This is a genomic window from Nostoc sp. DedVER02, assembly GCF_034530675.2.
Taxonomy (GTDB): Bacteria; Cyanobacteriota; Cyanobacteriia; order Cyanobacteriales; family Nostocaceae; genus Nostoc.
Genome location: NZ_JAVRCP020000003.1, coordinates 1 through 115,343 on the forward strand (window position 1 = coordinate 1; position 115,343 = coordinate 115,343).

Here is a 115,343-nt window from a genome sequence, read left to right on the forward strand (position 1 = left end):
GAGCCGTGTACACGGAAACGGGTACGCACGGATCTAACTGAGAGGTGCGGGAGATAATACTCCCCATCGACTCAACCAAAAACTATTAAAAAGGAGTATATTCTTATCAATCAATTAACTACACATTAAAGCAAAAACCTCTTCTGCTTATGCTTTTGTTTTAAAGTAAGTGGCTCAACTCCACTTTTACTTTTGTGCTTCTTGAGAGTATTTGACAATCAGAAGGCAATTTCTACCATCTGCACCACGTTCGTATACAACACGATCTGCCAACCGCCGCAGGAGAAACCATCCATACCCGCCTACCTGTAGAGTACCTGGGGCTGGCTCTGCGATCGCATCGGGATTGAAGGGTTTTCCATAATCCCAAATTCTAATCTCTAGTCGATCCATCCACAGATCAACGTTAATGTCAATGGTTGTTTCTGGGGGTAAAGCATGATGAGCGTGACGAACAGCGTTGGTAAAGCCTTCTGCTAATGCTAAATTGAGGCGATCAAGTTGGGTTTTTGACCAGCCAAGTTGAGCCAAATGTTGCAGACAAAATTGCTCAAACCATTCTTGCACCTGGTTTAGGAGAGTGAGTTCGCTCTTAACCTTAAGATGGTCTTGCTGCACTATAGTAAACATTAACTGTGACTTAAATATAAATAAACCTAAGTTGCTAGTTATTAAATTTTGCACTATTCGCCAAATTTTTTTGATATATAAAAATCTAAATTGAGATATTTTGTGTACCAAAATACAAAACATTAACGATTTTGGCATTTCAAGGATTGTAACTAGCAACTTATGTTAATTAAGTAAAAAATGTTTATATTTGAGAACTTGCTTTCTCCTCTGCATCTCTTGTGCCTCTGCGGTTGAAAAGTATTTGATTAAACCACTCAAAATGCAGAGAACAGAGAGAAAAGAAGAATTATGCTTAATGCCTTATTGATTGAAGACTATTAATCCCTACCCTACTACGAGTTGTTTGAGTAGCGTCTCGTAGTAGGGTGGGGACTTCCGTAATCCTTTTAAAATTAACGCCTGTAGATTTTTTTCAAAAGCACATCTGTATACACTCTTGAAACTTACAGGCGTTAAAGCACTTTGAGGAGACTAATTTAGAATAGTCCCAAGGTCAAAGATTTATCCAATGGCAAGGCAGCACCAATACCCAGCCACACGGTGACAAGAGTACCAACGAGGAAGACTGTGGTTGCAACTGGACGGCGGAAGGGGTTTTGGAACTTGTTGACGTTCTCAATAAAAGGAACGAGAATTAGCCCAACTGGTACAGAACCCATTGCTAACACTCCTAAAAGTTTGTTAGGAAGCGATCGCAAAATTTGGAATACTGGATATAAATACCACTCTGGCAAAATTTCCAATGGTGTGGCGAAAGGATTTGCTGGTTCACCGGTCATTGCGGGATCTAGGACAGCTAGAGCCACAATTGCAGCGAAAGAACCCATGATCACGATTGGAAATACATAAAGTAAGTCATTAGGCCAAGCGGGTTCACCATAGTAATTGTGACCCATGCCTTTAGCGAGTTTAGCTCTTAACTGAGGATCGCTCAGGTCAGGTTTTTTTTGTGTTGCCATTTTGAAATGTACTCTCCTGCTTAAGTTAAATTAAAGCATTTGTGAAGGCTATCAGCTACTAGGCAACCCTAGCAGGCGGGAGGTAGCGTTTTGTTTATCTACGGTCAGCCGCCTGGAGGGAATTTACAGCTTAAGGCTTCAAATACAAGTGTTTGTTTGTTGGAACTTACGTGCAATTAAATTTATTGTGTTTCATAAGTTTAAAACAAACAACTTCAATCTGAAAACTGACAAATTTTACCTTTCGCTAATAACTAAGATTACAAAGGCCCAGAAATGCCTTGCTTGCGGATCATCAAGAAGTGAAACAGCATGAAGACTGCAATCAACCAAGGCAGTACAAAGGTGTGGGCGCTGTAGTAACGAGTTAGTGTTGCTTGACCAACACTTGAACCACCACGCAGCAGGTCGGAGATCAGAACGCCAACTACGGGAATTGCTTCTGGTACACCACTAACAATTTTTACAGCCCAGTAGCCAACTTGATCCCAAGGGAGGGAATAACCGGTGACTCCAAAGGAAACTGTAATTACAGCTAGGATCACACCGCTAACCCAGGTCAACTCGCGGGGTTTTTTGAAACCACCTGTGAGATAAACCCGGAAGACGTGCAAAATCATCATCAACACCATCATGCTGGCAGACCAGCGATGGATGGAGCGAATTAGCCAACCGAAGTTGACTTCATTCATGATGTACTCCACTGAGGAGAAAGCTTCAGTGACTGTTGGCCTGTAGTAGAACGTCATGGCAAATCCAGTGGCAAACTGGATGAGAAAGCAAACCAGGGTAATTCCACCCAGGCAGTAGAAAATGTTGACGTGGGGAGGGACGTACTTACTAGTAACGTCTTCAGCGAGTGCCTGAATCTCCAGGCGTTCCTCAAACCAGTCGGAAACGTTGGCCATACAATCTCAAGTTCCTAAAAGTCGGTTGCGGTTAATAAATCCCGAAGTTCTAAATCGGCGACTAAAATTCTGATGGTTCCCAGCCTTGGCATCCTGCGGGTTCGCCCAAGGGTTTGCCGCAGACTAAGGTAACAACAGAATTGTCTAAGGACTTCTCATAAGCCGCCTCTTGTGACTTCTCTCCCAATTAGCAAATTTGGGATTTTAGTAAAAGCGAGTTTTTTCGTTTACTTGTTAGCTTTCAGCGTGCGAAGAGTCTTCAGAAACTTTACACTCTGTAAAGAAGGAATATATTGCGATCTCTTTACGCCCCTGCACACAAAATGGTGGACACAAAGTAGATTTTATCCTTTCGTGAGTGGATACAACGCATCAGTTGACTGAACAACTTGATGAGAGAAATGCACCACTTCTATAAAAAAAGTAACATAATCGAGAGATAGATTTCATCAACAACAGGGCAACTGAGCATTTCTAGGCAATTTCGGTTGAGGTGGAATTGATAATGGGGTTCATGAACAAACAAGTCTTTCAGGTTGGTTTTTCGTTATTAATGGCGTTTTGGTTGGCGTTTGGTACGCTTACACAGCCTGCGGTGGCTTTGACTGGCGAACAAAAGCTGGTTTCGGAAGTTTGGCGAATTGTTAATCGCACTTATCTAGATGAGACATTTAATCATCAGAACTGGGCGGCTGTACGGCAAAAGGTTCTAGAGAAGCCACTTCCAGACTCAAGTGCCAGTTATGCGGCAATTGGGAAGATGCTCAAGAGCCTTGATGACCCTTTTACCCGCTTTTTAGACCCGGAGCAGTACCGCAGCTTACAAGTCAATACTTCTGGGGAACTGACTGGGGTAGGATTACAAATTGTCCTGAATCCTGAGAGTGGGAAGTTGGAAGTAGTGGCTCCCATAGCGGGTTCACCAGCAGACAAAGCGGGGATTAGACCACGCGATCGCATTCTTAAAATTGAGGGCGTTCCTACAAAAAATCTTACCCTAGATGAAGCTGCAACTAAAATGCGGGGCCCTAGTGGTAGCCTTGTTACTCTCCTGATTGAACGGGACGGAGAGCCAGAAACGGAAATTAGACTAACGCGCGATCGCATCGCTCTTAACCCTGTGGTTTCCGAATTGCGTGTTTCTACTGAAGGTACGCCCATTGGCTACCTACGCCTCACTCAATTTAATGCCAACGCCTCAACGGAGTTGGCACACGCTATTTCTAGTCTAGAAAAAAAAGGCGCTGATGCCTACATTCTAGATTTACGAAATAATCCTGGAGGGTTATTGCAATCAGGAATTGAAATCGCTCGTCTGTGGTTAGATTCTGGTACTATCGTTTACACTGTGAATCGACAAGGCATTCAAGGTAGTTTTGAAGCCTTTGGCCCAGCCTTGACGAACGATCCTCTAGTAATTTTGGTGAATCAAGGAACTGCCAGTGCTAGCGAAATTCTGGCAGGCGCACTCCAAGATAACGGTCGTGCCCAGTTGGTAGGTGAAACCACCTTTGGTAAGGGTCTAATTCAATCTTTATTTGAATTATCAGATGGTTCTGGCTTGGCAGTCACAATTGCTAAGTATGAAACTCCTCAACACCGGGATATTAACAAATTAGGTATTAAGCCAAATAAAGTGATTTCCCAAGATCCAATTAACCGCGAACAGATTGGCACGGAAGCGGATTTGCAATATCAAGCAGCAGTGGAACTTTTGAAGAAAGGTTCGGTTGTGGCGGGAAAAGTTTAAAAACTTAGGAGTTAGGAGTTTCAAGAAATCTTTCTTTGCTTTGAACTTTCGTTCCGTTTCTCTGCGATTTGGAGAGGAAAGGTTTCTTGATTAAGCTAATTACGCGGTTATGGCATTTATAGCAAGGGACTGGGGACTGGGTGAAAAGTCTTTTTGTGTCTAAGTTTCATCATTTGTTGATGTCCTAACCACCAAGGTTTGTGCCATACCTCAAATTTTGAGACATATAGATTTATCGTAGGGTAGCACAGTAGTGCTACCCTACTGGCGTTAATCTAGCTTTTTACAGTTAAGACGATACCTGTGGTAGGCAGAGTCAACGTAAATGTTGTGCCTTTGCCAAGTTCCGACTCGAAGCTGATTTGACCATCGTGTTTTTCGACAATAATTTGACGAAGCGATCGCTAATCCTAAGTCTGTACCTTGACTAGAAACACTACCAACCCAGATGGTAATTTCCGCGATCGCTCACCAAACCTTAAAACCCCCCTTTCTTACCGCAAGGTATTGCCCTGATAACGTTTAATTTTGCGTAAGTCATATACCACCAGTGTGTAGTAACCTACGCCGAACGTCTCAAAGAGTTGTATTCTCTTGTTACAGATGGCTTAATTTTTGGAATGCCTTGCAAATAAAATATGTTAGATTTGTTTCTCTCTACTTACTTAATTTTTGTCAAACAAGATACATTAAATGGTAGTTTAGTCGCAAAGGAACCAAAAAGTATGGCCATTAGTAGCCCTGAAGTCATCCGTCATATCTTAATCGGGTTAGGATATTTAGCCCCTGAGATCGATCCAAAGCCGGATATGACTAAATTCGCTCCCTGGAAGCGAAATAACAACTCATTGACAGACGATCCTACTGAAGAAGCGATTAAAAAGTTTCAGAAACAGTACTCACAAAAACTTGCGGTAAATGGTAACGCTGATGCCGAAACTCGAGCTTTAATGGAAGAGACAGTCAAAGGACTTCAGAATAGATTAAAGTTTCACGGTTTCGCAACCACTGCCGAAATTCCAAAAGACTTGCCTTTTTATGGGCCAGCCACTTATACCGCAGTCAAGAAATTTCAGAAATCTCAGGGTTTAACTGAAAACGGGATTGCCACTATTGAACAGCGTCAAATTTTACAGCAACCTAGCCTAAAAGATAAGCCGCCGCAGCCGCCACAAGCACAACTCAAGTTGATAGATTTGTGCTTCCAATTTAAAAAGAATCCTCAAAATCCTTCTTATATTGCAGCGTTAAATAACTTACAACAAAACCTACCCAAGGACGTTTTACACAAAGTTACTAACAAATGGAGAGGGACAAACGATCAAAATCCTGAGATTGTTAAGCTGACAAATTTGTTCACTTATTATGATGACAACAATCAAAATCATCGTGATGCCCTAAATCACTTACAAAGTCAGATTACCCCAGCCATCTCTCAAGCATTTTTAAGCCTCTGGAATAAGAAGTAAACAAATACAGGGTTTTTCAGGTAAATGAATTACACAGGTAGAGGGGTACAGTCAACTTAGTTTTAAGGGTACGGATAACACGGTCAGTTTCTACTGTAGCAACGGTGACTGTCATCGCTGCGTTAACTGTTTTATCCGCTACCACGCTTTGTTGACGGGATGGAAAACGACTTAATACACCCATTTCACCAATAGCGACCAGTACCCAAGAATAATGACTTCAACCATACCCTGGTTGTTTTTTGATCTGAATTTGCTTAAAAAGCTAGCATCTTTAGACGTGACAGATTCTTCCACCTCGACTTCTGAAACACTTTCATCGCTCACAGTTCTACCTACACTTTCTTTTTATACATACCAATTTTGGTATTTTCTTAAGAAAACTTGAAATTTATTTACTTCCTATTAACTATGGCGCATTTCATAGATGAGGTTATTGCTGGATAAAAGTATATAATAAAACTTTTTTGCTCAGTGTAATTACTAAGGATATATACTTAATAATTTGATATAGATATTAGGATACAAAAATTATCCCACCTCATCTAGCTACTCTAGGTCACACACTATAGGCATTTAGATCACCGCCAACCGATACTTAAATATGAAAGACTGATAAAACTAATCTAGATTTATTTAATTAAAACTTCAACAGCAGATGTACTTTCTTAGACCAAAAAACTGTTTTGTTTACGCAACCAATAATTCCTCTAAAGCCTTAGTGTTCTTAGAAAGCCATGTATCCAAGCATAGGTAAAGCTAGCGCTCACAGTTACACGTGAGTTACAAAGGAGCAAACTCCATAATTCCAGCCAGGTGGCCCTGATGATGGAATTTTGAAATCAATGCAAAACAATAAATAATTGGTATTTACCAGAGTAAGCAGATATGTTTAATGCAACTGAAATTTTAATTGATGCCTTTGTAGATGAAATACGAGAAGGCTACCGTCGCACTTATGGCTGTTTCAAAAATGATTATCAAGACATTATCGCCTGGGCTGGTAACATGGCTTTGGAAAACATTGCCAATAGTGATGCCCTCTATCACAATGTTGAACACACTGTTCTTGTTACCCTTGTGGGGCAAGAAATCTTACGTGGCAAACACATCAGAGAAGGTGGTGTTTCCAGTGAAGACTGGTTGCATTGTATCATTTCCTTGGTCAGCCATGATATTGGCTACGTTAAGGGAGTTTGCCGACAAGATCAAGAAGGAGCAGGTTTATATTCCACAGGTAAAAATGGCAGAATGGTTTCTGTAGCTCCTGGCGCTTCTGATGCTAGTCTCACGCCGTATCATGTTGATAGAGCCAAGCTTTTTATTGATGAACGTTTTGGAGGTCACAAGTTAATAGATGCTGAGGCAATAAAGAGCAATATTGAATTGACTCGGTTTCCCGTACCTGCGGCAGAAGATCATCAAGATACAAAGTGCTTTGCTGGGTTAGTTCGGGCAGCTGATTTGATTGGTCAACTAAGCGACCCGCGTTATCTGAAGAAAATTACTTCATTATTTTACGAGTTTGAAGAAACTGGTGTAAACAAAGTTTTGGGATATAAAACCCCTGCCGATTTACGGAATAACTACGCTAAGTTTTACTGGAATGGTGTCTATCCATATATCCAAGAGGGATTGCATTACCTATCATTGACACAACAGGGCAAACAAATTCTGGCTAATCTTTACTCAAACGTATTTGTTGTAGAACACGAAAAACAACAGCAAGAACAGCAGCGTTATTTAGAGAAATTAGCGGTGGGAAATTGAGACTTGGGAGACGCGATTAATCGCGTCTGTACAAAAGGTAGGAGTAGAGACGCGATTAATCGCGTCTGTTGAAAATTATTAATCATGAGTTATGAATTAAGATAAAACTTTAAGAACTCATAACTCATAACTTATAACTCCTAACTACTATGGATTGGTGGCGACGACTAAAGAAAAATCCTTTAGCACAATTTGGGGCAATTTTGCTGTTAATTTTTTACATAGCAGTAATTGCAGCAGATTTTGTGGCTCCTTATGACCCTTACGCCTCACAGGCCAATGGTTCACTGCTGCCGCCAACTCAGATACACTGGGTTTCTCAGTCAGGGCAGTTTATCGGGCCCCATGTGTATCCCACGACTCAGGGAGACACAAATTTAGAAACAGGCGATCGCAAACTCATTGTAGACTTCAAAAAGCCATCACCTTTGCGTCTATTTGTCTCTGGCCCAGAATACCGATTGTTGCAAATGAGTTTGCCACTACCTCCTCAGTGGGATGAAGTCACAATCTTTCCTGGTATTCCTTTAAATTGGCATTTATTTGGCACAACAACTGGCGCAAAAATTAACATCTTGGGCACTGATGACCAAGGCCGCGACCAATTCAGTCGCCTTCTACATGGCGGTCGTATCAGTATGTTTATCGGAATTTTTGGTATCATCATTACCTATCCCCTGGGTTTGCTCATCGGTGGAATTTCCGGCTATTTCGGAGGTGTAACTGATAGCGTCATTATGCGTTTAGCAGAAGTGCTAATGACTTTCCCTAGCATTTATCTTTTGGTGACTTTAGGGGCAGTCTTACCAGCTGGTTTAAGCAGTACCCAGCGTTTTTTACTAATTGTAGTGATTACTTCGGTTATTAGCTGGGCTGGTTTAGCACGGGTCATTCGCGGACAGGTACTATCAATTAAAGAGCGCGAATTTGTCCAAGCAGCACGCGCGATGGGCGGAAATCCACTTTATATCATTCTTCGCCACGTTTTGCCGCAAACGGCTAGTTATGTAGTTATCTCTGCTACTCTTGCAATTCCCAGCTTTATTGGTGCAGAGGCGATATTGAGTCTTATTGGCTTAGGAATTCAACAACCCGATCCCTCTTGGGGAAATATGCTTTCTCTGGCTAGCAATGCCTCAATTTTGGTACTGCAACCTTGGTTAATCTGGCCGCCGGCTGTGCTGATTATCCTCACAGTGTTAGCATTCAACTTACTTGGTGATGGGCTAAGAGATGCCCTTGACCCGCGCAGTCTCAGAAGATAAGGCTTATTTCTACATCACATTAAAAAGCACAAAACCTGGTCGAGGTTGACCAGGTTTTATCGAGTTTACAAGTTTCAAATTGTTAAACTAAATTAAGTAATTGAAAGTTAATAACTAGGGTTGACTTAAAACTAACAAATTCAGCATTCTTGCGTTTTTCCGTTTTGGGATTTGGCTTTGCCTTTTCTATTAGGCTTTTACCACTGATATAACTTAATATGCTGAAATTTGCTTGGGTTGATGACAGGGGACACTAAGCCATTTACCCTCTTTGTTTGGTTTGATTTTATTTGGTGTCCTAGTATTTAAGTTATCACTTAGATTTATGAGTTGCAATCCTTGGTTTACTAAAATTGACGTTTTGTTAGGTTTTGCAATATAGAGCTAGAGATTTGATCCCCAACTATCTTTTTAAGAGAGTTAAGGGGATCTTTCAGAGTTCAACATGGCTAACCAAGTTGCATTGTCATCATTCCCACATAATTTGACTGTTATCGAGATGGTCGGTAACAATACGTCCTATAGCATCAATTTCTGCTAATTCGCCGGCAGAAAGCTTAATTTGAGCAGCTAATGCGTTATCTAGTGCTTGTTCGGGATAACGCGCCCCAGCGATCGCATTTGTTTGGGGTTGGGCAATTAACCAGGCCAAAGCTAATTGGGCAAGAGTACAATTATGAACAAGGGCTATCGGACGCAATTTTTCTAGTGCTTCTTGAGCATGTTCAAAGTTTTCGCCTTGAAACAGTTTATTTCTAGCACGGTTATCTGCTGGGTCAAATTTATGACCAAGACCAAATTTTCCTGTTAACAATCCCTGTGCTAAAGGCGAATAAGCAAGGATAGAAATGTTGTTTTCAATACAATAGGGCAATGCATCTTGTTCTACCTGCCTCCAGAATAAAGAATAGGGTGGTTGTAAACTATCAATACGTCCATAAGTTGCTGCTTCTGATAACTGGGCGTGGGAAAAATTGGAAACGCCAATGGCGCGAATTTTACCTTGCTCTTTGAGCAGGTTTAGAGCGCTCATCGTTTCCTCGATAGGTACAATTTCACTATTGAAAGCACCGGAGGGCCAATGTATTTGGTAAAGATCGATGTAATCAGTTTTCAGATTTGTTAAGGAGCGATCGCAAGCTTCAATGACTTGTTGATACTTTAGATGGTTGGCAAAAACTTTTGTGGCATACTCCACGTGAGGGCGTACATCAGATAAAGCTTCAGCAACAATTCGCTCAGAGTGTCCTTCACCATACACTTCAGCAGTATCAATTGTAGTGATACCAGCTTCATAAGCGGCTCGGATGGTTTTAATCGAGTCAGCATCCTCAATCCCTACCCACATTCTTTTACCAGCTTGCCAAGTTCCCATTAGGATGGGTGTAATTTGCACATCAGAAGTACCTAGCGATCGCTTTTCCATAACTGCTTCCTAATTCATTTCCCTGGATAGTTTCGCACTTTATCGGTCTTAGCTTGAAATAAAATCAGAGTTACACTAGATGCTCATGGAATTGACTACAACCTTTCATGCCCTCAAAGAATGGGCAGTCGCCGTAAATGCCTTGGAAAGCGGAAAAACAATTATGTTGCTCCGCAAAGGTGGTATCCATGAACGAAATGGACATTTCCAAGTTGCCCACAAGGAAATTTTGCTTTATCCTACTTATGAACATCAACAAGCTTTCATGCTGAAAGCTGAGTATGCGAATAGTGTCTATCCAGTAACATCCGGTTGGCATCCTGAAACAGTTCGCATTGGTAGTTGGGCTGAAATTACCGATATTTTGCCAGTTAGTGACGAATTTCTTGTCAACACCTTGCTTCCCTTCCATATTTGGAAGGATAATTTTATTAGCGATCGCCTCAAATGGAAATCACGCCAGCCTCTTTATATTCTCCTTCTGCGGACATATAAACTACACCAAGAGCGAGAAATTCCTTATGATCCTAAATACGGCGGTTGCAAGTCATGGATTGATTTAGATCAACCAATTCACTTGCAAGGTTCAACACCAGTTTTGTCTGACTTTGCATATAGTCAATTAGTAGAGAAAATTCGCAGCATTGTCGGCGACAAAATGGATAGGAAGATTGATATGCTCAATCACAACCCTATCTTTGGCTAAATCTTGTTTATATTGTTGTCAACTTCATTCTACGCAGTAAAAGCAATTCATGAATTGCCCTTACTGCGTAATTTTTGATTTTAATACATTGACAAATAATTAATTAAAATTCCTGATTATGTTCATTAATTTGTACTGTCATTCCATTTATTTCTGAAGCTAGTCTTAATTTCTTATTTCTTCTTAGCGTTCTTGGCGTTCTTGGCGGTTCGTTATTTATTTCTTCCACTATAGGCGCATCTTCATACAGAATTGGCATCAGATGATAAAATTACTGAACCATTAACTAGATAACAGAGGCTATATTCAGTATTCAATAATATGGATGCGTCTACTGTTGATTATGAATCAGCCTTCTACAAAATCTTGGCAAGAAGTCCGCGCAACTTTTCAGAAAATTTGGGGTTATGAAGATTTCCGTCCGCCACAGGGAGAAATTGTCAGCAGTTTATTAGCACAAAAAGATGCACTAATTATTATGCCCACAGGTGGCGGAAAGTCGATTTGTTTTCAACTTCCCGCGCTCCTACAAACCGGATTAACTTTGGTAGTTTCGCCGTTGGTGGCGCTAATGGAAAATCAAGTACAGGAACTACGAGAAAGCAACCAAAAAGCTGCACTTTTGCATAGTGAATTATCTTCATCTCAACGCCGTGCAACTCTGCAAGCTTTAGAACTTCAAAAGTTAAGATTACTTTATTTATCGCCAGAAACTTTGCTAAGTCCGCCAGTGTGGGAAAGATTATGTCAACCACAATTGCAAATTAATGGCTTAATTTTGGATGAAGCCCATTGTTTAGTACAGTGGGGTGATACTTTTCGTCCAGCTTATCGCAGATTAGGGGCGGTGCGTCCGGCATTGCTAAAATCAAAACCACCAGGAACAAAAATCAGCATCGCCGCTTTTACTGCGACTGCCGATCCCTTAGCCCAAAAGATTATTCAAACAGTTTTACAATTACAGCAACCAGAGATTTTTCGTTTGAATCCTTACCGTTCTAATTTGCATCCTAGCATTCGCATCGCTTGGACACCACGAGGTAGGAAACAACAATTATTAAAATTTATTCAAAATAGACCACAACAATCGGGATTAGTTTATGTTCGGACTCGGCGCGATAGTGAAGATTTAGCTGAATGGTTAGCAGATATGGGTTATGCCACGGCTAGTTATCATGCCGGATTGGGTGCAACAGAACGCCGTGCAGTAGAAGCAAGCTGGTTAGGTGGTGAAATTCCCTTTGTGGTGTGTACCTGTGCATTTGGGATGGGGATTAATAAAAGTAATGTCCGGTGGGTTGCCCATTTTCATGCGCCACATCTGCTATCGGAATATGTGCAAGAAATAGGCCGGGCTGGAAGGGATGGGAAACCGGCAGAAGCGTTAACTTTGGTGAGTGAACCTACGGGTTGGTTAGATTCAGAGGATAAACAAAGACAGCAGTTTTTTCATGAGAAAATGCGATCGCAGCAACAAATAGCGCAACAACTTGTGAAAAAATTACCGAAACAGGGAGAAGTGAATGCAGTAACCCGGCAATTTCCTGAAGGTGCTACGGCACTGGCTTTACTTCACAGCAATGGACAGTTAAATTGGCTCGATCCTTTCCATTACACTATTACTCAAAAAGCCGGAAATCAGCTACCGACGCAGTTACATGCTGCAAAACAAATGCATCAATACTTAACTACAAAGCAGTGTCGTTGGCAATTTTTGTTAAATGCTTTTGGTTTTGACAAGGAAGCTGCTAACTGGGGTTGCGGACATTGCGATAATTGCCGTTAGTAAAGTTATTTTCAGTGTGCCTCAATACGCTTGGGTTAAGGCTTAACGTTTTGTCAAAGTAAATTTTTTTTACGAACCACAGAGACGCAGAGAACACAGAGAGAAGAGAGAAATGCTTAACTGAACTGTATTGCCTTATTGCCATGATTGAAATTCATCAATGGCGCTACGAATTAAGGTAGTTATTTGAGTGCGACGGGTTTCAAAGTTGGCGGCGATGTAAATCAAGAGGATGCCAACTAGTAAGCCAACAATCCATTTTAAAAAGGAATACTGCAAACTAAAAATTACCGATTGATAGATTGTAGTGATTAAGAAAGTGGCTGTACCAATGTAGAGAAAAGCCCGTATTCGTAAAGCTAATCCGGCAAAAATGGCGATGAGGCTGAAAATTCCAGGTATCCAGGCTGTATTTTGATTAAATAAAATTGCCCACCCACAAATTAAACCACTACCTAGCAATCTCAAAATATGGCGAGGTGCTTTGTATTCTGGTAGCTTCAGTTGGGTATCGACTTGAGCAATATAAAGTAGTGACAATCCAATTGGTGTTACATACCATAAAAAATCAGTCAGGCGTAAGGAATCAAACCAACGGTAAAGTGCCCAATCAATTAACGCCACACTAATATAGGTAAAACGGATGTTTTCACCTATCTTTGCTAGGAAGATGTAAAATCCAGCTGCGAGTACTAAGGTAATGGGGTAAGTTTGCAGTCTGGTTTCCCATAAAATTATCAGTGGAATAATGTAGGCGGCTTGTTGCCAAGGTTTTTTAGACCAACCCCAACTTTCCCAAGGTAGGATGTATAGAAAATAGGCTACCACACAAGCGATCGCACCGTTCCAAGGAAGTAACGGCCCAGCCCAAAATTTTCCCACTGCTGTCTCGCGCCAATAGATCCTCATGCCGGCTACCTCTAATAAGCCAAGGTAAACCCACATCTCGCCGATTGTGATTCCTCCCAAAATACTGGGTGAAGTGCGCGAATTTCTTCCCTGAAAGATGGCATAGCGAATCAAAAATACCCCTGTTGCTAATCCCACCAAACGGTTAACTGCAATGGGAAGAGGAATGGCAGCCATTAATAAGCAGCTACTCCAAGCCCAATGGATATGGGCAATTCCTCTAAGTTCTTGGGGAGTTAGATGTAAGTAGCTGACTAGCCTTGGCGACAATATTCGGTAAGCATACATGATACTAGCACCAAGGGCAGACATGGCAATCAATCCATCACCTAATGCTCCTCCTGAAGCTTGTGACATTTGATAGAACAAAAGTTCATAAGCAGAAATTGATACGCCAATTATTCCTAAGTACAGCAAGGGCTTAAAGTTCTCACGCCGTCGCCCCACACCAATGATTATTAAAGCTACACCCAAGGAATACAAACCAGTCCATTCGGTGAAGGTGTTCAAACGCAAGAATACGCTAAATGCACCATAAATTAAGGGCAAAATGTGGAAACTGCTAGGAAGCTTTTCTAATTGGTATCTTCGTCGCCACCACTCTCCGAAAAGTTGAGCGATTAAACCTAAAGCGATATTTGCGATCGCAATTTTAACAGTTGAGTGTTCTCCAAATCCCAACACTTGGGCAGTCAACAATTCCAATGACCAACCGATGCCATAAAACGCCCAATTTGTCGGTTGCCGCCAACTGCGATAAACAATAGCTACCAAGGTGATTGCAGTGGCAGCTATGTACAAAAATCCCGAAGTGAGAAACCCTGAGTAAATCAGTATTGAGTGCAGCGTCAAAATAAACAACTCAAAACCACACAATGCGATCGCCCATTTATCACTGGCGGCTGCATAAATAAGGGCTAATTCGTTACCGCGTCGGTTCCAAATTGTCCGCGCTAACCATAGACTTAAAGTTGCGATCGCGCCTACGACAAACCAACCTGCTGGTATGAGGCGAGGTAAACCAGGTACACCCATCCACAGCAGCGCCGCGATGAAACTCAGAGCAAATCCTTCTGTAATTACCGCAGATATTTGGTTTCGTAAATAGCGCGTATTTACAAACATTAGCCCCGTACCTACCGCTAAACCAATTAATCTGGTTGCTGGTAAGTGTAAAGTAAGTAACTGGGCAACTCCCACAGCCAAAATACTCAAGTAACGGGTAGTAGTGCGACGTTCTGTAATTGTACAATTTGCCACACCAGTGAGAGCTATAGGCGTAACTAGCCATAAGGTTCCCCAATAAGCTCTGCTATCAACGACACCATACCAAGATGATTCTGTATTCATCCACAAGAGTAAAAAACTAACGGCGGCTAGTACTAAACCAATATCCCATGCGCTACTTCTCCATAGTCCTTCTTTGACGCTAAATCGCCATTCTGCAACCATCAGCGCTAATAATATACTTGCCCAGACTTGGTAAGTTAAGGTTGGTGCCAGCCAATTAATGGTAGAGCAAAATGCCAACACTCCCATGATGTGAGTTAGATATACCAGGGGAAGGGATGAGGGGGAACGGCGTTGAGTGACGAATGCCAGAGTGATGGTAGAAAATAGCAGATTTAGCGATCGCAATACCGGATTTACAATAGCGATCGTTGTTAAAAAAGCTCCAAGTAAAAGGGTGAGCAGTTCGCCAAATTTGGCTAATTCTCGCTTTTGGCTGCGGTGTAGGCTATCTGTAAGCGCCACCATCAAAATTATGTAGGGAAATAAAGCTATACCTAGCAATGCCCAAGGTTGATTTTGAGAATTTGTGAGTTGGGTGCTAATTGCGATCGCTAATTTCTGTAAACTATCAGGTACTAATCGCCAACCTAGCCAAATCGTCTGTAAGCCAATAACGAAAACCGCAGCAAAATCTAGCTTTAAACTATACCTCTGCAAACGATTTCCCACAAACCACAAACCCAAACCACTGACAGCTATTGCTTGCCAAGGATAATTTACTACTGAAACCAGCCAACCCAAGAAGAGGAGAATACCACCAAGCTTTTCCCAGAGGAAGAGAGATGAAGGAAATGCAATAGATGAGGGAAATATTACAGTTACTTCCTCCCCTGCCCCCTGCCCCCTGCCCCCTGCTCCCTGCCCTGCTCCCTGCCCCCTGCCCCCTGCCCTCTCTTGTGCTAACCAAGTCACTAGCCAACCACAAATACCAATCGCTAACCCCAATTGCGTAACATCTACCCTAGCAACAAAAATCGCCCGCACTAGCAGCACTATTAAAGCATAAATAATCACAGCAGCAGGTAAGCTAATACTTAACCGACTGCCATCGCTTCTATCTTCCTCAGTTGCAGTGCGAGGCTGTTGGTAATTGTGATAAACGGTAATGATGGTTGTGCCAATCATTGCTACATAAACGGCAATCAAGGGGAATCCTTTTAATTGCCAACCCCAATGCAGATAACTTAGCCCGAGAATATTGGCTAAAGGTAATTTTCCGGTACGTAAATTAGGAAAAATAGTCCGATTTTTGAAGAGTAAAATAGTTATAGCAGTGAGGGTAGGCCAGGCGATCGCAACTACAATCAAATCCAGAGGATTTTGCCACAACCCAAAGCTATCCATTGCCCAAAAGTTGACTGGAATTAACAAAAGAGTCGCAATCAGCAAAGTTTGAGCCGTCAATCTAAGGTTGTTCTGCCTAGTCGCCCAAAAGCTTAACCCCCAAAAACTTAAAGTATAAGCAAATAAAACTCCATACTGAAGAGAAGCAGGAAACTTTTCCCACTGACTCGCAGCTAGTACCCCAGAGGATACGACTACCAAAAATACCCCTAGAAAAAGCAGCCAGCGTACACTTAGTTCTGCGCCCAAAGACTGCAACATTGTACTGACAAAATTGGGTTTGGCTGTTTTTGGTTGCAGTTGTCTACGACGACGAGATTGGGAAGCGGCTACGGGTAACTCTTCGGGTTCATCAGTTAAAAAAGTTACCTTTTTTTTCGTTTCTGGCTGGGATTGCAACGCTACCGTACACACCAGAAACTCTCGGCATATCTCCTTAACTTGAGTATCGGATATCAAACCTAAACGCAACCATATATCTAGTCCTTCTAGCAACTGAGGATGTGAGGATGGTAGTCTAATTTCAAATTTTAGCGGGCGCTCAAGGGGCGATGACATAAGCGGCAGCAGTATCAGTATATACTTTAAGTAAATTTCAATTAAAGTATATTTTGGCTCTAATTATGCCACTTCTTAAACTAGTTGATGTTAATTTTTAAGTTCCTACGAAGTAAGAATTCCAACTGCTAAATACGAATTATCCTTGGGTTTAGGTGGATTTTGTTACTTTCCAGAGAAACTGGTCGATCTGTTGTAACTTTGAGTTGTAAACTTTTTCAATTCCACTTTTTAAGGAATCAGATGGCTCAACCAAAAACAAAAAGATGTCACTAAAGCCATTTGCGATTTTTGGTAACTGATTTTTTCCTATAATTTGATATTGCACTTTTGGATCGAGCAAATAACTAAGTACTTGTACTGGTGGCAGTATGTTAGCAGTGGTACTTATTAATAGCGGTTTATTACCTTGACTAACAACGTTAGCAATTTTCGGAAATTCTTCGTATTTTTCGGGTAATTTGTTCCACCACATCTGGGCTTGAGAGTTGAGCGAACAAGATACAATTCCGCTCGTAATCAACAAAAACGTTACAAGCGACCAGAGCTTATTTTTCCAAGCTTTAGTATTAATGGATACCATCTTAGTCGTCAATAGGTAAGCGATCGCTAACTGTATACCTAAAACTGAAGAAAGTGTATATCGACTAGTAGCATATCGTTTTTGAAAGATGAAATCTGCTATCAGTAGAGGAATCCCTACCGCCCCAATCAAGGTTAAGACAAATAACCAAACTTTTTTAGGGGTTCTTCGACAAAGAAAATAAATTGAGTAAATAATTAAACTTAAAATAATTAGAATAAAAGGAATTAAGGCGATCTTAACTATTCCTGGAGCGTTAGGACTAATACCTAAATCAAGAAATGGACGACTAAAAAGCCCTGCCCACCTCATACCTGACTCTAATAATGTTTGTTTATCGTTTGCCCAACTTACTGCTTCTGGCTGAGGGTTGGTAATAATGACCCAAATCCAAGGTACAAAACTCATCACCCCAGCAAGCGATGAAATCAAGTAATAAATTGATGTTTTACTCAATCGAAAGCGTTCCATTGCCATTAGATAGATTCCTTGTCCAAAGGCAACTAAGGCAAAAAATAGATGAGTATAAAGCCCTAGTGATATTGTTACTGCATAAATACCCCAACTAACCTTTGTTTTCAGGCGCATAGCTCGCAACAGTGCTACGCTCGACATTAAGACGGTTACTATCCATAAACTGTATGCTCTGACTTCTTGTGCATACACGAGATGAATGGGTGAAACGGCTATCAACGCGATCGCCATCCACCCTACTAGTGAAGACTCAAATAATTCTACACATAGCAAATAAAGAAGAGGAAAAGTAAACAGACTAATAAATGCCGAAAAACTTCTCGCTACTGCTATAGAATCGCCAAACAACTCTACCCAAAACCTGGCTACTATAATATATAACGGCAAAATCTGTGAGTCTTCTAAAATAATTCCTTTAAGTGTGTCACCTGCGTTTTTCTCTGCATTAGGATACTGGTATTTATGCAAATCTTCTATAGTAAATACACGCCCATCACTTAACTGGTCATTCATTTCTGCCTGCAAATAGCCAGATATGCGTAATGAAGAGAAAGCTTCATCGCCCCAATAAACTTTTTTGTCAAGATTGGCAAGGCGAAAAAAGACACCTATTACTAATAGGATGATAATTACAAAACGTAACCAAGACTTAGAAATATTCCAGTTCTGTAACGATTGCTTTTCCATACATTCCATACAGGTTAGAAAATTATTAGGAACACGAACAAAACAATATCAGCAAAAGTTAAAAAACTTTTTATGGCAGCTTATCTAAATATTTAGATTAGGTAAATCAGTCACGAGCTAGCAAGTAAGTATTTATTACTCTATCTCAAATTAACACCTAATTAGAATCACATTTTCTGTAAAATATACTTAGATTGAAGGTATCATATATCCAAAAGATTAATATCAAAAAGTTTGTAGTTTTACGGGAGTAGAATACCATACTAAATGTAATTTTTCACCTGAAATGATACAGTATAGATTAAGCCAAATGTGAAATAATTGTGTTAAAAACAAAAAGATTTGATAAATTTTATGCAAAGATACCATAAATACGGTTTTGGGTAGAATTGTAAACAAAGGTACATTAAGGCTTGTTTAAACCCAACCTTGCAACAGTGGAAGATTCTAGATTTGGTTTATTGAAAGCGGCGGGAAACTCTATCCTGCAAATGGCGTGGAGTTTTTTATTGAGTAGCCCAAGCGATCGCACATACCAAATAGTGTGTCTTTTTTAGATCCTCGCTTCCTGCTATGGATGTAGATTATTTTGTAACCTTCTCTACAGATTGCCATCTTGCAGTAATATAGAACTCCTATTTGATTTTTGAAAATCGGTACACCTTAATCTTCTAGAATCCTTTTGCCTCTAGTTAGAAATCAAAAATCTGTATCTAAAATGGGCTTGTAGCATATAAAACGCTCTTAAGATTTTTATGACTTCCCGTATTCGCTTTTTGATGTGTCCTCCTGACCACTACGATGTAGACTATGTGATTAATCCCTGGATGGAAGGGAACATTCATAAATCATCGCGCGATCGCGCCGTGGAACAGTGGCAGGGATTACACCAGATTCTTAAACAACACGCCATTGTAGATTTAGTAACACCCCAAAAAGGTTGGCCAGATTTAGTTTTTACCGCCAACGCTGGTTTAGTACTGGGGGATAATGTTGTCCTCAGCCGCTTTTTACACAAAGAACGTCAGGGAGAAGAACCTTACTTCAAACAATGGTTTGAGGAAAATGGTTATACAGTCAATGAACTTCCCAAAGATTTGCCCTTTGAGGGCGCAGGAGACGCACTGCTAGATCGGGAAGGACGCTGGTTATGGGCGGGATACGGTTTCCGTTCGGAATTAGATTCTCACCCTTATCTAGCTAAATGGCTGGATATTGAGGTTCTCTCTTTACGACTCATAGACGAACGTTTTTATCACCTGGATACCTGTTTTTGTCCCTTAACAAATGGCTATTTGCTGTACTATCCAGGCGCTTTTGATTCTTACTCCAACCGCTTAATTGAAATGCGAGTCGCACCAGAAAAGCGAATCGCAATTGCTGAAGCCGATGCAGTCAACTTCGCTTGTAATACGGTGAATGTGGATAACATCGTCATTATGAACAAGGCGAGTGATGTTTTGAAAACCCGACTTGCAGATGTAGGTTTCCAAGTGCTGGAAACACCTCTGACGGAATTTCTCAAAGCTGGTGGCGCGGCTAAATGTTTAACTTTGCGGGTAACGGAACCAGTTAGGGATGAACTTCATGCCAATGTTTCGGTAGAAAGCCGCATCATTCGTATGGAAGGACATTTACTTGATGCTGGCTTAATTAACCGCGCCTTGGATTTAATTATAGATGCTGGGGGCAGCTTCCAAGTCCTGAATTTCAACTTGGGAGAACAACGGCAAAGTACCTCTGCTGCTGAGGTGAAGGTATCAGCACCATCTCATGAAGTGATGGAAGAAATCATCTCTCTATTGATTGATTTGGGTGCAGTAGATTTACCCCATGATGAGCGAGACGCGATCTTGGAACCTGTGATCCAAGATGGTGTAGCGCCGGATGATTTCTACGTCAGTACAATTTATCCTACCGAAGTCCGAATTAAGGGACAATGGATTAAGGTAGAAAATCAGCGCATGGATGGCGCGATCGCCATTACTCAAACTCCCACTGGTGTAGTAGCTAGGTGTAAAATACTCCGCGATTTAAAAGTTGGCGAACAGGTAATTGTGGATGTATTAGGTATCCGTACCATTCGCAAAACAGAATCGCGCGAACTCCGCAACACCCAAGAATTCAGCTTCATGTCGGCGGGCGTTTCTAGCGAACGGCGTGTGGAATTGGTCGTTGAACAAGTAGCTTGGGAATTACGTAAAATCCGAGATGCTGGTGGTAAAGTAGTTGTCACGGCTGGCCCTGTGGTGATTCACACTGGTGGCGGCGAACACTTGGCGCAACTGATTCGGGAAGGATATGTACAGGCGTTGCTGGGTGGAAATGCGATCGCAGTTCACGACATCGAGCAAAATATCATGGGCACTTCCTTGGGTGTAGACATGAAGCGGGGTATCGCCGTTCGTGGTGGACATCGCCATCACCTCAAGGTAATTAATAGTATTCGGAGATATGGCAGCATTCCGAAAGCTGTGGAAGCAGGGGCAATTAAGAGTGGCGTAATGTATGAGTGCGTCAATAATAATGTACCTTTTGTGCTTGCGGGATCGATTCGGGATGACGGGCCTTTACCTGATACCCAAATGGACTTGATTCAGGCACAGGAGGAATATGCTAAACACTTGGAAGGTGCAGAGATGATTTTGATGTTGTCATCGATGCTGCACTCCATTGGTGTAGGGAATATGACTCCGGCGGGTGTGAAAATGGTATGTGTGGATATTAATCCAGCTGTGGTGACTAAATTAAGCGATCGCGGTTCTGTAGAATCGGTGGGTGTGGTGACAGATGTGGGATTATTCTTGAGTCTGTTGATTCAGCAGTTGGATACGTTGACAAGTCCTTATGTGAATAAGGTAGGTTAAGAAGACGAACCGCGAAGACGCGAAGGGCGCGAAGAAAGGAAGATGACAAGAGTAGCTTTCGGTGAATTGCAGGTTAATTGGGTAAGTTTGATTGCTGATTTCTTGTTGGTAGGGATGGTTTTTGGCCCGCCTATCGCTCCCTTTTTGGCTGTGTCTGGAGTGTCTTTGCTTCCTGGAATTGCGGACATCATTTATTTCATGGGTAATCATGTATGTCCGCAACCAACTATGGGGGTAGATTTAGCACCACCGTATATTATGGCTGTGTGTATGCGCTGCTACGGCACTGTCACGGGTTTGCTGATTACTCGTCTGCTGTATGGGGTAACTGGTGGTAAAGGATTTTACTGGTTGAGTCAGTATGGCTGGAGTGGTGTGGCTTTAGCTAGTGTGCTGATGATGGCTTATCCATTGGAATTAGCAGCACAAGTTTTTGGTTTGTGGAGTTTTAATAACTATCTGGTTACGCCTTTCGGGTTAATTACAGGTTTAGCGTGGGGATTGTTTACTATGCCAATTTTGCATGGGTGGCAAGGCGCTAAAACTAGCTTGACTTAATTGTAGATTTTATCGCACAACTTTATAGAGTGGATTAATTTTTGTAAGTTGAAACAATCGCATTGTAATACCAATTTGAAAAAAGAATGCGATAAATAGACCATTTGTAGAGACGCGATTCATCGCGTCTTTACCCAAGGATTCAGAACAACCACAATTGAGGGCGCAAACGGCGTGTTGTATCTTGGGTACACATATCAACATACTGTTGTAAGGTACATCTTTAATGTCCCCATTGCAACCCTAAATCTATCAGTAAGGTGAAGTTTTTAGATAAAACAAGGTTAAAGAGAGGGTAAGCTCATTTTTGCAGGTCGATGCAACTTAGTTGCAAGCCGATGCAATAAAGGTGCAGGCCGATGCATCTAAGTTCTGAGTCGATGCACCTTAGTTGCTCTTCAATGCAACTAAGATGCAAGTCGATGCAATCAAGTTGTCGGTCGATGCAATAAAGATGCTCTTCAATGCAACTAAGGTACAAGTCGATGCAACTTTCAATGTAGGGGGAGTGGGCAAACATTTGCCCACCTCAAAGACTTAAACAGAAATAAAGTTGCTCTGTGTCAGCGTCGTAGTATTAATACCAGTCAGCGTCGCCAAAATTTCATTCGTAGAAGTGACTAAGATATTGTTACCTGAAAAACTTAATTGCCCAAAGCTTAAACCACCATACAATCCAATCAAATCATTACCCTTAGTGAAATCAGTAATGGTGTCAGTACCATCACCAGCAGTAAAAGCAAATGTATCGTTACCGTTGTTACCAGTGAGAATATCGCTGCCAGCACCACCATAGAGTAAATCGTTGCCATTACCACCTGTGAGGCGATCGCTACCACCGCCACCATACAGGGTATCATCGTCATTACCACCGTTGAGGGTATCGTTACCCGCGCCGCCATCCATGAGTCCATCGCCATATAAGATGTCGTTGCCATTACCACCGTCGAGGCTATCATTACCCGCGCCGCCGTAGATGGTATCGTTGCCATTGCCACCGTTGATGATAGCCGTTGCCGCCATCGAGGTCTGAGAGGTTGAATGATGAATTAGGCATGATTTTCTCCTGTTTTAGTTGTTTTTAGTGATTGAAAACCTTGAGCAATTAGCCGAGGGTAATTAGGCGGCGAATTTCATCACTTTTGAAACCAATTGCCATTGGTCGCCGTACCCCTGGCAAGGCCACCACGTCATACAATTCAGTGACTACGCCCTCTATCCTCAAGCTATGGACGATATTCCCTATGGTTAAATTAATCACCAGCAATCCACAACGGGGTACGGCATTTTTAACCCGCAAGTTCTCATCCAAAGCCAAACCCGAAAATGTCTTGTTATGCCTGGGTAGAGATAGCCCGACAATGGCAAACTCCCCAGCAAAGGTTAAGCCACGTAGGGAACCCGGACAGAAAGCGACTGGCTCAAATGCTCCCCTTTCCAGGTCAACATAGCCGAATTCTCCGGTTCCCGAATTGAGTAACCACAGCTTGTCTCTGTACCATCGCGGTAAATGGGGCATCGATAGCCCAGTGACAATTATTTGATTGCTGGTTATATCGATGACGCAACCGCCGTTGGCTCGGTGGTCGCGCCACCCATCGGCCACATCACTCGTGCTGGTGACACTGACGTAGCGCGGCTGTCCGTCTCGCATTGCCAAACCGTTGAGGTGACATCTGTCTTCTGCTGCTAGTTTGGAAATAAATGGCGGTTGCCATAGCGGGACGAAACTATGGCTATTGCTGACTGTGGCTAGACAGCTAAACAGTGTGTTGACAAACACGATTTGTTCTCCCGAACAAGCCACATCATGCACGTCCAAGTCTCCGGTGACATACCCGACTTGCGGGACGTACAATACGTCATAGCCATTGTGATTTTTACCAGGCTCTAGGGCATTTTCAAACCGCCACAGTTGATAGAGCGAACTCATGTACAGGCTGTTGCCTTCTGCCCATAATCCCATGCACCGCTCAAAGGTGCGCTCGAAAACTGACAGTTTCCCCGACTGTTGCAAGCCGATGAAAAACAGCTTGCCAGCTTGATAGGTGCTGATAGCCAGACTGAGATTCTGTTCAAGTAGCCAGCTAGTAAACTGGCGAGAACCACTGATATTCTAACTCTGGGCGATTGGTTGCTTCTGGCGCTGTTCGAGCTAGGCTGTCATCAGTTGGCTCTTGTTGATTGCTGGAAACGCTAAAGGTCATTATGTCTTTGTCGGTGGTGCTGTTAGGGCGATCGCATTGTGCCATGAGCTTGTAACAAAGGTGCAAGCCGATGCAACGAAGTTGCTCTTTGATGCAATCGACTTCTTGGCATTTGTCGGGAAAAGGGTAAGGAGGAAGGGGAAAAGGTTCTGTATTGTCCCCTTCCCCTTTAACCAAAACCTTTTCCCCCTCTTGCAAAAAGCACAAATGCCAAGAGGTCTAAGGTGCAAGCCAATACATCAAATGTTGTTATAGCTATTACCTTCGCCGTTTTTTGTTAAGTTTGCTGTGGTGAAGTGGATTATATAGGGATGTCTTACGACAAGCCGAAGCAGCGCGTCTACGCCTCAACGACCGCATAGAACAAAGATCCTAGTTTTGACTAGGATCTTTGTTTTATATAATTGATACTTATAGTTGTTGGCAGTGTTAAACTTTTGCTGCGGCAAAATCGATGATGTAGCGATCGCCTTTTACGCTTAACCTAGCGGTTGGTAATCAACTACTACGGTTTTAGTACATTATCAGCAAACTGCCCTTTCACATTTCCTGCGGGAGAATACTGGCAAACTACATAGAAGCCATCGTACTTAGTACCCTCAATTGTTGCAGGGCCAGGTGCAGCACCACAGCCTACTTTGGTACTGCCTTTCCAGACTACCTGAGTAAAATGCCCGGTTGAGCCAGAAAATACAGGGTTGTTGTAGTCATAGTCTTTAATTTCACTGTACCAGTCGTCAACTGCTGCGCTACCTAAGTTTGCTGAGTCTCCACCCCAGTATATGTTCTCTCCTGTATTGTTTAGATTGGTGCTGTGTTCTAAGTCACCTTTAGCTGCTATGGTTTGTGCCCAAGCTTGTGCGCTCTGGTTGAGAGTATCATCAATGGTCACGTTAGGACTCTTATGCTTGGTTCGATAAGTGTTGTGTGCAGATACAGCATCGGTACGCAACTTGGCTAAGTCAATAGATGTCTGTCCTAAAACAAGGTGATTACTGATTGCTACTCCAGTGAGTCCAATAGCTAAAGTTGTAGCTGTTGTTAGGGTTAGAGCCGAAAAGAATTTATTCATGGTTTTGTGCTTGTTAATGTCTGTTAACTTAACTTTTCCAAGTCAATGCAACTAAAGTGCAACTTGGGAGAAAAGGCGGAAGATTGATCGCCTCATCAGTTGAGTTAGGCAATTGCCTAAATTTTGCTGTAGCGAAATGGATTATATAGCGATCGCTCCAACGACCGCATCGGACAAAGATCCAAGTTTTGACTAGGATCTTTGTCCTATATAATTAATACTTATGCCCTTATGCCGTTTTCGGTAAGTGATGATTAGCACTAGTATTTAAAGATTGAGCTAAGTGAATTTGTGCAATTTCAATGCCACAAAGGTGCAAGGCAATGCAATCAAATTGCTCTTGAAGACAACAAAGGTGCAAGCCAATGCAACAAAGGCGCAGGTCGATGTAACAAAGGTGCAAGCCAATGCAACAAAGGTGCAGGTCGATGTAACAAAGGTGCAAGCCAATGCAACAAAGGTGCAGTTAGGTGAGCAAGCATTTGCCCACCCAACAAAGTTAAACTTTCACAAAAAATCTGATGTAGATGTAGGTTGGGTTGAGGGATAAAACCCAACATCTCAAAGCACTATTTAGGTTGGATTCTCGCACGGTAAGCACAACCTGACTTTTCACTGGATCTGGAAAACCTCTCTCTAAATCTCTCTCCTTGTAGGAGAGAGACTTTGAATCTTCCCCCAACGCTAGTAGGGAAGGGGGTTAGGGGGTTAGGTTTTTCGTTGGCTTTTCCACATGACGTGAAAAGTCAGAAGCACAACCTACGCATCTAAAAGACGTTGGATAAAATAGCGATGATTAAAGCGTTACGAAATTAGCGGCAGTCAGCGTCGTCGTATTAATACCAGTCAGCGTCGCCAAAATTTCATTAGTAGAAGTCACTTTGATATTGTTACCAGAGAAACTCAGTTGTCCAAAGCTTAAACCACCATACAATCCAATCAGATCGCTACCCTTAACAAAATCAGTAATGGTGTCAGTACCTTGTCCACCAGCAAAGGCAAAGATATCGTTACCATTGCCACCTGTAAGGGTGTCACTGCCAGCACCACCATAAAGCAGATCGTTGCCATTACCACCTGTGAGGCGATCGCTACCACCGCCACCATACAGGGTATCATCGCCATTACCACCGTTGAGGGTATCGTTACCCGTACCGCCATCCATCAGTCCATCGCCATATAAGATGTCGTTGCCATTACCACCGTCGAGGCTATCATTACCCGCGCCCCCGTAGATGGTATCGTTGCCATTACCACCGTAGATGATGTCGTTACCAATAGTGCCAATTATGTTATCCGGTTGATTCGTGCCATTATTGTTAATACCGACAGCCACTGTCACTGTACCAGTATCAGTGAGGCTACCATCGCTAAGGGTGTAGTTAAAGCTGGCATTACCAAAGAACAGAAGATTTGGTGTAAAGGAAACAAAATCATCTGCACTGTTGTTGGCTGTGCCGTTATTATTCAGGACGGCAGTACCGTTGGTCGCACCGCTGACACCAGTGATGCTAAGGGAGGTGCTATCAACATCGCTATCATTGGCTAGTAGGGTGGCAACTGAAATGTTGACGGTAGTACCAAAGAATGTGGTAGCAGTATCATCAACAGCAACAGGGGCATCGTTAACAGGGGTGACAGAGAAAGCCTGAGTTTGTCCGGTTAAAGTCGCTGTGCCATCAGTGACATCGTAGGTAAGGTTAACAGTACCATTAAAGTTGGCATTTGGGGTGAAGGTATAAGTGCCATTGTTGTTATTTACCAATGCCCCGTTAGTGGCAGTCAAGTTGGTAACTGAGAGGGTATCACCAGCATCGACATCACTGAAACCTGCTAATAAGTCAGATGTATTAATGGCGATGGCAGTATCTTCTGGTGTGTTGCTTAATGTAGCTGTAGGCGAACCTGTGGGCGCATCGTTGACACCGTTGATGGTGAGGTTGACTGTAGCTGTGCTAGTGCCGCTACCATCGCTAATAGTATAAGTAAAGCTGTCGCTGGCAGTCGCACCCGCAGCTAAAGATTCAAATTGACCGTTGGGGTTGTAGTTATAACTACCGTCACTATTGAGAGTTAATAATGCACCAGAAGCTAAAGAAATTTGATTACCCACATTAGCAGTATTGCCGTTGACTGCACTAACAGTGAAGACACTTGTATCTAGGTCACTATCATTAGCTAGTACAGTGCCACTGAAGGCGGTGTCTTCATTGGTAGTGGCACTGTCATCAACGGCAACTGGAACAAAGTTAAATTGAAAGCTATCATATCCAATACCGGCAGGATCTGTTACGTTGTTAATACTAATGCGGGTAATGTTTGTGAATGATGATAAATCTACAAGATCTGGAGCAAAACCATTACCATCAGTGATGAGATTGACTGTAATGGGTGACGAACTTGTAGTGGTATAAACATCAATTTTGGCAGCAGTACCAACAGTATTATCTCCTACTACAAAAAACGATAAATCATTAACTGGTTGAGCAAAATCAACATTAAGATTTAGGTTTCCATTAATTTGGCCGGTTGAATTGGCTGTACCGATTACGTTTGGTTGAGAAGGCCCTAAGGGATAAAAAAGTGTTGTGACCGAATTCCCTGGATCGGATGAAAAGGTTACTCCTGAAAACTGATTAGTTAAAACTGTACCAGGAGCTAAATTGTCAAAATTGATCAGTGTTGTCATGGCTATTACCTTCGTCGTTTGTTGTTAAGTTTGCTGTGGTGAAGTGGACTATAGAGCGGTGTCTGACGACAAGCGGAAGCAGCGCGTCTACGCCTCAATCGCTCAGTGCATCGCTTCGCTCAACTCTCGATCTCTCAGTTAGTTGAGCGTACCCCTTTGGGGAAGCAAGCTACGCGTAGCGTCTCGAAGAGAAGTCGAAACCAACGGCGGCGGTATATTTATTCCTGTAAATCGCCTTAAAAATTAATTAGGTTTGATTTGTTGCCCTGAGAAGTTGAATGTTCCTACAGGCGGGACATTATTTAACAACGGATTAGCATTGAGGTTGAAAAGGCGCAATGTGATAGTCCCTTGTATTGTCTGCGTTTGGGGATTAAAGCTGGCTTGGTAGTCGGCGCGGCCAATGCTACCGGCTCCTACACTTCCAGGAAAAGCAAAGGTGATAGACCTAGCACTTACTCCAGTTTTGCCATCACACTTCCAAGCACCTTGTCCACTAGTAAAGGGATTGAAAACGTTAGTAACGCCACCTTGATTGGAGTCAGTGACAAAAAAGTTACCATCTCGGTCGAGTGTAATAACCCCACGAGAGCCAATGCTGCCATCTGCGTTGAAGATTGTTGTTAGATAAGCACCAGTGACGTTAAGACGACAAGGTGCTGTATTTGCGGGTACGGAGAAGTCTTGACCCCTGACAATACTAGGACTAACAAGTAAGGTACTTGCCAAAACTGAACTAAACAATAAAGTATTGCCAAACCAGATTTTATTCATTGTCGAGTGAGGTAATTGCCTAAATTTCGTTGTAGCGGAATAGATTATAGAGCGATCGCCTCAACGACCGCATCGAACAAAGATCCAAGTTTTGACTAGGATCTTTGTCCTATATAAGTGTTACTTATGCTTATTTGTAGTGTTAAAATTTTGCTGACGGGTGATAAGTGATAGAGAGCTTTGCACTCTTAGGGGTAAAGGTTAAAGGGTAAAGGGTAAAGGGAAAATAACAAACCTTCCCCCTTTTCCCGACAAATGCCAAGAAGTCTAAGGTTCTCATCTATGCAACAAAGCGATCGCACAAGTAATGTAAGTGCGATCGCTCTGTTAAAATGCGTTAATTTTACTTAGCTAATGATGTAACTGACTTTTTACGGCTAGGACGCTTGTACTCCGATTTTTTCTTCAATCCTACTGCTTGGGCTTGATCGCTATCTAATCCATATTGTCCACGCACAACTTCTTTCATTGCTAATACTGTATTGTGAAATTCCCATTCTGCTAATCGTGCAGCATCAGCCGCAGCACGGTATAAAGTTTGTTTTTCAGTTTCGGCTTGTTGCTGGGCTAACATAGCTTGATAAGCTTGCTGTAATTTGGCAGCAGAGGCTTCAGCACGGTTAGTTTCATAAGTATTGATGGTTTGTAAACCGTGCCATGAAGTAACATCTTCACTAATTAATTGAGGGCGCAAACGGCGTGTTGTATTTTGGGTAGTCATATTACTATACTGCTGTCAGTGATGTATTTAATGTACCCATTGCCACTCTAAAGCTATCAGTAAGGTGAAAAATTTAAGTAGGGTGCGTTATGGACGGCAGTCCTAACGCACCGTAAATCCTTGGCGGTGCATTACGCTCGCGCGATAACACACCCTACAAGACTTATACTGAACAAAAAGAGTGGCAAACGTCACTCATTACTCCCAATAATTCTCGCTTTGTGCATTTTTAACTCGGAATCGGGTTTGGGGTAAATAGTAAAGGTTAAAGGTTTTTTCTTTCCCTTTTCCCTTTCCCTTTTCCCCTTAACCGAGAAGTATTGTCACTACTCCTTAATAACTGAGTCACGCTCATTTGTACAACTTTAATGCAACAAGGGTATATCCTAATACAATCAAGTTGCAAGTCAATGCTACTAAGTTGCTAGCCAATGCAACAAAGGTGCAAGTCAATGCTACTAAGTTGTTAGCCAATGCAACAAAGGTGCAGGATAATGCAAAGGATATCAGCATCAAGGAATCATCCAAGTAGATGCGATCGCTCTTTGTGCATGAGGAGCGATCGCCTGAATAAACGAATATGATGCTTATATATATTTGATACAACTAACTAATGACTCTTGTTCCAATCGTTCTGAGTATACTTGCTGGCATTTGTTTATATGTTGGTCTGTTTCACCTGCTGATTGCCTATGGAAGATTACAAACCACGCTTCATTTGTGCTTTGGGTTAGTTTGCTTAGGATGTGTTAGCTATATCGTGGCTTTAATGCTGAGATATCAAGCCGCTAACGTAGAAGACTACATCGCTGCCCAAAAATTGGTATGTTTTGTTGGATATATTTATGCTGTTACTGTTGTCTGGTTTATAGCTGTTTTTACTAAAATAAAGCCAGTGCGTTTAATTTTGCTACTGAATAGCCTGTACGCCATCAGCCTGTTAATCAACCAAATTTCCCCGACAGGGATTCTCTACTCTGATGTCAGTAGCCTATCAAGCGTTTCTTTGCCTTGGGGCGAATCTATTTATTACCCAGAAGGTACACTCAATCCCTTATTCGGTTTTCAATTATTAGCTTTAAACAGTACTACTGTTTTCGCTGTTTCTACTTGTTACCTTCAATATCGGCGCGGTGAGAAGCAAGCAGCACTTAGTTTAGGACTGAGTTTAGCGATTATGATAGCAGCTGTGCAACACGATCGCCTAGTAGATTTAGGGAAGATCAAATTTCTATACCTGGCTGAGTTTGGATTTATGTCCTTCATAGTAATTATGAGTCTACGCTTATCCAAAGACTTAATGCAAGCGGTGAAACTACACGAACAATTGCTAGAAAGCGAACGGCTACGCAAAATTGCGGTGGAAGTCGAGCGAAATCGCCTCGCCCGCGACTTACACGATTCAGTATCGCAAACATTGTTTACTGTGGCGACCATTGCCGAAGCTTTACCTAGAGTTTGGAAACGCAACCCAGACATAGCACAACAAGGATTAGAGGAACTCGCCCAACTCACACAAGGGGCTTTAGCAGAGATGCGGAATTTACTAATCGAATTGCGTCCCGATGGTTTGGCGGAGAAACCATTAGGTGAATTAATACAGCAGTTAACCAAGGCAATTTCTGGACGAGCAAGTTTACAGATAACAACAATTTTAGAAGGCGATTTTCCTTTATCTAATGAGGTAAAGCTTGTGTTCTACCGGATTACTCAAGAAGCACTGAATAATATTATTAAATATGCTAAAGCTTCGCTTGTATCAGTCAGCCTCCGCAGCGATTCACAAAAAATGATCTTGCGTATTAGCGATAATGGCTGTGGTTTTGACTTTAACAAGATATCATCTGATCATCTGGGCATAGCAATTATGAAAGAACGGGCTGAGTCTATTGGCGCTATTTTCTATTTGTCAAGCTATCCAGGTAAGGGGACTGAGATTGTCCTGAGTTGGCAACCTGTGTAAATAAAATAGGCAGTGGGGAGTAAGCAGTGGGGAATCGGGTATTGGGCATAAATAAAGTTAACTACTAAAAGCGCGATTTGTTCTTTTTGATTGTTAATTAGTAAGGATTTTAAACGTATTTAGTTTTTGTAACATAGTTAGGTTTATTTTTATCAACTATTTAGAAAAAACAGATTTAAATACTATATTGTGGGATTTTACCGTGATTGACTGGCGATAAATAAAAAATTAAAGATTAAGAATTTAACGTATAAATACTGAAAATAAAACAATTAATGTAATGTAAATGTACTAAAAATAGTTTTAATACTGCCGATTTATTTATGGAAAAAGATAAATCAGTGAAACCGATTCGGGTCATAACTGTTGACGATCATCAAATCTTGCGGGGAGGTATTAAATTTCTCTTGCTGGCCTTTGATGACATGGAGTTAGTGGGGGAAGCGGGTAATGGTGATGAAGCAGTACATCTTTGCGAAAACTTGCAACCAGATGTGGTGCTGATGGATTTGATGATGGTGGGGATGAATGGGGCGGAAGTAACAAGAGTTATCCGCAAAAAATACCCAGAAATTCAGGTTTTAATTTTGACCAGTTTTCTAGACAAGGGCTTGGTACAGAAAGCAATGCAAGCCGGAGCTATTGGCTACTTGCTCAAGGGTATCTCCATTGATGAGTTGGCGGATGCCATCCGAGCCGCAGCGATCGGTCGGTCTATGTTGGCAACAGAGGTGATTCAGGCGTTGCTGCAACCAAGCAAACCATCATCCCAAACTCTCTATGAATTGAGCAAGCGACAGCAAGAGGTATTAACACTACTGGCTTTAGGATTAAGTAATGATGCGATCGCTCAACGGATGAAATTGAGTCCTTCTACCATTAGGCATCATGTCAGCCAGGTACTAAATAAGTTAGGAGTAACGAACCGCACTGAGGCTGCAACTACAGCTGTGCGAGTCGGATGTGTTTAGTATTGGTGAATCAACTTAGTTACTTGTGAACATTTTATATTGCAAAGTTTTAAGAAAATTGATTTTAACAAGAGTAGTAGCGATATTTACGGTGAGCTACGCCAACGTTACTACTCTTGTCACGCCAGTAATACCGTTTCACTTTAAGGTTGATACAAATAGGTAGCAGAGGAGCAGGGGAGAAATTATTTGTATCTTTCATTTGGTGAAATGGTATAAGGTGTTTAATTTTTGCAGATTGATGCAACTAAATTGCAGGTCGATGCAACTAAATTGCAGGACAATGCAACTAAATTGCAGATTGATGCAACTAAATTGCAGGACAATGCAACTTAGTTGCGGGTCGATGCAACTAAATTGCAGGACAATGCAACTAAATTGCAGGACAATGCAACTAAATTGCAGCCTGGTAGGGAAAGGAAAAATTCAAAGTTTTATTAACTCACAGCTTCTACTAGTAGTCTGCCAACCCAAAAATACTAGGTGAAGATTGGGGAAAGGGGAAAGGATAAGGGATTTAAACCCTTTCCCCCTTACCCTTTACCCCGCCAAGGGAACTTGGCGTACCACTAGCTGCAACTAGGAGAATGCAAGTCGAATGTGTTTAATCACCCTAAAACTCGTTGGTGCAAAAAGTTGCAGTGTTAGCGATCGCTATTAGTATAAATATTAGCGATCGTGTTTGTTCTGGTTATCGTCTTATATTGCCTGTACCTACCTCCACCTTTTGTTTTCCTTCAACGATTTGGTAAAGCTTATCTTCAAGTTTTTGCATACACGCTGACCAATCAAATTCGAGTATAGAAGGGCGAGCGTGCCTAGTCATGTCTGCTTTCAAATCAGGATTTTCTAGAATCGCAATCACCTTTTGAGCGAAGTCTGTAGGGTTGTTAGGTTGGGCAAGAAAGCCGTTACGACCAGGAAACACCTGTTCTGAAGTTGACGGTGCAACAACCGCAACTAGAGGCGTTCCAGAAGCTAACGCTTCGTTATTTGTAGTGCAGAAGTTTTCGGTGACGGAAGGATTGACAAAAATATCTGCTCTCGCAAACCAACCTAAAAGTTCTGTACCATGAGATTCGCCCCATATAGTAATACCCGATCCAAACTTTTTAGCACGCTCACGAATCTCCTCATCCATCGGGCCACTACCAACAATCACCAGATGAACATCAGGAATTTTGGCAGCTATGACTGGAAAGATATCAAGCAATTGGTTGACATTTTTTTCAGGGGTAATGCGTCCGACAAACAAAATAGTTGGTCGGTTGTCGTTAGGAATCGGATTGTAACAAATGTTGCGTGGATGAAATTTTTCGCAATCAATGCCTTGATAAGGGACATATTCAGCGCGTTGACATTTCAATTCTTCGTATTTAGTGAGTTGCTCTTTAGAAGAAAAGTAATTGAAGTCATAAGACTCACTAAATTGCTTAACTAAAACGGGAATAATCGGACGAACAAAGTTAAAGAATTTATCTCCAAAATAGTATTTGATATACGCAACGATATCAGTATGGAAAAGTGATATTATTGGCGTACCTGTTCGTTTTGCGTATTCGACACCAATTGGACGACCATAACCTTGCAAGAAAAATGAGTATAAACCTCTCATTTGCGCGGCTTCTTCAACCAAGATAATATCAGGCTTAAATTTCTCCAGCAGCTTGGTATCACTCCAATGCCGATGGTTTAATGGTTGAGGAAGAGACTTATAGAATAATAGTGGTTCAGTGGGAAATGCGTAAGCAGAGAAATTGGGGAAAGACTCAATTTCATTCAAACCTGGCATGGGGCGATCGCCAACATTTTTGGGGTAGCGATCGTTGATTTGCGGATGAACTAGAAAAACCTCATGTCCTTGCTCTAGCAACCAACGAACTCGTTGGTGAACAGCAACAGAAACACCAGTCAAGAAAGGAGCATACAATCCTGTAAATAGTGCAATGCGAAGTTTTTGCTTAGTCATAATAAAGGGGAATATTTCACGAAAATGCTGGTTTTCAATTTAGGATTTACGCAGCTTATGTTTCATGAACATCCTGATTATGTAGCTAAAAAATTCCCCCTAATACGGTTAGACTAAGGATTTACGCATTTTCAAATAACCGAAATTATCAATTTTTAATTGGATGTCTAAACCTGGATTTAACTCTCAAAACATCCAAAATACTAAGTCAAAATTCCCCTTAATATATTTGTCTACACCCTTGCCATTTTATGCAAATACATTTCGATAATCACAAGAAAAAATATGTATTCTGACAAGGGTTATAGCTAATATAGTTGTACTAAATATAAGATAATATAATTTGAAGACTAGGGAATGTTTAGTGTAATAACTTTCATGCCCTAGTTCATAATAATTCGTAATTCGTAATTCGTAATTCGTAATTGAATACGGGTTGATACCCCCTTTCTATAAAACATAATTACGTTAGTATAGGGGTAGCAAGTTCACTTACTATTGCAAAGAAGCAAGCTACGTGCAACGTCTTGTAGTGAGCGCCATTACGAAGTACGAATTGTTCATATTTTAGCGATTTAATTCAAAGAGAAACCTTGCTATTAATCGGCTGGTCTAACCATTGATAAGGGCGATATTCTACTAAGCGGACATTCCAAGGCCCTTGAACTCGATAGGAGACACCGCGCCAGGTGACTGTTGAGATCCAAATGGATGATAGCATCGCTAACCCATAAACCCACTGTGTTAGCGGAATTCCAATTAACATTTTGACGATTGTAGCACCTGATAATTTTGCGATCGCCTGGTCATTAGAGCGAACCACTCGCTGTACCTCTAATTCCAACACAAGCATTATCAAGAGTAATCCTACAGTATAGACACAATAACACCCTAATAAGAGAATCGCAGCTTCCAATTTTGCCTGCAAAAAGGACTCTAGAATTAAGATGATGAGTGCAGTCGGAAACAAAATGCTAGAAACAGATTCGCTAACTAAAGCTAACCAACGCGGGTGATACAGTCGAGAATAAAGTATCAGGCGCTTGAGATAGTCGATTAAGTTGGATAAATCAGTTTCTTCACGATTAACAATTAGCAGCGAAGGCACAAACTTTACCTGAAATCCATGTTTTTTGAGGATGTCGTGCATCATAAAATCTTCGCCTAAAGCTTGTCCCCATTTATCTAGGAGTTCTGTTTGGCGAAGTACTTCTGTTTTCACAGCCAAACATCCACCCCAAGGAATCTGGAAGATAAACATTTGCACTACTGTGGATACATTACCGATGTATCGGACTAAAGATCCCCAATACCTACCTGTAGGGACGTACCAACGATTACCTGTTGTCGCCCCTACTTTAGCATCACTTAAAGGACTGACCAATTCTCGTAGCCAATTCACATGAACTATGGTGTCAGCATCTACTAAGGCAACCACCTTGTAGGAATCATCCAACTCACGGACAGCTTGGACTAAAGAACTACATTTGAGACTACAATTGTTGCGTACTATTCGCAAAGGGCTAATTTGAACGTTGGTCGCTTCTTGCTCTGTGATGCTTTCACTGGCAATTTTCCAAGCGGGGTCTTCGTGACTATCAACGATCAATTTTAAATCATAGTGTGGATAGTTTTGGTTCAGGAGCGATCGCAAACATCTAGGCAAAAACGGATCGGCTCCGCGTAAGCAAAGAATCACTGCTGTTTTGGGTAACTGATCATCTGCTAATAAATTTTTTTTAGATGAGCGCAGATACCATATAAAGACAAGCGTTAAACACACCTGAATAACCAACCAACCCATCAAAGACTTAGACAAAAATATCGCCAAATCTTCCATTAAATTTTTAATCTCCGATAGGATTAGGGGTTGGGGACTGGGGATTAGGGATTAGGGACTGGGGACTGGAATTAGGAATTGGAGATTGGGGATTGAAAATCAGAAGTATCTTGTAAACAAGGAGTCCCCAGTACCCAGTCCCCAATCCCCAGTCTCCAATCGCCTTTATGAATCCAGCGAATACTTCATAGTAATATTGACTGTTGTATTTTTATTAACAACAAAACTGGCATCACGAAACTTTGGTGTACCTGTTTGTATAGACACAGTTGGATTTTTAGAAATGCCAAAACCTTCTGTAGGAATACCAAAAAAGTCTTTATTGAGTTTGCGATCGCCATTTTGATCGTCAACCACAGCAACAGCATAAGTTCCAGGCTTCAAACCGGAGAATTCTTTTTTTACAGAATTGCCAGTAATTTTAGCGCAGCCACTTTGAGATCCCTTAGAATTACTCATCGGAAAGCCTTTTTCAGTTGCATAAACTCGGAAGCAAATCTCACCTTTTTTGTGTTGTATGCCATTGACTACAACACTTAGTGTTTCAGTTGGTTCTGCATTCACTGTTTTAACAAAGCTGAGGCTGACTAAAGTAGCAAGTAAAACTTTAGAGATTTGAGATAGTTTCAGCATAGTTTTGTAGTGAAAAAATAGGTGAATTTTGGGCTGGGAAAAAGCTGTACTTACCAGCTTTTATTTTTAAACCGATTTGTTAAATGGATAGCTTGATATTTTTTAATTAATGCTAGTTGCCAACCTTTCCAAAGTAATTGCAGCACTTTTAGTAAATCTTTGAGCAAAAGATATTCTGCCCCTTTTAACTGCCGATATAAACTTATTTGGCAACACAAGCGCTCATTCCAACTTAGGGGACTACGCCATATAGAGAGTAGATACTCCCAGATTATTCTCCAATGCGGCAATAAAATTTGTCCTTTCTTTGCTGAATCAAACCACACTGTATAGGCATAAAAATCAGGCAGCATACTCAATGAGTGTTTTTTAGTGTTGTTAGCAAACAACAAATAATTAGGGAAATACATACTCATTGATTGTTGCGGATGGCTTCTGGCAAAAAACAGGTATTCAGGAATTTCGTAAAATCGACCAAGAATACCAAGTCTTAACAAGAGAATTCCATCTGCATTACCGTAACCACCCATAGGTGGTATCTTTCTCAAGGCACTGGCACGAATTACTCCGTAACATTGATAACATAAATGTTTCGTCAGTAATTCGTGAAAACGCTCATCTGGTTTTAATGCATCTGCCTTAAGTTTGATATCGTAATTTTGGAGAAAATTACCCCGTTCATCAATAAAATATGTCTGGGAGTGACACAAGACTATGCTAGAGTCTTGGTCAAGTACCTCAACACACTTCTTGATAAAATCTGGAGCATGAAGATCGTCATAAGCTGCCCATTTAAAGTACTCACCTGAAGACAATTGAAAGACGCGATTAAAATTACGGGCGCAACCAATATTATTGTCATTGCGGTAGTAACAAACACGTTGGTCTTTCTCAGCATAAGCTCTACAAATTTCCTCAGTTTTATCTGTAGAAGCATTATCTGAAATAATTAGCTCAAAATCTTCAAAGGTTTGAGCCAAGACTGAATCTATGGCTTCTTTGATAAATTTTTCACCATTGTATACAGGTAATCCGATGCTCAATCGTGGCTGATTGCTACTCATAACAAGTATTCGGATAATCTGTGGATTATTTTATGTTTAATTGCAGATAATTGTTAGGCAGATGCAACGGAATAATTTAGAAGTCAGAATCCAGAATTCAGAATTCAGAATAATTTCAATAAAATCAATCAACCATGCTGTATGTATCCTCTTGATTTTCCAATCATTCTGTTAGCAGTAGCAGGACATTTAGCCCATTCTGACTCCTGACTCCTGAATTCTGACTTCTTAAAATCTGTTGACTATTTAATCAAGTTTTGGATATCTGTTTTTTGCAGCCATTCATGTGTTCGCTGCATTCCTTCTTCTAAGTCAATTGTTGGTTTATAATTTAATAGACTTTGTGCTTTGACAATAGAACAAGCATAAGGACGAGTCATAAAATCTATAGACTCTGGTAAAATATCAACTTTTTTCCGAAAAAGCTTTTGTCCTTGAACGCGCAGCTTTAGAAACAACTTTATTTCATCTTTCGATAATGAAAGGGGTGCTTGTAAATCTTCCATCGCTGCTAAACGCATAAAATACTCTTTCCAAGAAGTTTCTTGTCCGTCGGTGATATTAAATATTTCACCATAAGTTTCTTTTTCTATAGCTAGAAAGATTCCATCAATCAGGTTATCTATATATACGTGATTGATTACTCCTTTAGCATCGTTGGCACAGGCAAATAATTTTTGACGCATCATCAAAATTGGTCTGACTATCCAGGGTATACTTCCTGGCCCGTAAACATCTCCGGCTCGAATAACAATGATGCCAAAATCGGGAGGATGATTCAATTCTAAAAGTGCTGTTTCGGCTTCTATTTTGGTTTCACAGTAAGGATTATTTTCGCCAGATAGTGGCCCTGATTCTGTAACACCATTAGGATAGTTGAAACCATAAACCATTACACTGGATAGATGCACAAATGTTTTGACACCAGCCTGTTTAGCAGCTTTAGCTATGTTGATAGTACCGCCAACATTGATATCACGAAAATTCTTAATTGCACCAGCTTCTTCGGCAAGTTGAACTGTATGTAAAACGATATCTACTCCCTGACAAGCCTTTTGAGCAATAGTAGAATCGGTGATACTACCAATAATTATCTCAACACCTAAATTCTGTAATTGCTTGTTCTGTTCTTTAGAACTTTGCAGTCCACGAACTTTCATTCCTTGCGCTATGGCTAACTCGGCTGTACGCAAACCGACGAATTCATTTATCCCGGTAATTAGCAGGGTTTTGTCTTTGAGGTTCATAAAATCGAAATTATTGTTAAATGAGTGAATTTGAGCTATTAGATAAAAGACTGAAAATGTATACCCAATTGGTATAGGGAATAATTTTTCCGTAGAGAACCTGCCCCAATGCTTAGTTATATTTTTGTATCAGGGCAAAGTAATTTGATTATTTTGCTGCTTACAATAGCTAAAAAATATCTCCTGGATCTGCGGAGCGGAGTTTGTTGATAGCAAGCGCTCCCGATGTTATGCACATTAAAACTGTTGAAGTTAAGACAATTACTGCGTTATTAGTGGTCATAACTATTGGTAGTTTAGTTGCTTCGGCTGCAAAACTATATAGCAAAACAGAAGTAATAAATCCTGGGATATAACCTAATATTGCCAAAATCAAAGCTTGCTGAAATACCACATTCAACAAATAGCTATTTGCATATCCGATGGCTTTTAAAGTGGCGTAAGCAACGAACTGTGTAGCAATATTGCTGTAAAGAATTTGATAAACAATAACCACACCAACAACCGCAGCCATTGTCAACATCAAGTTAAGAATAAAACCAATGGGTGTTCTAACAGCCCAATAATTTTTTTCAAAATCAATGAAGCCTTGGCGGGTAAAAACTTGGACATCACTAGGCAAACTTGCTTGCAAATTTTTCAGTACTGTTTGTGCATTAGCACCAGGTTTGAGGGAAATCAAACCGATATCTATCATATCCGCCGGACGAGTATTGGGATTTATCCTCAAAAAAGTTGAGTCACTAACAAGCAAATTTCCGTCTACCCCAAACGAAGGGCCTAATGTGAATAAACCACCTATTCTCACTCTATAGCCAATCAATGAACTGTAGGGAAATATTTCAATTGTCTGTGCAGTTTCTCCCGCATTAAATTTTTCAGCAATTGGGCCAAACTCTGGGCGAGAACCCCGATCAAAAAGAACGACATCGGGAATTTTGAGTTTATCTAAATTTTTCTCCACTTCTGGGAGATTCATCACCGGTCTACCTGGGTCGAAACCAATAACATATATTGAATATTTCTCACTAGTAGCCGGATTTTTTAGTTTGGCAAATTGCAAATACATGGGGCTAACTGACTCTACACCATCAAACCCCAGAGATTGGTATAAACGAGTCCGCGAAAAACTTTGATTTGAGGTCAAAGATTTATATTGCGAACTCACTAAAAATAAATCTCCTTTGAGATTTTGATGCACTGCGGTTGCACTGGAATAAAGAGCATCTTGGAAACCAAGTTGCACAAACATTAGCAGCACAATAAAACCAATCCCGGCTACAGCTACTAATAAACGAACTTTTTGCTGCGCTAGCTGTAGCCAACCTAAAGGAATTTTAAAATTCATGGATTTATTTTCATTTGTCATTTGTCATTTGTCATTGGTCATTTGTCATTTGTGAATGACTCTGCCAATTGACTAAATATGAATGGCGACATCCACTTGTAAGTTAGTTAAACGAGCAACTTTTTCACTATCTGCGGGACTATCGATGGAAATTTTAACTTCAACTATTCTGCGGTCTGTGTCTGAACCAGGATTGATGCTGAAGATGTTTTGCTTGTCAACTTGCCAACCAATCTCTTTTACAGTTCCTTTTATTGTTCCAGTAAATGCAGTGCTGGTAATTGTGGCTTTTTGTCCTACACGCACTTTTTGAACATCGGTTTGATACACCTCTGCAATCACATACATTTGAGATGTTTTACCGATTTCAGCAAATCCTTTGTTGGTGCTGATTACTTCTCCGGTTTTGGCGTGGATTTTTAAAATTTTGCCATTTATGGGCGATTTTATGTAACTTAAATCCAAGTCGGCTTTTGCTTGTTGAACAGAAGTTGTTGCACTGTTGACTTCGGTTTGTGCGACTTGAACATCTACATTACGTACTTCGCTAACACTCTTGAGTTGTGCTTGTGCTTGCTTAAGTTGTTGTTGGAATGTGTCTTCAGTGCGCTTGAGGGTAGCTTGGGCTTCTGTTAGTTGCTGTTGTGTAGTCTTGAGTTGCAAGGCTTTGCTATCTGCTACAGAAGCCGCGATCGCACCTTGTTTATATAATTGCTGATAACGATTATTCTCGGCTTGAGCATTGTCTACTTCAGCCTGGATGCGGTCGATTGTGGCCTGTTGGGTAGCAACGTCTCCTTTATATTGTGGCTCTAAACGTGCGATCGCAGCCTTTTGAGCTTCGATATCTCCGGTTTTGGCTCCAGATTTAACCTGCGCTAGTTTAGCTTTAGCAACTTGCAGTTGGTCTATAGATTGTTGCAGTGCAGTTTTAGAACGGCCATAGTTTTCTAGATAGGCTAATAATTGCCCTGCTTTAACCGTATCTCCTTCTTTCACCAAAAGTCTATCTACTCGCACCCCATTATTAGAAGTAGGAGCAGTCAAAGTAGTAACTTCGCCTTCTGGTTCCAAACGTCCCAAGGCGGTTACAGCAACTTTTGCAGGAGTCACAGCTTTTGGAGGATTTGCTGGCGCTGTCTGAACTTTTGGTTTAGACCAAAATGGAACTAAACTATAAAAAGCTATTAATCCGGCTGCTAAAGTTAGAGAAGCTGCTAAAATTACTTGCGATCTACCTACGGGTTTTGTGAATAATCGGCTTTCTTTATTTACTGCCATCTTTTCATTCCAATTCTGCTTTTTTAGGGGATAGCCTGGTTATATTTAGTCCATTAGATATAGACTCATCCGCAAATTACCAAGAGGGCTTTTCCTCTAGAGTTTCTATCTTAATCAAGTGGATGGGTCTAAATTGGTTTTATATGAATTGTTGTACGCTTTTGCCGCCCAAAATCACTATTGTGGCGTGAAAATTAATGGTGGTGTTACTTCAAAGCTTCCTAAGTTATATCCTAATTTGACATCTAATCCAGTAGCGTAAAATACAATAGTGCTAACCAGAAAACTTAACTCTCAAGAACAACGAAGCGCTAATAAAAATGAAATCAAATTTGGATAAACTTTTCATTAATTATGATATGAAAATTGATTGTTGTCAACCGATTTACTTTGCATAAGTCTTGATTTTATCACTAAAATATTTGGTTACAGTAAGATTAAATGCTGAGGAAATGTATTCATCACTAATTTAGTGTCTGAAAATTGAATACCAACAAATAGTTAGTTATTAAGTAGATTTGATATTACTAACAGATTATTGTTAGCAAGGTTGTGTAGTATAAGACATTATTATTGGTTTTGCTCATAGTGATTAAAGGACGGTTAGAAACCCTGTCTAAACGAGGTTTTACCCACCTGTATGGGTTTCAAATACCCAATTTTTCTTAGCCTGCCTCAGCGAACTAAGTTTGTGTGTGTAGCCGCATTCGCTCTACAGCCCTTCTCCTAAAGGAGACGCTACGCGAACGGGCATCCTACGGCAGGTGTGCCAGAGGCATCATTCAATTCGCCTCGGCTTTCTAACTGCCTTTTTAACTGATGTAATCATGATTATGTTTATCAAGCAACATACTAAAAATTAACATTTGCTTTATAAATAACCGCTTTGCTTCTTAACTTGACTTATATTGAAAAATAACCCAAAACGTTGACTTAATTATGATGTTTCTCTGAAAAAACATACTTATGGTTATTCAGTTGCTCTATGTATTCATCAAATTGTTACTTACTAGACAACAGATTTACATTGTTAACTTAATTCAGCACAAATTTATGGTTAATGCGTAGATAACAAAATATTTGACGCACTTATAGAGTGGCAAGTTATACTTTTTTGCTCAGTTTTATTTAAGTTAACATCAGGAATTGTGGATTTTTCTTTATAAAATAAGTTTAAAGAAATGATTTAGTTTCTGTAAAGTGTGTTAGTGTTTTTATTAATTAAATGTTTTAAAGTGGTTAAACAAACTAGTTATTTAATTGAGGTTTTGAAATTAAAAATAACTAAAGATAACTGCTTTCTCATCGCCGTCTGCTCGTTTAATTACTTTTTCAACTTGCATAAATTCGGATTAAAGGTGGTGTCTTTTGTGTAACGAACTTGTCAACTTTGCGGGTTCAAATAGCATAAAATACATTATCCCGAACGTTGAAATTGGCTATGACATTAATCGAGGTACAGAACGTTGCCATTAACAACAGCTATGTTGCTGTGGTTAGGCTAAATAATCAAAAGCTCTCAGGTGAAAAAACGTTTCTGTTCTCTTAGCTACTCCTCAGTTTTTATCGCTACAGTAGGATACCATTACTCAAAATCTCTACCATTACAAATGGATTAAATTTACTGGTCAAGCAGCTATTACACTCCAAGACTATTTTACCAGTTTTAACAACGTCTTTGACCTATTGCCACAATTTAAAGAGTCTAGCGTTGGATAACATTTTTTTGCGATGTCTACGACGGGCTACGCCTACGCAGTGTGCCAAAGTCGCCTGGAAACATAAGGCTTTACCTGGCATAATTCGTAATTCGTAATTCGTAATTCGTAATTACTTTTTCACCAGACTTTCAGAGGTGCTAACTGGTTGCACAACAAGAGTTTTTCATTTAATTAGTAGGCAACAGAAATTACTGTAACTACACAATCCACAGTACTCACTATGCCCTATGTCTGCTTATTCAATTGATACTGCATTAACGGAGTTAGAGAGCCTGATAAATAATTGTGAACAGGCTGTAATTAAGTCTATCGAAGGAAAAAAAATGAAATCAGATAAATCAGTGTCAATTAACAAAATTAACAGACAATTACAACACAATCCTATCGCCATTGTTGGGATGGCTTCTCTATTGCCTCAAGCTAGAAACTTGCGCGAATACTGGCAAAATATAGTAAACAAAATTGACTGTATTACTGATGTTCCTGCTACTCACTGGAGCGTCGAAGATTATTACGATCCAAATCCCAGAACTACTGAAGATAAAACTTACTGCAAAAGAGGCGGGTTTCTTCCAGAGGTTGATTTTAACCCGATGGAATTCGGCATACCACCTAGCATTTTAGAAGTCACAGATGTATCGCAACTATTAAGTTTAGTGGTTGCGAAAGAGGCGATGGAAGATGCAGGTTATGGCGAACAACGCGAATTTAACCGCGAGATGGTTGGGGTAATCTTAGGCGTGGCGATGGCCAAGCAATTAGGAATGCCACTTTCTGCAAGATTGGAATATCCAATTTGGGAAAAAGCACTTAAAAGCAGTGGTTTATCTGACGAAGATACCCAAAAAATCGTTGATAAAATCAAAAGCGCTTACGTGAAATGGGATGAGAACGCTTTCCCTGGAATGTTAGCTAACGTAGTCGCGGGTAGAATTGCCAATCGCCTCAATTTTGGCGGGATGAACTGCGTAGTTGATGCGGCTTGCGCTAGTTCCTTTGGTGCTTTGAAAATGGCAATCAGCGAGCTAGTTGAGCATCGTTCTGACATGATGCTGACTGGTGGTGTTGATACCGATAACACCATCATGGCTTACATCTCGTTTAGCAAAACACCGGCGGTTTCTCCCAGTGAAAATGTCAAACCTTTCGATGCTAAATCTGATGGGATGATGTTGGGTGAAGGTATCGCCATGCTTGTCCTTAAACGATTAGAAGATGCTGAACGCGACAACGATAAAATATATGCCGTAATTAAAGGTATTGGTACTTCCAGTGATGGACGCTACAAGAGCATTTATGCTCCCCGCAAAGAAGGTCAAGTTAAAGCCTTAGAACGCGCTTATGAAGATGCCGGCTTCTCTCCCGCTACTGTTGGTTTGATGGAAGCACATGGTACTGGCACAATGGCAGGAGATCCGACAGAATTCGGTTCTTTAAAAGATTTCTTTGATGTCCATGATGATAAAAAGCAGCATATCGCTTTGGGTAGTGTGAAATCACAAATTGGACACACAAAAGCGGCTGCGGGTGCGGCGAGTTTGGTTAAAACTGCTTTGGCTTTACATCACAAAGTATTACCGCCAACAATTAACATCACTGAGCCAAACCCCAAACTCAACATTAAAAATTCATCCTTTTATTTGAATACCGAAACTAGACCTTGGATTCGTCCAGAAGGAGAAGCGCCAAGACGTGCAGGTGTAAGTTCTTTCGGCTTTGGCGGAACCAATTATCACGTCGTTTTGGAAGAATATGAAGCTGACCAAAACGCCGCTTACCGCTTACACAGTGATGCTAATGAAGTGCTGTTATTTGCTCCTACAGTAGAGCAACTGTTGAGCAAGTCGGAAGAAATTTTGGGTAAGTTGCGATCGCCTGAAGGCAAATCACATTACGCACAATTAGTCAATGAGTGCAAATCGCCACAAATTCCTCTCTCTGCTCCCCGATTTGGATTTGTCGCTGAAAATCTCGAAGAAGCTTGCAAGTTATTGCAAACTAGCATTGACTGGCTAAAACTCAAAGGGTCAGCCGCATCTTGGGAGCATCCCCAAGGGATTTATTACCGTTCCTCTGGTATGGAATTGGGCGGAAAAGTTGTCTCTCTATTTTCTGGACAAGGTTCGCAATACCTGGAGATGGGACGCGAACTGGTGATGAATTTTCCTTTGATGCGCCGTCTTCATGGTTATATGGATAGCCTGTTGCTCAAAGATAATTTGCAGCCGTTGTCAGAAATCGTTTTCCCTCATCCGGTGTTTGGAGAGGCAGAAAAGAATGTCCAAATTGCTGCCTTACAACGTACAGAATACGCTCAACCAGCCATCGGGGTGTTGAGTGCAGGGATGTATAGCATACTGCAACAAGCCGGATTTAAGTCAGATTTTGTTGCTGGTCATAGCTTTGGTGAACTCACAGCGCTATGGGCTGCGGGAGTTTTGAGTACTGAAGATTACTTGTTCTTAGTGAAAGCTAGGGGTCAAGCAATGGCGGCTCCAGAAGACCCAGATCATGATGCGGGTAGTATGCTGGCTGTTAAAGAAGATATCAGCAAAGTTGAAGCAGTAATCAGACATTTTCCGCAAGTTGCGATCGCTAATCAAAATTCTCCCACTCAATTTGTTTTGGCTGGGCCGACCGCAGAAATAGCCAGAGTCAAAGACGCTTTACATGAGAAAGGATATACGGCTGTATTGTTACCTGTATCAGCAGCGTTCCACACACCGTTAATCGCCTTTGCTCAAAAATCCTTTGCGATCGCCACCAAGTCTGTTAAATTCCAAACTCCCAAAATCCCTGTTTACAGCAACGTTACCAGTAAGCAGTATCCCAAGGAAGCCCAAGGTATTCAAAAGATTCTGGAAACGCACCTTTCCAACTCAGTGCTGTTTAAGCAAGAAATTGAAAATATCTATGCAGCCGGTGGTACTTGCTTTGTAGAATTTGGGCCTCGGAGAATTCTTAGCAACTTGGTGAAAGAAATCCTTGGCGATCGCCCACACATCACCGTATCTTTGAACCCCAGCACTCAAAAGAATAGCGATCGCTCTTTGCGAGAAGCAGTTGTGCAGTTGCGGGTGATTGGTTTGGCTTTGAATAACCTCGATCCTTACCAACTTCCTCAAACCATCCCGCCAATTGAGACGAAAAAGACATTAAATGTTCGTTTAAACGGCATCAATTATAGATCCGAAAAAACGAAAAATGCCTTCGCTCTCGCTTTGCAAGATGGGCATCAAGTCACATTACCTACACCCGAATATTCTGATGCGACTCCTTTGTTTAGCAGCCCAGGTGTAACTCCACCTCTGGCTGTAATTGAGACTAACGGACATAAAAAATCCACCCCAGCCATGAACGGTGTGACATCTAATATCATCACCCAGCCAGAGCAACAGATGAATCCTGTTACCCTGTCACAACCAGTCCAGGAATCTAAGATGCAACCAACACCAGAAAAACTTACAAATTACGAACAACTTTTAGCAAGTTTAGAATATCTCCTGACACAATTCCAGGAAAATCAAGCCGAGAATCTACAAGTTCACGGTACTTATCTCAACCATCAAATGGAATACGCTAAAGCGTTCTTCCAACTGATGCAGCAGCAGAATTCTTTGTTGAGCGAAAGTAAATCAACAGCCGAAACTGCCAAAATGAAGCTAGTTGTCATGGAAAGCTTAGAGCGTAGCATGATGCAGTTTCATTCCCAACAAGGTGAAACTCTACGCATCCATGAACAATATCTTCAAGAGCAGTTGGAATATACTAAAAACTTTTTCCAACTCATCCAGCAAGAATATTCTCAAATCATCTCTGGTGAGGGAGTAACAGAACTAACAGAGAAACTCAGCAATTTCACTCCCTTCACCACAGAAGCACCAGTACCCGCCACTACCAAGATAGTAGAAAGCCAGCCTTTGCCTGTAACTGAGCCTGTAGTTAAAAATGGCTTAAATGTTATCCAAGAACCTCTGCCGGCTGCTGTAGAGCCAGTAGTTGAAATTCCTGTATCCCCCACTGCTAAGAAGGATGAAAATTCCTCTTCTTTGCTCCCTAATCTTTTCTCAACAGAGACAGTAGAGCCTGTAGCGGCATCATCGGTTCCTCCAGTAGTAGAACCCCAACCTGAAGTTGTAGTCAAAATTAGCTCACCTCCAGTTAACGAAATTGTTGCATTCACCCCAGAATCAGCACCCACAACTGCTGCACCTGTACCTGGCGCAACCATCGATATTGTTGACTTGGATAAAAACCTCTTAGCCATCACCAGCGACAAGACCGGCTACCCAGTCGAAATGCTGGAAATGGACATGGACATGGAGGCGGATTTAGGAATTGACTCCATCAAACGGGTGGAAATTTTAGGGGCGCTACAAGAAATGTACCCCAACCTACCCAAGCCCAATTTAGAAGAACTGTCAGAAAAACGCACCATCGGTCAAGTTGTAGAGTATCTGCAATCCCACGCTTCCAAAAGTATTACTGTAGAAATTGCAGTTCACGAAGTACAACAAGCAACTGAGATTGCAGTAGAGGCTGCACCAGTAGTTGAGGTAGTCACTGCACCTGAACCCAGCGTAGTTATCGCATTCACTCCAGAACCAGAAGTTGCTCCTTCTACAAGTGATGAATTTGCAAACTTAGGTGAAACCCTGTTAGCCATCACCAGCGATAAGACCGGCTATCCGGTCGAGATGCTGGAACTGGAAATGGACATGGAGGCGGATTTAGGGATTGACTCGATTAAACGGGTGGAAATCTTAGGGGCGATGCAAGAAATGTACCCCAACTTACCCAAACCGAATATCGAAGAACTTGGCGATCTCCGCACCATCGGTCAAATAGTCGATTACCTACAGCAGTTGGCTGGAGGTGAAAAAAAAAAGTCTGAGCCTGAGTTTGTCCAACAGCAGCCACCGGAATTAGAGCATAATATCCAGCGCCACCTCGTCAAACTCAGAAGTTTACCACAGCCTGATTACTTGGATTTCACATTACCAGAGGGACACATCGGTTTAATCACCGATGATGGTTCCCTCACCACCTATAAATTAACTGAATCCCTAATCGAGAAAGGCTGGAAAATAGTAGTTATCAGCTTCCCCCAATCGCTCATCGCCCAACAAGCGCCTTTACCGACAGGAGTAACCCGCGTCACCTTAGCAAACTTGAGTGAAGAACATCTTCAACAACAATTGCAAGCGATCGCATCTCACTGCGGAACGATTGGGGCCTTCATCCACTTACATCCAATGTTCGTAGGAAATCATACCGGGAGTATTTCTTATAACGAATCAGAAAAGGCGATCATCAAGCACGTATTTTTGATGGCGAAACACCTTAAACCCTCTCTAAACGAAGCCGCAAAGCATGGACGTAGTTGTTTCTGCACAGTTGCTCACCTTGATGGAGCTTTCGGCTTAGAGTATAAAGTCAACTTCGGTGCGATCGGCGCTGGTTTGTTTGGATTAACCAAAACTCTCAGATGGGAATGGCCAAAAGTATTTACTCGTGCGATCGACCTAAGCCCCAGACTTGACGCTAAACAGTCAGTACAAAACATCATCGCCGAACTTCACGACCCTAACCTTTATATAAGTGAAGTTGGGTATGGTTTACAAGGACGAGTCACCATTATCGCCGATTAATCTCCTCTCTCTGCGCTCTCTGCGTCTCTGTGGTTCGTTTAAAAAAAACCGCAGAGGCGCAGAGGACACAGAGAAAGAGATAAGAGAGCATCTTTTAATTACGAATTACGAATTAATATCAGAGGATTTATGACACAAACAGCCCAGCTTAGTCCATCATCTGTCTTTGTCGTGAGCGGCGGTGCAAAAGGGATTACGGCTGAGTGTACTATCAAATTAGCCCAACAGCAACCTTGCAAATTCATCCTCCTCGGTCGCTCTGAACTATTAGAAACCGAGCCAGATTTTGCTCAAAATTCTGATGAATCCGCATTGAAAAAATGCATCATGGAAAATCTTCTTTCTCAAGGAGAGAAGCCCACACCCATGAATGTACAAAAAATATATAACAAAATTACCTCTAGCCGCGAAATTAAAAAGACTCTAGCAGCAATTGAAAAAACCGGAGCTAAAGCAGAATATATCAGCGTCGATGTTACAGATACGCCAGCTTTACAAGAAAAACTTGCCACTGCTGTACAAAATCTTGGCCCAATTACTGGAATTATCCACGGCGCGGGAAACTTAGCTGATAAGTTAATTGAAAAGAAGACAGAAGAAGATTTTGAAAAGGTTTACACCGCCAAAGTTCAAGGTTTAGAAAACCTGCTAGCTTGCGTTAATCCTAATCAACTTCAGCATTTAGTTTTATTCTCTTCAGTAACAGGATTTTACGGAAATCCCGGACAATCTGATTATGCGATCGCAAATGAAATTCTGAACAAATCAGCCCATATATTTAAGCAAAGTTATCCCTCGTGTCATGTAGTCGCTATCAACTGGGGCGCTTGGGATAGTGGGATGGTGACAGCAGAATTAAAGAAGATTTTTCAAGAGCGAAAAATTGACATAATTCCCATTGCTGTCGGCGCACAAATGCTCGTTAAGGAAATGGATAATGCCAACCACGCAACCGCGCAAGTTGTTATTGGTAGTCCACTTGTTCCAATGGCGGCGGAGTTAGATTCAGAACTACGAACTTATCGTATTCGTCGCCAAATGACATTAGAGGCTAATCCATTTTTACACGATCATACTATTGCTGATTCTCCAGTTTTACCAGCAACTTGTGCAATGACCTGGATTATCAATGCTTCTGAACAATTATATCCAGGCTACAGATTGTTTAATTACCAAGATTTTAAAGTTTTAAAGGGGATTACTTTCAATGAAACATTAGCGAAGGAACATATTTTAGAAATAGAAGAAATTTCTAAAGTTAATCTTGAAAGAATCGAACTTAAAGCCAAAATTTCGAGTAAAAACCCTGAAGGGAGAATCCATTTTCATTTTAGCGCTCAACTCAATCTCCAGCGTGAAATTCCAGATGCACCCATCTATGAATCTCTTAATCTCGAACCAGATAATATCATCACTGCGACAGGAAAAGCATTTTACCAAAATGGTGGGGCTACATTATTTCACGGCCCTGGTTTTCAAGAAGTTAAAAGAGTTTTAAACATCAGCCCTGAAAGAATCACAACAGAATGTCTCTGGCCAGAACTCACCGCACAGGAACAAGGACAATTCCCCGTCCAATGGGTAAATCCTTACACAACTGACTTGAGTATGCACGCTTTATGGATTTGGACACAACACTTTCATGAAGAAGGTTGTTTACCTGGAAAAGTAGAGAAATTTGAACAGTTTGAAATGATACCACATAACGAAACATTTTACGTTTCTTGTGAAATATTAGCTAAGACACCAAGTAGTGCGATCGCAAATTTTATCATACACGATCGCCAAGGTAAAATCTATTCACGAATGCTCGGCGCTCACGCCATTATTTGGTCAATGAAAATGCTCAGAAGCTAATAATCCTCCTTTACCACTCAACACCTATAGCAGTCCTAAAATCTCTGTGAAACTCTTTCTCTTCTTCGCGTCCTTTGCGTCCTTCGCGGTTCGTTAAAAACAGAATTTTTCACAACTCAACTAGGATTGCTATAACTTGCCACTTCAAAGTTTGGGGAACAGCGTAAATCCTGCCTTTTAATTATCTCTTGCTAAATACCCAAACTCGGAGCATATAAATCGTGGAAAAAATAGCCATTATCGCATTATCATGCCTATTCCCCGATGCCAAAAACCCTGAAGAATACTGGCAAAACATCGTTAATCAAAAAGATTCCACATCCTCTGCAACCGTCGAAGAAATCGGAGTAGATCCGACAATATTTCACAATCCAGTCAAAGGTACACCAGACAAAACTTATTCCTTAAAAGGCGGATACATCCGCAACTTCCAGTTTAATCCATCTGAATACAATCTACCATCAGAATTTGTTGCTGGTTTAGATAACACCTTCAAATGGTCATTGTATGCCGCCAAACAAGCAATCGAACAAAGTGGTTATTGGGGTAATCAAACTGTTCTGGCAAAATGCGGCGTAATTTTAGGTAATCTGTCATTTCCAACAAAATTATCTAATCAATTATTCTCTCCAATTTACCAGCAAGCTATTAATCCTGCTGTCAGAGAACTTTTGCAGGATGAAGACTTTGATTTAGCTGTACCAAGTGCAACTAAAGCATCTTTATACAATGCGATGATATCTGGTTTACCAGCATCTATCGTTGCTCAAGCTTTATCGCTATCCCAGATTAATTTATGTCTGGATGCTGCTTGTTCTTCTTCATTTTATGCGATTAAACTAGCATCTCATTACTTATGGTCACACAAAGCTGATGTGATGTTAGCTGGAGCCATCAGTTGTGCAGATTCGCTATTCGTGCGGATGTTATTTTCCGGTGTTCAAGGGTATGCAGAAAACGGCATCAGCCGCCCCTTAGATAAATCCTCTAGAGGATTAATCCCCGCCGATGGTGTTGGGATGGTGATGCTGAAAAGATATTCTGATGCCGTTAGAGATGGTGACAATATTCTCGCTACTATCTGCGGTAATGGACTCTCCAATGATGGCAAGGGTAAACATTTACTCAGTCCGAATCCGAAAGGGCAAATCTTAGCTTTTGAACGAGCCTATAATGAGGCAAAAGTTAGCCCAAAAAGCATCGATTATCTAGAGTGTCACGCCACCGGCACATTACTGGGAGATACAACCGAATTTAACTCCATAGAAACATTCTTTGGTCAAAATCAAGCCGCGCCTTTGGTAGGTTCTGCTAAGGCAAATACTGGTCACTTGTTAACTGCTGCCGGCATGGTTGGCTTGACTAAAGTGATTTTGAGTATGTCGCATGGTATAATTCCAGCAACCATGAATGTTTCGGAACCTTTAACTTCAGAAAAAGGTACAATTTCCGCCGATAAAATTGTTAGAACAGCTACGGCGTGGCCGAATAATAATGCACCAATTAAACGGGCAGCTATTAGCGCTTTTGGTTTCGGCGGTACTAATTCTCATCTGATTTTAGAACAAGGAACTACAGCAGAATCAGTTGAATCAACTTTGCCTGTTCCACCTACCAAAGTCGCCATTGTCGGCATGGATGCCTTTTTTGGTAACTGTAATGGTTTAGATGCTTTTGAACGCAGTATTTATGATGGTACACAGCATTTTACTTCTCTACCGCCTCAAAGGTGGCATGGGATAGAAAATCAAGAAAGTGTCCTGAAAGAGTACGGTTTAGCAGACGGTAAAGCACCAGTAGGGGCATATATCAAAGATTTTGAAATCGATACTTTATCGTGCAAAATCCCACCGAATGAAATCGAGAAGTTAAACCCACAACAATTGTTGCTTCTGAAAGTTAGCGATCGCGCCGTCAAAGATGCGAAACTACAGGAGGGTGGCAATGTGGCTGTGATTGTTGCCGCCGAGACAGAATTCTCTGTGCATCAGCTACAACAAAGATGGAATCTATCTTGGCAAGTTAAGGACGGCTTACTCAAGCAAGGAATTTCTCTACCTGCGGAACACCTTTTCCAACTGGAAACCATTGTCAAAGATAGCATTCACCAACCAGTAGAAATCGGCGAATATGTAAGTCACATCGCCAACATCATGGCAAGTCGGATTTCGGCTTTGTGGAATTTCACTGGCCCTGCATTCACCGTCAGCGCTGGCGAAAATTCTGCCCTCAAAGCGTTGGAAATTGCCCAAATGTTACTCGCTACGGGAGAAGTTGATGCAGTCGTTGTTGGTGCAGTAGATTTAGCGGGTGGTGTAGAAAACGTCTTATTCCGCAGCCAATTTGCCCCAATTAATACGGGTGTAAATACCTTGGGTTATGACCAACAAGCTAATGGCTGGACGGTTGGCGAAGGTGCGGGTGCTGTTGTCCTCAAGCGCTACCAAGCTGCTAAAGAAGACAATGAACGCATCTATGCAGTAATTGATGCCATGAGTTTTGCACAAGGTAATTCTACTTTGAGTGATGCTTTGGTAAAACCTGATGCTTCAGCTATCAGTGATGTCTGCAAACAAGCCTTCGAGATGGCAGATATTCAACCCACAGAAGTTAACTATGTGGAAGTCTTCGGTAGCGGCGTTCGCCAGGAGGATGAAGCCGAAATCACAGGTTTACTCCAAGCTTATCCGAAAGTGGGCAACGGCTTGCACTGTGCATTAGGTAGCGTTAAAGCCAATATCGGCCACACCTATACAGCATCGGGAATTGCTAGCTTAATCAAAACCGCCCTCTGTCTTTATTACAGGTATATTCCTGCCACACCAAAATGGTCTGGTGTTAAAACACCGCAAGTATGGGAAGGTAGCCCCTTCTATGTGGCAATGGAATCAAGACCTTGGTTTGTCGATAAAGGCGGCACACGCAGAATAGCAGCAATTAATAGCATGGGTATAGATGGTAGTTACGCCCATCTAATCTTATCGGAAGAACCCAGCCAAGAGGAGCGCGACAACAGATATTTGCGACAAATGCCTTTTCATTTGTTTCCCATCGCAGTTAGCGATCGCACCACCATCTCCCATCTTCTCAACAATCTCCAAAATACCATAGAAGCGAGTTCTTCTTTATCAGCTACCGCCAGCGAGATATTCGCTACTTTTCAACAGCATTCTAATCCAAAATACGTCTTATCAATCACAGGACGTAACACAAAAGATTTACTCAAAGAAATTGAATCTGCCCGCAAAGGTATAAATAATGCCTTTGAAAACGGCACAGATTGGCAAACACCACTAGGAAGTTATTTCACAGCAAAACCATTGGGTAAAAATGGAGCAGTTGCTTATGTTTACCCCGCAGCAGTCAATTCTTATATTGGCATTGGTCGGACTGTTTTTCGCTTATTTCCGAAAGTCTTCGAGGATTTAAAAAGTAACAATCTCTACAATCGGGCTGCCGATGTTGAAAAGTTAGTTTATCCGAGAAGCTTACCTAAATTGACAACTAGGCAACTAGAAACTCTCGAAAAGCAATTGTTAGATGATTCACTGGCGATGTTTGAAAGTGAAATCGCCTTTGCCAGATACATGACAGCAATTTTCCGAGATGATTTTAAAGTCAAGCCGCAATCTGTATTTGGGTATAGCTTGGGTGAAACTAGCATGATGGTTGCCCAAGGAGTTTGGAGTGATTTTGAGGGTGGAAGTAATACCTTAAACTCATCACCTTTATTTGGCGATAAGTTATCTGGGCCGAAAAATGCAGTGCGTGAATATTGGGGATTAACCGATTCACCAAACAACAATTTTTGGAATACTTATGTTCTCATGGCTACTCCATCGCAAGTTAGAGAATGCCTCAAACATGAGAACCGCGTCTACTTAACTCAAATCAACACACCAGAAGAAGTATTAATCGCTGGCGAAGATGCCGCCTGTAAGCGAGTGATTGCAACTTTAGGTTGTAATGCCTTCCCCGCGCCCTTCGACCATGTGATACATTGTGAAGCGATGCGATCGCAGTTCGAGGAAATCAAGAAGGTAAACAGCTTACCATCAAAAAATCTTCCTGGGATTGTATTTTATTCTGCCGCCGATTATCAGCCAATTGTACTCGAAAGAGATACCATTGCCCACAACATCGCCAAAGGATTGTGCCAAGAACTTGATTTTCCGCAATTAGTTAACCGTGTGTACGGCGATGGGGTCAAAATATTTCTAGAAGCGGGTGCTGGTAGTGTCTGTTCGCGATGGATTGATAAAATTCTCGGCGATAAAGAACACATCACAGTCTCTCTAAATCGTAGAGGCATGGATGACCATGCTTCAATGGTCAAAGCATTAGCAAAACTACTCAGTCATCAGGTGAATGTAGATTTATCACCGTTGTACAGCAAAGCCCAAGACACTGCTAATTCAAATAAAGCAACATTGAGAACAGTTACCTTGGGTGGAAAAGCGATCGCTGCTACAATTTTGAGCGAAGATAATCGTAAACTTGTTGAAGATTTCGCTAGGGATCTTAGAAGCGAACGTTTCAAAATACAGCATCAAGATATACCTAATCTCCAACAATCTGAAATCACAGATTTTCTTAACACTTCCAACCACATAACCCAACAAGAAAATTATTCCTCTAACATCTTGCCTCAGCCAGAAGAAGTAAAATCGAAAAATATCATTGATAACGTTTTTGAAACGAGAGAACAATTACAATCTTCTGAGTCAAGCGCGATTAGACAGCCAATTCCTGTTTCTTTACCACCCGTCAGAACTCAAAAAATTAGTAGCATCATCAGCATGTTCGATTTAAATAAGACCCAGTATCAAAAGCTCAATGCTAATAATTCAAAGATAACTAAAGCACACACAGCCTTCTTACAAGCTAGACAGGATTACAGCCAGCAAATGAGCGAAATAATTCAATTGCAACTAGCTTGCGCCCAAAACTTGCTTAACGACGAATCTTAATATCTCATACCAATTCTCTCTCAACTTGCACCGACTAATTCTTAACTTATCTCTTCCTTGGTGTCCTTGGCGTCTTGGCGGTTCGTTTAAAAATTATTACGTGCATCTTCATAGAGAATTGGTATAGAAATTAGATTTATATAGCAATCCTATCTAAGTTTTGGAAATGAACGAACCGCCAAGACGCCAAGAGCGCCAAGGAAGAGAGAATTTTTCACATACGGTTTAGGATTGCTATCTAAAGAGTCTACACCCTTCAACTTTAATCATCCATTGCTTGTAATCCGAGGGATAACTACCGTGACAACCGTAGATACGGTACTAAGTAAACACGATAATGGCCTTAACTTCTCGGCTTGGTCGCATAACAAAAACCAGGTTTGGAAAGGTTCTTTAGAAACTGTATCTTTTGAGAAACAAACCATCAAAGATAAATTGATGGTATTAAATAAACCCTGCTACATCGTGAAAGTTGCCGGAAAAATTGGTGTCACTAATGAGGGTTATTTATCCCCTGGTGATAATGGCACAACAGCACAAGTAGAACTGCTAACATTTGCAGCCCCAATCCGCATTCAACAATTTGGAGATCCAAATTTTCTCTCTTTTCATGGAGTGAAATATGCCTACGTTACCGGCGCAATGGCTGGCGGAATTGCTTCCGAAGAAATGGTCATTGCACTCGGAAAAGAGCAAATTTTGAGTTCCTTTGGTGCAGGTGGTTTAACTCCAGAACGTTTGGAAGCAGCCATAAATCGCATTCAAGAAGCTTTACCTCAAGGGCCTTATGCATTTAATTTAATTCACAGCCCCAATGAACCAGCGATTGAACGCCGCGCCGTAGATTTATACCTCAAATATAAAGTGAGAACAGTAGAAGCCTCTGCATTTCTCGACTTGACACCCAACATTGTTTATTACCGTGTTGCTGGATTGAGCTTAAATAGCAGCAATCAAATTGAAATCAAAAATAAAGTCATTGCCAAAATTTCTCGCCGAGAAGTTGCGACTAAATTTTTGCAACCAGCACCCGCCAGAATCCTCAAAGAACTTCTTCAACAAGGGTTAATTACTGAGTTACAAGCAACCCTTGCAGCCAAAGTTCCAATGGCTGATGATATTACCGTCGAGGCTGATTCTGGAGGTCATACAGATAACCGTCCCTTAGTTTGTTTGTTGCCTTCAATTATTGCCTTGCGGGATGAAATTCAAGCCCAATATCATTACCAAACACCCATTAGAATTGGCGTAGCAGGGGGAATTGGGACACCACAATCAGCATTAGCAGCTTTCATGATGGGTGCTGCTTATATAATGACTGGTTCCATTAATCAATCATGTGTTGAATCTGGGGCTTGTGAACATACCAAAAAGTTACTAGCCCAAGCAGAAATGGCTGATATGATAATGGCTCCAGCAGCAGATATGTTTGAAATGGGAGTCAAATTGCAAGTTCTCAAACGGGGTACAATGTTCCCCATGCGAGCGCAGAAATTATTTGAACTCTATCGCGCTTATGATTCCATTGAAGACATTCCTTTGGCAGAAAGAGAAAAATTAGAAAAACAAGTTTTTCGCAAAACTATTGCTGAAGTATGGGAAGGGACTGCGGCTTATTTGTCCCAAAAGAATCCTGAAAAATTGGGGAAAGCAGTCAATAATCCTAAACTAAAAATGGCGTTGATTTTCCGTTGGTATCTAGGATTATCTTCTCGTTGGTCTAGTTCTGGTGAAAAAGGTAGAGAAGTAGATTATCAAATTTGGTGTGGCCCGGCAATGGGCGGTTTCAATGACTGGGTACGCGGTTCTTATCTATCTGAACCAAATAATCGTCGGGTAGTTGATGTTGCTAATCAAATTATGACTGGTGCAGCCTTTTTGTATCGCGTTCAAAATTTGAAAATTCAAGGGCTGCAAACTTCCGATTATTACAGTCAGTATCACCCTGTTCGTTCTACATCATTCTTGGAGCTTTAAAAATGACTATAAAACAGTCTTTCACAGCAGACGATATTCAAATATTTTTGGTATCTAACTTAGCTAAATTGCTAAACGTAGCAACTGATGAAATAGATGTCAAAGAACATTTAGAAAACTATGGGTTAGACTCAGCCCAAGCAATGATTCTAGTAAGTAACTTAGAAAAGTTGCTAGGATTTCAACCCTCTCCGTTGCTGCTGTGGCATTACCCAAATATTGAAGCTCTTTCACAGCGTTTAGCTGAAGAAGTGCAAGAAGGTTCACCGATTCAAGATACAAAGGTAACACCTTCTAATGCCAACGCTGCACCCTCTGTTCTAGATTTAGGTGCTGAGGCTGTTCTTGACCCTACCATCAATCCCGGTGCTGCATCTAATGTAGCTATAGGTGAACCCAAGAACATCTTTTTAACTGGAGGAACCGGCTTTTTAGGAGCTTTCCTCATCCGGGAATTGCTACAAGAAACCAATGCGGATATCTATTGCTTAGTGCGTGCTGCTAATGCCGGAGAAGGTAAAAGCAAACTCCAAAAAAATTTGGAACAGTATGCAATTTGGCAGGAAGAATTTAGCTCCAGAATTATTCCGATTGTCGGCGATTTATCTCTGCCATTGTTAGGTGTTGGCTCTGAACAGTTTCAAATTTTAGCTACCAATATTGATACCATTTATCATAGCGGTGCTTTGTTGAATTATGTTTTTCCGTACTCAGCACTGAAGGCAGCCAATGTTTTAGGAACTCAAGAAGTTTTGAGATTGGCTTGTCAAATTAAAGTTAAGCCTGTACATTACGTTTCTAGTGTGGCTGTTTTTGAATCAACTGCTTATGCTGGCAAGGTTGTCAAAGAGCAGGATGAATTCAATCATTGGGAAGGTATTTATCTTGGTTACTCTCAAACAAAATGGGTAGCTGAAAAGTTAGTTAAAATTGCTCGTGACCGTGGACTTCCTGTAACTATCCACAGACCACCACTGATTTCTGGTGATAGCAAAACAGGCATTTGTAACACACATGACTTTATCAATTTGATGACCAAAGGTTGTCTACAAATGGGATATTTCCCTGATGTAGATTATATGTTAGATATGTCACCTGTAGACTATGTAAGTAAAGCGATCGTTTATCTATCCAGACAGAAAGAATCCATAGGTAAAGCTTTCAATTTACAACATCCCCAACCCGCCGCTTTGAAAATGCTAGTTGAGTGGATACGCTCTTTTGGTTATTCAGTTGAAATGATTCCCTATGAAAAATGGCAATCTGAGTTAATCAATAATGTGACTTCTGCAGACAATCCTTTGTACACTCTGCGGCCATTTTTGCTGGAACGTTGGTCTGATGAGCAACTGACTATTCCTGATTTGTATTTACAGGCTAGAAGACCCCATATTAGCTGCCAAGATACGCTTCATGCATTGGCAGGTAGTTCTATTGCTTGTCCTCCAATTGATTCTCAATTGTTTATGACTTATACCGCTTACTTGATTCAAAGTGGTTTCTTGAATCTCGCTTAGGAGTTCACAGCTTGCGTAGGATGCGTTACGGAAGCCGTAACACATCCTACAAAATCTTTTTTAGTTCATGTTTTTTACAACACAGTATTACTGAATAGCCAATATTCCAGATGTCGGCAACAACTCATACCTGAGCAGTGGCAATATAATTGCCCTGTTTTTTTATGCTCAATAATGTAAATTTTTAGTATTCACCCCTTGACAGAAGCAATTGAGGATAGAATGGTTAGTGTCGGGCATAAAAGTTTTATTTTAACTGCTGGTTTTTGCGAGTAATCAAAACCCTGCCTTAGCAGTCTGAAATAACATAACTTCTTTAATGCTCAACTTATTAGATGCATAAATCCTAAATTTGCGTTTGGATTGCTACATTTATCCAATGCATCACACAAGCATTTGAAAGGGTAATAACTTAAGACATTTCTTGTCGGTTTAGATATTACGCGTACTTAATTGTAGAACGAGAACCACTGTAAATGCAACGCAGCTTCATCAAGTTGAATTCACCAATATTCTTACATGAAAAAAACACATCAAGGTCAGAGCAAACAAACTGCTCTTATTACTGGGGCAGCTGGTGGAATTGGCTACGAATTAGCCTGTATTTTTGCTGCTCATGATTATAATCTAGTCTTAGTAGACAGAAACGGAATAAAGCTAGTAGAGATTGCAGCTAAATTCCAAAAAAAATTCGGAAATCTTGTCAAGACTATTGTTAAGGATTTATCTATTTCAACTGCTCCTGATGAAATTTTCACGGAGTTGCAACTCGCCAATATTAATGTTGATGTGCTGGTAAATAATGCTGGATTTGGTATCTATGGATTATTTCACGAAACAGACTTAGCAACTGAGCTAGAAATGCTACAGGTAAATTTGGTGTGTCTGACTCATTTAACTAAGCTATTCGTCAAGGGTATGGTAAAGCAAGGTGAAGGTAAAATCTTAAATGTCGCCTCGGCTGCTGCTTTTCAACCTGGGCCTTTGATGGCGGTTTATTTTGCTACTAAAGCTTATATCTTATCTTTTTCGGAAGCGATCGCTAATGAATTAGAAGGTACAGGTGTCACTGTGACAGTTCTTTGTCCAGGCTCAACCGCATCTGGCTTTCACGAAAGAACCGGGATGGCTGACTCTAAGCTGCTCAAGGGTAAGCGGATGATGGATGCACGAACAGTAGCCGAAATTGGTTTTCACGGCTTAATAAAGGGCAAAACTATTGTCATTCCTGGTTTTATGAATAAACTACTGGCAAAAATCGTCAGATTTGCACCTAGAAAGCTGGTGACAAAAGTTGTGAGAAATATGCAGGAAGATAAGTAGGGGAATGGGGAATGGGGAATTGGGAATTGGGAAGAATAACAAATGACGAATGACAAATGACTAGTATTAATGTTGCCAGCATTTTAAATTCCAGCCGCAATTTGCGACAGCGACAGCAGCAACATAATTGTTAGCAGGTACTAGTTCAAAAAGACTCCAGTCTTCAGTTATCTGTAACTTGGCTGGTTCTGTGGGAGTGAGCGACACTTCAATTTGCTCTAACTGGGATAGTCCGTCTCCAGTCGCTTTTAAATAAGCTTCCTTACAAGTCCAGTAACGGAAAAATACTTCTTGCTGTTGGTTGGGAGATAGCGATCGCAACATATCATATTCTCTCGGTAAAAAGAACCGTTTGGCAAGAGCTTCTAAATCAGACATTGGGCGAATATATTCTAGGTCTACACCTATTGGGCAGGTGCAATTCACAGCACACAAACCCAACCTTTGGGAATGAGACAAGTTAAACTCCAGTCCACTGTCGGCAAATGTATCTGCTAATACTGGTTTGCCACGCTGTTGATAATTAAACTGCACTTGTGACGGCTTGATATCTAAATAGCGACCTAATATAGTTCGCAGGATACCACGACCAGCAATGAAACGCTGTCGATGTTCCTGAAAATAGAACCGTTCTGCACGAGTTGTTTCGTCACTAGAAAGAGTTGCTGCTAAATTTTGCAGCTGTAGTTCTGGTTGTTCCAGGTCTATGCGCCAGACATGAATCTCATCTGGTAACAAAGTTAAATCTATCGGTGCAGGTAGCCAAAGATTCATAATAATTTTAGACAACAATATACTCTTGACAAAATCGCCGCCAAAATCACCGAACTTTGTCAAAGAGACAACAATTATTAGTAAAAATATTAACTTATATTTAAGTAAATCAACTGAAAAAGGTACACGGTTCTCCCTTGAATTTATACTTAATTTATTTGCTAATGGTTGGACGGTGCAGCAAATTCTAGATATAGCAAGGGACTGGGGACTGGGTGAAAAGTCTTTTTGCGTCTAAGTTTCATCATGTGTTGATGTCATAACCACCAAGCCTTGTGCTATAATTTTCCAACTTTTACACCAGAAGCGATGCAAGTTGTGTAAACCTCAGTCGATAACCCGCAACTTGGGTTACTAAGCTTGTAATGCTTTAAACCACTTATTCAAAACTGTGCTGATGGTTTTCTTAATCTGATGATTACGGCTCCACTTTTGAAATGCCATTTCATACTCTTCGCCTTTGACTTTAAAGGTATTCCAGGCATCTAACCCTACAGGTAATCCGCAGAATAGTAAAATATAGAGCGACCAAGAAATTCCGCCACCAGCGATTAAATCAACCAGTATCAAAAAGCCATTGAAAATTGTATAATTGCCTAGACGCTTTTGAAATCTTCTGATGCGGTAAGCGTCGAAAGCTTTTCGCTGCTGGACTTGACCTTGTTGTACTACCCAATCGCGCTCGGCTAATTTTAAAGCATCAGGTGAAATTTCTAACTCAGCAGCAATTTCTAATATCTGCTCGTAAGAAAATTCTGTATCTTTGTCATCAGCTTGACGAGCGATCGCTAAGTGTAAAATTTCTTGAACATCTTCTTGGCTATAAGAGCGGATGCTTCGAGGTTCAAACGCTGTCATAATTTTTTCTCTTAATACTTAATATTAGTTTTAATAGAAATCTGCTGCTCAATAGATTTTAAGTAGCTACGCCAGTACTATTTCCATTATCTCTAGATTAACAAATCTGGATGTTGTCGCGCTTCTAATGTATTGGTTTTTTAACTTTCAGGAAAAAGCCTTTACTCTTCCCCTACTTTTGGTTGTCGATAGGCGTAAATATCTTGAATAACTTGTACCCAACCGTTAGCCACAGATTCGAGGATGCGATCGCCTTTTTCTTTCGTTGCGGTTGTAGCGTCGCCAATCACTCCACTTTTACTAATATCTCGCGTTACCCAAGATACAGGTAACTTACCCTCCCAACTCAGTAAACTACTTTGGGATTGTTGCGGTGGATACTCTGCCACAGCTTTCTCTAATTTTACTTGTTCTGGCAAAAGCGATAACATAATGCTCGTTTCAGCGTCTCCGGCGTGCATTCCTAGCGCTGCTTCTTTCGGAGTCAATAAATCTTTAGTAATATGAGGCACGCGCCAAGTAAACAACGGAAACACCAAAAAGTCATCATACTTAACGTGCAAATCCCGTGCCGCCATTTGCATAACTTGGGGTTGTCCACCGTGAGAGTTCATTAACACCAGTTTTCTAAACCCAGCCCGGTAGATACTCTCTCCCACTTCCATAATAATTGCCGTCAGAGTTGCCGTACTCAACGTAATCGTACCGGGAAAGTGCCAGTGTTCGTTAGATTTGCCATAATAAAGGTTAGGTAAAGCATAAGCAGGAATACTAGCATCCAGCTTTTCCATTGCTTTTCCCAGCACCCCCACACCGATCGCAGCATCTACAATCAACGGTAGATGAGGGCCATGTTGTTCAATTGCCCCCACAGGCTGGATGATTACGACATTTTCTTTATCTGGCATTGCCTGGATGTCAGTCCAAGTAAGGTAGGGAAAAAAGCGTTCTGGTGGAATGAAGCTATGCATATTAGTGAAATTATGACAGTTATATTTTAGGACATTGGCAGTGAGAAGCAGTGAGGTAGAAGAGAATAATTATCAATGCCCAATGCCCCAATACTACTCGGGTTTTGGATTTTGAACTCAAAATTGGGTTTGGGGAAAAGGTTAAAGGGGAAGGGTTAAAGGTTTTTTCTTTCCCTTTTCCCCAAAACCCGACAAGTATTGCCCCATGCCCAATGCCCAATGCCCCTCAATATAAAGACTCTCCAAGTATCCGAATATTATCAAATCCAACAGAGCATAATATCGAAAGAATAAGCATTAACAAGGATGTAACCCAATGGTTGAAGAAAATGGTTCGATTCGTACCCTATCAGTTGATATTGGCGGTAGTGGCGTTAAGGCTATGGTTTTAGATATTGCGGGGACTCCTGTAACAGAAAGGGCGCGTTTAGATACACCTCAACCTGCTACACCGGAGGTTGTAATTAATGCAATTGTTGTATTAGCTGCGGCTCAAGGTGAATTTCATCGCGTTTCGGTTGGTTTTCCTGGTGTGGTGAGGTGTGGAGTCACAGAAACGGCGGTAAACTTACATCCAGACTGGATTGGATTTGATTTAGAAACAGCATTATTAAAACACTTAAACAAGCCTGTACGTGTAATTAATGATGCAGACATGCAAGGGTTTGGTGCGATCAAAGGTTTAGGTGTAGAACTGGTGATTACTCTGGGTACAGGGTTTGGTTCGGCTTTATTTGTGGATGGGAAGCTAGTACCGAATATGGAAATGGGGCATCATCCGTTTCGCAAAGGAGAGACTTTTGAGCAGCAGTTAGGGCGTGCAGAGTTAGAAAAAATTGGTGAGAAAAGATGGAACAGGCGTTTAGAAAAGGCGATCGCATCTTTGCAACATCTGTTCAATTATGACTACCTTTACATTGGTGGTGGTGAAGCTGTGAAAGTTAATTTACAGCTACCCTTAAATGTAAAACTCATCCCCAATATCACTGGCTTATTAGGTGGTATTGCTTTATGGCGAGATGAAAAAAGGTAAAAAGTTTTTCTAGTAGGCACAACTAAGCATACTCAGCAATGTCTAAGAGCGGGCTACACTTACGTGCATTTTATTAAGGTTAAGGTGCATCATTTATCAACATTTTTAAATGTTATGAAAATTAACACAGGTCAAGCAAGATAATTGTATAGATATTATTTACATTGCCACGATGTAGTTTTGTCATACAGTAGTCTTAACTCTAGTTCAAATTCAAGACCGTGCAACAATGTTGTGCGGTTTCATTTTCTTGAGGTTGAAGTATACATTTTCTGAAAATACGATGAAAGAGCCATGTTAATTTAATGGCAAATTTATTTAATAGCATTCCCAGATGATCCTATAGTGTGTTATTGTCTAAACCGTTGATTTAGATACCATATATTACAAGTTGATGGCTTGATTAAAGATAAAAAAAGCACAAAGCTAATAAGATTGGTCTGATTAGATGGAATTGGAGGTAACAAGATATAAACATGACAATATTTTTAAAAAAACTAGTAGATGAGTTTTCTATGTTAGTCAGGATGCATTATCCCGGACAGCAGTAATGTTGTTAGTTAAAAGAAATATTGGTTGAAGTAAAATGAACTACAATGACTGAAATTGGCCTAATGATGACGGGCGTATTAACAATCAGACAAGCATTTGGGGCTAATGTGCCACAGGAGCAGATAGTTCAGATAGAAAATGACGTAAAGCAGTCAAAAGAGAGTGAGTTAGAGATAACTGCTCAAGTCACACCACCTGAATTTATGCAGACAGATGGAATTTCTCAGGCTTCTCCCTCAGCGATCGCACTAAAGAAAGAACAGATACTTCAGAAAATCAGCAAAAATAATCAGTTCCTAGCTTCTTCTAAATTAGGTGATTCTAAGAAACATTCCCAGCCTGTAGGTATCCGTACAAAGACTACAGGACGCTTCCAGAAGTTTAGTAGTCAACCCATGCCGACTCTTTATTTCGGTAGTTCTGGTGCTGCTGTTAGAGTCTTACAACGGCTGTTAGTGTCTAACGGTTATGCCCTGAGAGTGGATGGGATTTATGGCGCACTGACAGAGACTGCTGTTAAAGCCTTTCAAAACCAGCAGAATTTAGGAACGGATGGAATAGTTGGTCAACGAACCTGGCGGGCGTTAACAATTTAGTCATTTGTCCTTGGTCATTTGTCCTTGGCTAATAACAAATGACAAATGACAAATGACAAATGACAAATGACAAATGACAAATGACAAATGACGAATGACAAATGACAAATGACAAATGACAAATGACGAATGACAAATAACAAATGACAAATGACAAATGACGAATTATCGGTACTTGTGCTGCTCTAATAGCTGTTGCGCTCTTGGCTTGTAAATTAAATAGAACAAAGCCTCAAGATAACGCAACAAATCTTCCCGATTTTCCTTTGAGGTAAAGTTCCAGAAGCCATAAATCCGTGCTAATGATAACAGCTTACTAGTGTGAATTTTCCAAGTATAGGTGCTGTAAACTCGGTCAATTCCTCGCTCAGAAATTTCACTCCAATAGTTAGGATTTTGTTCGCATTTAGTGAGAAAGTCTACAATTTTTGTGGCTGTCTCGTTTAAATTCGTTGGGTTAATCAAAAAGCCATTAACCTTATCTTGAATAATTTCTAGTGGGCCCCCAAACTGTGTGGCAAAAGTCGGTAATCCTGAAACCATCGATTCTAAAATTGTCAAACCAAAAGCTTCAAATAAAGCTGGTTGGACAAAAATTCCCTGATGATCGGCAATGACTCGGTAAATTTCACCAGAATCAGTTTTACTCAGGCGCACACCTAACCAACGAATCTTGCCGTGGAGATTGTACTCGTCAATTATCTGATAAAGCTTGATAATTTCGTCACGTTCTTCGTTATCGCCTGATTCTTCGACGCGCAACTTACCCGCCACCAAAATTAAGTTGCAATGTTCCTGTAATTCTTTGCTTTGACCATAACATTCTGCTAAACCTGTAAGGTTTTTGATGTGGTCAAGACGCGCCATTGAGAAGAGAGGACGCTTGTTAGGATCGTCGAGTTTGCCAAAGATTTGGGTGGGATCTTCCAGAGTAAAGAGTAATTCCGCAAGGCGTTGGCGATCGCTCTCCACTCTATCTTTATTCCGGGTGTAAGGGAAGTAATTATTCTCGTTTACTCCTGGTGGAACAACATTAAATTTGGGACTAAATAGTTCAATCCCATTGGTAACATGGTACAACTCCGGCATGGTGAAGCACTTATAAGACTCGTACTGTCCCACACTATCGGGTGTACCGACAATTTCTTGATAGGTGCTGCTGATCACAAAATTGGCTGCATTCATCGCAATCAAGTCAGCAGTGAATTGCAAGGAAAAATGATATTTATCTTCCAATTCTTGCCAGTAGAGGTTACTGAACAAGTATTTAGATTTTTCTAAAGCATGAGCAACATTGCATTGGGTAACTTTCAACCGTCTCGCCAGCAAGAATGCTATTAAATTCCCATCAGTATAGTTACCAACTATTAAGTCAGGTGTACCGTGAAATTCTGCGCGTAGTTCTCTTTCTGAGTCAATGGCGAAACTTTCTAGATAAGGCCAAAACTCAAACCGAGAAATCCAGTTTTGAGTCATGTTGGGATTAAATTCCCGTAAAGGAACTCGCAAAATCCAAGCGTTTTCAGTACCGTGGACTTTTTCTAGTCGCTGATTACATAAAGTGCCATCACTATTGGGAATCAAGCGGGTGAGAATAATTACCTTTGGCTCGACATTCAATTTCTCTAAACCAGCTAGCAAAACATCTTCTTGTAGCTGCTTCTCTAGACTCTTGGCCTGGTCAAGGACGTAAACTACCTGACCCCCAGTATCAGGACGACCCAATACTCCCTCTTGCCCAAACCAACCGTGAGCCGACACCAAGACGATTCTAAAAATCATCGGGACACGAGAAATGAAGGCTTCTAGAGTCTGAGGATCGGCGGAATCAATCAATTCATCGAGAATATTTAAGGTTTCTCGCACCCGTGCTGCGGTGTTACCCCAACCCGGCTCAAAACCCATTGACTGTAATTGAAACCGGAATTGTTCGTAAGGTTCATCATCGGGGCGATTATTGACAAAACCGATCGCTTTTTTGACTTGCTCAGAAAGTTGCTGCTGTGATTGAATGCGATCGTTGATTAGCAGTTGAACGCCGTTGTAGTGGTGCAGGCGCAAGAAATTTAATAGGCTATCGAGCAATTGTTTGGAGTCTTGAAATATTTTGCTGGATAGATAGCGGTTGAGAAATTCTACCCCTTTACCAATATTTTTGGGGTCGCGGATGGTTGGGGTGTAGTCATAGAACGGGCCGAAGTCCAATTCTAGCAGGTCGCCCTCGTTGGGATGATATTTGTTTACCAAGCGATCGCGCAAATCCAACAAATCCTGCACCGTCATCGGCTCAATGCTCAAGTCTGATGTCAACCAATAAACTTCTTGGCTGGCAATCTTAGAACGAATGATGAAACAGAAGTTTGAGTCTTCCTGAATAATTTCTTGAGTATAGTAAATCAGTTTGCCTAACTCAGAGTTAGTGTAAAAATCCTCTGGTTTCTGGGATTTTGAGCAATACTCGCTATATACATTGAGTATGTCGTTCCGCAGCAAGTACTTCTTATCTTGTTGGCGTAATTCACTAATAAAGGAACGCAAATCACTTCTTTCTTCACTATCTAAGACTGCTTTAAGCAATTCAGACATAGCAACTCCACTAGATGATGATGTTTGCATTGTTGACTTTTAAGACGAGACAAATAAGCCTCAACCTTTTTTAACCAGATACAAACACGAAATAACACAGATAAATATGATTTATCTGTGTATTAAAAGTATCAACTTCTTAGATGACACTTAAATTCGCGTTCTTCTTTACCTAAAGTATCTATGACTCAGTATTTTTGACTCTAACTAAAGGAATACAATTTTTGTTTCTTTTGATAGACGTTAGTAAATAACTGCATTATTATCTTTGGGGCACAATATGTCACGCCCTCAATTGCTTAATTTCATCCTTACTATATTATGTATTTGTCATGTATCTGCTTATCAACACATCGCTAGCTATCAAGCTTTGCAATAACTGTAAATCAATAGGGGTTTAAATTTTTCCAGGTATTAATATTGATTTTTTAATAGATAATTTATTTTATAATTTTGATGATTGCTGATATTTCAATACGGTTCGGTTAAGGTTAGTTGATGAAAATAATACGATCCTGAAGACGGCGATTTATCGCGTCTCTTACCTTAACCGAGCAGTATTGGCTGATATCTTGGTAATTTGGTTAGCAAGTAATTACGATTATCCATTTGCCAAATAGTACAATAATTAATACTAACGAGGTCTATTTTCTTGCCTGTGATAGATGCAATGATAAGAATCTGTTTAATTAATCTTATATTGCATAATTATAGTTTGATTTGTTCTTGCCCACTTAACTTATCAAACTTTCTACACTATCGGCGTTGCTTAGACATTGTAAAAGATAAGCGCAGATCGCACACTTAATTTTGATTTAGCAGGTATATTTGCTTATATACATCAAATTAATTATAAGATAATCTGATGAATTATAGTGAATTTGCGACTCTTTCAAGTCATTAACTTGTAGAGGACAGATACTTGCTAAAGTAATGGTTATGAACCTTCAAAACCACAACTCATCTTTTATAAGAATTTATGGATAACTATGAAATTATGTAGGGCGAACGACGGGATTCGAACCCGCGGGTGGTGGTACCACAAACCACTGCCTTAACCACTTGGCTACGCTCGCCATTCAACAATTTGGATTATAGCAATAATTTGGCCAACGATCAAGAGTTTTTCTTCAAGGAACGGACTCAGTTGATTTTGAGTCTCTGAAATCTAACAATTACAATGAATTTTACTTGGCAAACATGAAACCCCTAACCCTCATTGCATATACTGGAGCAGCAGCAGGACTCGCCGCCTTGGGTGTGACAATGGCCAAGACTAATCCCAGTCAGGTTGAATATGAAGAATATGCAGTACAACGGTTAACAAAATACTTAAAAACCGATGTATGCAAAAAAACTACGAATATTATAGAAAATTTAATCCGTTTTAATTGTGATAAGTTGGTTGACTCGGCTAACCCACAAATCCAAGGAATTATTGCTAGGACTACAGAAAGGCAAGATTATATGATTTTTAGCATTTACCGTACAGATTTAAAAATAAATTCTTGGATGCCTTCTTACAAGTTTGAAACGGTGGGAGCTTTCGATCAATTTTATACTTACACTGCTGAAGAACAATAAAACAAGTTGCAGTGGGAGAATATAAAAGTGATTTAAAATACTTGTATTTAGTAATTGATAATAGTTTTAATAATCACTAAAGTACTTATTACATTAACTTAATATTAAGTAAAATATGAGCATTAGTCACTGAGAGTTCAAGCTTTGCCGATGTCATCTGCCTATCTGCTAGTATCTCACGGAAGCCGCGATCGCCGCCCAGAAATTGCTATGCAGCAACTAGCTAGGCTGGTATGTCAGAAATTGTCAAGCGAACATTTGGTTAGCATCGCTACTTTAGAAATGAGTCCTCAACCTTTACACGAGCAGATTCAAGAATTTGCCAAGAGTGCTTTTGGCGAGTGCAAACCATCTGAAAACCAGAATCGCCTCAAGATTGTACCGCTATTTCTGCTGCCGGGAGTACATGTCATGACAGATATTCCCGCCGAAGTAGCGTTAGCACAAGAGGCTATTGGTCAAGATATTATGATTGAATTGCAACCATATTTAGGTTCTCACCCTAATTTAGGGAAATTGCTAGCCAAGCAAATATCTGCTATGAAAGCCGAAGCATGGATTCTCTTAGCTCATGGTAGCCGTCGCCCAGGTTCCAAAGAAACTGTAGAAGCAATAGCGGCGAGTTTGTCAGCAGTGGATGCTTATTGGGCTGGGACTCCTAGTTTAGAATCACGGGTGAAAGAGTTGGTAACTGCTGGTTATCGAGAAATTGCAATTTTGCCATACTTTTTATTCGCAGGTGGCATAACCGATGCGATCGCAGCCTCCATAGAGGAGCTAAAATTACAATTTTCTGCGGTGAATTTCCAATTGGCACAGCCACTGGGAGCAAGTGCAGAATTAGCCGAGCTAATTTGGGATTTAACGAATTGATGAACCGCACAGAACAAGAGCAGAAGTATTTGGGAAAGGTTTATTTAGTAGGTGCGGGGCCAGGAGATCCGGGACTCATTACCCTGAAAGCGAAAGGTTTGTTGGAATGTGCAGATGTCGTTATCTATGATGCCTTAGTCAGTCCGGCAATTCTGGCAATGATTAATCCCCAAGCCGAGCAAATTAACGCTGGTAAGCGCCGTGGGAAACATTCGCTGTTCCAGGAAGAAACAACTCAATTACTGATTGAGAAAGCGCAGGATCATGCAATTGTAGTGCGGTTGAAGGGTGGCGATCCGTTTATTTTTGGTCGCGGTGGCGAAGAGATGGAAGAATTAGTCAACGCTGGGATATCAACGGAAGTTGTGCCCGGTATCACATCGGGAATCGCGGCGGCAGCTTATGCAGGTATTCCTTTAACTCATCGACTCTATAGTTCTTCAGTGACATTTGTAACTGGTCACGAAGCGGCAGGTAAGTATAGACCGAAAGTGGATTGGAATGCGATCGCGCACGGTTCCGAAACTATTGTAATTTATATGGGAATTCACAATCTGCCTTATATTGTGGAACAGCTAAGTGCAGCTGGGCTGAATGTAGAAACGCCCATTGCTTTAGTGCGCTGGGGTACGCGCCCAGAACAAGAAGAATTGATTGGTACTTTAGAGACAATTGTAGAACAGGTAGAGCAAACTGGATTTGGTGCGCCTGCGATCGCAGTTATTGGAGAAGTAGTCAATATGCACAGCATTTTATCTGGTTGTCGTCCAGTTTAATGGCTGGCGCAAAAGTGAAATCTACTATCCTTAATTTTCTCGAATCCAAAATGCCAAACCTCCTGCACGGCCACGAGCGGCGATGAAATCTTCTGTTACTAAAAAGAAAGCAAAGAAGGGTAGTTGAGCTATGGACTGGTTGTAGAAATCTTCTGTTTGAATACCAGAACGAATTGGTCTTTTGTAGACAACACCACCAAACAGACTGATAATCATCTGGTTAAAGTCAAACCCCAATAAATTTTTCTTACCTATATATTGCACTGGCCCTGTGAGCTTCAACGAAACTGGGCCCAATTCAACATGATTACAAATTTCGCCTCTATCTGAATCCTCTTCTAAAGTGGCATTAAAGGAAACATGGATTTTTATAAATTTGGGTACATACAAACCCTTACCTAATACAATGCCTCCGTGTTCTCTGACTTTCTTCGTACCAGTAGCAAAGCAAAGTTGCCATTTACCTAGAAGAGACTCAAAGGGATAACTTAAGTGTTCTTGCTTGGCAGATTTTTCTGCTTGTAGCAACGCATTTACTAATATTTCAGTACTAGGGCGGGTATCTCTTTGTCGTCGATATGCAGCCGCAGCCTCTGATAGCACGGTAACAAAGTCAAATGTAGTTATAGCAGGTGTCAAATTAACTGTCATCATTTAACTATTTCTTTACTTTGTTTGCTTTTCTGATAGATTGTAACGTTATGTGGAGTGAAGAGTAGACAATCTGAAAGAGGTATTTTTATAATCACTTGTCAAAGTTTTTCGGTATTGAGGATCTTCCATAAGATAGATTCGCTATGCGTAGCTGGCTTTGGAATAGGGCTACGCTGGGCTGTAATACTGCTACTTAACCTACGAAAGCTCTTGTTAATGACCAAATTCTGTGACAATGTTAACAATCTGACAATTCATGCAATGTGGAAAAATTAACACAAAACTTAACCCCTACCAAGTTTTATAAGGAATGGGGAAAATTCAAAGTCTCTCAAGAGGAGGAGAGAGGAATAAAAGTGAGGTTTTCCAAATCCTGTGAAAAGTCAGAGTTAACAATAAGCCGGAATCTGAATTTAAGGTACTCATGAGCCAGAGTTCTCAAAACAGCCCTTTGCCACGCAAACCTGTTCAATCATATTTCAATTGGTTATACGCTTTCTGGAAATTTTCTCGCCCTCACACGATTATTGGTACAAGTCTGAGTGTGTTGAGTTTGTATTTAATTGCTCTTGGCGTTAGTAATACTAGTTCTTTATTTCCTACTCCCTACTCCCTAGTCCCCGTCTTCGGTGCATGGATTGCTTGTTTATGTGGCAATATTTACATCGTAGGGCTGAATCAACTAGAAGATGTTGATATTGACAAGATTAATAAACCTCATTTACCTTTGGCATCAGGTGAGTTTTCTCAACAGACGGGGCAATTAATAGTTGCATCTACTGGGATTTTGGCGCTAGTTGTGGCGTGGCTAACTGGCCCATTCTTATTTGGGATGGTAGCAATTAGTTTGGCCATTGGTACTGCTTATTCTTTACCGCCAATTCGTTTAAAACAGTTTCCATTTTGGGCGGCGCTGTGTATTTTTTCGGTACGCGGTACGATTGTTAATTTAGGATTGTATCTGCATTACAGTTGGGCGTTGAAACAAAGCCAAACAATTCCGGCTGTGGTGTGGGTGCTGACATTGTTTATTTTGGTGTTTACCTTTGCGATCGCAGTTTTTAAGGATGTCCCGGATATAGAAGGCGATCGCCTCTACAATATTACTACTTTCACGATCAAACTCGGCTCCCAAGCTGTGTTTAATCTAGCTCTTTGGGTGATAACTGCCTGCTATCTAGGGATGATTCTGGTAGGAGTGCTACACATCGCCTCAGTTAACCCCATATTTTTGATAACTGCTCATTTAGGGTTGTTAGTTTGGATGTGGTGGCGGAGTTTGTCGGTAGACTTACAAGATAAGAGTGCGATCGCTCAATTCTACCAATTTATCTGGAAACTATTTTTTATCGAATATCTGATTTTTCCTATCGCCTGCCTTTTGGCTTAGACAATGCTAGAAACCTTTCCTACCAGTTCTATTATCGCTACTTTTGTAGTTGTTTTGAGTTTGTCAATCCTGGGCTATTTCGCTTGGAAAACTTTGATTACCTCAGACTTGTTTCAAAAAGGAATCAATCTTGCTCAAGCCAAAGATTACCAAGGTGCAGAAGCCGCGTTTCGCAAAGTGATTTCCCTCAACTCTACTAATGATGTAGTGCGCTTGTTTTTGGGAGATGTTTTAATCCAGCAAGGTCAAGTAGAGGAAGCGACAGAATTATTCCGAGAAGTGATTCGCCGCAGTCCAAAAAACCCTGATGCTTACTTGCGTCTAGCAAATATCCTTATGCAGCAACAGCGAGAAGAGGAAGCTAAAACTAACCTGCTACAAGCTAAAGATTTATTGCAAAAACAACGCCAACCGGAAAAAGCTAACAAAATCACGAGACTGTTAGATAAAATGAGTATTAAGTCAAGTCAATCTGAAGTTGAGTGATAATTGCATAAATTAAATTTTCCTGTTGCGTCTCCTATTTTTTTTACCATTCCCATCATTGTTAGGGTGAGAATGGTTTTATTTTGGAATTATCAGTGTTGCTGTAATTATGTCCGCAATTGTCGTCAGTTTGACTGCTCCCTTCATAGCACTTAAAATTACACAACGATTAGCCAAACAATAGCTTAAATTCAATTTTCCAATCAGAGCAATTCATATAGACGCAAAGCGGCTACTCTACGAGTTCTCCAAGGAGTACTCACAGTCTATTGCCCCTACAACCCATAGTTTTGCGTAAGTCCTATTACAATCTAGGGAGCATCCCAATTTTCCCAAACAAAATTCATGCTACTCATGCAAAACCCCTTTACAACTCTCTTACCTTTGCGCTCTACCCTGCTGCGGGAAGCCCTTCGGATTCAGCAGTCACTCATGGGGTAAACCCTCTTGGCGCTAGCCTCTCCCTTTGGGAGAAGACCGTGCTGCTTCACCGCTGCACGTCTATGCGTCCTTAGCGGTTCGTTACCTCTTCTCTTAATTCCTATCTTCAGACAGAATAATAGTAAATTTCCCATGTACAAACAACTTGGGCTAATTTAAAAGAAGACATTTAGTAGTAGATTTTATAGATTCGAAATAATCAAGTATTTATGTCAGACATAATATCAGAATTTTGGAGTAATTTTTTGACATCAGGCTCATTTATTCCACATGGACACTGTTATCTATGGCAAACGAATTTAGTTTGGTTACATATATTATCTGATGCGTTCACTGCACTAGCTTATTACTCGATTCCAGCTACACTATTTTACTTTGTTCGTAAGCGGCAGGATTTACCCTTTGATTGGATTTTTCTGCTCTTTAGCGCATTTATTGTAGCTTGCGGCACTACTCATTTAATAGAAATTTGGACGCTTTGGTATCCCACTTATTGGGTATCAGGATTTATCAAAGCAGGAACTGCCATCATATCTGTAATTACAGCAGTACAACTTGTGTCTCTAGTTCCACAAGCACTGGCACTTCCTAGCCCTGTTCAAATAGAACAAGCTAATCAACAACTTCAAACTCAAATAGCCGAACGCTTACGGGTAGAAAAGGAACTGCGAAAATACCAAAATCATCTAGAAGAAATGGTTGCCGTTCGCACCAATGAAATTACCAAAACTAACGAGCAATTACAAAAAGAAAGCCTTGAACGCCAACGTATTTTAGAAGTTCTTCGGCAAAGTGAAGAACGCTACCGTTATCTAGCTGAGGCAATTCCTCAACTTGTATGGACAACTGATGCTAATGGTGAATGTGATTTTTTTAATCAAAACTGGTGCGAATATACTGGGTTAACATTAGAGCAGTCTTTGGGTTCTGGTTGGTTAGCTGCATTGCATCCAGATGATGTCCAAAATGCTGATAATGTGTGGTCTAATGCCGTAAAAAATAGCACTGCATATAACAATGAATATCGCTTTAAACGCGCTTCTGATGGTTCCTATCGTTGGCAGCTAGCGCGAGGTTTACCACTCAAAGATGAACAAGGTATTGTAGTTAAGTGGTTTGGAACGTGTACAGATATCCACGAACAAAAACAAATACTTGAAGAACGGGCGCACCTGCTGGAATTAGAACAAATAGCACGGGCTAAAGCAGAAACAGCCAATCGAATTAAAGATGAATTTCTAGCCGTCCTATCTCATGAATTACGTACTCCATTAAACGCAATTCTCGGCTGGTCAAAGTTGTTACAAACTCGCACTTTTAGCCAATCAAAGACATCTGAAGCACTAGCCATAATTGAGCGGAATGCTACTTTACAAGTTCAACTCATTGAAGACTTACTAGATATCTCCAGAATTTTACAGGGGAAACTAACACTAAATATTACGAAGATTAACCTACAGTCTACGATCTTGTCGGCACTAGAGACAATTCGTTTAGCGGCAGAAACAAAGTTGATTGAGGTGAGTACAGTATTTGAACCGCAAATCGGACAAGTTATGGGCGACTCGACTCGTTTACAGCAAGTTGTCTGGAATCTCGTTTCTAACGCTGTCAAATTTACACCCAAGGGAGGAAAGATAGAAGTGCGATTAGAGCAAGCCGATGGTTATGCTCAAATCATAGTTAGCGATACAGGTAAAGGAATTAGCCCTGATTTTTTGCCTTATGTATTTGATTATTTTCGCCAAGCAGATAGCACCTCTACAAGAAATTTTGGTGGATTAGGACTGGGATTAGCAATTGTGCGTAATATCATCGAAATACATGGCGGCATTATCAAAGCCAAGAGCGAGGGTGAGGGTAAAGGGGCAATATTTACTGTTAGTTTACCGCTTCTGCCAGATGAAAGTCTAAGTCTGACGGATGAGCAAAACGAGCCTGTACTCTTAGCTCCTAAACCACTCAGAGGCACTAGGGTTTTAGTTGTCGATGATGATACTGATTCACGAGATTTTATTGCTTTTGTATTAGAGGAAGATGGGGCTTTTGTCATCGCGGTATCTTCAGCTTATGAAGCATTAGAAATTTTAGTACAGGTAAAGCCAGATGTATTGATCAGCGATATTGGTATGCCTGAGATAGATGGCTATATGTTAATACATCAAGTCAGAGGTTTGACATTAGAACAAGGTGGACAAATCCCTGCAATTGCCTTGACTGCCTTTGCTAGAAATGACGATCGGGAAAAAGCACTAAATGCTGGGTTTCAAATGCATTTATCCAAGCCTATAGACCCAGAAGCATTAATTGCATCCATTGCTAAAATTATCGGAAGAAAGGTGTCAACAGTTACCTAAAAAACGACTTTTTACTCAGAAAAAAGTATGTGTAAATGCACAATTATATGAAAGTAACTTGTATCAAGTTAGGTTAATCACTTATAATTCCTGCTAGAAGCCCGCCAAAGCTACGCAACGCTATATTACATATAAACCAAGCAGGTAAGGTAATAAAAATGCTGAAAAACAAGAATGTACTGGTAGCAACTATTATCTGCTTGTGTTTGAGTAATGGGAATGCTGTCTTTGGTAAAGATGTTGGCGTTGTTTTATCAAAAATTCCAGACTCAAATCGAGCAGCACTTCCTGGGAACAAAAACGCAGTTACTTACTTTGAGCAAGGAAGCAATCTCTACAAACAAGGAGATTTTAAAGGAGCAGAGGCGGCTTTTCGGAAAGCGATTGAACTAGAACCCAAATTTGTGCAAGCTTATATTGCTTTGGCAAATTCTCTCGACGATCAAGGCAAACCCCAAGAAGCGATCGCACAATACAATAAAGCCATCAGCCTCGATCCTCAAGACTCTGGAGCCTACTTTAATTTGGGTTTGACTTTAGCAAGGCAGAATCAATTAGAAGCTGCGATCGCCCAATACAAAAAAGCCCTCAGCCTTGAACCCAAGTATGCAGACGCTCACTATAACTTAGGAAATGCTCTCTACGCTCAAGGTAAGTTAACCGAAGCGATCGCCGAATATACAGCAGCGATTCGCCTCAAACCCAGTTATGCCCCAACTTACACACGTCTGGGAAATGCTTTGTACGCTCAAGGTGAGCTAGAACAAGCAGTTACTCAGTACAAAAAATCCATTAGCTTCGATCCTAAGTATGCAGAAGCTCACTATTACTTAGGAAATGCTTTGTATGCTCAAGAAAAGCCAGCAGAAGCGATCGCCGAATATACAGCAGCCATTCGCCTCGATCCCAAAAACTCAGCAGGTTATAATGCCTTGGGAAATACCCTCTACGCTCAAGGCAAACTAGAAGAAGCGATCGCCCAATATAAAAGAGCCATCAGTCTTGAACCCAACTATGCAGACGCTCACTATAATTTAGCAAGCGCTTTTTACGCTCAAGGTAAACTTGCAGAAGCGATCGCAGATTATACCGAAGCGATTCGCCTCGATCCGAAACACGCACAAGCTTACACGGGTTTAGCAAATGCAATGGACGATCAAGGTAAACCCCAAGAAGCGATCGCACATTACAAAAAAGCCATTAGCCTTGTACCTAACGATGCCTTTACTTACTATAATTTGGGAATCACTTTAGGAAGAGAGCAGCAGCTAGAAGAAGCGATCGTTAATCTCAAAAAAGCCAAAGAGTTATTCCAAGCTCAAGAAAACAAAGAAATGGTTGAACAAGTGGATCAACTAATCCAAAAAATTAATATCCGAACGAATTGAATAATGGGGATTGGGAATTGGGAATGGGGAATGGGGAATTGGGAATGGAAAGAAATGACAAATGACAAATGACAAAGGTAAAGTCTACCTTGTGGGTGCTGGGCCTGGAGATGTGGCATATTTGACTGTAAAAGCTTATAATCTCTTGGCTGCTGCTCAGGTTTTAGTCTACGATGCTTTGGTAGATGCTCAGTTATTGCAGTGTGTACCACCTGATTGCTTGAAATTGGATGTTGGAAAACGTGGTGGTAAACCTAGTACAAGCCAAGCTGAAATTAACAAGTTACTAGTAAAGCATTGCCAGCAAGGAAAACAAGTTGTACGGCTTAAATCAGGCGATCCGTTGATTTTTGGGCGTTGTACTTCCGAAATTGAAGCGTTGAAAGCATCTGGTTGTGATTTTGAACTAATACCAGGAATTTCTTCAGCCCTTGCAGCACCCTTGTTAGCAGGAATTCCCCTCACAGATCCGGTGTTGAGCCGTTGTTTTGCAGTGCTTACTGCTCATGAACCAGAGGTTTTAAACTGGGAAGCACTTTCAAGATTAGAGACGCTGGTAATTTTGATGGGAGGGCAAAATCTGCCAGAAATTATACATCAACTGGTGCGACATGGGCGATCGCACTTAACACCCATTGCGATCGTTCGTTGGGCGGGAACTCCTCGTCAACAAATTTGGACAGCGCAACTGGGGAATATTTTAGAACAAACCACCGGATTATCCCTTTCCCCGGCAGTAATTATTGTTGGCGAAGTTGTTGGGTTAAATAAGTACTTACAACCTGAGAAAATAGATTGTCAGGATTCGACTCTAGCCCAAACTCCAATGTTAAACAACTCTTATCAACCCCTTACTGGCAATACAATCTTAGTAACACGTTCAGTTGGGCAGTCGAGTACATTTAGCGATCGCCTCATCGCATTAGGTGCAACAGTCATCGAAATGCCCACTTTAGAAATCGGCCCGCCCTCCAGTTGGGAAGCTTTGGATCGTGCGATCGCTAATTTATCTAAATTTGACTGGTTAATTCTCACTTCTAGCAATGGTATAGATTACTTTTTTGAAAGGCTAATCGCTCAAGGTAAAGATACCCGTGCTTTAGCAGGGGTCAAAATTGCCGTCGTTGGTGAGAAAACAGCTAATATTCTCAAACAATATTCTCTCCAACCAGATTTTATTCCCCCCAACTTTATTGCCGATTCTTTAATAGAAAATTTCCCAGAAGAACTGGATGGAAAAAATATTTTATTCCCCAGAGTTGAGAGTGGCGGGAGAGAAGTTTTAGTAAAAGAATTAACTCTCAAAGGAGCAAAAATAATTGAAGTTGCTGCATATCAATCTTGTTGTCCTAGCAGTATTCCACCGGAAGCAGAATTAGCTCTCCAAAACCGCAAGATAAATGTAATTACCTTTGCCAGTTCTAAAACTGTACAATTTTTCTATCAACTCACTGACAAGATATTTTCCAACAATTCTGATACTAATCAATTCTTAGAGGGTGTTTGTATTGCCTCTATCGGCCCTCAAACCTCTAAAACCTGTCATACTTTATTCGGACGTGTAGATGTAGAAGCCCAAGAATATACTTTAGATGGTTTAACCCAAGCACTAATAACATGGGCAACCAATTCTTAGACAAGGAACCAATGCCCAATGACAAATGACAAATGACAAATGACCAATGACAAAACGTATAATCGGCTTAACCGGAGGTATTGCCACAGGCAAAACCACTGTTACAAATTATTTAGCTAGTGCTTATAACCTGCCGATTTTGGATGCAGATATTTATGCTAGAGAGGCAGTCTCTATAGGTTCGCCTATTCTTGCTGCGATCGCTGGGCGTTACGGCGAACAAATTTTATTACCGGATGGCAGCCTCAACCGCCAAAAGCTAGGGGAAATCATCTTTAATCGTCAAGATGAACGCACCTGGATAGATAATTTGATTCATCCTCATGTACGCGATCGCTTCCTGAAAGGAATTACCCAATCTTCCTTACAAACACTGGTGTTAGTAGTGCCTCTATTATTTGAAGCGGGAATGACTGATTTGGTTACAGAAATTTGGGTAGTGCGTTGTTCTCAAGAGCAACAACTACAAAGATTGATACAACGAAACAATTTAACTAGAGAACAAGCACAAGCCAGGATCAAGAGCCAATTACCTATCGAAGAAAAAGTGGCTCGCGCAGATGTAGTTTTAGATAACTCTTCCAGCCTAGAGGTAGTACTTAAGCAGGTAGATGTAGCTCTAAAAGCATAAGTAAGGACTAGATCCAATTTATCTTAAAAAATATACATATATGATATTCTTTATACATAAAATATTTATCAATTTAAGATTATCTCGTTAAGTAAAAAATCTCATATCTGACTCCATTTTATTCAAGAATTCGGTGATTTTACAGTTGAAGCTGTGGGTGATGGTACTGTAAATTTAAATTGTTATTGGGCAAAAGATATGATGCGATAAAATTAAATATCGATAATTAAGAATTAATAAAAATTAATTGTAAATTATTGATATACTTTTTAAATTATTTTAATAAGTATTTATAAAATAAATACTTATGGGTGCAGGAATTTAATTAGACATTGGGTGATAAATTGCCTTTACTAATTGTCAATGTGGTTAATTCCTAACTAGATTGTCCACCTGTTCGATTTTGGATTGGTGACTAAAAGGAATTGAGATTCACCTAGAGTCCAGAACTCTTCATTATAGACTTCTCTTTGGGAGAACTCACTTATGTCTTTAATCGGGACAGGTATCAATACTTGTCGGGTTTTGAGGAAAAGGGAAAGAAAAAACCTTTAACCTTTTCCCCAAATCCAATTCCGAGTTAAAAATGCAAAACCCGAGCAGTATTGGGACAGGTATGAACTTAAGTTTTAGTTTTTTAAGCAAATTCACTCTAGTTAGCTTTCCAGCAAGCGGATTAAAGCAGAAAAATAAAATACACGATTATAGCCAACTAGTTTATGGAAGCGACTATGTATTTGAACGCATCAATGAAGGGATGATAGGGTATATGACTGGAGTAGGGAAGGATATTAAACCCTGCGATCGCATTATTTTACGAGAAGGTTGTGAATCTTATCAATATCAAGTTGAAGAAGTTGATTATTATTCAGATCCGTCTGATATGTGGATAGCCTTGCTTAAGCAAGTATCTATTGATACCAGTTTTGTGTGAAGGTTTTTTCTTTCCCTTTTCCCCTTCCCCTTTTCCCTTTAACCGACAAGTATTGAGATGTGTATCTATTTTAAATCGATCAAAAAATGAGCGATTAAAGTATTCCTTTCATAAGATAGCAAGTAAAGATGCAAAAGATTTGGGTTATCTTTATCAAGATGCATCACCGAACCATCAACTGCTAAATGATGATGATCTATCCACCGCTCCTGTGAATCTAGCAAAACACTGAAGTAGGGGCTGACATCTGGATGATTTTTCGTTAATTCATCGTAGCTTTGATAAAAAGGAGGTATCCCAATCCCCATTGGCATATATAAGCCTTTAGGATAGTCTTCTACAGCCAATTGAGGAAGCTTTTTAATATCAATACCACTGATGAATAATCTATTTTTTTCACTAGTTTTGGTATCTGTGAATAGTAACTCAATTTCTTGTAAATTTTGTGCAACACCAATTGGTTTTACATTCCTTAAAATCGCTTTATCAAATTTGCCAATCCTCCAGTATTGATTTCCCCAAGGCTTATTTTGATCGTAAACTCCTGGTGGTCGAAAGCTGGCAAATTTAATTTCATTTTTCGGATCGTAAAAATCTTTCCATTTTGTGATATTAGTTGCTAGCGTAGTTCTAACTTTTCTACTTTGCTCTCCCGATACAATTATCTTTTCATCAAGGGGAAATTGAGTAGGAGCTTCTTTTTGCTCGATTACATTTCTCAGAAGATCAGTTTTTACAACTGTACTACTTGGATCTTGCCAATGTTCTAACTTCCACCAATGCCGCCAATAAGAAATATTATTAATTTTTTCAAAAACATTTTTATAATGTCCCATCGGGAAGGTAAACCAACTTTGATAATAAAGAGATTTATTACCATCTTCTTTAGTAAAAAGTAAAATTTCCCAAAAACCGGCATTCAAACAATTATTAGCCAAAGCGACTTCTACAACATTTTGCTTTTCAAAACCGTCTCCGCCAATAATTTCTATATTTGGTGAATTAGCAGGAAAACTAACCTGTTGTCTGTTCCACTCCCGGTCTGTAAAAGCGATTATCTCTAAACCTTGATCTTTTTTAACCCATTCTGGTGCTTTAGGAACTAATAGCTCTAAATCAACATTTTTTATAACTATTTTTGCCGTTTTTGTGTCTGTTGGCTCAAACACGAAATCAAAATGTGTATCATCTCTCTTAATAAGTGTTAAATTCCTGTGAGAATATCTTTGAAAATTTTTGCCTAAAGGTGCGGGATTTATTGGATAATCGACATTAGATAACTCTTGTAATTTTACACTCATCTGATTATCAGATTTATATCTAGATTTAAACCAGAAACCACCCAGTCCCAGCAAACCAAGGCTGAGAATAAGGGTACTAAATAAAATCTGTTTCTTTGTAACTTTAAAATTAGGTTTACCAAATTTGGAACCGCCTGCATTTTTTTCCTTCGCAGAGATATTTTTCATTGGAAAATTTGTTTTTATAAGAATGCTGATTAACAGCATAGCATTCTGTAAAACGAATTCATAATTTCTATTTTTAAAGATCGTGTTAATAAACAGTTATAGCAACAGCCAAGGTGGTTAGGACATCAACAGATGATGAAACTTATACACAAAAAGACTTTTCACCCAGTCCCCAGTCCCTTGCTATATTTTAAATTCAAGGGTTTAATACCCATTAGCTGCGGATGCTGAACGCTGTATCTATCTTAGAAAATTGCTCCTCTTAGTAAAACCACAAGAGTAGCAATTTTCTGCCAAAGTTGGCTTAATTTTTGGTCAGTATGTAAGCTCGAATTTATCCATGTTTGCTTTAGTTGCGATGCTTACAGCAAGCGGCTACAAGCATGTTTGCATAGACTTAAACCTTTATTTATCAAGACATTAAAGTTTTTCAATTAATTGGATATAGTCGAACTAATCTGTCGAAGAAACTCAATATTCAAATCTAGCTTTTCTCCTAACCATAGAGAATGAACCGCGTGGTCTTTGACAGCATCGCCAGTCTCAGGGTGGACGAGAATATCCAATCCCTCACGATTGAGCATTAGCCAAGGAACGACTTTATCAAACTGATTCGGTAGGAAAGCAACTTGATACATCCCTTTTGGGTGTGGCCCGATGGGCTTGTCAAACCAGCGTCCGAGTTGCACCTCAAACCTAGAGCCTAATCCTTCACGTACACGCGCGGCTATATCCCGACTTTCAGTATCGAAGTAAACATGAGCATGAAAACCAGCGATCTCGATAGTATCTTCTTTCATAGATCCACTTTGCGCTCTCAACTCTAAATTTTGGGTAGCAAACTTCTTGTTTTTCACTAAAAAAGCGATGTCTACGATAGGCTACGCCTATGCTCAATTTTAGCTCAATATCGTGCTTAAAATTTGTCTAGTTGCGGTTTCCAATTAGCTGAAGTAGGGCAGCACAGCTATCTATGCTACCCTATATAATTTATGTAATCTTAGTAGCGTGTCAAGTTTAAATTGATGGGTAAGCAAGTTAGTAGTTAGTTAACACTTAAACTACTTGTAGTTTGTTTGAAAGCCTCATCTTTTTTAGTAGCAACTGAAAGATGCACAACATGAACTGAACAAGAAGCATGGTGAAGAACGTAATTACTCACGCTACCAAGAAATAGTTCCATTAGCCCAGAATGACCCCGCCGCCCCATAACAATTAGGTCAGCGTCCTGACTATGAGCTAAATCGCAAATAACGCGCCCAGGATTACCAACATTTTGTGTAAATTCTGTAATGACACCTGCTGTATTAGCTTGGGCACAAAAAGATTGCAACATCTGGATTCCCAACTTTTTAAAGGTATCCCACTGTTTTTGGTATAACTCAAAGCTTTGACTGCTCAATCCTGGATAGTAGTCAAAATTAGATACCATCGGTACGTAAGGACTACCCTCTTCTTCTGGAGATAGGACATGGACTAGCATTAAACTAGCTTGTGTTAACTTTGCTAAACCCAATGCTTCTTCAAAAACCTGTTGCCCTATTTCCGAGCGATCTAATGCAACTAGAATCTTTTTAAAGATCATAATAGACCTCCGATTTTATTGGTAATTGGTCTTTACGGTTTCAGTTTTCCAGATGCTGGATTGTCAAAAATGCTCAATCCCTCAACTATATTTAGTGACTTTGAAATTTTAAATTTCTTAAAGGTTTTCGCCCTATATTTATATTTATAGCAAAAGAATTTGAGGAACTTGTGAAGAAAGTAAGTCCTTGTCTTTGATTCCGAGTGAGCATCCCGTTTTTGAAGAAACATCTTCTTTGGGAGCTTACCTTAAATTCATTTTACAAATTTTTGAGAGAGAATTTGAAGCTTGTTTCCTCTATTTTAATGCTATCTTATATCTTAACCAAACGGCTAACATGATACTGCTTAACTGCTTTTAGTTCCATCTCTTTTGCTGAGTTCAATGCAACCATCACCTGACCACAAACTTCAACTCTTGCTTCATAAGCACCTAATTCATTACTACCTGGAACTGTAAAATCAATCCGAACTTCTGCCCAATCAGCGCCATCTTCTTCTCCTTGAGCAACCTCTTCTATTGCAAGCAATTGTCCAGCTTTCAAATAGTTAAGCCAAGCCCAACCTAATTGCATCAAAATTTCGCGTTCAGCAATTTGCTCAAATTTGCTTAAACCTGCCCATCCTCGATAGAACTGACGCAGACTAGAAACCGAATTATCTCTGTTTACTAATAAATTAAGGACTTCTGGTTCTAAATGTCCCCAGAAACACCCTTGGGGAAAGTCAGCTAAAGTAGGGGCAAATTGATGACCACCAAAGTGCGTGGTTTGCCAAACTCTTAACTTTCCCTGAGAAACTGGAGCATATTCTTTACGTAATCGCCGATATATAGGATTGCCAAATCTACCACAGGCAAGGTCAACTTGAGCATGAGTGCAAACCATGAGTTCACGAATGTGACTTGTTTGTTGCTCATACTCCTGAAACTGTGATAAATCGTTGGGCTGTTGCATCAACTGTTTGAGTATTGCTGTTACTAGAACAGTTGCTTTTTCTTCTGGGACAACAAACTCCTGTTTCTCAAATTGAGAAAATAATTTGGCAGGACGATAGTAGTACAACACACGGGTAAAGCCAGGGTGAGAGTACTCGCTATCAGGAGCAATTAACATTGGTCGAATGTTGATTCCCTGCTCCTCAACCTCTTGGAACAAACTTATTAATGCCTTGATTGTTGGATTTTCATAATAAATTTCTTGCGGCCAAGGTTGGGGAATTTCCATAATCAGCCAATAGTCAGAAGTCCCGGCTGTACCAATAGGATCTTCTCCCTGGGCTTTAGAAACTAATGAGCAAAAACGACAATCTGTAAGGGAAAATAGATCGGTTTGTTGAGTTTGCATATTGGGAAATAAGCTGTCTGATCTCAGTTTGAAAATATTAATTAATACTCGTTAAAAGTTGTTGCGATCGCTCTTGGCATGGGCGCTGACCAAGCATTACCATTTTCAAGCCACTAGCAGGTGGATAGTTAACACCTATAGCTTTAGGTTTCTCTACTTTTTGATGTGCTAACGCTAATTGATAGCGTGAGAGAATTGTTGCTAATACTAGTTTCATTTCAAAAAGTGCTAATAACTCACCTGGACAACGACGAGCGCCACCACCAAATGGGAGAAATTCATAGGAAGAATATTCTTTTTCTAGAAACCGTTCTGGTCTGAATTGCTTTGGTTGTGGATATAAATCCTCGCGTTGATGAGTTAAATATATACATCCTCTAACTACTGTCCCTGGGTCTAATTTGTAGCCCATGACTTCAATTGGTGACTCTACAAGCCGGGGAAATGTAATAACCTGAGTTGGATAAATTCGTAGAGATTCATTACAAACAGCACTTAAATAAGGTAATGTGACAATCTTTGCTGGGTCTAGAGATTCACCAAGGTTATCAAGTTCTTCTAATAATCGTTCACGAACCCCAGGTGTACTATGAATCCAGTACAAAGCCCAACTGATAGCAGTGGCTGATGCATCTTGACCACCAAATAGTAATGATGGAAATAAATCTCGGATATATTCGTAGGCCATTGGTTGACCAGTTTCATCACAAGCAGACACTAATTCTGATAATACGTCGGTACGTAAAGGGTCTACTTGTTGGCGACACTCTTCAATTTCGGCGTGGAGTAGCTTGTCAAATTGCTGTTGTAAATAAAGCCAATATCCCCAAGGACTCCATCGACCCAAATCCATTTTGAGAAAAGGATAAGACAGAGATATATCTAGCCAGCGAGAACGAGCATAACTTATAAGATTAGAAAACAGTTGTCGGAATTGCTCATAACGCTCTCCTTCATGCAATCCAAACAATGATGGCAAAACTACTTCTAGGGTAATCTTTTGCATAGTCGGGTAAGCAAGAAAAGATTTACCTACAGGCAGTTGACTCATTACCTTTTCTGTTGTCTTGCAGATATACTGACCGTAAGCTTGTGTTTGAGTTTGGCGCATAGGCGACATCAACAACTTACGGCGATTTCTATGGGGTAATCCATCTAGAGCAAGCAATCCGTTACTACCAACAATAGATGCTCCATCTTGATTTAACTTACCAGAGGCTGTAATCTCCTTGCTATTGGTAAAAATTTGCTTCATCCCTTCAGGATTGCTGACTATGACCATTGGTGTGGAATCAGCCATAATAGTAAAAATATCACCATAGCGATCGCTCATAGTATCCATGAAGCGAACAGGATCAGTTTCAAATTGATAAGCAAGCAATAAAGCTGGAGTTTTTGGCCCTTTGGGTAGTTTCATGGGTATTACATTAAAATTTACTAAACTGAACTAAAAACCGATAATTTTGACTGTTCTTGATGTTTACGCTGTCCATGCAAGATCATTTTTACACCACTAGCAGGGGAGCAAATAAGACCACCAAATTTAGGTTTTTCTGGTCGTTTACTCACTAGTTCTAATTGATAGCGTGAAATAATTGTTGCTAATACAAGCTTCATTTCAAATAAGGCAAAACTTCCGCCAATACAAACACGAGAGCCACCCCCAAAAGGAAGAAATTCGTAAGGGGAGAACTGTTTTTCTAAAAAGCGTTCGGGCTTAAACTCTTTTGGCTCTGGGTATAAATCTTCGCGTTGATGCGTTGAATAAATATTACTAATAAGTACTGTACCAGGATGTAATTCATAGCCCATCACTTCAACAGGAGATTCTACTAACCTGGGAAATGCAAACAATTGAGTTGGATAAATTCGCAAAGCTTCGTTACAAACAGCGCTGAGATAAGGTAGTGCAATGATGCTCATCGGGTCTGGGTTTTCACCAAGGCTATCAATTTCTTCAAGCAGTCGTTTGTGAATAGCAGGTAAACGGTGAATCCAATATAGTGACCAACTAATTGCAGTTGCCGAAGCATCTTGAGCCGCGAATATAGGTGATAAAAGTAGGTCACGCACCTCTTCATTGCTTAAGGGTTCACCTGTCTCATCATGAGCAAATATTAAATCAGAAAGCATATCAGTGCGTGAAGAATCAGCCACTCGGCGACGTTCTTTAACTTCCGAATATAGCAATTCAAAAATCTTCTCTCGAAGATGAAGCATATATCCTTGGGGACTCCACCGACCTAAATCTTGGTTTAATAAAGGTAATTTTGATATAACTTGAAATAGTTTAGATTGCTCTAATTTGAACATCGAAACAAATAAATGTTTGATTTTGTCATGAAGTTCGCCTTCACGTAATCCCAACACCACCTCTATACCTATTGGCAGAGTAATTTCTTCTATGATTGGGTAAGCTACAAAAGGCTTCCCAATCATTTGTTGATTCATAATTTTTTCTGTAAGTTTGCAGATACTTTGTCCACAGGCTTGCATCCGTGTTCCATGAAAAGCCTGCATTAATAACTTACGTCGATTTTTATGAATTAAGCCATCTAGCTGAAGAACTCCTTGGTTTCCTGTGAATAAAGCGAAATCTTGGTTCAATTTTCCCGAAGCTGTAATTTCTTTAGTATTAGTAAAAATTTGCTTGTTACCTAAAGGATTACTAACATAAACTATGGGTGTAGAACCAAGCGTTATCATTACTATGTCACCATAGCGCTTGAAAATAGCATCCATATAGGCAAAGGGATTAGCTTCAAATTGTAGATATAGTAACCAAGAAGGAGTCCTGGGTTTTGGGGGTAGTTTCATTAGTCTTTGTTACTTGCATTCTTTACAACAAATTTCACGCAACATTATCGATACAACTTCTGAGATTTTTAGCTAGGTCTTGAATATAAGGTTCGACAAACATCGAGAAATGATCGCCTGTAACTTCAATTACTTCTATAGGTTGTTGACAAAACCTACTCCAACCGAGGAATGGGTCATCTGTATTCCATTCCGAACTTTCAAAATCATGAATTATAGGCTCATTCGCTCGAAATAAAGTCATTTTTTCAGAATACATTTGTGGAACATAACTTCGCATAGCTTGGACATGAGCTTTGAAAACTTTATAATGGCGAAGAAAATCTTTAATTTCTGTATCGCTAAAAATAAAGTTTGCTTTTTTATTAATCAAATAAAGTTGCTCATTTAATGGTAAATCTCGAAGTTCCTCAAAAGGTACTGAAAAATCTATATTATTATCAGTTTTTATTGATTCAGCCATACGAAGTAAAAATTTTGCATCATCATCTTTTGTAAATTCAATGTGTGTTTCTGATAATATGGCATCGATAACAACTAATAAACTTACAGTTTCACCTTGACTTTGCAATTGCTGGGCTATTTCAAAAGCAAGTACACCCCCGTAACAATGACCCCCTAAAAGATAAGGCCCATTTGGTTGTACTTGACGAATTTCTTTGAGGTAACGAGTTGCTGTCTCTTCAACTGAAATAATTTCTGGTTTGTCTTGATCTTGAGTATCCTCCAATGCATAAAATTGATAATCTTCACCAAGTCTTCTGGATAAGTTAAAGTAGTGACTAATACCTCCACCCGCGCCATGCATACAGAAGAAAGGTATCTTAGAACCAGAAGAGTTAATTGCAACTAAAGGAGAGTTAGAACTCTGACGGGATGGCTGACTAACAATGGTTGCTAGTTGTTCAATTGTTGGGTTTTCAAAAAGAATAGATAGAGGAAGATTATGCTCAAATCTGTCATGAATTTGAGCCATCAAACGTATAGCTAAAAATGAGTGGCCACCCAAGTCGAAAAAGCTATCTGTTACCCCAATAGGGTTAGTATTGAGGATATTTTCCCAAAGTTTTACTAATGATAACTCTGTGAAATTGCGAGGAGGAACGAAGTTTCGAGTAGTATTTGAGCGAATAACTTCGTCGGGTTTTAGAGAACGCTTGTCTACTTTGCCATTAGGTGTAAGTGGTAGTGCATCCAGTACAACAAAGGCAGAAGGTAACATATAACTAGGCAATTTCTGTTGCAAATAGGGCAATATTTGTAGAGATATGTCAGGTTTATTTGTGACCAAATAAGCAATCAAACGCGAATTACCTTGAGTCTCATTGGTGGTAATTACAACAGATTCTTGGACATCTGGATGTTGTGTAATAATAGTGGCAATCTCGCCTAATTCCACTCGAAACCCTCTAATTTTTACTTGCTCATCATGGCGACCCAAATACTCCAGATTACCATCCTTGAGATAACGGACTAAATCACCTGTTCGATAAAGCTTTGTTCCTGAGATAAAGGGGTTATCAATAAATTTTTCGTGAGTTAATTCAGGACGATGTAAATAACCCATCGCCAATCCGTCACCACCAATGTAAAGTTCACCAATACATCCCAAAGGTGTTGGTTTTAAATAGCGATTTAATACATATACTTGGGTATTGTTAATAGGGCGACCGATAGGGATACTCTTTCCTTGCTCATGGAATAAACTGGTATCGTAATAGGTAGCATTTGCAGAAACTTCTGATGAGCCGTAAAGGTTAATTAGTTTGGCAAATGGCATTAACTCTTGAAAAGTTTGAGCTAATTTGACTGATAGCGCTTCCCCACTAGTTATCCAAAGCTTTAGTTGCGATAATTTATTCGTTAAGTGGCTGTAATTATCTAGAAGTAAGCGCAGTAATGAGGGTACAAGTATTATCCGGGTTACTTTGTAATGCGCTAAAGTTTCTATAAATAATTGTGAGTCTAGTACAGTTGCATCATTAATAATTACAAGTGGAATTCCCCTAAGTAAAGGAGCAAAAATTTCCCAAATAGAATCGACAAAACTAATAGCTGTTTTCTGACAACAAACTTCTTCTGAGGTGAAAGGGTAAGTTTTCCAAAGCCAGTGTAAGCCATTGATTGTACCGCGATGAGTGCCAAGAACACCTTTCGGAGTACCAGTTGAGCCTGAAGTATAAATAATATAGGCTAAGTTACCAGTAGTGTTAGTAGGATTTTCGGAATTTTCTTGAGCAATTTCATCTTTGTGGATATCTAAACAAACAGTTTTAGCTGAAGATAATGATATTTTTTCTAATATCTGTTGTCGAGTAATTAGCACCGATGCTTGAGAATCGGAGAGCATAAAGCTTAGACGTTCAACTGGATAAGTAGAATCAAGGGGAATATATGCACCACCTGCTTTGAGAACGGCTAAAATTCCCACCACCATATCTATGGAACGTTCCAGACAGATAGCAACGAGAGTTTCATTTTTGACACCCTGTTTTTGTAAATAATGTGCAAGCTGATTAATTCTCTGGTTAAGTTGATGATAAGTAAGTTTTTCAGACTGGTTAATTAATGCTAGAGAATCCGGTGTTAGTTGAACTTGTTTCTGAAATAATTGATGAAGAGATACGTCTTGAGGATAATCTACATGAGTTTGATTAAACTTAAATAATAGTTGTTCTTGCTCAGAAGGTGTTAGTAGGGATAACTCACTCAAAGGTTGCTCTGGATTGGCAACGATATTTGTCAACAAAGTTTGGAAATTATTGATGAATTGGGTAATCGTTGTTGAATCAAAAATATCTGTATTGTACTCCAAACATCCAGTTAATCCCTCTTGGGATTCAGACATCGATAAGAAAATATCTAATTGAGCCGTACCGCTATCAAATTCCAAAGTACGCAAAGTTAAACCAGACACTTCTTGCACAGTTGTTGGAGTATTTTGCAGTACAAACATAACTTCATAAAGGGGATTCCGACTTAAGTCGCGTTCAGGCTGCAATTTTTCTACTAGCATCTCGAAGGGCAAATCTTGATGTGCATAAGCATCAAGAGTTACCTCACGCACTCGATGGATAAATTGCTTAAAAGTAGGATTACCACTGAGGTTATTACGTAATATCAAAGTATTCACAAATAAGCCCAACATCCCTTCTAATTCGGCTCGGTTGCGGTTCGCAATTGGAGAGCCAATTAAGATATCTTCTTGGTCTGTATAGCGATTTAATAATATATTAAATGCTGCCAGCAAACTCATAAATAATGTAGCGTCTGCTTGCTGGCTTAATTGTTTTAATGCATCAGTAATAGATTTTGATAATGTAAAATATTCCTTGGAACCAGTAAAAGATGTTACTGTAGGGCGCGGACGGTCTGTAGGTAATTGTAGTATGGGTAGCTCACCCTGAAGTTGCTGCTGCCAATAATTTAGTTGAGTTGCAAGGAATTCACCTTGAATGCGATCGCGCTGCCAAATTGCAAAATCCCCATACTGTATAATAAGTTCAGGTAAGGGAGAAGGTTGATTTGTAGAAAAAGCAGCGTATAACGTTGACAACTCCCGCAGGAACACATCACAAGACCATCCATCTGTAATAATGTGATGCATAGTAACAAGCAAAACATTTTCTTCTTGACTTAAATACAGTAAAGTTGCTCTGACTAAAAGTTCTTTAGCTAAATTAAAAGGTTTTTTTGCTGACTCTGCTACAAGTTGCTTAACCTCAGATTCCCAATTTTGACTGGATAAATGTTCAAGATTAATGATAGGTAAATCCAAAGTGGATTTTCCTAGAATCTTTTGCGATGGTTCTCCATTTATAAGTTGAAAATTTGTCCGCCAAACTTCGTGACGATTGATAATTTCATTCAAACTTTGGTGAAGTGCTGTAATATTTAGTTTTCCTTTGATATGGAATGCAATAGGAATATTGTAGAAAGCACTCCCGTGGTAAAGTTGGTCAATAAACCATAGCCTTTGTTGAGAAAAAGATAAGGGAATATATTGAGATATTTGACGTTTGGAGATAGTATCCGTTTTAAATTTTCCTCCCTTCCATTTTTCTAGAAGGGCTTTTTTCGCAGGTGATAAATTAGAAGATTGTTTATCCATAGTAATAATTATTGGTGAACTATTTTGCTTACTTATTGATTTAAGCGTTATGAATTATTTAAAAGCAACTCTACTTCTTCTTCAGATAATTCTTCTATTTTTTCTAACAGAAGATATTCAATCATTTCTGCTTGTTTAGCTGGGATCATTGCTTGCAATAAAAATTCTCGGAGTGGTAACTCTACAGGAAATTTTGCTCGCAATCGAGAAACTAATTGAGTAGCAATCAAGGAGTCTCCTCCTAAATCATAGAAATTATCATAGATACCAACTTCTGTAATTCCAAGTACCTCTTGCCATATTTCTGTAATTTGCTTTTCCAACTCATTTGTTGGAGCAATATAGGCATTACTAAGGTTAGGTCTAAAATAACGCGGGGATGGATCTAATTTATTTAAATTTGTAAAATTTTTGGTAGAATCAAGACTAATTATGTGATTTTTTCTAGCATTAATATCAACTGGAGAAATTAAAATCTGAGTTCCTCTCTTTAGAGAAAATATTCGTTTAAATGCTTCTACAGTTTTGGTGGCATCAATTGCTAATTCTGATCCAGGTGCTTCGCTGGAATTGATTTCTAATTTATCCCAGTTTATAATATCCCACGGCAGATTATTATTTCGGTTGTGTTCGTTCGTAAAGGTATCTATAAAGTGATTAGCTGCTGAATCTAAGCCTAGTCCAAATCCTCCTAAAATGGAAGAAAAAGAAGAAAAAATGATACAAAAATCTAACGTTTGGTTTTCTAAGATTTGTTCTAATATATTAACTCTATCACGTTGAAACTCGAATAATTTTTCCGATTCTATATTGTCAATTTCTGGAATTGAGCCAAATATATGTTCGCTTTTGATTCCAGTTGAATAAATCACCCCGTTAATTTGAGCAATATTCTCTGATGAAAAGCTTTGATGAATTTGTTGCTCATTACTTGTATCTATAGAGATGACAAAAACTTTAGCACCTAATTTTTCTAATGTTACCAATTTTTGAATTTTGCAACTCACTTCATCTTGCTGAGGATGAGTTTCTAGCCATTGCGAAAAATTATTCTTTTCTGGAAAATCTGAATCCTCAATAAATATAAGTTTTGCTTGTAGAGTTTTTGCTAAATATTCTGCAATTACAACTTCAGTACTTTTTAAACCACCAGGAAATAGGTAAACGCCTTCTTTTCTCAATGGTGTTTTTTCTTTACCTATTGCTTCTAAGCGAATTGGCTCAAATGTTTGTATCCATCGATAGGAATCGCGGTAAGCAACAACCAAATCTGAAGATATAGCCGTTAACTCATTTACTAGTTGCTCAATAATAATACTGCCATAATCTCCTTCTCTTACCTCTGTATTCTCTGCGTCTATACGGTCGGTCAAACCAACATCAATACATCGACAATTAATATTAGGGTATTCTTGAGGGATTACCTTAGATAAACCTAATATAACTGCTTTCTCAGGGTCGAGCATTTCATTACCATTAACATCCTGAATGTTGTTTGATATAATGCAAAGTTGTAAATTACTATTAGCATTTAGCTTACTAAAGCTCTGTATTAAAAATAAAAGACTATTGAATTCTAAATATTTCCTCGATTGTCTATTCTCAAGTTTGCTAAGACTCCATAAATAGGCAATATTTCGGGTAAGTCTACCATGCAATTTTAAGTCTTGAAACAAAGCTTCATAGTCTTCACATCTATATGGATTAATTGTATAAGCTCCATCACTTATCCTTCTAAATTGCTCTGCTTGTTTAACAGTAATTACATTTACATCTTGATTAATAAATAGATTAATTAATTTGTCTCCAATTCCCAAATCATCAATAAAAAATAGCCATGCTTCTGGCGCAGATTCTTTTTGATAAGAAAATGAATTAGGAAGTAAAGAACGTTTCCATGAAGGAATATAAAACCAGTCGGCGATATCTTGTTTATTCTTTAAAGAAAGCGAGGGTGATTTAGCATCAATCCAATATCGTTGTCGCTCAAAAGGATAGGTAGGTAAAGGTAAACGATGGCGTTGCTCATGAGCATAAAATCCTGACCAGTCAATGTCTACACCAGAAAGCCACAAGCGACCTAATGTTTGCAATAAAAAGCCACTATCAGATTGTTGCTCTTTAACATGACGCAATGAATTCAATACTTGTTGTTTAGCATTTTTATCTAAATGTTGTGTCGTCAAATTGCTTAAAGTTCGTCCTGGCCCCACTTCGAGAAAAACACCTTCAAACTGCTTTATTAATTGAGATATACCATCAGAAAATCTCACCGTTTGGCGTAAATGTTGACCCCAATAGTTGGGATTTGTTGCTTCGGCATCAGTAATCCAATTCCCCGTAACGTTAGAAATAAAATTAATTTTTGGAGAATGGAGTTTGCATTTTCTCACCAACTGCACAAACTCTTCTCTAATTGGCTCCATCATCGCCGAATGGAAAGCATGAGATGTATGCAACAGCCGACATTCAATCCCTTGAGAAATTAATTGCTTTTGCAGTTGTAGAATTGCTTCATTCGTGCCAGAAACAACAGATGATGATGGACTATTAATAACTGCGATTTCTAAGTTTTCTTCTAATAGCAACTGGATATGAGATGCTGGTAATTTCACTGCCAGCATACTTCCTTGAGGCAACTGTTGCATTAGTTGTCCCCTTTTTGCGACAATTAGTAGAGCATCTTTTAAGGAAAATACGCCTGCGATCGCACCTGCGACATATTCCCCGATACTATGCCCAATCATGGCTTGTGGATGTATCCCCCATTCGATAAATAACTGAGCTAGGGCGTACTCAATCACAAATAATGCTGGTTGAGTCAGGGCTGTTTGTTGTAGTTGCTTTGAAGCGGTTTCGGTATCTTCTTCTCTAGGATAAAGTAGGGAGCGGATATCAAGATTAAGGTATGCTTCCAAAATCTCGGCGCAAGTATCTATATGTTGAGCAAATACTGGTTCTACTTCGTATAGTTCTCGTGCCATGTTTGCATATTGCGCCCCTTGTCCTGAAAACATAAAGATGACTGGTTGCTTTCTATGCTCTTGGCATACAGTAAAAATCCGTTCTTGCTCCTGTGTTTCCAAGATTTTTACAGCATCTTGAATACTGTTGCACACCAATATTCGGCGATGATTAAAAGCTCTACGACCTACTTGTAAAGTATAAGCAACATCAGACAAATTTACATTTGAATATTGTTTGAAATACGTACCTAAATTTTCAGTTGCAGTGTCTAAAGCAGTACTAGTTTTAGCTGATAATAATATTAATTGCCAAGGTCTAGATCGATCAAAATATTTAATCTCAGGAGCTTCTTCTAGAATTACATGGGCATTAGTTCCACCAAAACCTAAAGAACTAACTCCTGCTCTCCGGGGAGTATTATTAGTTTTCCAGTCAGTCAGTTTAGTATTAACATAAAAGGGACTGTTGGCAAAATCAATCTCAGGATTGGGGGTTTCAAAATTTAGGCTAGGAGGTATTTGTTTATTTTTTAATGCTAAGACAGTTTTGATCAGACTTGCAACACCAGATGCTATATCTAAATGTCCGATATTTGGTTTTACTGAACCGATAGCGCAGAAGCCGTTTCTCTTACTGAAAGCACGAAAGGCTTTAGTTAGTGCAGCGATTTCGATGGGATCTCCGGTTGTTGTCCCAGTTCCATGAGTTTCTATATAGGAAATATCATCGGCATCTATTCCAGCATTTGCCAATGCTTCTACAATAACTTCAGCCTGACCATTTACACTAGGTGCTGTATAGCTAACTTTTAAAGAGCCGTCATTGTTGATTGCTGAACCTTTAATGACTGCATGAATATAATCTTTATCTGCTATAGCGTCTTGTAATCTTTTTAAGACTACTATTCCTAGGCCACTACCGAAAACAGTGCCTTGGGCTTTAGCATCAAAGGCTCGACAATGACCGTCAGGAGATAAAATTCCGTCTTTTTCATAGAAGTAACCTGACTTTTGTGGAACTATAATTGTAACCCCACCAGCTAAAGCGATATCACACTCTTCATCAAGTAAACTTTTACAGGCTAAGTGGACAGCAACTAATGAAGTAGAACAGTAAGTTTGCACACCTACACTTGGCCCTTTTAAGTTTAATTTATAAGAAACATGGGTAGTTAAAAAGTCTTTATCAAAAGTATATTTATTAGAAACATCTATCAAATTAGCATTATTATATAAATTATTAAAAAAGTAACTGTTTGTGCTGACACCAGCATAAACACCAATTAAACCATTATATGTTTCTGGGTCATATCCAGCGTTTTCAAGAGCTTCCCAAGCAGACTCTATAAAGAGGCGATGCTGGGGGTCGATGATTTCAGCTTCTTTAGGACTCCAACCAAAAAACCTAGCATCAAAATATTCAATATCTTCTAATATAGATGCTGCTTTCACATAATTGGGGTCTTTTAAAATTTTATCTTCAATATTTAAATCTCTTAATTCCCGATCCGATAAAAACGAAATTGACTCAACTTCTGTTTGGAGATTATGCCAAAATTCATCGATGCTCTTTGCGCCAGGAAAGCGACCAGACATCCCCACTATGGCTATATCTAAGTTTGCTGTTTCTTCAAATATTGTTTTGGTATTCATGATTTTCTAAACTAGACAAATTAACTTCAAATATCAATACTGTTTGGTTTTTTAAGACGCGATAAATCGCCGTCTCTACAAGTAGTTTTGGTCTTATCTGAACTGTATTGCTTTAAATATTAGCTGTTTTGCATTTTTAACTGCCTTCTTCTTTGTCCTCTCTTTAATCTTTGCTCAAACATATCCTCATGAGATTCTTCAGGAGTTAAAGTTTTAGCCATAGAGCCGATGTTAGGACATTCATAAAGTTTAGCGACAGAAATATTTAAGCTTAATACTTTATTTAAGCTAGCGATAAGTTGAATACCAATAAGGGAATCACCACCAAGCTCAAAGAAGTTATCATAGATTCCTATTCGTTCAATTCCCAGAACATTCTGCCAAATCTCAGCTAACTTTTGTTCAGTTTCAGTTCGAGGAGCAACATAATCATTGGTTAAATCTGGGCGGGGATATTTTGAGTTAAATTGATTTACACTTTCTAAAAGCTCTAATACTTGTATTTCTTTGTCAAGATTATACTGGTTTAGAGAATTAAATAAGTCAGAGGGAGATATTACAATTTGAGGTATTGTACTTCCTAATGCGCGTAAAAAAGCATCTACACCTTCATGAGGTAATATGCCGCGATTAATATTTTCTGCTTGCACTTGTGAGAGTTTTTTGGGCACTCCTGTATTTACTGCCATTCCAACTTCTTGCCAAACATCCCAGTTAATACTTGTAGTCAATGTGCCTGATTTTGAGGCATTACAGTGTGCAAAAGCATCTAGAAAAGCATTAGCTCCACAATAGTCTACTTGTCCAAATCCTCCTAAAATTGAATTCATTGATGATACCAAAACAAAGAAATCTAGTTGAATATCTTTGAGAATTGCATTAATAACTAATGTTCCTTTTACTTTCGGAGCCAAGATAGTTTCTGCTTCTTCTTGAGTTTTTCGCTGAATTACACCGCCTCCAGCAACTCCAGCAGCATGGATGACACCATTGAGTGAACCAAATTGTTGTTCAGCTTGAGCGATCGCACTTTGCATTTGTTCTGTGTTGCTAACATCAGCGATCGCCACTAAAACTTCTGCACCTAAATTTTCGAGTTCTTGAACTTTGCGAATTTTGCGGCTAATATTGTCAATCTCATCATGAGTAGCTAGCCATTGTTCCCACTCATCTCGTTGAGGAAAAGCAGAACGACCTACCAGCAGTAGTTTTGCTTGTACATTCCTAGCCAAATATTCTGCTAAAACAAATCCAATCCCTCCGAGTCCACCTGTAATTAAGTAGACTCCCTTTTCTCTAAGTCGAGGTTTTTCTAGCTTAGTTTTATCAAATCGCACTGGCTCAAAACTTTGCACCCAACGATTTAAGCCTCGATAAGCAATGAGTTTTTCAGAATCAGCAGCTGTTAATTCTGCCAGTAAGTTTTCTATAAGTTTTTGTTCTTGCCAGCTTCCACTTATAGGAAGAATAACATCAATACTCTGACAGTTTATATTTAAATATTCTTGAGGTATAACTTTAATCGTTCCCAGCAAAGTAGCTTTTTCTGGACAAATAACTTCACTTCCTGTTACTGGCTGTAAGTTGTTAGAAATAACTGTGATTTCAAAATTATTAGTAGTTTCTTGTTTTCCTAAAGCTTGTGCAAGATATAGGAGGCTGTAAAATCCTGTTGTCTGAGCTTGATCTATTTTTCCAATTTCTAATTTTTGGTCAATAGTTAATGTAACACTCCATAAGTGAGCAATTTTTTTTGGTAACTTATTGACTCTAGTAAGCTCCTGAATTAATACATCATAGTCCCGATTGTTTTCAGGATTAATAGTATATTGAGACTCATTTACCACGGTAAATTTATCACCTTTTTTTACCGTAATTACATGGCTTCTTCCTTCTAATTGTTTGACTAAGTTGATACCCAAGCCACACTCATCAAGAAACACTAAAGTGCAAGATTTTGGAGACGCTAATTCTTGATATTCGAGTTGTACAGGGTGTAAAGAAGGTTTCCAAAAAGGAATATAAAACCAGTTGGCTATATCAGGTTTTTTGCTCGGTGAGGCGGGAGTGGGTAAATGTAGCCCGTTGCTATCTTGTTGCTTTTGAGGCTCAATCCAATATCTTTGTCGCTCAAAAGGATAGGTAGGTAAAGGTAAACGATGGCGTTGCTCGTGAGCATAAAATCCTGACCAGTCTATATCGACACCAAAAAGCCATAAGCGACCTAATGTTTGCAATAAAAAGCCACTATCAGATTGTTGCTCTTTAACATGACGCAATGAATTCAATACTTGTTGTTTAGCATTTTTATCTAAATGTTGTGTCGTCAAGTTGCTTAAAGTTCGTCCTGGCCCCACTTCGAGAAAAACACCTTCAAACTGCTTGAGTAATAGAGATATGCCATCAGAAAATCTCACCGTTTGGCGTAAATGTTGACCCCAATAGTTGGGATTTGTTGCTTCGGCATCAGTAATCCAATTCCCCGTAACGTTAGAAATAAAATTAATTTTTGGGGAATGGAGTTTGCATGTTTTCACCAACTGCACAAACTCTTCTCTAATTGGCTCCATCATCGCCGAATGGAAAGCATGAGATGTATGCAACAGCCGACATTCAATCCCTTGAGAAATTAATTGCTTTTGCAGTTGTAGAATTGCTTTATTCGTGCCAGAAACAACACATGATGATTGACTATTAATAACTGCGATTTCTAAGTTTTCTTCTAATAGCAACTGGACATTATTTGCTGGTAATTTCACTGCCAGCATACTTCCTTGAGGCAACTGTTGCATTAGTTGTCCCCTTTTTGCGACAATTAGTAAAGCATCCTCTAAGGAAAATACGCCTGCGATCGCAGCTGCGACATATTCCCCGATACTATGCCCAATCATGGCTTGTGGATGTATTCCCCATTCGATAAATAACTGAGCTAGAGCGTACTCAATCACAAATAATGCTGGTTGAGTCAGGGCTGTTTGCTGTAGTTGCTTTGAAGCGGTTTCGGTATCTTCTTCTCTAGGATAAAGTAGGGAGCGGATATCAAGATTAAGGTATGCTTCCAAAATCTTGGCGCAAGTATCTACGTGTTTTTTAAACGTTGGTTCTACTTCGTATAGTTCTCGTGCCATGTTTGCATATTGCGCCCCTTGTCCTGAAAACATGAAGATGACTGGACAGTGACTTGGCTTGCGATGGTAAGTAAAAATACGTTGTGAATCGAGGAAAGTCAGTATTTTTACTGCATCTTCTGAGTCATGGCAAACTACTATGCGACGATGTTCAAAAGCCCAACGGCCTACTTGTAAAGTATGAGCAACATCCGCTAGGTTAATATCTGGATTTTGTTCAAAATGATCAGCTAAATTTGCTGTTGCAGTTTCTAAGGCTGTGCTAGTTTTGGCTGATAGTAATAACAATTGCCAAGGACGTGAGGGACTCGAAGCTGCAATCACTGGCGCTTCTTCTAAGATTGCATGAGCATTAGTTCCGCCAATTCCAAAAGAACTCACACCCGCTCGGCGTGGCGTACCGTTAGTTTTCCACTCCGATAATTTAGTGTTGACATAAAACGGACTATTAGCAAAGTCTATCTGAGGATTGGGCTGCTGAAAATGCAAACTAGGAGGTATTTGTTGATGTTTTAATGCCAGGACTGTTTTAATTAAGCCTGTCACACCTGCTGCTGTATTCAAATGCCCAATATTAGTTTTTACTGAACCGATAGCGCAAAAGCCTTTCTTATTTGTGCTAGCAGCAAAAGCTTGTGTGAGTGCCTTAATTTCAATCGGATCTCCTAAGATAGTTCCTGTACCATGAGCTTCTATATAACTAACAGTTTCAGGTTCAACTCCAGCTAAAGCTAAAGCTTCTAAAATTACCTGTCTTTGACCCTCAACACTAGGGGCTGTATATCCAACCTTTAAAAAACCATCATTATTAACTGCTGAACTTTTAATTACTGCATGAATAAAATCACCATCAGCAATGGCATCCTCTAATCTTTTCAAAACTACTACACCTAAACCATTGCCACCATTAGTTCCTTGTGCTTGAGCGTCAAAAGCTCGGCAATGTCCATCAGGAGAATGAATTCCTCCTGGTTGATAACGATAACCAAGTTTTTGGGGCACTCCAACAGAAACACCGCCCGCTAAAACAATATCACTTTCACCATTCATTAAACTTTGACAAGCTAAATGGACAGCAACCAAGGATGTAGAACAGGCAGTTTGAATATTAATACTTGGCCCTTTTAAATTTAATTTATAAGAGATTTGTGTTGGTAAAAAATCTTTCTCATTGCCAATAATAATACTATCTTCTGATTCCATTAAATCCCGGTTAGGATATAAATTTGAAAGTAAGTATGTACTTATAGCAACACCTGTAAATAGACCAATTGAACCACTATAAATTTCTGAGTTATAACCAGCATTTTCTAAGGCTTGCCAAACACACTCCATAAAAAGGCGGTGTTGGGGATCTGTAATTTCGGCTTCTCTGGGAGAAAAGCCAAAAAATGAAGCGTCAAATAACTCTATATCTTCTAATACACCGCCTGATTTCACATAACTAGGATCATTCAACAATGTTGGATTTACGCCAGCAGATACTAGTTCTTCATCCGTAAAACAAGCAATCGATTCTACACCATCTCGCAGGTTTTCCCAGAAAATATCAACGTTTTTTGATCCAGGAAAACGCCCAGACATACCGATAATCGCTATTTCATCTTGGTCATTGAAACTTTGCGAAGTATTTAAGTTATCCATCGTTTTTATAAAATTTTAAATTGATATTTTGGCAGCAATTTGGATTTGATCGTTTAAAACTGCTTGAATGTCTTCTTCGGTAGTCAAAGGATTGGCAATCACTGCCCGCATTGCAACTACAGGATTGTCATTACCAAAATTGATATTTTTTTTGATAGTTCTAGAGATGAAAGTATGACCAATTTGACGCTGATTTTTTTGCAAAGCTTCATTGACATTATTGATTATTTCATTATCTATATCTGTCAATGCTTTTTTAGCCGCCAGCCCTCGCCATTGCTCTGGAATATAACGATAAATTAGTAAATTTGTATCAGGTTCTGCCAGCAATTCAAATTCAGGCATAGCCGAAATACAAGCAGCCATGTATTGAGTTTTTCGGATTCCTTCATCAATTAAAAACTCATATCCCTTAAGTCCAATCAGCTTTAAACCAGCATGTAACAATAAAGCCATGCCTGGACGAGAACCTTCTAAAGCACGCTTACCTAAATCAAATGATCCCTTACGCATGGTATAACTAGCCTGCTTTTCGATTGAAGAAGCTAGATAGGGATCGCGGAAAAATATCATTCCAATCCCCATTGGTAGATACAGTTGTTTATGTCCATCAATAGTTACTGAATCCGCCTTTTCTATACCAGCAAGCTTATGCCGATATTGTTCAGAAAAAATTAGCGGCCCTCCCCAAGCAGCATCTACATGAAAGTGAACATTGGCTTCTTGTGCAATCTCCGCAATATCTTTTAAAGAATCAACTCCACCTGAATCTGTTGTACCAGCAACTCCGACAATTGCGATAATTAGTAGGTTTTGCTGACGGCATTCTGCAACAGTTTGGCGCAGCGCTGATAAGTTAATTCGGTTATTACAATCAGCAAGAACTCTAAGCAAACCCTGTGTTCCAATACTCATTAAATCCGCAGCTTTATCAAAAGAATAGTGCATTAAATCAGAGCCAATAATCACTGCTCCTTTGTAGCCATAGAAATCTAAAGCAGCTGCTAAACCTTCTTTTTCTACACCAAGAAATCCATCTTTTGGCCCTAATGCAGCATTTCGCGCACACCAAAGTGCTGTGATGTTTGCCACTGTTCCACCAGAAACCAAAATTCCTAGTGTACTTAAATTGTTTTGAATATGTTGAGTGTAGAAACCTTCAGAAAGATTATAAATCTGTCGATGCAACATCGCTAAAGCTTCACGTTCAAAGAAGCTGAGGGATTTAGCTGTTTCTATTTTGACGGCGTTTTGATTCATGGCCGTCATCAGTTTAGCCAAAGGGCGTACAAAACTAGGAAGCGCCGAGGTCATGTGACCAATAAATCGTGGCGAAGATGTATGTATTGAATGAGCAACAACATTGTTACCTATGTACTTGAGATAGGTTTCAAAATTAGTCGGTTGAACAGGAATTTTACTATCTGAGAATTTCTCTAGTAATGAGTCTAAATCAATGTTGCTATTAGAATCAATATTGCTTAAAAAATCTTGAGAAATTTGATCGGTGATTTCATCTATTTGTTTTTCAAGAGAGCTTACCTGATTGCATGAAGCAAACATTTGCATTACTTTCTCTTCTATGCCATCATCTAATGTCTGTTCAGATTCAAAAAAGTAATTTTTATTTAGCATTTCTTGTTTGCTTAATGTCATATTGTGTTTGCCGCAATATTTTTGACTTGATTGTTGGGATTAGCGATCGCTTGGTTAAAACTAAGCATCTTTTTGCTTTGTTGCTGCTCGATGCTCTTTCCTCGCCTGTTTTCGTCGCTGTACCGAGGCTGTTCTATTCTCTAAGTTCTGAGGATGGCGTGAAACAGATATTTCTTCGCTAGATTCCTGACTAAAATATTTAGCCAAGTGGCTGATAGTGGGATATTCAAACATATCAACCAAGGTAAAATCTCGCTGGAATATTTTTTGTAACTTGCTATGAACTTGAATTAAAAGCAATGAATGACCACCAAGTTCAAAGAAGTTGTCATGAATTCCTACGTCGCCAATATTTAGTATTTCTTGCCAGATGCTAGCAATAGTTTTTTCTACCTCGGTTTGGGGTGGCTGATAAGCTGCTTCTAATTCAGGTCTTGTGGTATCCGGTGCGGGTAGTGCATGGCGATCGACTTTACCGTTAGGTGTCAGTGGCAGCTTATCTAGCATTACAAAGGCTGATGGCATCATGTAGTTCGGCAGCGTTGCTTCTAAATGCTGCCGTAACAAAGACACAACCTGAGTATTAGACATCTGTTGTAGTGGAGTGTTAGCAAAATCAGTCCAAGTCTGAGAGCTAATTGTTTTTCCTGGAGGAGCGATCGCTATATGCTGGATTTGTGATGCTAAGGTGCGCTTCTTGAATACTACTTGGTATTGGCCATCAACACTATTCTCTGACCAGCTAATATCGACGATATAAGGTAATTCTTCGCTCAAAGTCCATAGTTCTTCGGGGTCTACACCTGTTGTTGCGATCGCTTGGAGAGCTTGGCGTAACTCATCAACAGTTGTCACACCTTTGGAGTTTTTGAGGAATTCCACAGCTTTTACATCTGCGAAGACACGAGCATTAGGCACATTAGCAATTCCTAAAATATCTGGCTCAGTCTCTATAAGTAATTGACGGACAGATGCAAGGGTAAACTTTTCTTGCTGCCAATCTAACCATGAAATATCTAGTGTGGGATAAATTTCATGTCCGACATGGATAACCACATCGTAGCGGAATTTAGTCAATTCATTATGAAAGTGCCCACGTTCTAGATGAATTTCTACATGGCTAATTTTGGGTAGATACTGTTTTAAGGCGATGAAGAAGCCTGGATCAATAACTAATTGTTTCTCTGCAAATATTTGCTTTTTTACATTTTGCTGTAAATTTGCCACAGAGAGAGAATCTGGTGCTTTATGTAGTTGAACAGAGGTGTGAAAAGCTTCTAGTAAGCTGAAATTACGAACATCTCCTAAAAATATAAAACCTCCAGGTTCTACTACATTTACAGCACCTTCCAAAACTTTTAATAAGTAATCAATACTTGGAAAATACTGAGCTACTGAGACTATGAATACAGAATCAAAAGTATCTGGACTCATCCCAGTAAAGTCATCTGCTCCTCTGTTGAGAAAACTGACTCTCGATAAATCTTGCCCTAAGTTGCTCAATTGTTGCTGAAGAATATTGAGAGCATTTTGGGAAATGTCAGTTGCACAGTATTGTCTGCAATGGGGAGCAAAGCGTAAGAGCATAAGACCGCTACCACCACAGCCGATTTCTAGTACATGGGTTGGTTGTAAAGCTGAAATCCGCTCAACTGTTTGCTTTGTCCACTCGCGGACTTCTTCATCAGGGATATGCAAGCCTGTATAACTACTTTCCCAACCTTTGATATAAAAACCTGACTGTTGTTCTGAGTCTAATTCGTTGTAAAGGCTATCAAAAACTGCCTGCCAATGGGAGGCTTGTTGAGTGTTCAAATCAACGCCTGCTGTCTGTGCTTTGACAACATCAGATGTATTGCCAACTACGTAGGCGACTAACTGCTTAGATGACACATCTTTCCTAGCAATTACTGTAGCTTCCCGAACAGATGGATGTTCGTTGATGAGTGCTTCGATTTCCCCCAATTCAATACGGAAGCCGCGAATTTTGACTTGGTTATCAATGCGATCGCTAAATTCAATTTGACCATCGTTGCGGTAGCGGACGCGATCGCCTGTTTTGTAAAGACGCTCTGAAGAAGCAGGGGAGCAGGGAGCAGGGAGCAGAGGGGAGGATCTTCTCCCTTGATCCCTGCCTCCTGACTCATCAAATGGATTTGGTATAAATTTCTGATCTGTTAGTTCTGGTTGATTCAGATAGCCTCTGGCTACACCAACTCCGCCAATATGCAATTCGCCCCAAACGCCGATGGGAACTGGTTGTAAATCCGCATCTAACACATAGGTTTGCATGTTAGCGATCGCTCGGCCAATTGGTACTTCCCCCTCTACAGTTGCCACATCGCAAATTGTAGCCACTACTGTAGTTTCTGTTGGCCCATAGCTATTAATTAAACGGATACGTGAATCTACTTGCTTTCGCCACGTGTTAACTGTATCTGGTAAAGCTTTTTCGCCACCAATGATAACTAGGCGCAGTGATTCTGGTAACTTTAACGCCGATGTTGCCAGTTCAGATGTTAGTTGATGCCAAAAAGCAGTAGGTAAATCTAAAACTGATATACCATACTGTTGACATTTTTCATTAAAAGTTTTGATTGAAACCAACATTTCATCAGTTCGCAATACCAAAGTTGCACCGTTTACCAAACAAGGAAAAATTTCTTCACAAGCGGCATCAAAGCTAATAGAGGCAAATTGCAAAATGCGGTCTTGTGGTTGTATTTGGTACTGTGCGATCGCAGCTTGCACAAAGTTGACCAAAGACTGATGTTGGATGGCGACACCTTTGGGTATTCCAGTAGAGCCTGATGTATAAATTACATAAGCTAAATTTGCAGGGGTGGTTTGATTGACAGGATTTTCTGTGATTCCTGATTGCCAATCAATATCGTCTAAACAGATGACTTTTGCTGTATGTGCTGGTAACTTGCCCTGGAGGTAATTTTGAGTAAATAATACTGACACTTGAGCATCATTTAGCAACATTTCCAATCGTTGCTGCGGATAAGTTGGGTCAATTGGTACGTAAGCTCCCCCAGCTTTCAGGATGGCCAATAACCCAATTATCATCTCCATTGAGCGCTGCATACAAAGCCCTACCAAGACTTCTGGTTTGACTCCGAGCGATCGCAACTGATGTGCCAATTGATTAGCTTTTGTGTTAAGTTCCTGATAGGTCAGTTGTCGATCTTCAAAAACAACTGCGATCGCATCTGGTGTTTTTTCTACTTGCGCTTCAAACAATTCATGGATACATTTATCCTGAGAATACTCAGTTTTTGTATTATTCCATTCCTTAAGAATTTGCTCGCTTTCTTTTGCCGTCAACATCGGCAATTCCCGAAGTTTTCTTTCAGGGTTAGCGATAAACTCTTCTAGCAAGGTTTTTAAATGCCCCAGCATCCGGCTAATAGTATCACTATCAAAGTGACGGATATCATAAGAAATGGAGAGATTTAATAAACCTGAATTAGGTACGACTCCCAAGGTAAGAGGATAGTTTGTCCAGTCAAATAATGAGCGATCGCCTAATAACTGAGATTCAACAATCCCTATGCTTTCAGCAAGCTCTCCTTGATTGTAATCTACTAACTCATTATCAAAAACTAAAATACTATCAAATAGTCGTAACCCACGGGGAATTTCACTCCATTGTTGAATTTTGATTAATGGGCTGTATTCATATTCGCGCATCTGAACTTCTTCAGCTTGCAGTTTTTTCAACCAAAATGTGAGCAAAGTATTACTATCAACTTCAACTCTGAGTGGTAGTGTGTTGATAAAGAGTCCCACCATAGACTCAGCATCTGCTAACGCAGTTGGTCGCCCCGAAGATGTAGAACCAAAAACTATATCTGAATCTTGGCTATAACGGCTCAACAGCAAAGCCCAAGCTCCTTTAATTAGGATATTTAAGGTAAGCTGATGTTTTCGCGCTAAGGATTTTAAGGCAGTTGTCATCTCTGCCGATATCAAAACTTCTTGTCTTTGATAATCTTCTTTTTGGTCACTAGTAGAATTTTTTGTTGTAAGAATTGGCGTTGGTAGTGTAAATCCTTTGAGCTTTTGCCGCCAAAAATCCTCTGCTTTGTCTAGGTCTTGTTGGTGTAACCAAGCAATATATTCTTTGTAGGGACGTGGGGGTTCTAAATATAAATCTTTACCTTGACAAAAAGCATTATAAAACTCATAGAATTCCTTCCACAACCAATTTATAGACCAGCCTTCCATTAATATGTGGTGAAAGCTGAAAATAAATTCATAAGTGTCATCAGCCACTTGAATTAATGTGATCCGAATTAAAGGAGCTTCGGAAAGTTCAAAACCGCGATCGCCATCTTTTTTTAAGAACTCTTTTAGTTGCTTTTGTTGTTCTGGAAAAGATAATTCTCGCCAATCTTGGAATTCCCAAGGCAACTCCACTTTTTGATGAACAACCTGATATGGTTTATCAAGATTATCCCAGTAAAAAGAAGTACGTAGAATTGGATGGCGATCTACAACTCTCTGCCAAGCTTTTTGAAAGGCTGAAATATTAAGCTGAGTTTGCAAAGTCAAGCAATTTTGCTCGAAATATACTACTGAGTCGGGGGCAGCAATTTTGTGAAAAAGCATACCCTGCTGCATGGACGAAAGTTCATATATATCTTCAATATTATTTTGTTTCATTAAGAATTCCTCCTGCTTGATTGACCAACCTGAGCTAGCAATTTGCTTAAATTATCTTGATTAATATTTGCTGCCGAAAAATCTGAAGGTGTGTACTCTCCTGCTTCTAAAGACTGGCAGTGAGTAATTAAAGATAAAAGCGCTTGGACAAAATTATTAGCTAATTTCTCTACTGTCTGACGTTCATGAACATTCTTGCTATAGTACCAATCTAGTTGCAACTGACCTTCCACAACTGATGCAATCAGATGTAATTTATGTTGACGAGTTGCTTGCAAACTAATCATTCCTTCTGGGATTTCTTCACTCAATTGGAACAAAGAATCTTGAGGTAAACTTTTAGCAAGCTGACCGATATAAAGGAACGCTACTTCTGCTTGAGGAATTGACCGGATTTTCTCTTGAACTACCGTATCCTGACTGAGATAACGTAGCACTCCATAATCAAGACCCTCACCAGAAATGCTACGCAATTGCTCCTTCACTACTTTCAATGCATCGCCTGGATTATCAGCTTTTTCTAAGTCCAAAAGTACAGGATAGGTAGTAGTAATCCATCCTACAGTCCTTGAAATATCAACATTATCTATACCACTAGTACTGACTTCCCGCCCATTTTCTTCTAAGTCAATTAGGAGTGAATTTTTACCCGTCCATTGGGCAAAAGCCTGAACAAAAGCAGTGAGCAAAACTTCTTGGGTATTAGTTCGATAAACTCCTGGAACTTCTTGAAGCAGGGCTTGAGTATCTTTGTTACCTAGTGTTACTGATACAATTTGCTCTGATGCCATATTGTTGATGCTATCAGAATAATCTATTGGCAGAGGAGATTGCTTGTGGCGATCGCTCAACCAATAATTTTTGGCTTTCTGTAAATTTGCCGAGTTAGCGTATTCTTCTAGCCGCAAAGCCCATTGTTTGTAAGAAGTTGTCTTTGGTGGCAGTTCAATCGCCTTACCCTGGCGGATTTGCTGATAAGCCGTTTGCAAATCCTCTAGTAAGACTCGCCAAGAACCGGGATCTACTCCCAAGTGATGGGCGACGATGAGCAAGCGGCTGGATTTATTTGCACCCAAGTCAAAAAGCGCTACTCGCACAATCGGCCCTGCTGACAGGTTGAGACTAGTTTGTAGTTGAACAGTAATTGTTTTTATTTCCAGTTCTTGAGCATCTTCTGATAATGCCGATAAATCTATGTGTGTAAATGGGATCTCTTCATAGCCAGAATTCATTGCCTGCCAGCCAGATTCGGTAAACTTGAACCGCAAGCGCAATGCATCGTGGTGTAATAGTAATTGCTGCCATGCTTGCTCTAACACTGCCGGATCGATAACTTCTGCGGCTTCTAAAAAAATTGACTGGTTCCAGTGGTGCGGTTCTGATATATTCCGTTCAAAGAATCGATGGTGAATTGGTGTAAGGGGTAGTGAACCAGTTACTAAGCCTTGTTCAGCCTGGACAACTTGACTGGTACTGATTACCCCTGCTAGTTTAGCGATCGTCTGATGCTCGAATAATTGCTGAGGAGTTAGGCGAAAACCTGCTTTAGCGGCTCTAGCGCTGACTTGAATACCAAGTACCGAATCCCCACCCAACTCGAAAAAGCTATCGTCGATGCCTACTTGCCCAATGCCAAGAAGTTCTTGCCAGATATGAGCAATAGTTTCCTCTACCTCACTTCTGGGAGCAACATAAGCATTATCTAAATTAGGTCTTAAATAAGATGAACCGGAATTGGTTTTTGATGCAAGTTGAGAATTTTGATTAAATTCTAGTTGAATCCATCTCTTGATGCTAGCTTGCAAGTCTACCGTTGATGTGACTATCTGCGTAAATTTACTTCTAGATAAAGCACGTTTAAAAACCTCCAGACCTTCTGCCCGCGTCATCATTGAGTCTGCACCTTTAGCCATCGATTCCGAGAATTCTTGAGTTATCCAGTCGCCATAATTGATACTCAACCAAGGAATAAGACTTGTTTGATTGTGTTTGTGTACAAAAGCATCCGTGAATATGTGTGCTGCTGGATAGGCAGCCATGCCCATTACGCCCAGAACTGATGCTAATGACGATATGATTACGCAGAAATCGAGTTGTCTTTCTTGTAGTATTTTTTCTAATACAAATAACCCGTAGCCTGTGGAGCGGAATTGAGTTTCACACTCAGTTTTACTTATCTGTTGGACAGTGTTGTAGACTCTCACGGTTGCGGTATGGATGACACCATGAATCTCACCAAAGCGCTTTGATGCTTGAGTCATTACCGCTTGCATTTGTTCGAGATTAGCAACATCGGCGCGACAAATCAAAACTTCTGCACCCAAAGCTTCTAATGCTTGAATTTTCTGGATTTTGCGGCTGATATCATCGTTATCATCATGAGTTGCTAGCCATTGCAACCACTCTGTTTTTGCAGGTAAACCTGAACGCCCTGTGAGAATTAGTTTAGTATGCGCTGTTTGGGCAAGATATTCTGCCAACACCAAGCCAACATCCCCTAAACCACCGACTATTAAATATACTCCCCCTTCTCTGATGGGAATTGTTTCTTGATTTGGTTCTTCGAGTTGTATCGGTTCAAAAGTTTGTACCCAGCGATGTTTGCCACGGTAGGCAATTATATTTTCAGATGCGGTTTGAGTGAGTTCTGTTACAAGTTGGTCGATAAGTTGATTTTCTTGACGTGTCCCTGATTCAGGAATGACTACATCAATTTGACGACAGGTGATATTCGGATACTCTTGAGGAATCACTTTACAAATTCCCAAGATAGTCGCCTTTTCTGGACACAATTGTTCATCACCGTTCACCTCTTGCACATTGTTGGTTGCTACCAAAAATTGGACATCGGTAACTTCTTCTTTGCCCAATGCTTGCGCCAAGAAAAGTAAACTATAAAAACCTAAATTTTGACATTCTTCAAAGAACTGATGGGATGATTGCGCGTTGGGGATGAGACTCCAAAAATGGACGAAATGCCATCCTGCGATCGCATTTGATTTAAAATTCCATAGTTCCTTCACCAAAGCATCATAGTCACGGCTCGATTGGGGATTAATTGCGTAAGACTTCTCACTGAGTTGTCTAAATTGCTCTCCCACAGTTACCGTAATTACATCATGCCCTTGTAATTCCAACTGTTTGGCAACTCCCGAACCAAATTCAGCAGTATTAATAAAGACTACATAACATAATTTTTGTGTTGATTTTCCTCCTAAATGTGGTGAGCGTTTCCAAGAAGGGATATAAAACCAGTCGGTAATATTTGGTTTTTTGTATAATGCTTGTGGCGATCGCGTAGCTAACTGAGCTTCAGGATTAGCATCAATCCAGTAACGCTGACGTTCAAAAGGATAGGTCGGTAAAGGGATGCGATCGCGTTTTTCACGAACATAAAAACCAGACCAATCTACTTTTACCCCCGCCAGCCAAAGGCGGCCTAATGTGTTCATCAAAAAGGCGACATCTGACTGCTGCTCGTAGGAATGGCGCAGGGAAGGGAGCATCACAGATTTAGCTCTATCGTCATCTAGACATTGTGATGCAAAACTGCTCAATGCCTGACCGGGGCCAACTTCCAGTAAAATCGGATTATCTTTTTGCCATAACTGTTTTACCCCATCAGCAAAGCGGACTGCTTGACAGAGGTGTTTTACCCAATAACTAGGATCTGTTGCTTGGTCTGCGGTAATCCAAGTTCCTGTAACGTTGGATAAATAGGGAATTTTTGGGGATTTGAGGCTGAATGTGTTAACTAAATCGTGAAAAGTTGGTGCGATCGCTTCCATCATCACAGAATGGAAAGCATGAGAGGTCTGTAACCGTTTACCAACTAAACCCCGTTCGCTCAATTGTCGTTCTAATTCTTCAATCGCATCGGTAAAACCTGCAATTACACACAGTGATGAGCCGTTAATTGCAGACATAGAGATTTTATCATTTAACAGAGGCTTTATTTCTTCTTCTGAAAGAGCGATCGCTAGCATTGCCCCACTTGGTAACTCTTGAATCATTTGCGCTCTTTTCGCTACCAAAGTTAAAGCGTCTTCCAGAGATAAAACCTCGGCTAAAGTCGCCGCTACATATTCCCCGATGCTGTAGCCAATCATTGCCGAAGGACGAATTCCCCATGACATCCACAACTGAGCTAAAGCGTATTCAATGACAAAAATAGCTGGTTGGGTGAGAAAAGTTTGATTCAGCTTTTGACTGCTGACATCAGTTTGTTCGGTTCCTCGTCCTAACATTTTTCGCAAATCTAGCCCAGCAGAAAGAGTACTTGATTTCTTTCCATTTTGAGGATACAAAACATCGCGCAAATCAAGACCAAGCTGAGGTTTGAGGAGTTCGCAGCATTGGTCAACCGAGACGCGAAATGTTGGCTCAGTTTGGTAAAGTTCCAGAGCCATATCAACATAATGAGTTCCTAACCCAGAAAACATAAAGGCAACAGGACGTTCCTGAGTTTTCTGAGTACTGGTTAAAACTCGCTTTGGTTCTTGAAGTGCGTTGAGTGCATCTTGCATATCTCGGCAGACAACTGCACGCCGATAATCGAAATTTCTCCGCCCAACCTGCAATGTATAAGCGACATCAGCAAGGTTTAAATCAGGATACTTTTGCAGATAATTAGCAAGATTTTTTGTAGCAATTTCTAGTGCCGATTCCGTTTTAGTAGAAAGAACTAATAGATGATATTTTCTCCCCTGCTCCCCTGCTCCCCTGCTCCCCTGCTCCCCTACAATTGGGGCTTCTTCAACAATCAGATGCACATTGGTTCCCCCTAACCCAAAGGAACTGACTCCCGCACGTCGGGGGCTGCCATTTGTTTCCCATTCTGCAAGTTTGGTATTGACGTAGAAAGGACTATTGGCAAAGTCAATTTCGGGATTAGGGGAAGTGAAATGTAAGCTGGGAGGTATTTGTTTGTGCTTGAGTGCGAGAACGGTTTTGATTAATCCCGTCACACCAGCCGCAGTATCCAAATGCCCAATATTAGTTTTGACGGAACCAATGGCGCAGAATCCAATATTTTCGGTACTAGAGCGAAAAGCTTGCGTCAAAGCAGCGATTTCAATGGGATCTCCTAAAGCTGTTGCAGTACCGTGAGTTTCCACATAAGTGATAGTTTCCGCTTCTACTTCAGCGACTATTTGGGCTGTTCTAATTACCTTTGCTTGGGTATCGATGCGGGGCGCTGTGTAGCTGACTTTGAATGAACCATCATTATTGATCGCCGATCCTTTGATTACAGCATGAATAGTGTCGCGATCGCTCAAAGCATCTTCCAATCGTTTCAACACGACAATGCCCACACCCTCACCGCCCACAGAACCCTGTGCATCAGCATCAAAAGCCCGGCAATGTCCATCAGGGGATAATATTCCCCCTTCTGTGTATGCGTACCCTTCTTTTCTTGTAGCGCTGATAGCAACTCCACCAGCTAAAGCGATATCACATTCGCCATTGAGCAAGCTTTGACAAGCTAAGTGAACAGCAACCAATGAAGTTGAGCAAGCAGTTTGCACTGCATAACTTGGCCCTTCTAAGTTGAGTTTGTAAGAAACGCGAGTAGTTAAAAAATCTTTATTACCTGCCAGAATTAGTTGCTGAGGATCGATAGAGTTAATGATATTTGGATTTAGATAAATATTAAGTAAATAAGTGTTCAAAGCAGAGCCAGCATAAACCCCAATTGCACCTTGATAATTTTGGGAATCATATCCCGCATTTTCTAGGGCTGACCAAGCACACTCTAAGAAAATTCGGTGTTGCGGATCTGTTATTTCTGCTTCTCTGGGATTGTAGCCAAAAAATTCTGCATCAAATAATTCTGCATCTTCTAATACAGCTTGTGCTTTGACATATTTAGGGTCATTTAATATAGATGAACTTATCCCTGCTGACAATAATTCTTCATCAGTAAAAAAAGAAATTGATTCTACGCCATTTTGAAGATTATCCCAGAATTCATCAATATCTTTCGCTCCTGGAAAGCGCCCCGATAAGCCGATAATTGCTATTTCTGAACCAGTGAGAGTGTTAGAATCCATAATTTTAAATAATATTTCCTATAGATTTAAGTTTTTGTAAACGCTTTCTTTGTTGAGCTTTTCCATCTGTAATTTTTTCAATGACAATATCTGCCACAGAAGTAGATGGTTGTTGTTTAACTTGATTTAAATAATTTGCTAAAGAGTTGATAGTAGGATATCTAAATAGGTCGAGTACAGATAAATCTCTTTGAAATATTTCCCGTAACTGATTATGAACTTGAACTAAAAGTAATGAATGACCACCAAGTTCAAAAAAGTTATCATGAATGCCGACATCTTCAAGTTGAAGTACTTTTTGCCAAATTTCAGCAATAGTTTTTTCTACCTCAGTTTGGGGTGGTTGATAAGCCGCCTCCAATTCTGGACGTACTGTATCAGGTTCGGGTAAAGCTTTGCGATCGACTTTCCCATTAGGTGTAAGTGGAAATGTCTCTAGCACTACAAAAGCTGCTGGCATCATGTAGCTTGGTAGCTTTGACTCTAGAAAGCTTCGCAATTCAGGAATTTCAAGTGTTTGCCCGGTTTGTGGGACTACATAAGCAATTATTCGTTGAGATTCGGCCAGCACAATTACAGTTTCGCGTACTGCTGGGTGTTGACTAATAAGTGCTTCAATTTCTCCTAATTCAATGCGGAAGCCGCGAATTTTCACCTGATCGTCAATCCGTCCCAGGTACTCAATGTCTCCATTGGGGAGATAACGCGCCAAGTCACCGGATTTATAAAGGCGGGCGTTTGGTTTACTGCTCAAAGGATGGGAAATAAATCTTTCAGTTGTCAATTCTGGTCGATTTAAATAACCCCGTGTCACACCAGCACCGCCAATGTACATCTCACCCTTGACTCCAATGGGTACTAGTTGGCGATATTCATCTAATAAATAAACTTGCAAATCGGGAATTGGACGGCCAATAATGCTGCCTAATCCTAGTTCTAAGTCTGCCTTTGTCAGTGGACGATATGTAACATGGACGGTTGTTTC

General features: G+C 40.2%; 70 protein-coding genes, 1 tRNA gene and 1 pseudogene (1 of these 72 running past the window's edge). 30 read left to right on the top strand and 42 right to left on the bottom strand.

Annotation, left to right across the window (positions count from 1 at the left end):
- Window positions 1-186: 186 nt before the first annotated feature.
- The 4 genes from RMZ41_RS05780 to RMZ41_RS05795 all read right to left on the bottom strand — a co-directional run bounded on the left by RMZ41_RS05780 (window position 187) and on the right by RMZ41_RS05795 (window position 2,687).
- Complete coding sequence (locus tag RMZ41_RS05780; protein WP_322643225.1) at window positions 187-630, bottom strand: anti-sigma regulatory factor; 444 nt, start codon at window positions 628-630, stop codon at window positions 187-189.
- A gap of 479 nt (window positions 631-1,109) precedes the next feature.
- Window positions 1,110-1,592: a cytochrome b6-f complex subunit IV gene (petD, locus tag RMZ41_RS05785; protein WP_012407122.1), complete on the bottom strand. Its 483-nt coding sequence runs from the start codon at window positions 1,590-1,592 to the stop codon at window positions 1,110-1,112.
- A 260-nt stretch (window positions 1,593-1,852) separates the two neighbouring features.
- Complete coding sequence (petB, locus tag RMZ41_RS05790; protein ID WP_322643226.1) at window positions 1,853-2,500, bottom strand: cytochrome b6; 648 nt, start codon at window positions 2,498-2,500, stop codon at window positions 1,853-1,855.
- Window positions 2,501-2,561: 61 nt separating this feature from the next.
- Window positions 2,562-2,687, bottom strand: coding sequence for a hypothetical protein (locus RMZ41_RS05795; RefSeq protein WP_322643227.1), 126 nt, complete (start codon window positions 2,685-2,687; stop codon window positions 2,562-2,564).
- A 318-nt stretch (window positions 2,688-3,005) separates the two neighbouring features.
- Here RMZ41_RS05795 and ctpA point away from each other — a divergent pair, with 318 nt between their 5' ends.
- On the top strand, window positions 3,006-4,250 hold the full coding sequence (ctpA, locus tag RMZ41_RS05800; protein WP_322643228.1) for a carboxyl-terminal processing protease CtpA: 1,245 nt from the start codon (window positions 3,006-3,008) through the stop codon (window positions 4,248-4,250).
- A gap of 275 nt (window positions 4,251-4,525) precedes the next feature.
- Here the strand turns inward: ctpA and RMZ41_RS05805 are convergent, their stop codons facing one another.
- Window positions 4,526-4,639 carry a hypothetical protein gene (locus RMZ41_RS05805; protein ID WP_409874855.1) on the bottom strand — a complete coding sequence of 38 codons (114 nt, stop codon included), beginning with the start codon at window positions 4,637-4,639 and terminating at the stop codon, window positions 4,526-4,528.
- 249 nt (window positions 4,640-4,888) lie between these two features.
- On the opposite strand from RMZ41_RS05805, the gene RMZ41_RS05810 reads away from it, so the two are divergent.
- Window positions 4,889-5,719, top strand: a complete 831-nt coding sequence (locus tag RMZ41_RS05810; RefSeq protein ID WP_322643229.1) for a peptidoglycan-binding domain-containing protein — start codon at window positions 4,889-4,891, stop codon at window positions 5,717-5,719.
- Between the two features lie 16 nt (window positions 5,720-5,735).
- On the opposite strand, the gene RMZ41_RS05815 is transcribed toward RMZ41_RS05810, so the two are convergent.
- The gene (locus RMZ41_RS05815) at window positions 5,736-5,903 is read right to left on the bottom strand and encodes a hypothetical protein (RefSeq protein WP_322643230.1); all 168 of its coding nucleotides are present in this window, start codon (window positions 5,901-5,903) and stop codon (window positions 5,736-5,738) included.
- A gap of 704 nt (window positions 5,904-6,607) precedes the next feature.
- Between RMZ41_RS05815 and RMZ41_RS05820 the strand changes: the two genes are divergently transcribed.
- Together RMZ41_RS05820 and RMZ41_RS05825 are read left to right on the top strand one after the other, a co-directional pair.
- Entirely contained in the window at window positions 6,608-7,489 is an 882-nt protein-coding gene (locus RMZ41_RS05820) for an Npun_R2479 family HD domain-containing metalloprotein (protein ID WP_322643231.1), read from the top strand.
- A 149-nt stretch (window positions 7,490-7,638) separates the two neighbouring features.
- Window positions 7,639-8,754 carry an ABC transporter permease gene (locus tag RMZ41_RS05825; RefSeq protein WP_322643232.1) on the top strand — a complete coding sequence of 372 codons (1,116 nt, stop codon included), beginning with the start codon at window positions 7,639-7,641 and terminating at the stop codon, window positions 8,752-8,754.
- Window positions 8,755-9,223: 469 nt separating this feature from the next.
- Here RMZ41_RS05825 and RMZ41_RS05830 read toward each other — a convergent pair whose 3' ends face one another.
- Entirely contained in the window at window positions 9,224-10,180 is a 957-nt protein-coding gene (locus RMZ41_RS05830; protein WP_322643233.1) for an aldo/keto reductase, read from the bottom strand.
- A 79-nt stretch (window positions 10,181-10,259) separates the two neighbouring features.
- Here RMZ41_RS05830 and RMZ41_RS05835 point away from each other — a divergent pair, with 79 nt between their 5' ends.
- Both RMZ41_RS05835 and RMZ41_RS05840 read left to right on the top strand, forming a co-directional pair.
- The gene (locus RMZ41_RS05835; RefSeq protein ID WP_322643234.1) at window positions 10,260-10,886 is read left to right on the top strand and encodes a DUF1802 family protein; all 627 of its coding nucleotides are present in this window, start codon (window positions 10,260-10,262) and stop codon (window positions 10,884-10,886) included.
- Between the two features lie 343 nt (window positions 10,887-11,229).
- Window positions 11,230-12,672 carry an ATP-dependent DNA helicase RecQ gene (locus tag RMZ41_RS05840; protein WP_322643235.1) on the top strand — a complete coding sequence of 481 codons (1,443 nt, stop codon included), beginning with the start codon at window positions 11,230-11,232 and terminating at the stop codon, window positions 12,670-12,672.
- Between the two features lie 135 nt (window positions 12,673-12,807).
- Here RMZ41_RS05840 and RMZ41_RS05845 read toward each other — a convergent pair whose 3' ends face one another.
- Window positions 12,808-16,776, bottom strand: a complete 3,969-nt coding sequence (locus RMZ41_RS05845) for a DUF2157 domain-containing protein (RefSeq protein ID WP_322643236.1) — start codon at window positions 16,774-16,776, stop codon at window positions 12,808-12,810.
- A 151-nt stretch (window positions 16,777-16,927) separates the two neighbouring features.
- The gene (locus RMZ41_RS05850; RefSeq protein WP_322643237.1) at window positions 16,928-18,520 is read right to left on the bottom strand and encodes a glycosyltransferase family 39 protein; all 1,593 of its coding nucleotides are present in this window, start codon (window positions 18,518-18,520) and stop codon (window positions 16,928-16,930) included.
- Window positions 18,521-19,275: 755 nt separating this feature from the next.
- Here RMZ41_RS05850 and RMZ41_RS05855 point away from each other — a divergent pair.
- Window positions 19,276-21,387 carry a TIGR00300 family protein gene (locus RMZ41_RS05855; RefSeq protein ID WP_322643238.1) on the top strand — a complete coding sequence of 704 codons (2,112 nt, stop codon included), beginning with the start codon at window positions 19,276-19,278 and terminating at the stop codon, window positions 21,385-21,387.
- A 42-nt stretch (window positions 21,388-21,429) separates the two neighbouring features.
- Window positions 21,430-21,945, top strand: coding sequence for a DUF2085 domain-containing protein (locus RMZ41_RS05860; protein ID WP_322643239.1), 516 nt, complete (start codon window positions 21,430-21,432; stop codon window positions 21,943-21,945).
- Between the two features lie 537 nt (window positions 21,946-22,482).
- Here RMZ41_RS05860 and RMZ41_RS05865 read toward each other — a convergent pair.
- The 4 genes from RMZ41_RS05865 to RMZ41_RS05880 form a co-directional block, all read right to left on the bottom strand.
- Window positions 22,483-22,968, bottom strand: a complete 486-nt coding sequence (locus RMZ41_RS05865; protein ID WP_322643240.1) for a calcium-binding protein — start codon at window positions 22,966-22,968, stop codon at window positions 22,483-22,485.
- A gap of 82 nt (window positions 22,969-23,050) precedes the next feature.
- Window positions 23,051-24,058 (bottom strand): TIGR03032 family protein, encoded by a 1,008-nt coding sequence (locus RMZ41_RS05870; protein ID WP_322643308.1) that lies wholly within the window; start codon window positions 24,056-24,058, stop codon window positions 23,051-23,053.
- On the bottom strand, window positions 24,033-24,329 hold the full coding sequence (locus RMZ41_RS05875; protein WP_322643241.1) for a hypothetical protein: 297 nt from the start codon (window positions 24,327-24,329) through the stop codon (window positions 24,033-24,035). The genes RMZ41_RS05870 and RMZ41_RS05875 overlap by 26 nt, the downstream gene beginning before the upstream one ends.
- Before the next feature lie 328 nt (window positions 24,330-24,657).
- Window positions 24,658-25,224 carry a CAP family protein gene (locus RMZ41_RS05880; protein WP_322643242.1) on the bottom strand — a complete coding sequence of 189 codons (567 nt, stop codon included), beginning with the start codon at window positions 25,222-25,224 and terminating at the stop codon, window positions 24,658-24,660.
- Window positions 25,225-25,507: 283 nt separating this feature from the next.
- Here RMZ41_RS05880 and RMZ41_RS05885 point away from each other — a divergent pair, with 283 nt between their 5' ends.
- A complete protein-coding gene (locus RMZ41_RS05885; protein WP_322734367.1) occupies window positions 25,508-25,774 on the top strand; it encodes a hypothetical protein in 267 nt (88 codons plus the stop codon).
- 246 nt (window positions 25,775-26,020) lie between these two features.
- Here the strand turns inward: RMZ41_RS05885 and RMZ41_RS05890 are convergent, their stop codons facing one another.
- The 3 genes from RMZ41_RS05890 to RMZ41_RS05900 form a co-directional block, all read right to left on the bottom strand.
- Window positions 26,021-27,913 carry a cadherin-like domain-containing protein gene (locus tag RMZ41_RS05890; protein WP_322643244.1) on the bottom strand — a complete coding sequence of 631 codons (1,893 nt, stop codon included), beginning with the start codon at window positions 27,911-27,913 and terminating at the stop codon, window positions 26,021-26,023.
- A 243-nt stretch (window positions 27,914-28,156) separates the two neighbouring features.
- A complete protein-coding gene (locus RMZ41_RS05895) occupies window positions 28,157-28,687 on the bottom strand; it encodes a hypothetical protein (RefSeq protein ID WP_322643245.1) in 531 nt (176 codons plus the stop codon).
- A 343-nt stretch (window positions 28,688-29,030) separates the two neighbouring features.
- Window positions 29,031-29,408, bottom strand: a complete 378-nt coding sequence (locus RMZ41_RS05900; RefSeq protein ID WP_322643246.1) for a hypothetical protein — start codon at window positions 29,406-29,408, stop codon at window positions 29,031-29,033.
- 613 nt (window positions 29,409-30,021) lie between these two features.
- On the opposite strand from RMZ41_RS05900, the gene RMZ41_RS05905 reads away from it, so the two are divergent.
- Window positions 30,022-31,371: a sensor histidine kinase gene (locus RMZ41_RS05905; RefSeq protein ID WP_322643247.1), complete on the top strand. Its 1,350-nt coding sequence runs from the start codon at window positions 30,022-30,024 to the stop codon at window positions 31,369-31,371.
- Between the two features lie 323 nt (window positions 31,372-31,694).
- Window positions 31,695-32,342: a response regulator transcription factor gene (locus tag RMZ41_RS05910; RefSeq protein WP_322643248.1), complete on the top strand. Its 648-nt coding sequence runs from the start codon at window positions 31,695-31,697 to the stop codon at window positions 32,340-32,342.
- 691 nt (window positions 32,343-33,033) lie between these two features.
- Here the strand turns inward: RMZ41_RS05910 and RMZ41_RS05915 are convergent.
- The 7 genes from RMZ41_RS05915 to RMZ41_RS05945 form a co-directional block, all read right to left on the bottom strand.
- Window positions 33,034-34,311 (bottom strand): glycosyltransferase, encoded by a 1,278-nt coding sequence (locus RMZ41_RS05915; protein WP_322643249.1) that lies wholly within the window; start codon window positions 34,309-34,311, stop codon window positions 33,034-33,036.
- Window positions 34,312-34,891: 580 nt separating this feature from the next.
- Window positions 34,892-36,151, bottom strand: a complete 1,260-nt coding sequence (locus tag RMZ41_RS05920; protein WP_322643250.1) for a glycosyltransferase family 2 protein — start codon at window positions 36,149-36,151, stop codon at window positions 34,892-34,894.
- A 165-nt stretch (window positions 36,152-36,316) separates the two neighbouring features.
- Window positions 36,317-36,784 carry a DUF2141 domain-containing protein gene (locus RMZ41_RS05925; RefSeq protein WP_322643251.1) on the bottom strand — a complete coding sequence of 156 codons (468 nt, stop codon included), beginning with the start codon at window positions 36,782-36,784 and terminating at the stop codon, window positions 36,317-36,319.
- A 50-nt stretch (window positions 36,785-36,834) separates the two neighbouring features.
- Window positions 36,835-37,848 carry a glycosyltransferase family 2 protein gene (locus tag RMZ41_RS05930; RefSeq protein ID WP_322643252.1) on the bottom strand — a complete coding sequence of 338 codons (1,014 nt, stop codon included), beginning with the start codon at window positions 37,846-37,848 and terminating at the stop codon, window positions 36,835-36,837.
- Window positions 37,849-38,090: 242 nt separating this feature from the next.
- A complete protein-coding gene (locus RMZ41_RS05935; RefSeq protein WP_322643253.1) occupies window positions 38,091-39,095 on the bottom strand; it encodes an NAD(P)-dependent oxidoreductase in 1,005 nt (334 codons plus the stop codon).
- Window positions 39,096-39,264: 169 nt separating this feature from the next.
- On the bottom strand, window positions 39,265-40,443 hold the full coding sequence (gene devC / locus RMZ41_RS05940) for an ABC transporter permease DevC (protein WP_322643309.1): 1,179 nt from the start codon (window positions 40,441-40,443) through the stop codon (window positions 39,265-39,267).
- A 72-nt stretch (window positions 40,444-40,515) separates the two neighbouring features.
- On the bottom strand, window positions 40,516-41,724 hold the full coding sequence (locus tag RMZ41_RS05945; RefSeq protein ID WP_322643254.1) for an ABC exporter membrane fusion protein: 1,209 nt from the start codon (window positions 41,722-41,724) through the stop codon (window positions 40,516-40,518).
- Between the two features lie 1,441 nt (window positions 41,725-43,165).
- Between RMZ41_RS05945 and RMZ41_RS05950 the strand changes: the two are divergent.
- The 7 genes and pseudogenes from RMZ41_RS05950 (at window position 43,166) to RMZ41_RS05980 (ending at window position 60,740) form a co-directional block, all read left to right on the top strand.
- Window positions 43,166-43,443: pseudogene (locus tag RMZ41_RS05950) on the top strand (hypothetical protein).
- Window positions 43,444-43,672: 229 nt separating this feature from the next.
- Complete coding sequence (locus tag RMZ41_RS05955; protein WP_322643255.1) at window positions 43,673-49,096, top strand: polyketide synthase; 5,424 nt, start codon at window positions 43,673-43,675, stop codon at window positions 49,094-49,096.
- Between the two features lie 129 nt (window positions 49,097-49,225).
- Entirely contained in the window at window positions 49,226-50,953 is a 1,728-nt protein-coding gene (locus RMZ41_RS05960; protein ID WP_322643256.1) for an SDR family NAD(P)-dependent oxidoreductase, read from the top strand.
- Window positions 50,954-51,174: 221 nt separating this feature from the next.
- Window positions 51,175-55,923 (top strand): PfaB family protein, encoded by a 4,749-nt coding sequence (locus tag RMZ41_RS05965; protein WP_322643257.1) that lies wholly within the window; start codon window positions 51,175-51,177, stop codon window positions 55,921-55,923.
- Window positions 55,924-56,223: 300 nt separating this feature from the next.
- Window positions 56,224-57,900, top strand: a complete 1,677-nt coding sequence (locus tag RMZ41_RS05970; protein ID WP_322643258.1) for a PfaD family polyunsaturated fatty acid/polyketide biosynthesis protein — start codon at window positions 56,224-56,226, stop codon at window positions 57,898-57,900.
- A gap of 2 nt (window positions 57,901-57,902) precedes the next feature.
- Window positions 57,903-59,417: a thioester reductase domain-containing protein gene (locus RMZ41_RS05975; protein ID WP_322643259.1), complete on the top strand. Its 1,515-nt coding sequence runs from the start codon at window positions 57,903-57,905 to the stop codon at window positions 59,415-59,417.
- A 519-nt stretch (window positions 59,418-59,936) separates the two neighbouring features.
- On the top strand, window positions 59,937-60,740 hold the full coding sequence (locus RMZ41_RS05980) for an SDR family oxidoreductase (RefSeq protein WP_322643260.1): 804 nt from the start codon (window positions 59,937-59,939) through the stop codon (window positions 60,738-60,740).
- Between the two features lie 66 nt (window positions 60,741-60,806).
- Here RMZ41_RS05980 and hetI read toward each other — a convergent pair whose 3' ends face one another.
- The 3 genes from hetI to RMZ41_RS05995 all read right to left on the bottom strand — a co-directional run bounded on the left by hetI (window position 60,807) and on the right by RMZ41_RS05995 (window position 63,343).
- The gene (gene hetI / locus RMZ41_RS05985; RefSeq protein ID WP_322643310.1) at window positions 60,807-61,514 is read right to left on the bottom strand and encodes a 4'-phosphopantetheinyl transferase HetI; all 708 of its coding nucleotides are present in this window, start codon (window positions 61,512-61,514) and stop codon (window positions 60,807-60,809) included.
- Between the two features lie 354 nt (window positions 61,515-61,868).
- Window positions 61,869-62,372: a 2TM domain-containing protein gene (locus RMZ41_RS05990; RefSeq protein ID WP_322643261.1), complete on the bottom strand. Its 504-nt coding sequence runs from the start codon at window positions 62,370-62,372 to the stop codon at window positions 61,869-61,871.
- A gap of 161 nt (window positions 62,373-62,533) precedes the next feature.
- Complete coding sequence (locus tag RMZ41_RS05995) at window positions 62,534-63,343, bottom strand: creatininase family protein (RefSeq protein ID WP_322643262.1); 810 nt, start codon at window positions 63,341-63,343, stop codon at window positions 62,534-62,536.
- Between the two features lie 316 nt (window positions 63,344-63,659).
- On the opposite strand from RMZ41_RS05995, the gene RMZ41_RS06000 reads away from it, so the two are divergent.
- Both RMZ41_RS06000 and RMZ41_RS06005 read left to right on the top strand, forming a co-directional pair.
- Window positions 63,660-64,376 carry an ROK family protein gene (locus RMZ41_RS06000; RefSeq protein WP_322643263.1) on the top strand — a complete coding sequence of 239 codons (717 nt, stop codon included), beginning with the start codon at window positions 63,660-63,662 and terminating at the stop codon, window positions 64,374-64,376.
- Between the two features lie 596 nt (window positions 64,377-64,972).
- Entirely contained in the window at window positions 64,973-65,524 is a 552-nt protein-coding gene (locus tag RMZ41_RS06005) for a peptidoglycan-binding domain-containing protein (RefSeq protein ID WP_322643264.1), read from the top strand.
- A 165-nt stretch (window positions 65,525-65,689) separates the two neighbouring features.
- On the opposite strand, the gene RMZ41_RS06010 is transcribed toward RMZ41_RS06005, so the two are convergent.
- Both RMZ41_RS06010 and RMZ41_RS06015 read right to left on the bottom strand, forming a co-directional pair.
- Window positions 65,690-68,110 (bottom strand): sucrose synthase, encoded by a 2,421-nt coding sequence (locus tag RMZ41_RS06010; RefSeq protein ID WP_322643311.1) that lies wholly within the window; start codon window positions 68,108-68,110, stop codon window positions 65,690-65,692.
- A 1,003-nt stretch (window positions 68,111-69,113) separates the two neighbouring features.
- Window positions 69,114-69,186: transfer RNA gene (locus RMZ41_RS06015), tRNA-His, on the bottom strand.
- A gap of 124 nt (window positions 69,187-69,310) precedes the next feature.
- Here RMZ41_RS06015 and RMZ41_RS06020 point away from each other — a divergent pair.
- The 3 genes from RMZ41_RS06020 to cobA (RMZ41_RS06030) all read left to right on the top strand — a co-directional run bounded on the left by RMZ41_RS06020 (window position 69,311) and on the right by cobA (RMZ41_RS06030) (window position 71,343).
- Window positions 69,311-69,694: a DUF4359 domain-containing protein gene (locus tag RMZ41_RS06020; protein WP_322643265.1), complete on the top strand. Its 384-nt coding sequence runs from the start codon at window positions 69,311-69,313 to the stop codon at window positions 69,692-69,694.
- A 150-nt stretch (window positions 69,695-69,844) separates the two neighbouring features.
- A complete protein-coding gene (locus RMZ41_RS06025; RefSeq protein ID WP_322643266.1) occupies window positions 69,845-70,567 on the top strand; it encodes a sirohydrochlorin chelatase in 723 nt (240 codons plus the stop codon).
- On the top strand, window positions 70,567-71,343 hold the full coding sequence (gene cobA, locus RMZ41_RS06030; protein ID WP_322643268.1) for a uroporphyrinogen-III C-methyltransferase: 777 nt from the start codon (window positions 70,567-70,569) through the stop codon (window positions 71,341-71,343). The genes RMZ41_RS06025 and cobA (RMZ41_RS06030) overlap by 1 nt, the downstream gene beginning before the upstream one ends.
- Before the next feature lie 30 nt (window positions 71,344-71,373).
- Here the strand turns inward: cobA (RMZ41_RS06030) and RMZ41_RS06035 are convergent, their stop codons facing one another.
- Window positions 71,374-71,994, bottom strand: coding sequence for a hypothetical protein (locus RMZ41_RS06035; protein ID WP_322643312.1), 621 nt, complete (start codon window positions 71,992-71,994; stop codon window positions 71,374-71,376).
- Between the two features lie 427 nt (window positions 71,995-72,421).
- Here RMZ41_RS06035 and RMZ41_RS06040 point away from each other — a divergent pair, with 427 nt between their 5' ends.
- The 7 genes from RMZ41_RS06040 (at window position 72,422) to RMZ41_RS06070 (ending at window position 81,260) form a co-directional block, all read left to right on the top strand.
- Window positions 72,422-73,387, top strand: coding sequence for a homogentisate phytyltransferase (locus tag RMZ41_RS06040; RefSeq protein ID WP_322643269.1), 966 nt, complete (start codon window positions 72,422-72,424; stop codon window positions 73,385-73,387).
- A 3-nt stretch (window positions 73,388-73,390) separates the two neighbouring features.
- A complete protein-coding gene (locus RMZ41_RS06045) occupies window positions 73,391-73,873 on the top strand; it encodes a tetratricopeptide repeat protein (RefSeq protein WP_322643270.1) in 483 nt (160 codons plus the stop codon).
- Window positions 73,874-74,523: 650 nt separating this feature from the next.
- Window positions 74,524-76,671 (top strand): ATP-binding protein, encoded by a 2,148-nt coding sequence (locus RMZ41_RS06050; protein WP_322643271.1) that lies wholly within the window; start codon window positions 74,524-74,526, stop codon window positions 76,669-76,671.
- 158 nt (window positions 76,672-76,829) lie between these two features.
- Window positions 76,830-78,059 (top strand): tetratricopeptide repeat protein, encoded by a 1,230-nt coding sequence (locus RMZ41_RS06055; protein WP_322643272.1) that lies wholly within the window; start codon window positions 76,830-76,832, stop codon window positions 78,057-78,059.
- 61 nt (window positions 78,060-78,120) lie between these two features.
- Entirely contained in the window at window positions 78,121-79,695 is a 1,575-nt protein-coding gene (cobA, locus tag RMZ41_RS06060) for a uroporphyrinogen-III C-methyltransferase (RefSeq protein ID WP_322643273.1), read from the top strand.
- Between the two features lie 46 nt (window positions 79,696-79,741).
- On the top strand, window positions 79,742-80,326 hold the full coding sequence (gene coaE, locus RMZ41_RS06065; protein WP_322643274.1) for a dephospho-CoA kinase: 585 nt from the start codon (window positions 79,742-79,744) through the stop codon (window positions 80,324-80,326).
- Window positions 80,327-80,912: 586 nt separating this feature from the next.
- Complete coding sequence (locus RMZ41_RS06070) at window positions 80,913-81,260, top strand: hypothetical protein (protein ID WP_322643275.1); 348 nt, start codon at window positions 80,913-80,915, stop codon at window positions 81,258-81,260.
- Window positions 81,261-81,325: 65 nt separating this feature from the next.
- Here RMZ41_RS06070 and RMZ41_RS06075 read toward each other — a convergent pair whose 3' ends face one another.
- From RMZ41_RS06075 to RMZ41_RS06135, 13 genes are all read right to left on the bottom strand, one after another.
- A complete protein-coding gene (locus tag RMZ41_RS06075) occupies window positions 81,326-82,729 on the bottom strand; it encodes a hypothetical protein (RefSeq protein WP_322643276.1) in 1,404 nt (467 codons plus the stop codon).
- Between the two features lie 434 nt (window positions 82,730-83,163).
- Window positions 83,164-83,529 (bottom strand): DOPA 4,5-dioxygenase family protein, encoded by a 366-nt coding sequence (locus tag RMZ41_RS06080; RefSeq protein WP_322643277.1) that lies wholly within the window; start codon window positions 83,527-83,529, stop codon window positions 83,164-83,166.
- Between the two features lie 245 nt (window positions 83,530-83,774).
- Window positions 83,775-84,311, bottom strand: a complete 537-nt coding sequence (locus tag RMZ41_RS06085; protein WP_322643313.1) for a universal stress protein — start codon at window positions 84,309-84,311, stop codon at window positions 83,775-83,777.
- 316 nt (window positions 84,312-84,627) lie between these two features.
- Entirely contained in the window at window positions 84,628-85,659 is a 1,032-nt protein-coding gene (locus RMZ41_RS06090) for a sucrase ferredoxin (RefSeq protein WP_322643278.1), read from the bottom strand.
- Between the two features lie 37 nt (window positions 85,660-85,696).
- Entirely contained in the window at window positions 85,697-87,076 is a 1,380-nt protein-coding gene (locus tag RMZ41_RS06095; protein ID WP_322643279.1) for a cytochrome P450, read from the bottom strand.
- Between the two features lie 20 nt (window positions 87,077-87,096).
- Window positions 87,097-88,476 (bottom strand): cytochrome P450, encoded by a 1,380-nt coding sequence (locus tag RMZ41_RS06100; RefSeq protein WP_322643280.1) that lies wholly within the window; start codon window positions 88,474-88,476, stop codon window positions 87,097-87,099.
- A gap of 34 nt (window positions 88,477-88,510) precedes the next feature.
- Window positions 88,511-92,587 carry an amino acid adenylation domain-containing protein gene (locus RMZ41_RS06105; RefSeq protein WP_322643281.1) on the bottom strand — a complete coding sequence of 1,359 codons (4,077 nt, stop codon included), beginning with the start codon at window positions 92,585-92,587 and terminating at the stop codon, window positions 88,511-88,513.
- Between the two features lie 47 nt (window positions 92,588-92,634).
- Window positions 92,635-97,206: a polyketide synthase gene (locus RMZ41_RS06110; RefSeq protein WP_322643282.1), complete on the bottom strand. Its 4,572-nt coding sequence runs from the start codon at window positions 97,204-97,206 to the stop codon at window positions 92,635-92,637.
- A gap of 119 nt (window positions 97,207-97,325) precedes the next feature.
- Complete coding sequence (locus RMZ41_RS06115) at window positions 97,326-101,978, bottom strand: type I polyketide synthase (protein WP_322643283.1); 4,653 nt, start codon at window positions 101,976-101,978, stop codon at window positions 97,326-97,328.
- A gap of 15 nt (window positions 101,979-101,993) precedes the next feature.
- Window positions 101,994-103,634: a pyridoxal-dependent aspartate 1-decarboxylase PanP gene (gene panP / locus RMZ41_RS06120; protein ID WP_322643284.1), complete on the bottom strand. Its 1,641-nt coding sequence runs from the start codon at window positions 103,632-103,634 to the stop codon at window positions 101,994-101,996.
- Between the two features lie 60 nt (window positions 103,635-103,694).
- On the bottom strand, window positions 103,695-108,305 hold the full coding sequence (locus tag RMZ41_RS06125; protein WP_322643285.1) for a non-ribosomal peptide synthetase: 4,611 nt from the start codon (window positions 108,303-108,305) through the stop codon (window positions 103,695-103,697).
- Entirely contained in the window at window positions 108,305-114,358 is a 6,054-nt protein-coding gene (locus RMZ41_RS06130; protein WP_322643286.1) for a type I polyketide synthase, read from the bottom strand. Before RMZ41_RS06130 ends, RMZ41_RS06125 begins: the two co-directional genes overlap by 1 nt.
- A gap of 4 nt (window positions 114,359-114,362) precedes the next feature.
- On the bottom strand, window positions 114,363-115,343 hold the 3' end of the coding sequence (locus RMZ41_RS06135; protein WP_322643287.1) for an amino acid adenylation domain-containing protein. 2,499 nt of this gene lie beyond the right edge of the window; 981 of the gene's 3,480 nt are visible here — the last part of the coding sequence; its start codon lies off the right edge, out of view; the stop codon is at window positions 114,363-114,365.

Coding starts and splice junctions, on each gene's coding strand:
- RMZ41_RS05780 (WP_322643225.1), bottom strand. CDS start 630: ATGTTTACTATAGTGCAGCAAGACCATCTTAAGGTTAAGAGCGAACTC.
- petD (WP_012407122.1), bottom strand. CDS start 1,592: ATGGCAACACAAAAAAAACCTGACCTGAGCGATCCTCAGTTAAGAGCT.
- petB (WP_322643226.1), bottom strand. CDS start 2,500: ATGGCCAACGTTTCCGACTGGTTTGAGGAACGCCTGGAGATTCAGGCA.
- ctpA (WP_322643228.1), top strand. CDS start 3,006: ATGGGGTTCATGAACAAACAAGTCTTTCAGGTTGGTTTTTCGTTATTA.
- RMZ41_RS05810 (WP_322643229.1), top strand. CDS start 4,889: ATGTTAGATTTGTTTCTCTCTACTTACTTAATTTTTGTCAAACAAGAT.
- RMZ41_RS05815 (WP_322643230.1), bottom strand. CDS start 5,903: ATGGGTGTATTAAGTCGTTTTCCATCCCGTCAACAAAGCGTGGTAGCG.
- RMZ41_RS05820 (WP_322643231.1), top strand. CDS start 6,608: ATGTTTAATGCAACTGAAATTTTAATTGATGCCTTTGTAGATGAAATA.
- RMZ41_RS05825 (WP_322643232.1), top strand. CDS start 7,639: ATGGATTGGTGGCGACGACTAAAGAAAAATCCTTTAGCACAATTTGGG.
- RMZ41_RS05830 (WP_322643233.1), bottom strand. CDS start 10,180: ATGGAAAAGCGATCGCTAGGTACTTCTGATGTGCAAATTACACCCATC.
- RMZ41_RS05835 (WP_322643234.1), top strand. CDS start 10,260: ATGCTCATGGAATTGACTACAACCTTTCATGCCCTCAAAGAATGGGCA.
- RMZ41_RS05840 (WP_322643235.1), top strand. CDS start 11,230: ATGAATCAGCCTTCTACAAAATCTTGGCAAGAAGTCCGCGCAACTTTT.
- RMZ41_RS05845 (WP_322643236.1), bottom strand. CDS start 16,776: ATGTCATCGCCCCTTGAGCGCCCGCTAAAATTTGAAATTAGACTACCA.
- RMZ41_RS05850 (WP_322643237.1), bottom strand. CDS start 18,520: ATGGAAAAGCAATCGTTACAGAACTGGAATATTTCTAAGTCTTGGTTA.
- RMZ41_RS05855 (WP_322643238.1), top strand. CDS start 19,276: ATGACTTCCCGTATTCGCTTTTTGATGTGTCCTCCTGACCACTACGAT.
- RMZ41_RS05860 (WP_322643239.1), top strand. CDS start 21,430: ATGACAAGAGTAGCTTTCGGTGAATTGCAGGTTAATTGGGTAAGTTTG.
- RMZ41_RS05865 (WP_322643240.1), bottom strand. CDS start 22,968: ATGGCGGCAACGGCTATCATCAACGGTGGCAATGGCAACGATACCATC.
- RMZ41_RS05880 (WP_322643242.1), bottom strand. CDS start 25,224: ATGAATAAATTCTTTTCGGCTCTAACCCTAACAACAGCTACAACTTTA.
- RMZ41_RS05890 (WP_322643244.1), bottom strand. CDS start 27,913: ATGACAACACTGATCAATTTTGACAATTTAGCTCCTGGTACAGTTTTA.
- RMZ41_RS05895 (WP_322643245.1), bottom strand. CDS start 28,687: ATGAATAAAATCTGGTTTGGCAATACTTTATTGTTTAGTTCAGTTTTG.
- RMZ41_RS05900 (WP_322643246.1), bottom strand. CDS start 29,408: ATGACTACCCAAAATACAACACGCCGTTTGCGCCCTCAATTAATTAGT.
- RMZ41_RS05905 (WP_322643247.1), top strand. CDS start 30,022: ATGACTCTTGTTCCAATCGTTCTGAGTATACTTGCTGGCATTTGTTTA.
- RMZ41_RS05910 (WP_322643248.1), top strand. CDS start 31,695: ATGGAAAAAGATAAATCAGTGAAACCGATTCGGGTCATAACTGTTGAC.
- RMZ41_RS05915 (WP_322643249.1), bottom strand. CDS start 34,311: ATGACTAAGCAAAAACTTCGCATTGCACTATTTACAGGATTGTATGCT.
- RMZ41_RS05920 (WP_322643250.1), bottom strand. CDS start 36,151: ATGGAAGATTTGGCGATATTTTTGTCTAAGTCTTTGATGGGTTGGTTG.
- RMZ41_RS05925 (WP_322643251.1), bottom strand. CDS start 36,784: ATGCTGAAACTATCTCAAATCTCTAAAGTTTTACTTGCTACTTTAGTC.
- RMZ41_RS05930 (WP_322643252.1), bottom strand. CDS start 37,848: ATGAGTAGCAATCAGCCACGATTGAGCATCGGATTACCTGTATACAAT.
- RMZ41_RS05935 (WP_322643253.1), bottom strand. CDS start 39,095: ATGAACCTCAAAGACAAAACCCTGCTAATTACCGGGATAAATGAATTC.
- devC (WP_322643309.1), bottom strand. CDS start 40,443: ATGAATTTTAAAATTCCTTTAGGTTGGCTACAGCTAGCGCAGCAAAAA.
- RMZ41_RS05945 (WP_322643254.1), bottom strand. CDS start 41,724: ATGGCAGTAAATAAAGAAAGCCGATTATTCACAAAACCCGTAGGTAGA.
- RMZ41_RS05955 (WP_322643255.1), top strand. CDS start 43,673: ATGTCTGCTTATTCAATTGATACTGCATTAACGGAGTTAGAGAGCCTG.
- RMZ41_RS05960 (WP_322643256.1), top strand. CDS start 49,226: ATGACACAAACAGCCCAGCTTAGTCCATCATCTGTCTTTGTCGTGAGC.
- RMZ41_RS05975 (WP_322643259.1), top strand. CDS start 57,903: ATGACTATAAAACAGTCTTTCACAGCAGACGATATTCAAATATTTTTG.
- RMZ41_RS05980 (WP_322643260.1), top strand. CDS start 59,937: ATGAAAAAAACACATCAAGGTCAGAGCAAACAAACTGCTCTTATTACT.
- hetI (WP_322643310.1), bottom strand. CDS start 61,514: ATGAATCTTTGGCTACCTGCACCGATAGATTTAACTTTGTTACCAGAT.
- RMZ41_RS05990 (WP_322643261.1), bottom strand. CDS start 62,372: ATGACAGCGTTTGAACCTCGAAGCATCCGCTCTTATAGCCAAGAAGAT.
- RMZ41_RS05995 (WP_322643262.1), bottom strand. CDS start 63,343: ATGCATAGCTTCATTCCACCAGAACGCTTTTTTCCCTACCTTACTTGG.
- RMZ41_RS06000 (WP_322643263.1), top strand. CDS start 63,660: ATGGTTGAAGAAAATGGTTCGATTCGTACCCTATCAGTTGATATTGGC.
- RMZ41_RS06005 (WP_322643264.1), top strand. CDS start 64,973: ATGACTGAAATTGGCCTAATGATGACGGGCGTATTAACAATCAGACAA.
- RMZ41_RS06010 (WP_322643311.1), bottom strand. CDS start 68,110: ATGTCTGAATTGCTTAAAGCAGTCTTAGATAGTGAAGAAAGAAGTGAT.
- RMZ41_RS06020 (WP_322643265.1), top strand. CDS start 69,311: ATGAAACCCCTAACCCTCATTGCATATACTGGAGCAGCAGCAGGACTC.
- RMZ41_RS06025 (WP_322643266.1), top strand. CDS start 69,845: ATGTCATCTGCCTATCTGCTAGTATCTCACGGAAGCCGCGATCGCCGC.
- cobA (WP_322643268.1), top strand. CDS start 70,567: ATGAACCGCACAGAACAAGAGCAGAAGTATTTGGGAAAGGTTTATTTA.
- RMZ41_RS06035 (WP_322643312.1), bottom strand. CDS start 71,994: ATGACAGTTAATTTGACACCTGCTATAACTACATTTGACTTTGTTACC.
- RMZ41_RS06040 (WP_322643269.1), top strand. CDS start 72,422: ATGAGCCAGAGTTCTCAAAACAGCCCTTTGCCACGCAAACCTGTTCAA.
- RMZ41_RS06045 (WP_322643270.1), top strand. CDS start 73,391: ATGCTAGAAACCTTTCCTACCAGTTCTATTATCGCTACTTTTGTAGTT.
- RMZ41_RS06050 (WP_322643271.1), top strand. CDS start 74,524: ATGTCAGACATAATATCAGAATTTTGGAGTAATTTTTTGACATCAGGC.
- RMZ41_RS06055 (WP_322643272.1), top strand. CDS start 76,830: ATGCTGAAAAACAAGAATGTACTGGTAGCAACTATTATCTGCTTGTGT.
- cobA (WP_322643273.1), top strand. CDS start 78,121: ATGACAAATGACAAAGGTAAAGTCTACCTTGTGGGTGCTGGGCCTGGA.
- coaE (WP_322643274.1), top strand. CDS start 79,742: ATGACAAAACGTATAATCGGCTTAACCGGAGGTATTGCCACAGGCAAA.
- RMZ41_RS06070 (WP_322643275.1), top strand. CDS start 80,913: ATGCAAAACCCGAGCAGTATTGGGACAGGTATGAACTTAAGTTTTAGT.
- RMZ41_RS06075 (WP_322643276.1), bottom strand. CDS start 82,729: ATGAAAAATATCTCTGCGAAGGAAAAAAATGCAGGCGGTTCCAAATTT.
- RMZ41_RS06080 (WP_322643277.1), bottom strand. CDS start 83,529: ATGAAAGAAGATACTATCGAGATCGCTGGTTTTCATGCTCATGTTTAC.
- RMZ41_RS06090 (WP_322643278.1), bottom strand. CDS start 85,659: ATGCAAACTCAACAAACCGATCTATTTTCCCTTACAGATTGTCGTTTT.
- RMZ41_RS06095 (WP_322643279.1), bottom strand. CDS start 87,076: ATGAAACTACCCAAAGGGCCAAAAACTCCAGCTTTATTGCTTGCTTAT.
- RMZ41_RS06100 (WP_322643280.1), bottom strand. CDS start 88,476: ATGAAACTACCCCCAAAACCCAGGACTCCTTCTTGGTTACTATATCTA.
- RMZ41_RS06105 (WP_322643281.1), bottom strand. CDS start 92,587: ATGGATAAACAATCTTCTAATTTATCACCTGCGAAAAAAGCCCTTCTA.
- RMZ41_RS06110 (WP_322643282.1), bottom strand. CDS start 97,206: ATGAATACCAAAACAATATTTGAAGAAACAGCAAACTTAGATATAGCC.
- RMZ41_RS06115 (WP_322643283.1), bottom strand. CDS start 101,978: ATGGATAACTTAAATACTTCGCAAAGTTTCAATGACCAAGATGAAATA.
- panP (WP_322643284.1), bottom strand. CDS start 103,634: ATGACATTAAGCAAACAAGAAATGCTAAATAAAAATTACTTTTTTGAA.
- RMZ41_RS06125 (WP_322643285.1), bottom strand. CDS start 108,305: ATGAAACAAAATAATATTGAAGATATATATGAACTTTCGTCCATGCAG.
- RMZ41_RS06130 (WP_322643286.1), bottom strand. CDS start 114,358: ATGGATTCTAACACTCTCACTGGTTCAGAAATAGCAATTATCGGCTTA.